General features: G+C 70.4%; 107 protein-coding genes, 1 tRNA gene and 1 riboswitch (2 of these 109 cut by a window edge). Of the genes, 46 read left to right on the top strand and 62 right to left on the bottom strand.

Annotated elements, in window-relative coordinates; genetic code table 11:
* The 12 genes from JQS43_RS06095 to JQS43_RS06040 all read right to left on the bottom strand — a co-directional run.
* Positions 1-530: the start of a gamma-glutamyltransferase gene (locus tag JQS43_RS06095; RefSeq protein ID WP_239678089.1), read on the bottom strand. 982 nt of this gene lie to the left of the window's left edge; the window shows 530 of its 1,512 coding nt (coding positions 1-530); the start codon lies at positions 528-530; its stop codon lies beyond the left edge, outside the window.
* Between the two features lie 10 nt (positions 531-540).
* On the bottom strand, positions 541-1,173 hold the full coding sequence (locus tag JQS43_RS06090) for a cyclase family protein (RefSeq protein WP_239678088.1): 633 nt from the start codon (positions 1,171-1,173) through the stop codon (positions 541-543).
* Positions 1,174-1,206: 33 nt separating this feature from the next.
* On the bottom strand, positions 1,207-2,019 hold the full coding sequence (locus tag JQS43_RS06085; RefSeq protein ID WP_239678087.1) for a creatininase family protein: 813 nt from the start codon (positions 2,017-2,019) through the stop codon (positions 1,207-1,209).
* A gap of 53 nt (positions 2,020-2,072) precedes the next feature.
* Complete coding sequence (locus JQS43_RS06080) at positions 2,073-2,558, bottom strand: cytidine/deoxycytidylate deaminase family protein (protein ID WP_239678086.1); 486 nt, start codon at positions 2,556-2,558, stop codon at positions 2,073-2,075.
* A complete protein-coding gene (locus JQS43_RS06075; RefSeq protein ID WP_239678085.1) occupies positions 2,555-3,319 on the bottom strand; it encodes an amidohydrolase family protein in 765 nt (254 codons plus the stop codon). The genes JQS43_RS06080 and JQS43_RS06075 overlap by 4 nt, the downstream gene beginning before the upstream one ends.
* Positions 3,316-4,320: an ABC transporter ATP-binding protein gene (locus JQS43_RS06070; RefSeq protein WP_239678084.1), complete on the bottom strand. Its 1,005-nt coding sequence runs from the start codon at positions 4,318-4,320 to the stop codon at positions 3,316-3,318. Before JQS43_RS06070 ends, JQS43_RS06075 begins: the two co-directional genes overlap by 4 nt.
* A complete protein-coding gene (locus JQS43_RS06065; protein ID WP_239678083.1) occupies positions 4,317-5,342 on the bottom strand; it encodes an ABC transporter ATP-binding protein in 1,026 nt (341 codons plus the stop codon). The genes JQS43_RS06070 and JQS43_RS06065 overlap by 4 nt, the downstream gene beginning before the upstream one ends.
* Positions 5,339-6,031: an alpha/beta fold hydrolase gene (locus tag JQS43_RS06060; protein ID WP_239678082.1), complete on the bottom strand. Its 693-nt coding sequence runs from the start codon at positions 6,029-6,031 to the stop codon at positions 5,339-5,341. Before JQS43_RS06060 ends, JQS43_RS06065 begins: the two co-directional genes overlap by 4 nt.
* A 7-nt stretch (positions 6,032-6,038) precedes the next feature.
* A complete protein-coding gene (locus JQS43_RS06055; RefSeq protein ID WP_239678081.1) occupies positions 6,039-7,091 on the bottom strand; it encodes an ABC transporter permease in 1,053 nt (350 codons plus the stop codon).
* Positions 7,088-7,957, bottom strand: a complete 870-nt coding sequence (locus JQS43_RS06050; protein WP_239678080.1) for an ABC transporter permease — start codon at positions 7,955-7,957, stop codon at positions 7,088-7,090. The genes JQS43_RS06055 and JQS43_RS06050 overlap by 4 nt, the downstream gene beginning before the upstream one ends.
* 36 nt (positions 7,958-7,993) lie before the next feature.
* Positions 7,994-9,640, bottom strand: coding sequence for an ABC transporter substrate-binding protein (locus JQS43_RS06045; protein WP_239678079.1), 1,647 nt, complete (start codon positions 9,638-9,640; stop codon positions 7,994-7,996).
* Positions 9,641-9,757: 117 nt separating this feature from the next.
* Entirely contained in the window at positions 9,758-11,719 is a 1,962-nt protein-coding gene (locus tag JQS43_RS06040; RefSeq protein ID WP_239678078.1) for a primary-amine oxidase, read from the bottom strand.
* 211 nt (positions 11,720-11,930) lie between these two features.
* Between JQS43_RS06040 and JQS43_RS06035 the strand changes: the two genes are divergently transcribed.
* On the top strand, positions 11,931-12,692 hold the full coding sequence (locus JQS43_RS06035) for a GntR family transcriptional regulator (protein ID WP_239678077.1): 762 nt from the start codon (positions 11,931-11,933) through the stop codon (positions 12,690-12,692).
* Here the strand turns inward: JQS43_RS06035 and JQS43_RS06030 are convergent.
* From JQS43_RS06030 to JQS43_RS06000, 7 genes are all read right to left on the bottom strand, one after another.
* Positions 12,628-15,132 carry an FAD-dependent oxidoreductase gene (locus tag JQS43_RS06030; protein ID WP_239678076.1) on the bottom strand — a complete coding sequence of 835 codons (2,505 nt, stop codon included), beginning with the start codon at positions 15,130-15,132 and terminating at the stop codon, positions 12,628-12,630. The genes JQS43_RS06035 and JQS43_RS06030 overlap by 65 nt on opposite strands.
* Before the next feature lie 39 nt (positions 15,133-15,171).
* Positions 15,172-16,626, bottom strand: coding sequence for an aldehyde dehydrogenase family protein (locus JQS43_RS06025; RefSeq protein WP_239678075.1), 1,455 nt, complete (start codon positions 16,624-16,626; stop codon positions 15,172-15,174).
* Positions 16,627-16,682: 56 nt separating this feature from the next.
* Complete coding sequence (locus JQS43_RS06020; protein WP_239678074.1) at positions 16,683-18,206, bottom strand: glutamine synthetase family protein; 1,524 nt, start codon at positions 18,204-18,206, stop codon at positions 16,683-16,685.
* Positions 18,199-19,560 carry an aromatic ring-hydroxylating dioxygenase subunit alpha gene (locus tag JQS43_RS06015; RefSeq protein WP_239678073.1) on the bottom strand — a complete coding sequence of 454 codons (1,362 nt, stop codon included), beginning with the start codon at positions 19,558-19,560 and terminating at the stop codon, positions 18,199-18,201. Before JQS43_RS06015 ends, JQS43_RS06020 begins: the two co-directional genes overlap by 8 nt.
* Before the next feature lie 110 nt (positions 19,561-19,670).
* Positions 19,671-21,248 (bottom strand): glycoside hydrolase family 26 protein, encoded by a 1,578-nt coding sequence (locus tag JQS43_RS06010; RefSeq protein ID WP_239678072.1) that lies wholly within the window; start codon positions 21,246-21,248, stop codon positions 19,671-19,673.
* Between the two features lie 16 nt (positions 21,249-21,264).
* On the bottom strand, positions 21,265-22,680 hold the full coding sequence (locus JQS43_RS06005) for a sugar transferase (RefSeq protein ID WP_239679327.1): 1,416 nt from the start codon (positions 22,678-22,680) through the stop codon (positions 21,265-21,267).
* Between the two features lie 433 nt (positions 22,681-23,113).
* Positions 23,114-23,440: a hypothetical protein gene (locus tag JQS43_RS06000; RefSeq protein WP_239678071.1), complete on the bottom strand. Its 327-nt coding sequence runs from the start codon at positions 23,438-23,440 to the stop codon at positions 23,114-23,116.
* A gap of 24 nt (positions 23,441-23,464) precedes the next feature.
* Between JQS43_RS06000 and JQS43_RS05995 the strand changes: the two genes are divergently transcribed.
* From JQS43_RS05995 to JQS43_RS05965, 7 genes are all read left to right on the top strand, one after another.
* Positions 23,465-25,447 (top strand): S9 family peptidase, encoded by a 1,983-nt coding sequence (locus JQS43_RS05995; protein ID WP_239678070.1) that lies wholly within the window; start codon positions 23,465-23,467, stop codon positions 25,445-25,447.
* Between the two features lie 621 nt (positions 25,448-26,068).
* Positions 26,069-26,755, top strand: coding sequence for an SDR family NAD(P)-dependent oxidoreductase (locus JQS43_RS05990; protein ID WP_239678069.1), 687 nt, complete (start codon positions 26,069-26,071; stop codon positions 26,753-26,755).
* Positions 26,756-26,795: 40 nt separating this feature from the next.
* On the top strand, positions 26,796-28,265 hold the full coding sequence (locus tag JQS43_RS05985; protein ID WP_239678068.1) for an aldehyde dehydrogenase family protein: 1,470 nt from the start codon (positions 26,796-26,798) through the stop codon (positions 28,263-28,265).
* Positions 28,266-28,339: 74 nt separating this feature from the next.
* The gene (locus JQS43_RS05980) at positions 28,340-29,317 is read left to right on the top strand and encodes an ABC transporter substrate-binding protein (protein ID WP_239678067.1); all 978 of its coding nucleotides are present in this window, start codon (positions 28,340-28,342) and stop codon (positions 29,315-29,317) included.
* Positions 29,314-30,360 (top strand): FecCD family ABC transporter permease, encoded by a 1,047-nt coding sequence (locus JQS43_RS05975; protein WP_239678066.1) that lies wholly within the window; start codon positions 29,314-29,316, stop codon positions 30,358-30,360. The genes JQS43_RS05980 and JQS43_RS05975 overlap by 4 nt, the downstream gene beginning before the upstream one ends.
* Entirely contained in the window at positions 30,357-31,469 is a 1,113-nt protein-coding gene (locus tag JQS43_RS05970; RefSeq protein WP_239678065.1) for a FecCD family ABC transporter permease, read from the top strand. Before JQS43_RS05975 ends, JQS43_RS05970 begins: the two co-directional genes overlap by 4 nt.
* Before the next feature lie 20 nt (positions 31,470-31,489).
* Positions 31,490-32,290, top strand: coding sequence for an ABC transporter ATP-binding protein (locus tag JQS43_RS05965; protein ID WP_239678064.1), 801 nt, complete (start codon positions 31,490-31,492; stop codon positions 32,288-32,290).
* A gap of 2 nt (positions 32,291-32,292) precedes the next feature.
* On the opposite strand, the gene nucS is transcribed toward JQS43_RS05965, so the two are convergent.
* Positions 32,293-32,952: an endonuclease NucS gene (gene nucS / locus JQS43_RS05960; RefSeq protein WP_239678063.1), complete on the bottom strand. Its 660-nt coding sequence runs from the start codon at positions 32,950-32,952 to the stop codon at positions 32,293-32,295.
* 52 nt (positions 32,953-33,004) lie between these two features.
* Between nucS and JQS43_RS05955 the strand changes: the two genes are divergently transcribed.
* Both JQS43_RS05955 and JQS43_RS05950 read left to right on the top strand, forming a co-directional pair.
* Positions 33,005-33,622 carry a DUF4126 domain-containing protein gene (locus tag JQS43_RS05955; protein ID WP_239678062.1) on the top strand — a complete coding sequence of 206 codons (618 nt, stop codon included), beginning with the start codon at positions 33,005-33,007 and terminating at the stop codon, positions 33,620-33,622.
* Between the two features lie 33 nt (positions 33,623-33,655).
* On the top strand, positions 33,656-35,290 hold the full coding sequence (locus tag JQS43_RS05950) for an ABC-F family ATP-binding cassette domain-containing protein (protein ID WP_239678061.1): 1,635 nt from the start codon (positions 33,656-33,658) through the stop codon (positions 35,288-35,290).
* A 7-nt stretch (positions 35,291-35,297) separates the two neighbouring features.
* Here the strand turns inward: JQS43_RS05950 and JQS43_RS05945 are convergent, their stop codons facing one another.
* Both JQS43_RS05945 and JQS43_RS05940 read right to left on the bottom strand, forming a co-directional pair.
* The gene (locus JQS43_RS05945) at positions 35,298-35,732 is read right to left on the bottom strand and encodes a cupin domain-containing protein (protein ID WP_239678060.1); all 435 of its coding nucleotides are present in this window, start codon (positions 35,730-35,732) and stop codon (positions 35,298-35,300) included.
* Positions 35,733-35,747: 15 nt separating this feature from the next.
* Entirely contained in the window at positions 35,748-36,197 is a 450-nt protein-coding gene (locus JQS43_RS05940) for a MaoC family dehydratase (RefSeq protein WP_239678059.1), read from the bottom strand.
* Positions 36,198-36,389: 192 nt separating this feature from the next.
* On the opposite strand from JQS43_RS05940, the gene JQS43_RS05935 reads away from it, so the two are divergent.
* A complete protein-coding gene (locus JQS43_RS05935) occupies positions 36,390-36,530 on the top strand; it encodes a hypothetical protein (RefSeq protein ID WP_239678058.1) in 141 nt (46 codons plus the stop codon).
* Between the two features lie 26 nt (positions 36,531-36,556).
* Here JQS43_RS05935 and JQS43_RS05930 read toward each other — a convergent pair whose 3' ends face one another.
* Together JQS43_RS05930 and JQS43_RS05925 are read right to left on the bottom strand one after the other, a co-directional pair.
* Positions 36,557-37,408, bottom strand: coding sequence for a 3-hydroxyacyl-CoA dehydrogenase family protein (locus JQS43_RS05930; RefSeq protein WP_239678057.1), 852 nt, complete (start codon positions 37,406-37,408; stop codon positions 36,557-36,559).
* An 82-nt stretch (positions 37,409-37,490) separates the two neighbouring features.
* Positions 37,491-38,432 (bottom strand): TIGR03560 family F420-dependent LLM class oxidoreductase, encoded by a 942-nt coding sequence (locus JQS43_RS05925; protein WP_239678056.1) that lies wholly within the window; start codon positions 38,430-38,432, stop codon positions 37,491-37,493.
* A gap of 114 nt (positions 38,433-38,546) precedes the next feature.
* Between JQS43_RS05925 and JQS43_RS05920 the strand changes: the two genes are divergently transcribed.
* Positions 38,547-39,578 carry an ABC transporter substrate-binding protein gene (locus tag JQS43_RS05920; RefSeq protein ID WP_239678055.1) on the top strand — a complete coding sequence of 344 codons (1,032 nt, stop codon included), beginning with the start codon at positions 38,547-38,549 and terminating at the stop codon, positions 39,576-39,578.
* A gap of 7 nt (positions 39,579-39,585) precedes the next feature.
* Positions 39,586-40,380, top strand: a complete 795-nt coding sequence (locus JQS43_RS05915; protein ID WP_239678054.1) for an ABC transporter permease — start codon at positions 39,586-39,588, stop codon at positions 40,378-40,380.
* Between the two features lie 36 nt (positions 40,381-40,416).
* Here JQS43_RS05915 and murA read toward each other — a convergent pair whose 3' ends face one another.
* On the bottom strand, positions 40,417-41,706 hold the full coding sequence (murA, locus tag JQS43_RS05910) for a UDP-N-acetylglucosamine 1-carboxyvinyltransferase (RefSeq protein ID WP_239678053.1): 1,290 nt from the start codon (positions 41,704-41,706) through the stop codon (positions 40,417-40,419).
* Positions 41,707-41,805: 99 nt separating this feature from the next.
* On the opposite strand from murA, the gene JQS43_RS05905 reads away from it, so the two are divergent.
* Entirely contained in the window at positions 41,806-42,399 is a 594-nt protein-coding gene (locus JQS43_RS05905; protein ID WP_239678052.1) for a cob(I)yrinic acid a,c-diamide adenosyltransferase, read from the top strand.
* On the opposite strand, the gene JQS43_RS05900 is transcribed toward JQS43_RS05905, so the two are convergent.
* Both JQS43_RS05900 and JQS43_RS05895 read right to left on the bottom strand, forming a co-directional pair.
* Positions 42,376-42,825: a DUF2550 domain-containing protein gene (locus JQS43_RS05900; protein ID WP_239678051.1), complete on the bottom strand. Its 450-nt coding sequence runs from the start codon at positions 42,823-42,825 to the stop codon at positions 42,376-42,378. The two genes, JQS43_RS05905 and JQS43_RS05900, sit on opposite strands and share 24 nt — an antisense overlap.
* Positions 42,826-42,837: 12 nt before the next feature.
* Positions 42,838-43,122, bottom strand: a complete 285-nt coding sequence (locus tag JQS43_RS05895; RefSeq protein WP_239678050.1) for a F0F1 ATP synthase subunit epsilon — start codon at positions 43,120-43,122, stop codon at positions 42,838-42,840.
* Between the two features lie 222 nt (positions 43,123-43,344).
* Between JQS43_RS05895 and JQS43_RS05890 the strand changes: the two genes are divergently transcribed.
* Positions 43,345-43,851, top strand: coding sequence for a hypothetical protein (locus JQS43_RS05890; RefSeq protein WP_239678049.1), 507 nt, complete (start codon positions 43,345-43,347; stop codon positions 43,849-43,851).
* A 12-nt stretch (positions 43,852-43,863) separates the two neighbouring features.
* Here the strand turns inward: JQS43_RS05890 and JQS43_RS05885 are convergent, their stop codons facing one another.
* From JQS43_RS05885 to prmC, 13 genes are all read right to left on the bottom strand, one after another.
* Entirely contained in the window at positions 43,864-44,970 is a 1,107-nt protein-coding gene (locus JQS43_RS05885) for an LCP family protein (protein WP_239678048.1), read from the bottom strand.
* Between the two features lie 118 nt (positions 44,971-45,088).
* Positions 45,089-46,528 (bottom strand): F0F1 ATP synthase subunit beta, encoded by a 1,440-nt coding sequence (gene atpD / locus JQS43_RS05880; protein ID WP_239678047.1) that lies wholly within the window; start codon positions 46,526-46,528, stop codon positions 45,089-45,091.
* Positions 46,528-47,460, bottom strand: a complete 933-nt coding sequence (locus JQS43_RS05875; RefSeq protein ID WP_239678046.1) for a F0F1 ATP synthase subunit gamma — start codon at positions 47,458-47,460, stop codon at positions 46,528-46,530. Before JQS43_RS05875 ends, atpD begins: the two co-directional genes overlap by 1 nt.
* Before the next feature lie 37 nt (positions 47,461-47,497).
* Positions 47,498-49,135 carry a F0F1 ATP synthase subunit alpha gene (atpA, locus tag JQS43_RS05870; RefSeq protein WP_239678045.1) on the bottom strand — a complete coding sequence of 546 codons (1,638 nt, stop codon included), beginning with the start codon at positions 49,133-49,135 and terminating at the stop codon, positions 47,498-47,500.
* A gap of 23 nt (positions 49,136-49,158) precedes the next feature.
* Positions 49,159-49,983, bottom strand: a complete 825-nt coding sequence (locus JQS43_RS05865; RefSeq protein WP_239678044.1) for a F0F1 ATP synthase subunit delta — start codon at positions 49,981-49,983, stop codon at positions 49,159-49,161.
* Positions 49,983-50,546 (bottom strand): F0F1 ATP synthase subunit B, encoded by a 564-nt coding sequence (locus JQS43_RS05860; protein ID WP_239679326.1) that lies wholly within the window; start codon positions 50,544-50,546, stop codon positions 49,983-49,985. The genes JQS43_RS05865 and JQS43_RS05860 overlap by 1 nt, the downstream gene beginning before the upstream one ends.
* Before the next feature lie 37 nt (positions 50,547-50,583).
* Complete coding sequence (locus JQS43_RS05855) at positions 50,584-50,823, bottom strand: ATP synthase subunit c family protein (RefSeq protein WP_420847653.1); 240 nt, start codon at positions 50,821-50,823, stop codon at positions 50,584-50,586.
* A 91-nt stretch (positions 50,824-50,914) separates the two neighbouring features.
* Entirely contained in the window at positions 50,915-51,697 is a 783-nt protein-coding gene (atpB, locus tag JQS43_RS05850) for a F0F1 ATP synthase subunit A (protein ID WP_239678043.1), read from the bottom strand.
* Between the two features lie 183 nt (positions 51,698-51,880).
* Positions 51,881-52,330, bottom strand: a complete 450-nt coding sequence (locus tag JQS43_RS05845; RefSeq protein WP_239678042.1) for a Cg1360 family ATP-synthase-associated protein — start codon at positions 52,328-52,330, stop codon at positions 51,881-51,883.
* Between the two features lie 88 nt (positions 52,331-52,418).
* On the bottom strand, positions 52,419-53,012 hold the full coding sequence (locus JQS43_RS05840; RefSeq protein ID WP_239678041.1) for a Uma2 family endonuclease: 594 nt from the start codon (positions 53,010-53,012) through the stop codon (positions 52,419-52,421).
* Positions 53,013-53,066: 54 nt separating this feature from the next.
* Positions 53,067-53,681 carry an arsenate reductase/protein-tyrosine-phosphatase family protein gene (locus JQS43_RS05835; protein ID WP_239679324.1) on the bottom strand — a complete coding sequence of 205 codons (615 nt, stop codon included), beginning with the start codon at positions 53,679-53,681 and terminating at the stop codon, positions 53,067-53,069.
* Between the two features lie 2 nt (positions 53,682-53,683).
* The gene (locus JQS43_RS05830; protein ID WP_239678040.1) at positions 53,684-54,349 is read right to left on the bottom strand and encodes an L-threonylcarbamoyladenylate synthase; all 666 of its coding nucleotides are present in this window, start codon (positions 54,347-54,349) and stop codon (positions 53,684-53,686) included.
* Positions 54,350-54,355: 6 nt separating this feature from the next.
* Entirely contained in the window at positions 54,356-55,219 is an 864-nt protein-coding gene (gene prmC / locus JQS43_RS05825) for a peptide chain release factor N(5)-glutamine methyltransferase (protein ID WP_239678039.1), read from the bottom strand.
* A 132-nt stretch (positions 55,220-55,351) separates the two neighbouring features.
* On the opposite strand from prmC, the gene JQS43_RS05820 reads away from it, so the two are divergent.
* Positions 55,352-56,782 carry a GGDEF domain-containing protein gene (locus tag JQS43_RS05820; protein ID WP_239678038.1) on the top strand — a complete coding sequence of 477 codons (1,431 nt, stop codon included), beginning with the start codon at positions 55,352-55,354 and terminating at the stop codon, positions 56,780-56,782.
* 12 nt (positions 56,783-56,794) lie between these two features.
* On the opposite strand, the gene prfA is transcribed toward JQS43_RS05820, so the two are convergent.
* The 12 genes from prfA to argS all read right to left on the bottom strand — a co-directional run bounded on the left by prfA (position 56,795) and on the right by argS (position 71,202).
* On the bottom strand, positions 56,795-57,886 hold the full coding sequence (gene prfA / locus JQS43_RS05815; protein WP_239678037.1) for a peptide chain release factor 1: 1,092 nt from the start codon (positions 57,884-57,886) through the stop codon (positions 56,795-56,797).
* A 96-nt stretch (positions 57,887-57,982) separates the two neighbouring features.
* A complete protein-coding gene (gene rpmE, locus JQS43_RS05810) occupies positions 57,983-58,225 on the bottom strand; it encodes a 50S ribosomal protein L31 (protein ID WP_239678036.1) in 243 nt (80 codons plus the stop codon).
* A gap of 162 nt (positions 58,226-58,387) precedes the next feature.
* Complete coding sequence (locus tag JQS43_RS05805) at positions 58,388-59,131, bottom strand: DivIVA domain-containing protein (protein WP_239678035.1); 744 nt, start codon at positions 59,129-59,131, stop codon at positions 58,388-58,390.
* Entirely contained in the window at positions 59,128-60,381 is a 1,254-nt protein-coding gene (locus JQS43_RS05800; protein ID WP_239678034.1) for a globin domain-containing protein, read from the bottom strand. The genes JQS43_RS05805 and JQS43_RS05800 overlap by 4 nt, the downstream gene beginning before the upstream one ends.
* An 11-nt stretch (positions 60,382-60,392) precedes the next feature.
* A complete protein-coding gene (locus JQS43_RS05795; RefSeq protein WP_239678033.1) occupies positions 60,393-60,842 on the bottom strand; it encodes a group I truncated hemoglobin in 450 nt (149 codons plus the stop codon).
* 176 nt (positions 60,843-61,018) lie between these two features.
* Positions 61,019-62,923: a transcription termination factor Rho gene (gene rho / locus JQS43_RS05790; protein ID WP_239678032.1), complete on the bottom strand. Its 1,905-nt coding sequence runs from the start codon at positions 62,921-62,923 to the stop codon at positions 61,019-61,021.
* A 299-nt stretch (positions 62,924-63,222) separates the two neighbouring features.
* Positions 63,223-64,158, bottom strand: a complete 936-nt coding sequence (gene thrB / locus JQS43_RS05785; protein ID WP_239678031.1) for a homoserine kinase — start codon at positions 64,156-64,158, stop codon at positions 63,223-63,225.
* 140 nt (positions 64,159-64,298) lie between these two features.
* Positions 64,299-65,549 carry an MFS transporter gene (locus JQS43_RS05780; protein WP_239678030.1) on the bottom strand — a complete coding sequence of 417 codons (1,251 nt, stop codon included), beginning with the start codon at positions 65,547-65,549 and terminating at the stop codon, positions 64,299-64,301.
* A 78-nt stretch (positions 65,550-65,627) separates the two neighbouring features.
* Positions 65,628-66,677, bottom strand: a complete 1,050-nt coding sequence (gene thrC, locus JQS43_RS05775; RefSeq protein WP_239678029.1) for a threonine synthase — start codon at positions 66,675-66,677, stop codon at positions 65,628-65,630.
* A gap of 32 nt (positions 66,678-66,709) precedes the next feature.
* Complete coding sequence (locus tag JQS43_RS05770) at positions 66,710-68,017, bottom strand: homoserine dehydrogenase (protein ID WP_239678028.1); 1,308 nt, start codon at positions 68,015-68,017, stop codon at positions 66,710-66,712.
* A gap of 2 nt (positions 68,018-68,019) precedes the next feature.
* Entirely contained in the window at positions 68,020-69,405 is a 1,386-nt protein-coding gene (lysA, locus tag JQS43_RS05765; protein ID WP_239678027.1) for a diaminopimelate decarboxylase, read from the bottom strand.
* A 135-nt stretch (positions 69,406-69,540) separates the two neighbouring features.
* Entirely contained in the window at positions 69,541-71,202 is a 1,662-nt protein-coding gene (gene argS, locus JQS43_RS05760; RefSeq protein WP_239678026.1) for an arginine--tRNA ligase, read from the bottom strand.
* Between the two features lie 111 nt (positions 71,203-71,313).
* On the opposite strand from argS, the gene JQS43_RS05755 reads away from it, so the two are divergent.
* The gene (locus tag JQS43_RS05755; RefSeq protein WP_239678025.1) at positions 71,314-72,048 is read left to right on the top strand and encodes a DUF3105 domain-containing protein; all 735 of its coding nucleotides are present in this window, start codon (positions 71,314-71,316) and stop codon (positions 72,046-72,048) included.
* Positions 72,048-72,716, top strand: a complete 669-nt coding sequence (locus JQS43_RS05750; protein WP_239678024.1) for a DUF305 domain-containing protein — start codon at positions 72,048-72,050, stop codon at positions 72,714-72,716. Before JQS43_RS05755 ends, JQS43_RS05750 begins: the two co-directional genes overlap by 1 nt.
* On the opposite strand, the gene JQS43_RS05745 is transcribed toward JQS43_RS05750, so the two are convergent.
* Together JQS43_RS05745 and JQS43_RS05740 are read right to left on the bottom strand one after the other, a co-directional pair.
* A complete protein-coding gene (locus tag JQS43_RS05745) occupies positions 72,717-73,130 on the bottom strand; it encodes an LPXTG cell wall anchor domain-containing protein (protein ID WP_239678023.1) in 414 nt (137 codons plus the stop codon).
* A 205-nt stretch (positions 73,131-73,335) separates the two neighbouring features.
* Positions 73,336-74,181 (bottom strand): hypothetical protein, encoded by an 846-nt coding sequence (locus JQS43_RS05740; RefSeq protein ID WP_239678022.1) that lies wholly within the window; start codon positions 74,179-74,181, stop codon positions 73,336-73,338.
* 230 nt (positions 74,182-74,411) lie between these two features.
* Here JQS43_RS05740 and JQS43_RS05735 point away from each other — a divergent pair.
* Together JQS43_RS05735 and JQS43_RS05730 are read left to right on the top strand one after the other, a co-directional pair.
* Positions 74,412-74,486, top strand: a tRNA-Arg gene (locus JQS43_RS05735).
* A gap of 749 nt (positions 74,487-75,235) precedes the next feature.
* Positions 75,236-76,639 (top strand): S8 family serine peptidase, encoded by a 1,404-nt coding sequence (locus JQS43_RS05730; protein ID WP_239678021.1) that lies wholly within the window; start codon positions 75,236-75,238, stop codon positions 76,637-76,639.
* A 120-nt stretch (positions 76,640-76,759) separates the two neighbouring features.
* On the opposite strand, the gene JQS43_RS05725 is transcribed toward JQS43_RS05730, so the two are convergent.
* Positions 76,760-77,353 carry a TetR/AcrR family transcriptional regulator gene (locus JQS43_RS05725; protein ID WP_239678020.1) on the bottom strand — a complete coding sequence of 198 codons (594 nt, stop codon included), beginning with the start codon at positions 77,351-77,353 and terminating at the stop codon, positions 76,760-76,762.
* Between the two features lie 105 nt (positions 77,354-77,458).
* On the opposite strand from JQS43_RS05725, the gene JQS43_RS05720 reads away from it, so the two are divergent.
* The 5 genes from JQS43_RS05720 (at position 77,459) to JQS43_RS05700 (ending at position 80,650) form a co-directional block, all read left to right on the top strand.
* Entirely contained in the window at positions 77,459-78,118 is a 660-nt protein-coding gene (locus JQS43_RS05720; protein WP_239678019.1) for an SRPBCC family protein, read from the top strand.
* A complete protein-coding gene (locus JQS43_RS05715) occupies positions 78,115-78,555 on the top strand; it encodes a type 1 periplasmic-binding domain-containing protein (protein WP_239678018.1) in 441 nt (146 codons plus the stop codon). Before JQS43_RS05720 ends, JQS43_RS05715 begins: the two co-directional genes overlap by 4 nt.
* The gene (locus JQS43_RS05710) at positions 78,516-78,869 is read left to right on the top strand and encodes a substrate-binding domain-containing protein (RefSeq protein WP_239678017.1); all 354 of its coding nucleotides are present in this window, start codon (positions 78,516-78,518) and stop codon (positions 78,867-78,869) included. The genes JQS43_RS05715 and JQS43_RS05710 overlap by 40 nt, the downstream gene beginning before the upstream one ends.
* 99 nt (positions 78,870-78,968) lie before the next feature.
* Positions 78,969-79,910 carry an ATP-binding cassette domain-containing protein gene (locus JQS43_RS05705; RefSeq protein ID WP_239678016.1) on the top strand — a complete coding sequence of 314 codons (942 nt, stop codon included), beginning with the start codon at positions 78,969-78,971 and terminating at the stop codon, positions 79,908-79,910.
* A 17-nt stretch (positions 79,911-79,927) separates the two neighbouring features.
* Positions 79,928-80,650 carry an ABC transporter permease gene (locus JQS43_RS05700; protein ID WP_239679323.1) on the top strand — a complete coding sequence of 241 codons (723 nt, stop codon included), beginning with the start codon at positions 79,928-79,930 and terminating at the stop codon, positions 80,648-80,650.
* Here the strand turns inward: JQS43_RS05700 and JQS43_RS05695 are convergent.
* A complete protein-coding gene (locus JQS43_RS05695; protein ID WP_239678015.1) occupies positions 80,634-83,774 on the bottom strand; it encodes an ATP-binding protein in 3,141 nt (1,046 codons plus the stop codon). The genes JQS43_RS05700 and JQS43_RS05695 overlap by 17 nt on opposite strands.
* A 116-nt stretch (positions 83,775-83,890) precedes the next feature.
* Here JQS43_RS05695 and JQS43_RS05690 point away from each other — a divergent pair, with 116 nt between their 5' ends.
* Both JQS43_RS05690 and JQS43_RS05685 read left to right on the top strand, forming a co-directional pair.
* A complete protein-coding gene (locus JQS43_RS05690; protein WP_239678014.1) occupies positions 83,891-84,790 on the top strand; it encodes an NAD(P)H-binding protein in 900 nt (299 codons plus the stop codon).
* 12 nt (positions 84,791-84,802) lie between these two features.
* Positions 84,803-85,510: a CPBP family glutamic-type intramembrane protease gene (locus JQS43_RS05685; protein WP_239678013.1), complete on the top strand. Its 708-nt coding sequence runs from the start codon at positions 84,803-84,805 to the stop codon at positions 85,508-85,510.
* Between the two features lie 42 nt (positions 85,511-85,552).
* Here the strand turns inward: JQS43_RS05685 and JQS43_RS05680 are convergent, their stop codons facing one another.
* A complete protein-coding gene (locus JQS43_RS05680) occupies positions 85,553-85,750 on the bottom strand; it encodes a hypothetical protein (protein WP_239678012.1) in 198 nt (65 codons plus the stop codon).
* 202 nt (positions 85,751-85,952) lie between these two features.
* On the opposite strand from JQS43_RS05680, the gene JQS43_RS05675 reads away from it, so the two are divergent.
* The 9 genes from JQS43_RS05675 (at position 85,953) to JQS43_RS05635 (ending at position 96,817) form a co-directional block, all read left to right on the top strand.
* Positions 85,953-86,516, top strand: coding sequence for a dihydrofolate reductase family protein (locus tag JQS43_RS05675; protein ID WP_239678011.1), 564 nt, complete (start codon positions 85,953-85,955; stop codon positions 86,514-86,516).
* Positions 86,517-86,586: 70 nt separating this feature from the next.
* Complete coding sequence (locus JQS43_RS05670; RefSeq protein ID WP_239678010.1) at positions 86,587-87,258, top strand: DUF1961 family protein; 672 nt, start codon at positions 86,587-86,589, stop codon at positions 87,256-87,258.
* Positions 87,259-87,437: 179 nt separating this feature from the next.
* The gene (locus JQS43_RS05665; protein WP_239678009.1) at positions 87,438-88,127 is read left to right on the top strand and encodes a YesL family protein; all 690 of its coding nucleotides are present in this window, start codon (positions 87,438-87,440) and stop codon (positions 88,125-88,127) included.
* Positions 88,128-88,179: 52 nt separating this feature from the next.
* Positions 88,180-89,712: an extracellular solute-binding protein gene (locus tag JQS43_RS05660; RefSeq protein ID WP_239678008.1), complete on the top strand. Its 1,533-nt coding sequence runs from the start codon at positions 88,180-88,182 to the stop codon at positions 89,710-89,712.
* A 76-nt stretch (positions 89,713-89,788) separates the two neighbouring features.
* On the top strand, positions 89,789-90,781 hold the full coding sequence (locus JQS43_RS05655) for an ABC transporter permease (protein ID WP_239678007.1): 993 nt from the start codon (positions 89,789-89,791) through the stop codon (positions 90,779-90,781).
* Positions 90,781-91,671 (top strand): carbohydrate ABC transporter permease, encoded by an 891-nt coding sequence (locus JQS43_RS05650; RefSeq protein WP_239678006.1) that lies wholly within the window; start codon positions 90,781-90,783, stop codon positions 91,669-91,671. Before JQS43_RS05655 ends, JQS43_RS05650 begins: the two co-directional genes overlap by 1 nt.
* A 4-nt stretch (positions 91,672-91,675) precedes the next feature.
* Positions 91,676-94,378, top strand: coding sequence for an exo-rhamnogalacturonan lyase family protein (locus JQS43_RS05645; RefSeq protein ID WP_239678005.1), 2,703 nt, complete (start codon positions 91,676-91,678; stop codon positions 94,376-94,378).
* A 385-nt stretch (positions 94,379-94,763) separates the two neighbouring features.
* A complete protein-coding gene (locus JQS43_RS05640; RefSeq protein WP_239678004.1) occupies positions 94,764-95,777 on the top strand; it encodes a glycoside hydrolase family 11 protein in 1,014 nt (337 codons plus the stop codon).
* A 149-nt stretch (positions 95,778-95,926) separates the two neighbouring features.
* Complete coding sequence (locus tag JQS43_RS05635) at positions 95,927-96,817, top strand: M15 family metallopeptidase (RefSeq protein WP_239678003.1); 891 nt, start codon at positions 95,927-95,929, stop codon at positions 96,815-96,817.
* Positions 96,818-96,824: 7 nt separating this feature from the next.
* On the opposite strand, the gene JQS43_RS05630 is transcribed toward JQS43_RS05635, so the two are convergent.
* A complete protein-coding gene (locus JQS43_RS05630; protein WP_239678002.1) occupies positions 96,825-97,577 on the bottom strand; it encodes an RluA family pseudouridine synthase in 753 nt (250 codons plus the stop codon).
* Positions 97,578-97,718: 141 nt separating this feature from the next.
* Here JQS43_RS05630 and JQS43_RS05625 point away from each other — a divergent pair, with 141 nt between their 5' ends.
* The 3 genes from JQS43_RS05625 (at position 97,719) to JQS43_RS05615 (ending at position 102,473) form a co-directional block, all read left to right on the top strand.
* Complete coding sequence (locus JQS43_RS05625) at positions 97,719-99,182, top strand: S8 family peptidase (RefSeq protein ID WP_239678001.1); 1,464 nt, start codon at positions 97,719-97,721, stop codon at positions 99,180-99,182.
* A gap of 137 nt (positions 99,183-99,319) precedes the next feature.
* Positions 99,320-101,254 (top strand): molecular chaperone HtpG, encoded by a 1,935-nt coding sequence (gene htpG, locus JQS43_RS05620; RefSeq protein ID WP_275581029.1) that lies wholly within the window; start codon positions 99,320-99,322, stop codon positions 101,252-101,254.
* 226 nt (positions 101,255-101,480) lie between these two features.
* Positions 101,481-102,473, top strand: a complete 993-nt coding sequence (locus tag JQS43_RS05615) for a 2-hydroxyacid dehydrogenase (RefSeq protein WP_239678000.1) — start codon at positions 101,481-101,483, stop codon at positions 102,471-102,473.
* A 133-nt stretch (positions 102,474-102,606) separates the two neighbouring features.
* On the opposite strand, the gene JQS43_RS05610 is transcribed toward JQS43_RS05615, so the two are convergent.
* The 4 genes from JQS43_RS05610 to JQS43_RS05595 form a co-directional block, all read right to left on the bottom strand.
* Positions 102,607-104,088, bottom strand: a complete 1,482-nt coding sequence (locus JQS43_RS05610; protein WP_239677999.1) for a xylulokinase — start codon at positions 104,086-104,088, stop codon at positions 102,607-102,609.
* Positions 104,052-105,197, bottom strand: coding sequence for a galactonate dehydratase (gene dgoD / locus JQS43_RS05605; protein ID WP_239677998.1), 1,146 nt, complete (start codon positions 105,195-105,197; stop codon positions 104,052-104,054). Before dgoD ends, JQS43_RS05610 begins: the two co-directional genes overlap by 37 nt.
* Positions 105,194-105,928 (bottom strand): FadR/GntR family transcriptional regulator, encoded by a 735-nt coding sequence (locus JQS43_RS05600; RefSeq protein WP_239677997.1) that lies wholly within the window; start codon positions 105,926-105,928, stop codon positions 105,194-105,196. Before JQS43_RS05600 ends, dgoD begins: the two co-directional genes overlap by 4 nt.
* Positions 105,929-105,995: 67 nt before the next feature.
* Complete coding sequence (locus JQS43_RS05595) at positions 105,996-106,745, bottom strand: SDR family NAD(P)-dependent oxidoreductase (protein ID WP_239677996.1); 750 nt, start codon at positions 106,743-106,745, stop codon at positions 105,996-105,998.
* Between the two features lie 178 nt (positions 106,746-106,923).
* Between JQS43_RS05595 and JQS43_RS05590 the strand changes: the two genes are divergently transcribed.
* From JQS43_RS05590 to JQS43_RS05560, 7 genes are all read left to right on the top strand, one after another.
* On the top strand, positions 106,924-108,201 hold the full coding sequence (locus JQS43_RS05590) for an ABC transporter substrate-binding protein (RefSeq protein WP_239677995.1): 1,278 nt from the start codon (positions 106,924-106,926) through the stop codon (positions 108,199-108,201).
* Entirely contained in the window at positions 108,198-109,127 is a 930-nt protein-coding gene (locus JQS43_RS05585) for a carbohydrate ABC transporter permease (protein ID WP_239677994.1), read from the top strand. Before JQS43_RS05590 ends, JQS43_RS05585 begins: the two co-directional genes overlap by 4 nt.
* Positions 109,124-109,948 carry a carbohydrate ABC transporter permease gene (locus JQS43_RS05580; RefSeq protein ID WP_239677993.1) on the top strand — a complete coding sequence of 275 codons (825 nt, stop codon included), beginning with the start codon at positions 109,124-109,126 and terminating at the stop codon, positions 109,946-109,948. The genes JQS43_RS05585 and JQS43_RS05580 overlap by 4 nt, the downstream gene beginning before the upstream one ends.
* Positions 109,945-111,222 (top strand): cellulase-like family protein, encoded by a 1,278-nt coding sequence (locus JQS43_RS05575; protein WP_239677992.1) that lies wholly within the window; start codon positions 109,945-109,947, stop codon positions 111,220-111,222. The genes JQS43_RS05580 and JQS43_RS05575 overlap by 4 nt, the downstream gene beginning before the upstream one ends.
* Positions 111,223-111,394: 172 nt before the next feature.
* Entirely contained in the window at positions 111,395-112,276 is an 882-nt protein-coding gene (locus tag JQS43_RS05570) for a S1 family peptidase (RefSeq protein WP_239677991.1), read from the top strand.
* A gap of 108 nt (positions 112,277-112,384) precedes the next feature.
* Positions 112,385-112,596: riboswitch (cobalamin riboswitch) on the top strand.
* A 28-nt stretch (positions 112,597-112,624) separates the two neighbouring features.
* Positions 112,625-113,380, top strand: coding sequence for a (2Fe-2S) ferredoxin domain-containing protein (locus JQS43_RS05565; RefSeq protein ID WP_239677990.1), 756 nt, complete (start codon positions 112,625-112,627; stop codon positions 113,378-113,380).
* A 90-nt stretch (positions 113,381-113,470) separates the two neighbouring features.
* Positions 113,471-114,452 carry the 5' portion of a HEAT repeat domain-containing protein gene (locus JQS43_RS05560; protein ID WP_239677989.1) on the top strand. It continues 155 nt past the right edge of the window, so 982 of the gene's 1,137 nt are visible here — the first part of the coding sequence; its start codon is at positions 113,471-113,473; the stop codon falls past the right edge of the window.

The raw sequence follows: 114,452 nt of genomic DNA, 5'->3' as shown, positions 1-114,452 counted from the left end.
GTGCCGGGCGGGACCGGCACGCCGGAGTCGGCCAGCAGCAGCGCCGCCAGGCCCGGGTCTGCCTGCAGCACTGCCCGCCGGGCGATGGCCGCCCGGGCCAGTCCGGCGCTGACCGGCACCCCGGTCCGGGCCAGCTCGCTGGCCGGGCCCAGCAGCCGTGCCAGGCTCAGCTTCGCCCCGAGGCCCGCCAGGGCTGCCCAGCCCGCGACCACCCCGGGCACCGTGACCGTCTGCGGGCCGCCGGCCGGCATCCGGTCCCCGGCGGCCCGTAGGGCGGCCACGTCGGTGGCCGCGGCGGCGGCCCCGATCGAGAGCACCGCCTGGACCCGGCCGGCCGGGGTGCGGATCAGCGCCACCAGATCGCCGCCGAGCGAGCACTGGTGCGGGTAGGCGACGGTGAGCGCTGCCGCGGCGGCCACGGCGGCGTCGATCACCCCGCCGCCGTCGGTGACCACTTCGGTGGCGGCGGCGAGCGCGGACGGGTGTGGGGCGGCGAACGCGATGCCGGCAGGCGTCGATGGCGCGGTCATGGCGGCCTGGTCAGGCTCGCTCGATCAGGATGGTTCGGGCGAACGCGGCGTCGGCACCGACCAGCTTCGTGGGTAGGCAGACCAGCTCGTAGTTTCCGGCCGGCACCGCCGCCAGGTCGGCGTTCTCCAGGATCAGCACCCCGGCCCCGAGCAACGAGTGATGCGCATCCCAGCTCTCGGTCCGCCGATGGCTCTCGATGGTGAGGTAGTCGATGCCGATGAGCGAGACCCGCTGCTCGATCAGCCATTGGGCGGCGCCGGGTGAGAGGCCCACCCACTGCGGGGCGCGTTCGGTTTCCCGCAGTGGCCCGGCCGAGTTGCTGGTCTTGCACAGGATCCGGTCTGCGCCCGCCACCCCGGCGGCGATCAGGTCGGCCGCCTCGATATCACCGGTGACCCCGGTGAGGTCGGCCACCACCGCCGGCCCCACCAGAGTGGTCAACGGCACCTCGTCGATCGGGGTAGCGCCGTCGACGAAGTGCGCCGGGGCGTCCACATGGGTGCCGGTGTGCGCGCCGAGCCGCCAGCGGGTGACGTTGGAGGCGTCGCCGTTGGCGAGCGACTCCACGATCTCTACCTCCGGCCGGCGCCCCCAGTGCAGCATCTTCGGGTGGATCGGCAACGTGATGTCGTAGATCTTCATACGGGTCCTTCCGGCTGGGCGGGCGGCGAGTGGTCAGGGCCGGTGGGTCGGGTCCGGCCACGGTTCCCGTACCGCCGCGGCGACGGCCCGGGCGGTGGTGAGCACGCACCGGTCGAACTCGCCGCGGCCGTGTTCGGCGGTGGCGTCGGCGACGTCGCGTCCCCAGACTCCGGTGTCGCTGACCTGGTCCATCCGGTAGTCCCAGAACGAGTCGACGTCCCGATGCGAGGTAGCCAGCTCCATCCGCACCAGCTGCGGGTGCAAGTGCAGCATCACCGAGGTCTCGAAGTAGTTGGCGTGCATCAAACCGCGGCCATAGTGGACGTGACCGTCGACCTCCGGGCCCGGGTACATGGTGACGTAGCCCAGTGCCCGCACCCGCGCGTCGCGGTGGCGTACCCGGAGCTTCTCGGCGGACACGTCCAGCGCGCCGTTGTTCCAGATGTGTCCGTTGAGCAGGATGAACTGCCGGACCCCGCGGGCGTGCAGGGAGTCGATCACGTCTTCGACCACGGCGATCAGGGTCTCCGGCCGCAGTGCGATAGTGCCCCCGAAGTCACCGTGCGAGGCCGATACCCCGTAGCTCAACGGTGGCACCACCGGCACGCCGGTCAGCGCCGAAACCTGGCCGGCGATCGCGTCGCAGATGAGCGTGTCGACCGCCAGCGGCAGATGCGGCCCGTGTTGCTCGATCGCGCCGACCGGAATGATCACCGCGTCCAGGGCGGTGGCGGTCTGGCTCGCCTCGGGCCAGGTCAGTTCGGCCCAGGCGACCGGCGCGCCGGACCCCCCGAGTTCGGTGGCGAGCGCCGCCCAGTCCGGGTCGGCGGCGGTGGTGTCACGCACGACGTTCTCCTCTCACTCGAGTGCTCAGCTCCTTGCGTGCTCAGCGGTCACCGTCACCAGGCGCGGCGGGTCTTGTCCGGCAGTAGGTCGATGGCGGCCACTGCGGTGATCTGGTCGGCGGCCGGCACCTGCCCGGGACCGGTGGTCACGACCGCGGTGAGCCACACCCGCGCCTGCGGGCTGTAGTCGCTGAGCAGTTCCCGGCACACCCCGCAGGGTGCGATGATCCGGAACGCTCCGGCCGGCTTCACCTGCACCGACACGACGCTCTCGACGGTGAGCGGGGCGTCCGGGGGCAACCCGACGCGGGCGGCGCCGAGCGCCACTGCCTCGGCGCAGATGGAGCTGCGCCGGCAGGACCCTTCCAGGTGTACGCCGGTGTGGACCGCACCGTCCGGGGTTCGCAGCGCGGTGGCGACCTCGTGCCGGCCAGCCACCCAGACCTGACGCAGCAGCTGCTGGGCGATGTCGAGCAGCTCGACATCACCCGGGCTCATCTCTGGTGGTGCGGTCACCGGCGTGACCGGTTCGTCGATCATGACGTTATCCCGAGCAGTCTCGCCATGTTCCCGCCCTCGATGAGCGCGCGATCCGCCTCGTCCGGGACCGCCTTGGCGATCTTCATCCGCTCCAGGTCGAAGTCCGACCCCGGCCACTCACTACCCAACAAGATCTTCTCCGGGCCCAGCCGGGCGTACGCTCGCCGCACGTCGCTGAGCAGCGTCGCCGAGGTCTCCAGATAGATGTGCGGCTGCCGCTCCGCGACGATGATCGCCTCCGGCACGTTCCACACCGCGCCCATGTGCGCGATGATCGTGGGCACGCCGGGGTGGTTGCGGGCGATCTCCTCGATCGCCAGCGGAGCGCAGAACGCATCGTCGAGGGCGTTGATCAGCACCGGCAGGCCGTGCTCCGCGCACGCCTCGAAGATCGGATCGAGCAGACCGTGGTCGGCCACGTGGTAGCCGTGCAGGCTCGGGTGCAGCTTGAGTCCTTTGAGACCAGCCTCGGCGATCCGGGCGATCTCGGCTAGGGCGTCGTCGTCGGCGGGGCGTACCTGCCCGAAGCCGAAGAGCCGATCCGGGTGGGCCCGTACCAGGTCGATCAGGAAGTCGTTCTCGATCCGCTGCGCCAACGAGCAGACCATGGCCAGGTCGACCCCAGCGGCGTCCATCCGGTCCAGGATCCGGCGCGGGTCGAACGGAGTGTAGGGCGGCGGCGCCTCACCGGGCCGGGCACCGGTCAGGTAGTCCGACCGGGTCCGGACATCCTGGGTGGTGTTGTACGCGTCGATGATCATTCGGATGTACCTCCGGTGGTGATCGTGGCGGCCGGGGCGTGCTCCGGCACCAGGGGCAGGTGGCAGCGAACCATTCGGCCCCGCTGGATCTGCCGCAGCAGCGGCGGTTCGCTGCGGCAACGGGGGATCGCATACTGGCAGCGGGTGTGGAACAGGCAGCCCGGCGGCGGATAGGCCGGATCAGGCAGCTCGCCGGCGAGGACGATGCGCTCCCGGTCCGGCCGCCGTTCCGGGGTAGGCACCGCCGAGAGCAGCGCCTCGCTGTAAGGATGGGCCGGACCGGCGAAGAAGGTGTCCCGGCTGGCCAGCTCGATGATCTCGCCCAGGTACATCACCGCTACCCGGTCGGCCAGGTGCCGCACGACCCCCAGGTCGTGCGAGATGAACACCATGGTCAAGCCCCGCTCCTGGGCCAGATCGGCGAGCAGGTTCACCACCTGCGCCTGGATCGAGACATCGAGCGCGGACACGGGTTCGTCGGCCACGATGAACCGGGGCGAGGGGGCCAGCGCCCGGGCGATCCCGATCCGCTGCCGCTGCCCGCCAGAGAACTCATGCGGCCGCCGCCGGCCCGCGTCGCGGTCGAGCCCCACCAGCTCCAGCAGCCCGGCGACGGTCTCCGCCGCCTCCGCGCGACTCGCCCCGCGGCCGCGCAGCAGCGGCTCGGCGATGATGTCGGCGATCCGCCGGCGCGGGTTCAGCGAGCTGAACGGGTCTTGGAAGACCATCTGCAGGTCCGCTCGGGCGCGCCGGAGCAGCCGTCCCCGCAGTGAGGTCAGTTCCAAACCGAGCAGTTTGATACTGCCGGCGGTCGGCTCGGTGATGCGCAGGATCGCCCGACCCAGCGTGGACTTACCGCAGCCGGATTCGCCGACCAGCCCCACGGTCTCGCCCTCGACGATCTCCAGGTCGACGTCGCGCACCGCCTGTACCGGGGGCCCACCCCGACCTGAGTACGCCACGGACAACCCACTGACCTGCAGCAACGGTACGGCGCTCATCCGCTACCCACCTGCCCGGGGGCGAGGGTGCGGGCGGCGGCCCGACCGGCCTGATCCAGGACGCAGGCGTCGAGGTGATCGGCCCCGCCGTACCGTTGGATCAGCTCTGGTGGCTCGTCGCAGGCGTCGTGGCGGTACCCGCAGCGCGGCGCGAAGCCGCATCCGCTGGGGCGCTCCACCCCGGCCAGCGGGGTGCCCGGGATCGCCGCGAGTCGCTCACTGACCGGGCCCTCCACTCGCGGCACCGAGTGCAGCAGGCCGATGGTGTACGGATGCTGCGGGTCTCGCAGCATCTGCTCGCGAGTGCCCTGCTCGACGATCCGGCCGCCGTACATGACCGCCACCCGGTCGGCGACTTCGGCCACCACCCCCAGGTCGTGGGTGATCAACACGATCGAGGTGCCGTGCTCGGCCTGCAGGCGTTTGAGGGTGGCTAGCACCTGCGCCTGGATGGTGACGTCGAGCGCGGTGGTCGGCTCGTCGGCGATCAGGATACTCGGATCGTTGGCGAGCCCGATCGCGATCATGACGCGCTGCCGCATGCCGCCGGAGAGCTGGTGCGGGTAGGCGCGAGCGTTTCGCTCCGGGCTGGCCAGGCCGACCTCGGCGAGCAGCTCCTCCGCTCGATCCCAGGCCTGACCTCTGCTCACCGGCTGGTGGTTACGGATCATCTCCGCCACCTGGGCACCGGCCCGGTGCAGCGGGTTCAGGGCGGCGAGCGCATCTTGGAAGACCACCGCGATGTCGCGGCCGCGGACTCTCCGGAGCCGGGCCTCGTCGGCGGTGACCAGGTTCTGCCCATGGAAGTCGACCTCACCGCTGATGTGGGTCCCGGGCGCCCGGTTGAGGCCGACCAGGCTCATCGCCAGCGCGGACTTGCCGGAGCCGGATTCGCCGACCAGCGCCAGCAGCTCACCCGCGTGCAGCGTCAGATCGACCCCGGCGACCGCCGGCAGGCGCCCCGCCGGGACCTCGAACTCGACCCGGAGCCCGCGGATCCGTAGCACTGGCGCCGGAGTCACGGCAGCCCTCCGGTCACAGCCCCCGCCGCCCGGGTGACCAGGTCGGCGACCCGCTGTGGCCACACCAGCGGCGTGAAGTGGCTGCCCGGAACCTCGGTCACGGTGGCGCCGGCGCGCGCCGCCATGTCCCGCTGGATTTCCGGGCGCAGGGTCCGGTCCTGCGCGGCGACCAGGTACCAGCTGGGGGTGTCACGCCAGGCCGGCTCACCGGTGGCCTCAGTGAAGATCGCGTTCGCGCTGGGGCGGGAGCCCTCGTCGAAGGTCCGACGCTGCGCCTCGGTGAGGTCCCAGCCGATCTCCGCCCAATACTCCTCGGTGTGCTCGGAGGCCCATTCCCCGTCGGGGCCCCGCCGCATGTGCTTGTGTACCTCCGCGGCGGGGTAACGTTCCACGATGGCCTGTACGGATTCGCCCTGGTCAGGGGCGAAGGCGGCGATGTAGACGAGACCGACCACTCGGGGGTCGGTCCCCACGTTGGTGATCACCGCTCCGCCGTACGAATGGCCCACGAGTAACACCGGGCCGGCGCAGCCGGCGAGCGCCCGGGCGGTGTTGGCGACGTCGCCAGCGAGCGAGTGCATCGGGTTGCTGACCAGCTGCACCCGGTGCCCGGCATCCCGCAGCCGTGGCGCCACGCTGTCCCACGTCGTCGGGGTACCGCCGGCGCCATGCACCAAGATCATCTCCATAATGGATTCATCCCTTCCGCAGCCGTGGGTCCAGGACCAGGTAGAAGATGTCGACCGCCGCGTTGACCAGGACGAACAGCAGCGCGATCGCCAGCGCCGCGCCCTGCACCACCGGATAGTCGCGTTGCAACACCGAACTGACCAGCAGGTTGCCCACCCCGGGGTAGGAGAAGACCTGCTCGGTAATGACCGATCCGCCCAACAGCGAGCCAAACTGCAGACCGAGCACGGTAACGATGGGCAGCCCGGAGTTGCGCAGGACGTGCTTGCGCAGGATCCGGCCTTCCCGCAGCCCTTTCATCCGGGCCGTCCGCACGAAGTCGTCGCTGAGCACCTCCAGCACCGACGCCCGGACGATCCGGGTGATGAAGCCGGCCATCGCCAGCGCCAGCGTGGTCGCCGGCAAGATCAGATACTGCAGCCACGGCCAGATCAGCTCTGGCCGATCCTGCAAGACCGCGTCAAGCAGCACAAAATTCGTGGTGGGGCGGTAGTCCAGCTGGCTGGGCAGCCGGCCGAGCACCGGCAGCCAGCGCAGCCACACCCCAAAAATCACGATGCTCAGTACGCCGAGGGCGAACCACGGCAGCGAAAAGCTGACGGTCGCTACCGACCGGGTCGCGGTGTCGATCCAGGTGTCCTTGCGCAGCGCCGCGATCACGCCGCTGACCACCCCCAGCACCACCGCGATCGCCATCGCGGCGATGGTCAGCTCGATGGTCGCCGGCAGCGCGCCGGCCAGCAGCGACAGCACGCTGTTGCCACCGTAGAAGGAGGAGCCGAGGTCGAGCCGGGCCAGGTCCCCCAGGTAGGTCAGGTACTGCTCCCAGATCGGGCGGTCCAGCCCGAGGGCTTCGTTGATCCGGGCCTCGTTAGCCGAGATCTCCTCCGCGGTGAGGCCCTGGGTGCCGCCGACCGCGAGCGAGGAGGAGGGCGATCCCGGCAGCTGCCGCATCGCCACGAAGACCAGGCTCGCCAGGGCCAACAGGACCAACGGGACCGTCGCCAGCCGCCGCAACGCCAGCATCGGCAGGGTCCGACTGCGCAGCAAGGTGATCATCGGCGGCTCCTCGGGTCCAGCGCGTCGCGCAGGTCGTCACCGACGAAGTTGCAGGCCACCACGAACGCCAGGGTCAGCGTCGCCGGCAGCACCACCAGCCGGGGCGCGTTGTAGATGAACTCCTGCCCGGCCTGCACCATGTAGCCCCAGTCCGGCGTGGGTGGCTGGATCCCCAACCCCAGATAGGACAGCCCGGCCGCGAATCCGGCCGCGATCGACAGCGTCATCACCACCTGGGCCAGCAGCGGTCCGGCGATATTCGGCAGGATCTCCTGGACCATGATCCGTGGCGCCCGGGTGCCGCCGAGCCGCGCGGCGAGGACGTAGTCGCGGGACGATTCGCGCGCCGTCAGCGCCCGGGACAGCCGCGCCAGGCCGGGCGCCAGCGCCACCCCGATGCCGATCACCAGACTGCGGACGCCGGGGCCGCCGGCCGCCACCACCAGGATGATCAGCAAGATCGACGGGAAGGCGATCCCCACGTCGATGATTCGCATCAGCAGCTGCTCCCAGCGACCGCCCAGATATCCGGCGAGCAGGCCGAAGCCGGTGCCCAACGCCGCCGCCAGGCTGGTCGCCAGGAAGGCGACCAGCAGCAACGGACGCGCCCCGTAGACGAGCCGGGCGAGGAAGTCCCGCCCGAGGTCGTCGGTGCCGAGCAGATGCCCCGGGGCGCCGAACCCGGCCAGGGTCACATTGGTCTGCCGGGACGGGTCGGCGCCGACGACCAGCGGCCCGACCGTGGCGAGCAGGACGAAGCCGATCACCACCAGCCACGAGGCGCCGGCCAGCCAGGACCGGGCGATGGCCCGCCGGTGGTATCCGGCCCGCCATCGCCCGCTCCGCTGCGTCCCGGCGACTGTCACTATGCCCGTGCCCCCGGGCCGGGGCTCGCCGAGCGCTCAGACACTGGCGTTCTCCATGAAGCAACGGTGGTTTGCCAGCGCGTCCACGTTCATGCCTTCGACGTTGGCGCCGCTGCTCACCGGGTTGGCAGAGTAGGCCAGCATGGACAGCACCATGTACTCCTCGGCGAACCGGCGCTGGATGTCGCTGTAGAGCTCGGTGCGTTCGTCACCATCGGGCAGGTTCTTCGCCTGGTCGAGCAGGTCGGCGAACTCCTCCGCCCCGTCCAGGGTGTTGAAGCCGGAGGTGAAGTCGCCGTAGACCCCGCTGGGCAGCGCCAGCGCCCCGATCATGTTGTCCGGGTCGGGGATGTAGGAGTTGCGTTCCCAGATCATCAGTTCGTGGTAACGATCGTCCGGGTCGAGGAGCCGGCTGAAGTACGTGGCCGGATCGACCGAGTCGCTGATGACGGTGAGCCCGACGTCGGTCAGGTTCTGGGCAACGATCTGCGCCGCCCGCGGGTGCCAAGAGTCGCTCGCTGCCATCAGCGCCACTTCCCGGCCGACGGCGCCCGCCGCTTCCAACAGCTGGCGCGCTTCGTCTGGGTCGAACCGGCTCAGGTCCGCCAGGCTCGGGTCATACCCGTTCTGCGACGGCGGGATGGTGTACCCGTCGGGCGCGGCGGCGACGCCGAAGAACGCCTGCTCGATGATGGCTTCCCGGTCGATCGCCAGGTTGATCGCCTGGCGCACCTCCAGTTCCGGGATTCGCCGCGCGTCGATCATCATCATCGCGTCGAAGCTGAACGGGGTCTCGTGGAAGGTGACCGAATCGTCGGCCCGCAGCTGCTCGATCGACGAGTACGGGGTGAACTGGGTGGCCGACAGGTCGCCGCTGAGCAGCGAGCTGACGATCGTCGACGGGTCCTGCACCTGTTGCAGCACCAGCCGATCGATCAGCGGACGGCCGAGCCGGAAGTCTTCGAAGGCGGTGAGTACCACCTGTTGCCCGGCGGTGGCCGAGGAGAACTGGAACGGCCCGGTGCCGACCAGATTCCGGCCGATGTCGACGCCGTACTCGTCGAGCGCGGCCTTGGAGATAATCCGGCCGCCGATGTCCGAGAGCCGGTTGAGCACGGTGGCGTCGGGGCGTTCCAGCACCAGCTCCACCGTGTGGTCATCGACCGCGGACAGCGAGACCACGTTGGCGCCGAGGCTGGCCAGCGGTCGCGACGCCCCTTCGGGCAGTGTGGGGTCGTCGGGGTCGAACTGGCGCCCCAAACTGGCGAGCACATCGTCGGCAGTGAACTCGGTGCCGTCGTGGAAGGTGATGTCTCGCCGGAGCGTGAAGGTGTAAGTCAGGCCGTCGTCGGAGATCTCCCAGCTCTCCGCCAGGTCGGGCTGCGGTTCGTTGGTCTCGAAGGAGATGAAGGTGAGACCGCGGCAGATGCAGTCGACCGCCATCCAGTCTCCGAGGGAGGTGTAGAAGGCCGGGTCGTTGACCGCGCTGGTGGCGTCGATACCGAGCGTCAGCGTGCCGCCGGTGCTCGGCTCGTCGTCGCCTTCGTCGCCGTCCGCGGCGATGCCACAGGCGGCGAGCAGGCTGCTCGCGCTCACGCCAAGGCCTAGTAGCCCAGCCCCGCGGAGCATCGCGCGGCGGGAGATCAGGTGTGGGGGTAAGGGGTGACGGGGATCGTCCGACATAGTGCGCTCCTCGGCAAGGCATGGGACGAACTGGATTTAATTTCTATGGAATTGGATCCAATACCAGCTTGGTTGGTACCCAATTCCTGGCGGTATCGCGAATGTGAACGTCTGGTGTCAGCCAGGCGGGGTAGCGCAGCAGGTACTCCCGCCACCGCGGACGGCGGCGGGGTCAGGGACGTCCATCGCCGGGTTGCGATCGAAGAAGCCGTCCGGTTCCAGGATCAGGTGGATAGCGTCGACCGGCATCACCGGCCACTGCTCCGGCCGCGGGAAGTGATGGGTGCCCAGCACCGGCCAGAGCACCAGCTCGACGCCGTCGAGCGAGCGGTCCCGACGCTGCCAGTGGTGGACGCCGTCCTCCCCTGGCTCCGCATGGTTCGGGTACTGCCCACCCACGAACCGCTCCTGTGGGTGATATGGGGTCGCCCACAGGTGCTGATGGACGAAGGGAGCGCGCCGGGCCATCACCGAATCGGGCCGGCCGAACGGACGCGTGGTATCCGGCAGCAGCACCCGGTAGGCCGTGGGCTCCCCGTACCGGTTGGTCGCGGTGGCGCTCTCCACTCGCCACCGGCGCGCGGTCGCCGGATCCGTACGGCGGGCCGCCAGCGACTCCCGGTGCAGCGGGGTTCGCACGTTGCGGACCGCGTTACCGTACGGGTCGAGCGCTGGATCCGGTTCGGCCTCGGCGTGCTCCTCGACCAGCCGGGTGCGGGGTCCGTCCACCGCCATGTCCAGCCGGAGACCGAAGTAGTGCTGGTGGGTAGGTGTGGCGACCCGCTCCCCCACGACGCGGCCGTAGCGGACCTGCTCACCCGGCACGATGCCGGAGGCGGAGAGCATCCCAGTCAGCTTGATCTCCAGCTCGATCCGGCCGTCCTGGTACAGCGACCAGTAGAAACCGTAGTCGTAGTTGGCCACCGTCTGGAAGTTGGAGATGACCAGCCGACGCGAGCGGCGTACCTCGCTGGCACCGCGCCGCAGGTCGTTGTGCTTCCAGAGGATGCTGTGGTCCTCCTCGTGCATACAGATCGCCTGGGGGATGGTCACCGGCTCACCGTCACCTGCGAGGTACGCCGCGTCGAAGTAGTAGATGACACCGAGACAGTCACAGCCCAGCGCCAGCGAGTTGGTCAGCGGGCCGGCGCCGTACTCTCCCCAGTCGAAGAAGTTCTTGCGGTATTGCGTGGGGTTGGAGTCGAGGTAGGGGACGAACATCTCGTTGCACGCAGCCCGTTTGACCACCGACCGGCCGGCGAACTCCAGATCGTAGAGGACCAGCCCTTCCCGATGGGTGAAGCCGACCCGGAACTGCCAGCCCTGCCAGGAGACCTGCCAGCCGTCGACGGTGAAGCTGGGCCCGTCCGGCTGCACCACGTCGAGCGGCCGCAGCCCTGGCCGGGTGAGCCAATCGCCGGCGCGCAGCGATCCCGCCTCCGCAGAGAGCGGCACCACCCCGTGGTCCTCGACCTCTAGCACCTCCATGGTGGCCATGTCGATGATCGGCACCACGCCCTGCACCGGCCGGACGTAGCCGTTGTCCGCTTCGTCCACCCGATGCCAGACCGTCCCCCAGGTGAGGCGCCGGCCCCGATACCGCTCCGGCTCGAACCCGCCCATCGACTCGGCATCCACCATGACCAGCGACACGTCGTGAATGCCGCGGGCTGCCAGCGCCTTACGGAACTCAGGGCTGGCGCGGCACGCCTGCGCCGCGGCCCGGGCTTCCTCGGAGGAGATCCCGGGCCGGCGGGGGTCGAGCGGGCGCCAGTCCAGGCAGCGATCGACCCCCGGAGCGGATCCACCACCGAGTTCGACATCGATCTCCCAGGCGGTCGCTGCGGCGTGGTCCATCGCCACCAGGCCGAGCCGGAGCCGGCCGGCCGGCTCCGCGCCGGCCATAACCTGCCGCGCGTGGGCTTCATCGACAGTTGCTCCCCAGAACCGGGTACGCGGTCCCAGCCGCCCGTCAGCCCGCGCCGCCGCCACCGCTCGGGTGATCTCCTCGGCGGTGGGCGGATCGAGTGGGTGCGCTCGATCCGCTCGCGACTGGTCGGTGACGTGACATCCGCTCACGGTTCCTCCTGTCGCCGCCGGGGGCGGGGTAGCCGGGCTGGGGCTGGTGAGATCCCCGACCGCGGTAGTATCGGATACTACAACAGTTCTTTTGTATCCAAAAGCGGGATCCAAAAATTATCGACCTGGACCCGCAGCGCTCTTGACGAGTTGTTAGAGTGATAGCCAAACTAACCACTGTGGATCAGCTAACCAGCGGAGGCGCCGGGCGATGCCAGCTAGTTTGACCGAGGACACCAGCGGCAGCGCCCTGGTCGACGCCACTGCGTCGGCGATCCGCACCCGGATCATGTCCGGCGAGATCCCGATCGGCGCCCAGCTGCGCCAAGCCGAGCTGGCCAAGCTACTCGGAGTCAGTCGCACCCCGGTCCGAGAGGCGCTACGCCAGCTGCAGGCAGGCGGGCTGATCGAGGTCGTTCCCCACCGCGGCGCCGTGGTCCGGGTGCCCGCCCCCTGGGAAGTCCGGGAGGCCTACGAGGTCCGCGCCGAGTTGGAGGGGCTCGCCTGCGAGCGAGCGGTCAACCGGATCACCGCCGAGGTCCTCGATGAGCTGCGGGAGGCGAACATCCTGCTGCGCCGCACCGAACACGCCGCGATCGCCACGGCGACCCGGGGCGCGAACCCCGGATCCGACGTCGGTGGCCAGGCCCACGGCGACGGCCTGACCAGCTCCACCAACGCCGCCAACGACCGCTTCCACACGCTGATCCACCAGGCGGCCGGCAGCGACTGGCTGGCCCGCGTCATCCGAGAAATCAACGAGGCGTTCCCCCGGAACGTCTCGGCCCTGGTGCTGGACGACAATCCGCGCCATCGCGACGACAACTTCCACGAACACGAGCGGATCATCGAGGCGCTCGCCGCGGACGACGGCGAGCGGGCGCGACGCGAAATGCAGGCTCACGTGGTCAGCGCCGGCGAGCAGCTGGCCCGCTGGTATGAGCGTCGTTCCCAGACCGTCTTCCGGGGCTGACCCGCCCCTCGGGCTCGCCGGTCACCCCCATCGCGGCCGGCGCCAGGAAGTCGAGGTCCGGCCGCGCCTCGCCGAAGACCAGATCGGCCAACGCCGCACCAATCGCCGGCCCGAACTTGAACCCGTGCCCGGAACAGGCCGCCGCCACCAGCACCCGCGGGGCCGCCGGCAACGGGCCCACCGCGAACCGGTTCTTCGGGGCCATCGTGTAACGGCACGCCACCTCGCCGACGACTGGGCCGTCGGCGCCGGGCAGGAACCGTCGCACCACCTCGTGCAACGCCGCCCGCTCCGCTTCCGTCACCGGCCCCGGCGGCCCGGTCAGGTCATCGACCGGCCCGTGGTCCAACCCGACCTTTACCGCGTCCGGACCGTGCGCCGGAATCCCGTAGACCAGACCGGCGCCGGGCACGTCGACCGAGAACGGCCCCAATGCGGGCGGAGCCACCCGGACCGGATCCGACGCACCGACGTGGATATTGACGATCCGCACCACCGAGCAGCGCGCCGCGAACTCCGGGATCAGCGTCCCAGTCCAGGGGCCGGCGCAGATCACCAACCGGTCGGCGAGCAACTCCTCCTGCGAGGTCACGACCCGGACCCGCTGCCCCTCCGGCGTCCAGCTCAGCACCTGGCAGCCATCGCGCCGCTCCACCCCGGCCGCCGCCGAGAGCTCCGCCAACGCCGTCATCGACGCGGCCGCGTCGATGACCCCGGCCGCCGGGTCATACACCGCCACCATGTCCTCGGGCAGCGCCAGTCCGGGAAAGAGCTGGGCGGCCCGCCCGGCGTCGACCAACTCGCAGCCTGGCCCTCGCAGTCCACCCGCGGCGGTGGCCGGCCGGGCGTAGAGCCCGCCGAAGGTGGTCGTCAACCGGTGGCCGGCCGCCGCCGACAGCTCGTCCCAGGCGCGGTATGCCCGGTCGAGCAACGGATCCCAGACCGGATTCGGGTACGCCCGGCGGATCATCCGGGTCCGGCCGTGGGAGGAGCCCTCGACATGGTCGGCGGAGAACTGCTCCAGCTGGATCACCCGGGCGCCACGCCGGGCCAGCTGCCAGGCGGCGCTACGGCCGTGCACCCCGGCCCCGACCACCACCACCGCCGGGGCCGCGCGGCCACGAACGGACCGCGCGGCCGAACGCGCCGCCGGAGCCGGCGTCGCCCCGGCTGGGGCCGGCCGCGCCGCGGGCGCCGGGCGCGGGCTCGCCAGCTCCGCCACCAACGCGTCCACCTCCTCGGGCTGGTTATAGACATGAACTGAAGCGCGCACCACCGCGGGCAGGCCGCGCCGGCCCAGATCCCACTGACCGTGGCTGGCCGGCACCGCAACCAGGTGGAATCCGGCGTCTCGCAGCCGGCGGACGGTCTGCGCCGGCTCCTCGTCGGGGCAGATGAAGGTGACGATCCCGCCGCCGGCCGCCGGTGGGTCCACGACCCGTACCCCGGGCACCTCCCGCAGGCCGGCGCGCAACCGCCGCGCCAGCCCGCAGAGGTAGGCGCTGATCGGCTCGACACCGAGCGCCAACGCCTCACCGAGCGCGGCGCCGAGGCCGAGCCGCAGCGCGTGCGAGGTCTCCCAGGTCTCGTACTGTCGGGCGCCAGGTAGCAGGTCGAAGTGCTCAGAACCGACCCACCGGGCGCCGCGCACATCCGGCGTCAGCGGTCGCGCGACCTCGCGGATCCCGGCGGACAGATAGAGCAGGCCGGTACCGCGCGGACCGCGCAGAAACTTGCGGCCGGTGGTGACCAGGATGCTGGCGCCCAACTCCCGCACATCGACTGGCAGCTGCCCGACCGATTGGGTGGCGTCCACCAGCAGCGGCACCTCGGCCGCCGCCGCCAGCTCTCCCACCTGCGCCACCGGCTCGATCAGGCCGGAGGAGGTAGGCACCTGCGCCACCGTGACCAACGCCGCCGGCTGGCGCAGCGCCGCGGCGAACCGATCGAGATCCACTGCGCCGGTCGGGTCGGTAGGTAGGACCTCGACGGTGATCCCACGAGTACGCCGGAGCTCCAGCAGGTGCAGCGCGGAGCTGACGTAGCTGGAGGCGGTGGCGAGGATCCGGTCCCCGGCGCGGAACCGCAGCGCCCCGATCGCACGGTGCCACGCCACGGTCGCGCTCTCGACCAGCGCGATATCGTCGGCGTCCGCGCCGAGCAGCACAGCTGCTCGCTGGTAGACCTCACCGCTGGCCAACGCGGCCGCCTCCGCCGCCTCGTAGCCGCCCACTCGTGCTTCCAGCCGGAGGTGGCCGATCACCGTCTCCAGGGTGGCGTTGCTGGGCAGCGCGGCGCCGGCCGCGTTGAAGTGACGCGCCACCCCCGCGCCTGGGGTCGCTGCCCGAACCGCGGCGGGGTCCAGGCCGGCTGGCACGACCAGATCAGCGAGAAGGTCCGGGCCAGCCGGGGGTGCGGTCTGCTCCACAACAGATCCCATCGGTCATCGGGGCGGGCACGCCGCCTGGCGCGCCACCGGTCACAGCGCGACGACGACGCCCTTGCGCTCGCAGTACGAGTACAGGGCGTCATCGCCCAGATCCCGGCCAAGGCCGGAGTCGCCGACGCCGCCGAAGGGCAACGCCGGGTCAAAGATGTTGTAGGTGTTAACCCAGACCGTGCCGACCCGCAGGGCGGCGGCGAGCCGGTGCGCGCGCGAGAGATCCCGGGTCCAGACTCCGGCGGCCAGGCCGTACGAGGTGTCGTTGGCGATCGCCACCGCCTCGGCCTCATCCTCGAACGGGATCACCCCGGTGACCGGGCCGAAGATCTCCTCCCGGGCGATTCGCATGTCGTTGCGTACCCCGGTGAACAAGGTCGGCTCGACGAAGTAACCGGGCCGCTCCGGCACCCCGCCACCGACCGACACCGTCGCCCCCTCGGCCACCCCAGCCTCGATATAGGCCAGCACCTGCCGGCGCTGCTCCTCGGAGACCAGCGGCCCCACGGTCACGCCGCCGTCCAGCCCGTTGCCCACCGGCACCCGGCGGGTCGCCTCGACGAGCCGCTGCTGCATCTCATCCAGGATCGACCGCTGCACCAGCAGCCGGCTCCCGGCGGTGCACATCTGCCCGGAGTGGCCGAACGATGCCCGCATCGCGGTCACCACCGCCGCATCGAGATCGGCGTCGGCGAACACGATGTTCGGGCTCTTGCCCCCGAGCTCCAGCGTGAGTCGTTTAGTGCCCGGGGCGGCACCGGCCATCACCAGCCGGCCCACCTCGGTCGACCCGGTGAACGACACCTTGGCCACGCCGGGATGCCCGACCAGCTCCGCGCCGACCTCACCATCGCCGGTGAGCACGTTCACCACCCCCGGTGGTACCCCCGCCTCAATGGCCAGCGCCGCTACCCGGAGCATCGTCAACGGCGTCTGCTCCGCCGGCTTGACCACTACCGGTACGCCGGCGGCCAGCGCCGGTGCCAGCTTGAAACAGCCAGTCATGATCGGGAAGTTCCACGGCAGGATCAGCGCGGCCACCCCCACCGGCTCCAGTGAGGTGTAGACGTGGTGGCCGCCGCCATCGATCGGCACCACAGTGCCGGTCAACCGGGCTGGGGCCCCCGCGAAGTGCCGGAACGTCCGGGCCGCCGACGCCGTGTCGGCGCGCGACCGCTCGATCGGTTTGCCGTTGTCCCGGGTCTCCAGGATCGCCAGCTCTTCCAGCTGCGCCTCGATCAAGTCGGCGAGGCGATACAGCACTCGGCCGCGATCCTGCGGGGCCAACCCACTCCAGCGGCGGTCGGCGTAGGCCCGGCCGGCGGCGGCGACCGCGGCGGCCACGTCGTCGGCGCTCGCCTGGGCAACCTGACTGATCACCTCACCGCTGGCCGGGTCCCGCACCTCGATCAGCCGGCGCTGCCCCGGCGAGATCCACTCCCCGTCGACGAAGAACGGCTCCACTGCGGCCAATGGCGCGAGCGCTGTCGTCATCGCTCCCTCTCCCTCTTTGTTGTCGTTGCGCCTGCGCGGGTCATGGTCAGCACCGCTCAGAACAGCTCGAAGTACTCACGCTGCTCCCAGTCGGAGACGTGGGCGAGGTAGCGGGCGAACTCCCGGCCCTTCAACGCCAGGTACCAGGCGACCACCGGCTGGCCTAACGCCTCGGTGAAGGTCGAGTCGGCGCCGAGCGCGGCCAGCGCCGCCGCCAGCGACTCCGGCAACTGCGGCGCCTGCGCGGCGTACGGGTCCTCCACTGGCGGCGGTGGCTCCAACTGGCGGGCCAGCCCATCCAGGCCGCTGACGATCTGCGACGCCAGGTACAGGTATGGATTGGCCGCCGGCTCTCCGCACCGGTTCTCCAGACGGATCCCGGTGTCGGACCCCGCCCCGGCCAGGCGCACCATGGCACCCTTGTTGTCCACTCCCCACACGACCCGGTCTGGAGCGAGCGAGAGCGGGAGATAACGCTTGTATCCGTTGACTGTCGGAGTGGTAAAGGCGGCCGCCGCGTCGGCGTGCGCCAACAGCCCGGCCAGGTAGTGGCCGGCCACTGGCGACATCACCGCCCCCGGCTCGACCGGATCGAACGCCGCCGCCCCGGTGTCCCGTGCCTGCAGCGACTGGTGCAGGTGCCAGCCGGTGGACGCGCTCTGGGCCCCGGCCGGGCGGGACATGAAGGTGGCGTGCAACCCGTGCCGGCGGCACAGTTGCCGGATCACCGACCGGGCCAGCACCACCTGGTCGGCCGCGACCGCCGCGCCCTCGGCCGGCATCGTGATCTCGAACTGGCTCGGACCGAACTCCAGCTCCAGCGACCGCACCGGCAGGTCGGCCCGGCTGAGCCCGCGATGCAGCAGCTGGATCAGCTGGTCGGCCTGGTCCAGCCCGTCCTCGTGCAGCAGCTGGCCTCCCCGGCTCAGCGGACGGACCGCCCGAGGGCGGCCCGGGTCGCCGGGGCGGCCGGTCTGGTCCGGCGCCAATCCGCCCGGCTCGGCTTGGAAGACGTGAAACTCAAGCTCGATCCCGACGGTCAGGTCATAGCCGGCGGCGGCGAGCCTCCCGAGCTGCTCCCGGAGCAGGCTACGGGTGCAGAACGGCACCGCCGAACCGTCCGGAAACCGGAGATCGCAGAGTACCCAGCCGGTACGCTCGGCGCCCGGCAGCACCCGGAAGGTAGTCGGATCGGGCACCAGCACCACGTCTCCGGCGCCGGTGAAACCGGCCACCCCGAGCCCGGGATCGGGGCTGAACACCGGGAACACCGACGCGCCAGAGGTGTCCTTGAGTAGCAGCGACGACGGCGCCGTCAACCCCGACCGGAGCGCGGCCACGGCCGCCTGCCGGGTCAAGGTCTTGCCCCGCAACACGCCGTGCTGATCGGCGAACGAGAACCTGATCAGCTCAAGACCCAGCTCATCGACGACCCGGCGCAGCTGGCCGGCGGCGGCGTACTGCGCGGGCCCCCAGAGCCCATGCCGGTCGATGAAGCCGCCCCGGTCGGCGGCGAGCATCGGCCGGGCCGACCAGCCGCCACCGCCATCGGCGACGGGCCGCTCGTCGATGCTACGCATCAACGCCCACCTCAGCAGCGGGGGTCGGGTTCGACGGTGGCGCCGTCGCCGGCCCCCACGGCGAGCCGGCGCGGCGATCCGCCTCCCGGTGCCGCCACGCCTGCTCCCACCCGTCGGTGGGGGTCACGGTATCGATCGCCAGCGGACCGGTCAGCTCGGTCGCCGCGGGTTCGTCGGCGGGCCGACCCGGCACTGGCTTCCCGGCGACGAAGTCATCGATGGCGCGCAGCAGCAGCCGCCGGTTGGCGGTGACCGCGCGGTCGGAGACGCCCAGCCGCTCGACGGTCCGGTCCTGGATCCTGCCCATGCTCTCCACCGCCCACTGGTCGTGGACGTTGATGTCCAGGCCCATCCCGGTGTATGTCAGGTTCCGCTGCTCGCTCGGGTCGAAGCCCCAGTTGTTGTCCCGATTGCGCAGCGGCCGATAATCGGGAAGCGAGACCTCCTTGCGCCGCTGCGCGAGGAGTTTCTCCTTGTCCGTCGGCTCGGCGAAGTCGTAGAAGATCATGTACCAGTAGTGATTCTGGTCGTCGATCGGGACGTGCCACTGGCAGAAGACCTTGCTGTTGCCGAAGGGCACGACGAAGGCGTTCGGGAAGACCAGATTGGTGATCCGGACGTGGCGCAGCTCGTCGGTGAGCTGGCGCAGCGCGTAGACCCGCAGCCCGTGCTCGGCCGGCTCTACCTCGATGTCCGGACGGTAGGCGTCGCCGACCAGCTTGGAGAGCTTCTGGCCGGTGCCGGCCACCTCCTCGCTGAACTGCTGCCCGTAGGTGTCACGTGGATCTTCATCAATAAACCGGTGCAGGAACGAGACGTGGCTCGGGTCGATCCCGCCCTCCACACCCTGCAGCCAGTTGCACTCCCACAGCCCTTTGAAGGCGAAGGTGTACTCGTCGGGTGCCTGGAAACAGTCGTAGTGCGGAAACGGCGGCGGCTCACCCTCCCCGAGGTACGCGAAGATGATGCCGTTGCGCTCCTGGCACGGGTAGGCGGGGATGCGCACCTTGCTCGCGAAGGTGCTGTGCGCCGGCTCCGCGGGCTGCTCCCGGCAGCGACCATCTGCACCGTAGAGCCAGCCGTGGTAGAGGCAGCGCAGGCCGCCGTCCTCGTGCCGACCGTACGCGAGGTCCACTCCCCGGTGGGCGCAGAACCGGCCGACCAGCGCCCAACCGCCGTCGTCGCGACGAAACAGCACCAGGTCCTCGCCGAGCAGCCGGACCGGGATCACCGGGCGCTCCGGGTCGAGCTCCGAGACTAGCGCCGCAGGCTGCCAGTAAGCCCGCATCAGCTGGCCCAGCGCAGTGCCCGGGCCGGTGCGGGTGACGCGCTCGTTCTCCTCCCGCCGCAGCATTGGCTACCTCCTGCGCATCCGATCCAGCAAGCTTTGGATCCAATCCTGCCACAGGTGGAGACGAGGCGATAGACCAGGCATCCACATAATCGCGCGGAGGCTCCCGCGGCTCAGCCCTGACCGCGCGCGAACTCTGCCCAGGCGGCCCGGCTGGGCTCGTCGATCAGCCGGTAGTCTTCCCCGTCGCCGATCAGCGCGTCATACCACGCCACCCACACCGGCGGGTACGGATGCGTGGCGAGGTAGTCGGTGGTCTCCCGGATCCACTCGGCCCGCCGGTGGCCAGCCTCGTCGCCGTCGACCCGCCGGCCGCCGTACTCGGAGATGCCCCACGGCTTGCCCTCGGTCCGGGAGACCGCGATCGCCCGGTCGAACAGGACCGGCGGTGCGCTGTACCCGCCCTGCTGATAGTCGAAATTGTAGATATCCCAGCCCAGCACCGAGATCACGTCGGCGCCTGGGTAGTAATCCCGCCAGTTCCGCCCCGAGGCCGGCTCCAGCGACCACCCCATCAGCACCAGCGTCGCGTACCGACTGGGATGCTCCACCTGGTCGGCCAGCCAAGCCACCCGCCGCCAGGCGGCTCGGTACTGGTCGGCGGTGAAGTCGCCGGCCTCGATGTTGTTTTCCGGCTCGTGATGGTAGGTCCAGTAGATGTCCCGGTCGGTGGGCAGGCTGGCGAACCATCGGGCGAGCGCCGCATCGTGCTCGCCCGCCAGCACCTCCTCCGGGTCGGCTTTGAACGACACGTTCACGGTCCGGCCGGCGTGGTCGGCGGCGCTGCCCGGCCAATCCGGCGGCAACCCAGGGTGGAAGACCCGGAACATCTCCACCGGCCCGTACGCCTCGTCGGCCCGCTGGTACGCGCCCGGCCAGCCGCCGCCGTTGACCTGCACAGTGGACCCAACCTCGATCCGACCGGACGGTGGGACCGACGGTGCACCCGGGGAGCCGGCCGGCGCCTCCGGTGTGGGGGCGCCGGCCGGCAGGGCGGGCGGAGCGGTCCCGAGCGCCCGGTGGATCAGCGGCGCCGGGCGCATCGCTTGCCGCTGCGCCGCCGCCGCCTCCGGTGAAGAGTCACCGTCGCCGCCCCAGTCCAGGGTAAGCCGCGGACTGGCCTGGCTGTCCCGGATCGCCACTATCCGTCCGTCACCATCCATCGGCGGACTGCGCAGGGCGAACGCGTACCGGCCCGATTCGCGTACCACGCCGGTCAGATCGAACGCCACATCGTCGTAGATCGTGCCCGGCACCGGTCGCGCCACCGCCAACAGTGGACCCATCGCCGGTGGCCCGGTGCGGGCCAGCTCGGCGGCGGACAACGGCGGTTGCGGCACCGCGAACAGCGCCAGCGAGGTGGCCCGGTGCGAGAGCCGGACCCGCAGGGTCACCGCCCGCAACGGCTCCGACGCGACCGGCGGCGGCACCTCGAAGGCCAGATATCCGGTGGCGGTCCCCTCCGGCGCGCTGCCGGTGAGGAGATACGGCTCGCTGCTGCGGTCCGGGCCTTCCGAACCGTCGACCAGATAGGTGGTCCAACTGGCCGAAACCGCCAGCTGCTCCGGCGGGGCCAGCCGGTCCCACCAGTGGACCAACGGCACTCCGGCGAGGAGCAACGCAAACACCGCGGCGACGGCGAGCACCCGAACCGGCGCGGGCCGGCGTCGGCGACGAGCATGGGTCGGCATCCGGTCCCCGGCCGCGCTAGTAGGCGCCGGAACGGCGCAGCACCGCGGTGACCGTACGCAAGAGGATCACCAGGTCGAGAGTGAGCGACCAGTTCTCCACATAGCGCAGATCCAGGCGCATGCTCTCCGCCCAGGTGAGGTCGGCCCGCCCCGAGACCTGCCACAGGCCGGTCACCCCAGGCTTGACCACCAGCCGGCGGCGCATGTCACTCGGGTACTCGGCGACCTCGGCCGGCAGGCCGGGGCGGGGGCCCACCAGCGACATCTCGCCGCGGACCACGTTGACCAGCTGCGGCAGCTCGTCCAGCGAGAACCGGCGCAACACCCGGCCGATCGGGGTGACCCGCGGGTCGTCACGCAGCTTGAACAGCACGCCGTCGTGCTGGTTCAAGTGGCGCACGCTGGCCAGCCGCGCCTCCGCGTCGACGTGCATGGTCCGGAACTTCCAGATCCGGAACTCGGCGCCGTCGCGCCCCACCCGGACCTGCCGGAAAATGGCCGGGCCGGGCGCCCGCCGGTCCAGCCGGACCGCGAGGGCGATCACCGCTAGCAGCGGCGCCAGCAACAGCAGCAACAGCGCCGCCCCGACCCGGTCGGCGACGGTCTTGACCATCCGGCGGGCACCGGTCAACCGGGGATGCTCGACGTGCAACATGGGCAGACCGTCCACCGGCCGGAGCGTGGCCCGCTCGCCGGTGACATCCAGCAATGCGCTCGCGACGATCAACTCGATCCGGTCCCGCTCCAGCTGCCAGGCGAGGCGGCGGAGCGCCACCCCGTCGAGCTCCGGGCTGGCCAGCACCACCACGACGTCGGCCTGGCAACACCGCACCGCCGCCGGAACCTCCTCGAAGCTGCCGAAGACCCGCAGGTCGGTGCCGGTGACCCGGGCCGGGGGCGGGTCACCGGCCGGGTCGGTCGGCGGCAGGCAGGCACCGACCACCCCGAGCCCGTGGTACCGCTCGTGGCGTAGTTGCCGGGCCATCGCGGCGACCGATCGGTCGTGCCCCACCACCAGCACCCGTCGCAGGTGGCGGCCGGCGGCCCAGGCTCGGCGGAGCCGCTGCCGCAACAGATACCGGCCGACGACGTCGAGCACGACCGTGGCCAGCACCGCGGCGAGCAGTGCTCCGCGGGCGACATCGGCCTGCACCGTATATGCGGCGACGGCGATCCCGGCCGTCACGGTCACGCCGGCCCGCAGCACGCGTTGATACTCCTCGCCGCCGACGAAGAGCAGCCGCGGGTCGTAGCCGCGGTGCAGCGACAACGCCGCGATCCAGGCCAGCGGCAGCAGCACCACCAGCGACGCGTACTGGGGGTCGGCCAACGGCGGCGAGTCGCCACCGAAGCGCAGCTGTCCTGCCGCGACCGCGGCCACCACCGCGACCGCCGCGTCCAGCAGCACCAGCCCCACGACATACCGGCGCATCCACCCCGTCGCCGCGGCCGGAGCCGCCGCCGGTGGGCTCGCCACCGGCTTCGGCACCGGTCCCGACACGACCAGCTGCCGCGGAGTCCGCGCGGCAGCTGGCACCGATGGCTCGGATGTGATCGTCACCGTCCCCCCTCCCGGTCCACTGGCCACCCCCCGTTTGCGCGTCGTTAACGTCAGTGGCAGTGGGTTACATTACCGGCGCACCGGGTGCCTGCCATCGATCGGACGTACCATGCCACTGTCAGCAAGCCGACAAGTGATCCCAGTCACTGACTTCGATGAATGCCCGCGGCTTGTGATACCTGCCAGCTCGCCAACGCTGCCCACCGAAACCGTCCCGGCCACTGGGAGGAGCCCGCAACCATCCAATCTGCTCCCTGACCGGACACACTGCGCATTCGCGGACCATACTGCACAGTGGCGGTGGTCAGCCAGTGGGGCGGCGGCGGTCCCGGGCCCGCCAGCAGCCGGTGTGCCAGTGCCGTCGATCCGCCTCCCCGCCAAACCCGGCCAGGCCGCTCTCCGGCCACGCCACCACGTGCGGCACACCCGGTGAGATCTCCTGGGCGCACCCCGGGCAGCGGTAGGTCTTCCCCGCCGCCCCGCCGGGGATGTGGCGCACCCGGTACGACTCGCGCCCCCAGGTCTCGACCGTGTCGACGCCGCGGCGGGCCCGCTCCGGATCCCAGCCGGGGTCGGGCGGCCGGCCGCGGCCCCGATCGGGCCGCGACGAACGGTTCCGACGCGGGCTCATATCTTCAGCGTACGATCGGCCGATATGGCTACCACGACGGTTACCCCCTTTGGTGAATGGCCCTCGCCGATCGCAGCCCGGTCGCTCACCCACGCGGCCCGGCGACTGAGCTTCCCGGCGCTGGTCGACGACGAGCTCTGGTGGTGCGAAGACCGACCCGACGAGGGCGGACGGACCACGGTGATGGCGCGGCGCGGCGACGGCGACCTGGTCGAGCTACTCTCCGCACCCTGGAGCGCGCGGACCCGCGTCCACGAGTACGGCGGCCGTTCCTTCCTGCCGCTACCCGGCCCCGCCGGCGCCTCGTTGATCTTTACCAACGGCGCCGACCAGCGGATCTACCGGCTCGACCCCGGCGCTGCCGAACCCCACCCGTTGACCCCGCCGGCCAACCGGGAAGGGGCGCCAGAGCTGCGCTACGCCGACCTGACCCTGGTCGACGACGAGATCTGGTGCGTCCGCGAGCACCACCTGCCCGACGGCGATCTGGAACGCGCCATCGTCTCGATCCCGCTGGACGGAGCCGCCGGCCAGGACCCGAACGCGGTGGTCGTGGTGGTGGAGGGGGCCAGGTTCCTCGCCCACCCCCGCCGCTCCCCCGACGGCACCCGGCTGGCCTGGCTGGCCTGGGACCACCCCCGGATGCCCTGGGACGGCACCGAGCTACGGGTCGGGCTGCTCCGGGACGGCCAGGTCACCTCCTGGAGCACCGTGCTCGGCGGCCCCAGCGAGGCGGTCTACCAACCCGAGTGGGACGGCGACGACCACCTGATCACCGTCTCCGACCGCAGCGGCTGGTGGAATCTCTACCGGGTCCCCGCCCCGGGCGTGACCGGGGAGCTCACCCCGTTGCACCCGGCCGAAGCCGAGTTCGCCGCCCCGCTGTGGCAGCTCGGCGCGGCCAGCTGGGGCCGGCTCACCGACGGCCGGCTGCTCTGCGTCCACGGTGCCGGCAATCAGCAGCTGGGGGTGCTCGACCCGGCGACCGGCGCGCTCACCGAGCTGCCGCTGCCCTATCAGAGCCTCACCATGTCGTTGACGGTCGCCGACGACCGGGCCGCGCTGGTCGCCGCCTCGCCTGACCGACCCACTGCGGTGGTCCAGGTCGATGTGGCCGGGGCCAGCCACGAGGTGGTACGCACCGCGGTCGACCCGGAGCAGCTGCCCGATCCCCGCTGGCTGCCGGTGGCCGAGACCACCACCCTGACCGGCCCGGACGGCCGGGAGGTGCACACCCACATCTACCCACCGCGCAACCCGGAGCACACCGGGCCACCCGGCGCCCGCCCCCCGTACGTGGTCTTCGTCCACGGCGGGCCCACCAGCAACTCCCCCGCCGCGCTCGACCTCGCCAAGGCGTACCTCACCAGCCGAGGGATCGGGGTCCTGGACGTCAACTATGGCGGGTCGAGCGGCTACGGCCGGGCCTACCGGGAGCGGCTGGCCGGGCAGTGGGGCATCGTCGACGTCCAGGATGCGGCGACCGCCGCCGCGGCCCTGGTGCTGCGCGGCGACGCCGACCCGCGACGGTTGGCGATCCGCGGCGGCAGCGCCGGCGGTTGGACCACCCTGTGCGCGGTGACCGGCACCGAGGTCTTCGCCGCCGGCACTTCGCTCTTCGGGGTGACCGATGTCCGCCGGTTGGCCGAGATCACCCATGACTTCGAGTCCCGGTACGTTACGAAGCTCGTGGGCGAAGCCGAACTCGCGCACGACACCCGGTCGCCGCTGCACCGCGCCGACCGCACCCGCTGCCCGGTGCTGCTACTGCAAGGCTCCGACGACCCGGTGGTCCCCGCCGAGCAGGCGGAGCAGTTCCGGGACGCGCTCGCCGCCAACGACATCCCGCACGCGCTGCTCGTCTTCCCGGGTGAGCAGCACGGCTTCCGCAAGGCCGAGTCGATCATCGCCGCGGCCGAGGCGGAGCTGTCCTTCTACGGCCAGGTCATGGGGTTCGACCCGGTCGGTGTCCCGAGGCTACCGCTGAGCTCGGCGCAGTCCGGCTGACCGCCGAACCCGGGTCGGCCAAGCAGCCGCCCGAGCTCCGCTGCCACCGGGCCGTCCCGGGGGGGTCGATTCTGAGCCGAATCGGACACTTGATCATCACGCATCGCCCGTAACTCAGGTGATGCCGCAGGAGCGCTTGCCCTGCACACGTATACGACTCTGCTGGATGATCAAGACAAGTCTGTGCCCTGGCGAGACGTTCTGCTGCGACTAGGTGGAGCCCGGTGTGGACGATGCATGGGCCGCCACTCGACCTACCGGGGCCGAGTTGAGCGGCGCCCTGCCCAACCTCAACATGGTTGGGCAGGGAGGGATCTTGCATACCGGAATATCCGACTTTTCCGTACGCAAGATCCCTCCCTGCCCAACCATGTCGGAAATGCCGTGGTCTCGCGGCCGCGCGGCGTCCGGGTTGGGGTTTCGAGCTGAAGATCCAATGAGTGGCCGCAGCCAGGACACCACAACCCACCAAGTCGGGTAAGCACCACCTGAGCTGTGGCGATGTCTGATGATCAAGCTACCGGTTCACCAACTGCGTCGCCTACGCCAGCGGTCGGCCCCGGGGCGGTCCACAGCAAACCGCCGATCGCCGGAGGCCACCGGCCATGCGACGATGCGGGGATGCGCGTGTCCTTCGTTACCGGTGTCTCCCGCGGGCTGGGGGCGGCCCTGCTCGATGAGCTGTTCGCCGCTGGCGACCGGGTGGTCGGGATCGGCCGCAGCTTCACCGACGAGCAGCGGGCGCTGCCGGCCGACCGGGTGCTACTACGGGAGGCCGATCTGGCCCGGCCGGAGACGCTGCCGGAGCAGGCGGAGTTGTCGGAGCTGCTCGCCGGGGCGGAGTCGGCGAGGCTGATCCACAATGCCGCGGTGGTGACCCCGATCGGGGCGGTTGGGGACCTCTCCGCCACCGAGCTGGCGACCGCGGTGACCGTCAACCTGACCGCTCCGATGGTGCTCACCAACGCCTTCCTCGGCGCCCTCCCGGCAACGACTCCGGCGACCATCCTGTTCATCTCCTCCGGGGCCGCGCATCGGATCGTCGATGGTTGGGCGACCTACGGCGCCACCAAGCGCGGCGGGGAGGAGTTCTTCCAGGCGGTGGCGGCGCAGGTGGCCGGCCGGCCGGTCCGGGTGGCGAACGCCAACCCGGGGGTGATGGACACCGACATGCAGGCGGCGATCCGGGCCGCGGCCAGCGGTGACCACTGGTTCCCCGACCAGGCGCGCTTCCTGGATCTGCACGCCCGCGGGGAGCTGCCCGATCCGGCCCAGGTGGCGCGCCGGCTGCTCGACGAGCACGGCTGAGGGTCGGCAGCTGGGCCTACCGCCGCAGTAGGCTCCCACTGTGACCGAGCTAACCTCCAGCAATCCCGGGACCGGGGCGGAGGTGGGCCGGTTCCCGGTCGCCGACCCGCCCATCCTGCCTCCCGTCATCGAGGCCGGCCGGGCCGCCCAGCAGTGGTGGGCCGAGCTGGGGTTTGCGCAGCGACGACGGCGGCTGCTGCGGTTCCGGGCGCTGCTCGCTGAGCGGATGACCGAGGCGGCCGACCTGGTCAGCGCCGAGACCGGCAAGCCCACCGCGGAGGCGGTGGTCGAGGTCGCCGCCGCGATCGGTGACCTCGACTGGAGCGCCCGGCACGCCCGCCGGGTGCTGGCCCCGCGCCGGGTCCGGCGGGTGCTGCCGGTGGCGGAGGGCGCCGCCCACCTGGCGTACCTGCCGTACGGAGTGGTCGGGGTCATCGGCCCATGGAACTATCCGGTGCTCACCCCGGTCGCCTCCCTCGCCAGCGCGCTGGCCGCCGGCAACGCGGTGGTCTTCAAGCCGAGCGAGCTGACCCCGGCGGTGGGGCAGTGGCTGGCCGACAGGTTTGCCGAGGTCGTCCCGGAGGCGCCGGTGCTCCAGGTGATACATGGCGACGGTGAGGTCGGGGCGGCGCTGTGCCGTTCCGGGGTGGACAAACTGTCGTTCACCGGGTCCACCGCGACCGGCCGCCGGGTGCTTGAAGCCTGCGCCGAGACCCTGACCCCGGTGGTGCTGGAGGCGGGCGGCAAGGACGCGATGATCGTCGACTCCGACGCCGACCTCGCCGCCGCCGCGGACGCCTGCGTCTGGGGTGGCCTGACCAACGCCGGCCAGACCTGTGCCGGCATCGAGCGGGTCTACGTCGCCGCCGAGATCTACGACGACTTTCTGGACCGGGTGGTTGCCCAGGCCAGCGGCCTGACCGTCGGCACCGGACCCGGCGCCGACCTCGGTCCGATCACCCTGCCCCGGCAGCTCCCGGTGATCCGGGAGCAGATCGCCGACGCGCTGGCCCGCGGCGCCCAGGCTGTGCTGGGCGGGCTGGACGCGGTGGCGCCGCCGTACGTCCACCCCACGATCCTGGTGGACGTGCCGGCCGAGGCCGACGTCGCCCAGGAGGAGACCTTCGGCCCGGTGCTGGTGGTCACTCCCGTGCCGACGATGGCCGAGGCGGTGCGGCTGGCCAACCAGAGCCGGTACGGCCTGGGCGCGGCGGTCTTCGGCCGGCGGCGGGCGTTGGCGATCGCCGGGCAGCTGCGGACCGGCATGGTGTCGGTCAACGATGTGCTTTCGTTCGCCGGCATGAGCTCGCTGCCCTGGGGTGGGGTGGGGGCCTCCGGGTTCGGCCGGGTCCGGGGCGACGACGGGCTGCGGGAGTTCGCCCGGCCCAAGTCGGTGGTGGTCCGGCAGGCGCCGTCGCTGGTACCGAGCCGCACCTTCCGGCGTACCGATCGGGATGTGGCGCGGCTGGTCGCGCTCTATCGCCGCTGGTTCGGTCGACCGATGCGATAATGACAATGTTTTTCAGATAGCGCTACCATGACGCGGTCCTTGATCGTTTCCCTACCGCGCCATCTGGAGAGCTTGTGCCTGCTCGTTCCCGCTCCCTCGCCCCGGTCTTAGCCATCGCCGCCCTGACCCTCGGGGCGGCCTGTAGCGCCACCGCCGACCCGGACCCGGCGGTGACCGCCGACTCCGAGCTCACCGTCGAAGACTGGACCGGGGCCACCATCACGCTGCCGGCCCCGGCCGAACGGGTGGTCTGCCTGGACGGCACCTGCATCGACGCGCTCACCGAGCTGGGGCTGCCCCCGGTGGTCTCGCTCCAGCTCGACCAGGTCCAGCACCCAGACTTCTTCGGCCCCGACGTGGCAACGGAGCCGCTGGACGGCACCTTCTTCGAGCCCAGCCTGGAGGGGATCGTCGCGGCCGAGCCGGACCTGGTGATCGGCGCCGCAACCGTCCACGGCCAGCTGCGCGAGGCCCTGGCGCCGATCCCGTTCTTTGCCGTGTCGCTGCCTGACGGCGAGGCCGCGGTGGAGAACCTGAACCGGATCGCCACCCTCACCGGCCGGGCCGGCGAGGCCGAGACGGCGATCGACCGCTACCGGGACACCCTCGCGGCGTACCAGCCGGGCGTACGGGAGACCGAGGTGCTCGCCATGTACGGCGGGGCCACCGACGACATCGGCATCGACGCACTCGACTCGGCGATCGGCCGGCTGCTCGCCGAGTACACCAGCTATCCCTGGCCGGAGGCGGGGGAGGCCGACGGCGGGTTCCTGGAGTTGGGCCTGGAAGACATCCTCGCAGTCGACCCAGCGCACATCTTCGTGCTCGACTTCGGCTTCGATCCCTCGGCCCCGCCGCTGGTGGAGCAGCTCGCCGACCGGCCAGTGTGGGGATCGCTGGCCGCGGTCGAGGCCGGCAATGTCCACGTGGTCGACGACCGGTGGTGGGGCACGACCGGCGGCACCCGGGGGCAACAGCTCTACTTGGATGTCGTCCTTCCCACCGTCTACCCCGAGGAGTTCCCGGAGCCGCTCGGCATCGCCGCGTCGTGAGTTTTCCCACCCAAACCGGGGAGCGCCAGTCCAGTTCTACCGCCGCCCCGGCCACCGGCCTGCGAGTGGTGGTGCTGGTGGCGGCCACCCTCGCGGTCGCCACCATCGCCGCCGGGCTGGGACTGCTCACCGGCAACCCGCCGCTCGACCCGGCCGCGGTAATCGCCGCGATCCGGGAGCCCACCGCCGACCCGCACGGGGTGGTCGTCACCGAGCTCCGGCTGCCCCGGATCGTGCTGGCGCTGCTGGCCGGCGGCTGCCTCGGCCTGGCCGGGGCGCTGCTGCAGGACTGCCTGCGCAATCCGCTCGCCTCCCCGGAGCTGCTGGGAGTCAGCGGCGGCGCGGCCTTCATCGTGGCGTGTGTCGCGGTCCTCGGCGCACCGATCCCCCGGGGAGCGCTGCCGCTGGCCGCCACCGCCGGCGGCCTGGCGGTCGGGCTGGCGGTGATCGCGATCGGGGCCCGGCACCGGGACCCGGCCGCGCTGGTGCTGACCGGGCTGGCCTGCGCGACCTTCCTCACCGGCGGGGTGATCGCGGTGCTGACGCTGGGCGCCCCCAGCGACGTGGGCCTGTTCTACCAGTACCTGCTGGGCAGCCTCAGCAACCGGTCCTGGGACGCGGTGCGCACGGTGCTCCCCTGGGCGCTTGGGTGCCTGCCGGCCGGGGTGCTGCTCAGCCACCGGCTCAACGTGCTCCGGCTCGGCGATGACGTCGCCGCCTCACTCGGCGTTCCGGTCACGGCCACCCGGCGATTGGTGCTGGTGGTCGCCTGCGGCCTCACCGCCGCGGTGGTCGCGGTGGTCGGCCCGATCGCGTTCGTCGCCCTGATCGCCCCGCACATCGTGCGCCGGGCCACCGGCGTCACCGACGCCTGGGTGGTCACCAGCGCCGCCATCCTCGTCGGAGCGGTGCTGCTGCTCGCCGCCGACCAGGCTGGCCGGGCGATCACCGCTCCCCGGGAGGTGGCGGCCGGAGTGTGGACGGTGCTGTTCGGAGCCCCGGTCCTGCTGGCGCTGCTGCGCGCGAAGCGGGCCACGGCATGAGCCGCCGCAGCATCCCGCCTGCCCGAGCGACCATCCGGCCGGCCAGCGGTCCGGGCACGGCCAGCAGCGATCTGCCCGCCGCCGCTGGCCGCTTCTGGCTGGTGCTCCTGCTCGCCCTGATCCTGCTCGCGGTTCTGATGGTCTGGTCGCTGGGGGTGGGAACGGTCCGGCTCAACCCGACCGAGGTGGTCGCCGCCCTCACCGGCGACCCGGTGGCCGGGTTCCACCACCACATCGTGGTCGGGCTGCGGCTGCCCCGGGTCCTGATCGCGGCGGTCGCCGGCGGCATGCTCGGCCTCGCCGGTGGCCTACTGCAGGCAGCGACCCGCAACACGCTGGCCGAGCCGTCCCTGTTGGGGGTCTCGGGCGGGGCGGTGCTGGCGCTGGTCGCCACACTGGTCGTCACCGGCCTGGACAGCCTGCCGGGGCCGGTCGCGGCGGTCGCGGCGCTGGTCGGCGCGTTCGCCGCTGGCGGCCTGGTCTACTCGCTCAGCTGGGCCCGGCAGACCAGCCCGGTGCGGCTGGTGCTCGACGGCGTACTGATCTCCGCCATGCTCTCCAGCGTCGTGTCGGTCCTGCTGCTATGGGACGGTTCGCTCTTCGCCGCGGTACTCCGCTGGGTGGTGGGCTCGCTGAACGGCCGGGTGTGGCAGGACTGGGCACTGTTGTGGCCCTGGGCGCTGCTGGCGGTGCCGGCCGGCCTATTGCTGCACCGCTCCGCCAGCACCCTGTGGCTCGGTGACGATATCGCCGCCGCCACCGGTCTACCGGTGGGTCGGGCCCGGTTGCTGGTCTTCGCCGCCGCCACCGTCCTGACCGCGGGCGCGGTCGCGGCGGTTGGAGCGGTGGGCTTCATCGGCCTGCTGGCCCCCCACATCGCCCGACTGGTGGTGGGCTCCCACCCCCGGCGGGTGCTGCCGCTGGCCTGCCTCACCGGTGGGGCGCTGCTGGTCGGGGCGGATCTGCTGGCGGAAGGGCTGACCGCGTTGTGGCCGGAGACCGGGGTCCAGAACCGGGCCACGCTGCCCGCCGGGGCGGTCACCGCGCTCCTCGGCGGCCCGGTGCTGGTCGCGCTGCTGGCCCGGCATCGATTCGAGGGACGCCGGTGACCGGCGCGAGAAGGAGTCCGATGGCGACCGAACCGACCGTGCTCTGCGCGCAAGAGCTGCACGTCCGGTACGGGGAGACCCCGGTGTTGGCCGGGCTGGCCGCCGAGGTGCGCACCGGCGAGATGCTGGCGCTGGTCGGCCGCAACGGATCGGGCAAGTCGACGCTGCTGCGTACCCTGGCGCGGCTGTTGCCGGCCGACGCCGGCACGGTGCTGCTGGATGGGGCGGACATCGCCCGGCTGCCCACCGCCCAGGTCGCCCAGCGGCTGGCGGTGCTCCCGCAGGGCCCCGTCCCCCCGGCCGGCATCACCGTCCGGGAGCTGGTGGAGCACGGTCGGTTCCCGCACCGGGGCATGTTCGCCCGTGCCACCGCCGACGACCGGCGGGTGGTCCAGGAAGCCCTGGATCTGACCGGGCTGGCCGGCTACGCCGACCGGTACGTCGATCGGCTCTCCGGTGGCGAGCGGCAACGGGCGTGGATCGCGCTGACCCTCGCCCAGCAGACCCCGGTGCTGCTGCTGGACGAGCCGACCACTTTCCTGGACATCGGCCACCAACTGGAGGTGCTCGACCTGGTGGACCGGCTGCGCCGGGACCGAGCGCTGACGGTGGTGCTGGTGCTGCACGACCTCAACCAGGCGGCGCGCTACTGCGACCGGATCGTCGCCCTGGATCAGGGCCGGGTGGTCGCCGACGGGTCACCGTCGTCGGTGGTGACTCCGGAGTTTCTCGCCAGCCACTTCGGGGTCCACGCCACGGTCACCACCGACCCGGTGACCGGCAGCGTCGTGTGCCTCCCCTACGCCGCCGCCACCGACTAGGTTCAGAACAGCCGGGCCTCGTCCGGCTCGATGTTGCGCAGCGCGTCGTAGTCGAGCCAGACGCAGCGGATGCCGCGGTCCTCGGCGAGCACCCGGGCCTGCGGTTTGATCTCCTGCGCGGCGAAGACGCCCGCGACCGGCGCCAGCAACGGATCCCGGTTGAGCAGCTCCAGGTAGCGGGTCAGCTGCTCCACTCCGTCGATGTCGCCGCGGCGCTTCACCTCGATCGCCACGCTCGCCCCACCCCCGTCGCGACAGAGCAGGTCGACCGGACCGATCGCGGTCGGGTACTCCCGCCGGACCAGCGTGAAGCCGGTGCCGAGCGTGGTGGGGTCGGCGGCGAGCAGCTCCTGCAGGTGGGCCTCCACCCCATCCTTCTGCAGGCCGGGGTCGATCCCGAACTCGAAGGAGGTGTCGGAGAGCACCTCCTCCAGCGTGATCCGCAGCTGCTCCCCCGCTTTGTTGACCACCCGCCAGACGCCCGGTGACTCTTCGATCCGGCACGGTGGACTCATCCAGTTGAGGGGTTTGTAGGCCCGGTCGTCGGCGTGGATCGAGACCGACCCGTCCGCCTTCACCATCAGCAGCCGCACCGCCGGCGGCAGGTGCGCCGACAACCGGCCGGCATAGTCCACCGAGCATCGCGCAATAACCAGCCGCACGGTCAGGACTCTACGCGATCACCGGCTGGCGCAGTAATGCCACCATGGTCGAGTGCTGGAGCTACTGACCGGGTTGGGGCTGGCCACCTCCGCCGGGCTGAACGCCTGGATCCCGCTGCTGGTGGTGGGGTTGCTGAGCCGCTACACCGGCCTGCTCACGCTGCCGGAGGCGTGGCAGTGGCTGGACAACGGTTGGCTGCTGAGCGTGCTCGCCGGCTTGTTCGTCATCGAGTTGGTCGCCGACAAGATCCCGATCGTGGACAGCGTCAACGATGTGGTGCAGACGGTGATCCGACCTGGCTCCGGCGGGGTGGTTTTCGGCGCCGGCAGCTCCGCCGAGACCGCCGCGGTGACCGACCCGGCGCAGCTGTTCAGCGGCGGCGACTGGCAGCCGATCGCGGTCGGGGTGGCGATCGCGCTCGCCGTGCACGTGGCCAAGGCGTTGCTGCGGGCCATCCTCAACACCGCCACCGCCGGCCTGGCGGCCCCGGTGTTGAGCACCGTCGAGGACGCCGGCAGCGTCAGTCTGGCGGTCGCCGCGATCCTGGTTCCGGTGCTCGTGATCGGCCTACTGCTCGGGTTGCCGCTGCTGACCTGGTGGTTGGTGCGCCGGGTCCGCCGCCGACGCCGCGCCGCTAACGCCACGGGTACCGACCATAGAATTCGGTAGCACCCCCGGCCCGGCTGGACGATGATCGCTGGCATGGGCCATCTGGACGTGGTCGGGGTCGGCCACACTCTCCCCGACGGCCGCCAGCTGTTGCGCGACGTCTCCTTCCGGGTGGGCGAGGGGGCCAAAGTGGCCCTGGTCGGCCCGAACGGCGCGGGCAAGACCACGTTGCTCCGGATGATCGCCGGCGACGCCCCGGTGCCGGTCGGCGCCATCAGCGGCAGCGGCGAACTGGGAGTCATGCGCCAGTTCATCGGCGCGGTCGCCGACGATCGGACCCTCGCTGACCTCGCATTGTCGCTCGCCCCGCCGGCGGTGCGGGCAGCCGGCCAGCGGCTGGCCAAGGCGGAGGTCGAACTGGCAACCGGCACCGAGCCGGCCCAACTCGCGTACGCGGAGGCGTTGGCCGGCTGGGGAGAAGCCGGCGGTTACGACGCCGAGGTCACCTTCGACACGGTCAGTGTCGCCCTGCTCGGGCAGGAATGGGAACAGGCCCAGCACCGCCCGGTGCGCACCCTCTCCGGCGGTGAACAGAAGCGGTTCGCCCTGGAGCTGCTGTTGCACGGCCCGGCCGAGGTGCTGCTGCTCGACGAGCCCGACAACTACCTCGATGTACCGGGCAAGCGGTGGCTGGAGCAGCGGCTGACCAGTTCCCGCAAGAGCGTTCTCTATGTCTCCCACGATCGGGAGCTGTTGGCCCGTACCGCCGACCGGGTGGTGACCGTGGAGGGCGGGTCGGCCTGGACCCACGCTGGCGGGTTCGCCAGCTGGCACCAGGCCCGGGCGGACCGGCACGACCGGCTCGACGAGGCCCGCCGCCGGTGGGATGAGGAGCACGCCAAACTCCGGGCACAGCTGCTCATGTATAAGCAGAAAGCCGCCTACAACTCCGACATGGCCTCCCGCTACCAGGCCGCGCAGACCCGGCTGCGGAAGTTCGAAGCGGCCGGCCCGCCGCCGCCCCGCCCCCGCGACCAGGAGATCGAGGTCAAGCTCACCGGTGGCCGGACCGGCAAGCGGGCGGTGATCTGCGAGCGGTTAGCCCTGACCGGCCTGACCCGACCGTTCGACCTGGAGCTCTGGTACGGCGACCGGGTGGCGGTGCTAGGCGGCAACGGCACCGGCAAGTCCCACCTGCTCCAGCTGCTGGGGCGCGGCGGGAGCGACCCGGCCGGGGATGCCCTGATCGACTTGCCGCCGGTGGCCCATGAAGGGAGCGCCCGGCTCGGAGCGCGGGTGCGACCGGGCCACTTCTCCCAACTGCACCACCGTCCCGACCTGCAGGATCGCGCGCTGACCGAGATCCTGTCCCGCGGCGACGATCACCGACCCGGCATGCCCCGGCACGACGCGATCCGGGCGCTCGGCCGCTACGAACTGGCCGCCGCCGCTGACCAGCGATTCGGTCTGCTCTCCGGCGGCCAGCAGGCCCGGTTCCTGATCCTGCTGCTGGAGCTCTCCGGGGCGACGCTGCTGCTGCTGGACGAGCCGACCGACAACCTGGACCTCGCCTCGGCGGAGGCGCTGGAGGCCGGGCTTTCAGGTTTCGCCGGCACGGTGGTTGCGGTCACCCACGACCGCTGGTTCACCCGCTCCTTCGGCCGGTTTCTGCTGCTCCGGGCCGACGGGACGGTGATCGAGGTGCCCGAGCCGGTCTGGGGAACCTGAGCCCAGCTCAGATCAACCGGAAGTCGGCCGGATCAAAGCCCGGCGCGACCACACAGCTGACCAGGACCGGCTCGTCGCCGGCCGGTGCCGCCGCCTGCCACACCCCGCTCGGCACGAGCAGCTGCGGCTGCTGACCGGCGGCGACATCGGCGCCGAGTAGGTAGGGCTCCCCGGCGCCCGGCTCCGGCCCGTCGCCACCCAGCCACAGCGTGAGCGGGGCGCCGGAGTGCCACAGCCACAGCTCCGGCGAGCGGACCACGTGCCACGCAGACTCCTCCCCCGGATGCAGTACGTAGTAGATGGCGGTGGCGACCGAACGCACCCCCTCGTAGCCCGGGGGTTCGAGGGTGAGCGGCGACCGCCAAGTCTCGCGGAACCAACCGCCCTCGGGGTGCGGACTGAGCGCAAGCTGGGTGACCAGCTTCGACGGGGGTTCGATCATGGAGGCCACTCGCTCTCAAAGATAGATTCGGCTGACCGTCTCGGCGACGCAGACCGGCTTGTCGCCGCCCTCCCGCTCGACGGTCACGGTCGCCACCACCTGCACGCCGCTGGTGACGTCGGTGACCGACTGGATCTCGACCTGCGCCCGGACCCGGGAGTCGACCGGCACCGGGGCTGGGAACCGGACCTTGTTGACCCCGTAGTTGACCCCCATGCTGGCGCCGTCGACCCGCAACCGGTCGCCGAGCAGGGCGGGCAGCAGCGACAGGGTGAGGTAGCCGTGGCCGATGGTGGTGCCGAACGGGCCGGCCGCGGCCCGTTCCGGGTCGACGTGGATCCACTGGTGGTCGCCGGTGGCCTCGGCGAACCGGTCGATCCGCGCCTGGTCGACCAGCAGCCAGTCGGTGTAGCCGAGGCTCCCGCCTGCCGCCGCCCGCAGCTCCGCGACCGATCCGAACCCCATCGCCCACCCCTTCCTCCCGGCCGATCATGGACCTTAGGTCCATGATCGGCGCTCTCCTGCGTACCAAACCTCATGATCGTGGATGAGGGGGTGGGGTGCAAGCTAGCCAGATTGCGCCACACTGACGCCGACCGACACCCCAGTGAAGTCATCACCTTGACAGTGTGACGTCGATGATGTCAGACTGACGCCATGATGACGACGGAGTACCTCACCAGCATCCTCGCCAAGACCGACGCACGCGAGCGCCGCCAAGCCGCCGACGGCTACCGGAAGGGCCGGCTGGCCCGCCGTCGCGCCAGCAGTCGGCGCGCCCACGACGAGCTTACCTGAGACTGTGACATCACAGTGCCGCCACTTCAGTCGTACTGATAGAACCCCTGCCCGCGCTTGCGGCCGAGGTCACCGGCGGCGACCATGCGCTGCAGCAGTTCGGGCGGGAAGAACTTCGCCTCACCGGTGTCCGCGTAGATGTTGCGGGAGGCGTTGAGTAGCACATCCACCCCGGTCAGATCAGTGGTCGCCAGCGGCCCCATGGCGTGACCGAACCCGAGCTGGCAGGCGAGGTCCAGATCCTCCGCAGAGACCACCCCGGACTCGACCAGCTTCACCGCCTCCATCACCAGCGCCGAGATCAACCGGGTGGTCACGAAGCCGGCTACATCCCGGTTCACCACGATGCAGGTCTTCCCCACCTCCTCGGCGAAGCTGCGGGCGGTGGCGAGAGTCTCGTCGCTGGTCTTGAACCCGCGCACCAGCTCACAGAGCTTCATCATCGGTACGGGTGAGAAGAAGTGCGTGCCGACGAACGACTCCGGCCGCTCGGTCACCGCCGCCAACTGGGTGATCGGGATGGCGCTGGTGTTGCTGGCGAGCACGGTCGAGGGCTGGCAGATCCGGTCCAACTCCCGGAAAACCTCGTGCTTGAGTTCGATCTGCTCAAAGACCGCCTCGACCACGATGTCCGCGTCGGCGGCCGCCGCCAGATCGGTGGTCGGAGTGATCCGACCCACGGCTGCTTCGGCGTCGGCGGCGGTGAGCTTCTCCTTGGTGACGAACCGGTCCAGGGAGCGGCGGATCCCGTCCAGCCCCCGCTCGACACTGGCCCGGTCCAGGTCCCGGAGCACCACTGTCCACCCAGCCTGCGCCGCCACCTGGGCGATGCCCGAACCCATCAACCCGGCTCCGATGACCGCCAGTCTGCCTGCCATGGTCGCCTCCTCGCGTCCGCCGCAACGGCCGGCGCCACTGCGCGCCGCCACCGTGCACCCTACCAACCTACTGAACGGACGTTCAGCACGTTGTGACCGCCGGCAGTACCTCACTGGCGAGCAGATCGAGGTGCGCCCGGTCGGTCAGGGCCCCCGGCCGCAGATAGACCCGGTCGGCGCCCACCTCGCGCAGCTCATGGATCCGGTCCACCAGCTGCTGCGGCGAGCCGACCACCAGCGACTCTCCGGCGGGAAGTACGCTGCCCGGCTCGTAGAGGGCCGCCGCCCGCTGCCGGGCCTGCGCATCGGTCCGGCCGCACGCCACCGGTATCCCCACCGAACGCCGGATCGGCCGCCGCCGGCCGACCTGCGCGGCGGCCCCGGCCACCGCGCGGAACGCGCTCGCTGCCGCCGCGGGCGCCTGGAAGGTCGCGTTGAACTCGTCGGCGTACCGCGCCGCCAGCATCGGCGTACGCCGGAGCCCTCGGCCCCCGATGATGATCGGCGGACCGGGCACCTGCACCGGTTTCGGCAGCGCCGGGGCGTCGACCAGCTGATAGTAGCGACCCTGGTGACCGAAGCGCTCCCCCACCGGGGTCCGCCACAGGCCGGTCACTACTTCGAGCTGTTCCGCCAGCCGGGACAGTCGCTCGGCCAGCGGCGGAAACGGGATCCCGTAGGACCGGTGTTCGGGCGCGAACCAGCCGGCTCCGATACCGAGTTCCACCCGGCCCTGGCTCATCTGGTCGACCTGGGCCACCGCGATCGCCAGCGGCCCCGGCAGCCGGAAGGTGATCGAGGTGACCAGCGTCCCGAGCCGGATCCGGATGGTCTCGACGGCGAGTGCCGCCAACGTCAACCACGCGTCGGTGGGCCCGGGAAGGCCAGCTGAGCTGCCGAAGGGTTGATAGTGGTCGGCCCGGAACAGCCCGGCGAACCCGCACTCCTCGGCGTGGCGGGCGAAGTCACGCTGTTCGCGGTAGCTGGCGCCGCGATGTGGTTCGATAAACAGGCATACTTCCATACGACACCTTAGCCCTCCGGGGCCGCCTGCGAAGGTGCGGAACCGCCGCCGGGGTCGTAGGCTATATCGGCGGAGATAGATCTGATCTGCCCAAGATCGCCACCGGGAGGTCGAATGGACAGTTCCCGCCAGGGTCGCACCCGCCGACTGACAACCGTCGTAACCACCGCCGCGACGCTGCTCGCCAGCGCTGGCTGCGCGACCACCACGGAGTCCGCCCCGGACGAGCGCCTGGACTCCGTCACCTACCTCACCGGCTTCGGCACCTTCGGCCGGGACGCGTACGCCTACGTGGCCGCCGAACGCGGCTACTTCGCCGACGAGGGCCTGGAGGTGGACATCCAGCCCGGAGCCGGGACCATCCCCAACGTGACCCAGACCGTCGCCGGCCAGGCGGACTTCGCCCTGTCCGAGTTCAGCGGTGCGCTGATCGCCCGCACGCAGGGCGACGTGCCACCGGAGTTCACTGTGGTCGCGGCGATCCAGCAACAGACCCTCTTCGCGATCATCGCCCTCGCCGACAGCGGCATCACCACCCCGGCCGACCTCGCCGGCCGTACCATCGGCGACGCGCCCGGGTCGGTGGGGCCGATGTTGTTCCCCTCCTACGCCCGGCTCGCCGGGGTGGACCCGGACACGGTCACCGTCGACAACAGCTTCGAACCGGCCCAGCTACCGAGCCTGCTCGCGACCGGGACCGTCGACGCGATCGGGCAGTTCCTGGTCGGCCAACCGACGATCGAGGCGGCGGCCGACCAGCCGACCGTGGTGCTCCCGTTCAGCGACCACCTCCCGGATCTGTACGGGATCGCGCTGGTGGTCAGCGAGGAGGTCGCCAACACAGACCCGGACCTGGTGCAACGCTTCACCAGGGCGCTGTTGCGCGGGCTGGAGACGACCATCGCAGACCCCGACGCCGCCGGCCAGATCCTCCAGGAGTGGGTGCCCGAGATGGACGGTACGGTCGCGGCCGCCGAGATCCGGCTGATGGCTCCCTATGTGACGACCACCGACGGCCCGTTCGGCACGATGGACGAGCAGCGGGTAGCCGAGCACATCGCCGCCCTCACCGACGCCGGGGCCATCCCACCCGGCATGACCCCGAGCGAGGTGGTGACCTTCCCGCTCGTCCCCGGCCACGAGTAGCCGGGCCATGGCAGCCGGCACCGGCGGTCGGGGGCGCCGGTGGGTCACAGCCGCCTCCCCGGTGCTCCTGCCGGTAGCGAGCGCGGGACTCGTACTCACCCTCTGGTGGGGAGCGGTGGTCGCCTTCGACATCCCCCGCATCCTGCTGCCCGGCCCGGCCGAGGTGGTCTCCGAACTGATCCGCCTCCGGCACCGGCTGTGGGAGCAGGGCCTGGTCACCCTCACCGAGACGGTGGTCGGATTCGGCATCACCACCGTCGCCGGCCTGCTGCTCGGCTCCGCGATCGCGGCTTCCCGAATCGTCGACCAGGCAACCACCCCGTGGCTGGTGGCGTTCAACGCGGTTCCCAAGGTAGCCCTGGCGCCGATGCTGGTGGTGTGGCTGAACCTCGGGATGCAGCCGCGGATCGCGATGGTGGTGCTGGTCTCCTTCTTTCCGGTAGTGCTGGCGACCTCGGCCGGACTGCGCTCCACCCCGGTCGAACTGGTGGAGCTGGCCCGTTCCTGGGACGCCTCCCGGTGGCGAACCTTCGCGAAGGTCCGATTCCCGTACGCCCTGCCGCAGATCTTCATGGGGTTGAAGATCGCCATGCCGCTGGCATTGATCGGTGCGGTCGTCGGAGAGTTCGCTGGCGGCAACACCGGGCTCGCCTTTGTCATCCGCACCGCCAGCGCCGGCGGCAACACCGCCCTCGCGTTCGCCGCGATCGTGGTCCTCAGCCTCATGGGCATCGGGCTCTTCTACGCCGTGGTGGCGCTGGAGCGGCTGCTGCTGCCGTGGGTGCGGGCGGTTACCGCCTGACCCATGGCCGGCCGGCGACGGCCGTCACCAGTGCCGTCACAGCGTGAACTCCGGCAGGTCCGGCACCGTGCCCCGGGCCACGGTGGCCCCCAACCGACGCAGGTCTTCGGCGAGGCCCGGGTAGCCGCGGTCCACGTGGTGGACGTGGCTGACCTCGGTGACGCCGTCGGTGCACAGGCCCGCCATCACCAGGCCCGCGCCGGCCCGGATGTCGGTGGCCCGCACCGGCGCGCTGGAGAGCCGCTCCCGGCCCCGGACAACCGCATGGTGGCCATCGGTCTGCACCTGCGCCCCGAGTCGCATCATCTCATTGATGAACATGAACCTACCGTCGAAGATGTTCTCCGTGATCAACGAGGCGCCGTCGCTGACCGAGGCCAACGCGATCGCCATCGGCAATAGGTCGGTCGCGAACCCCGGGTACGGCAGGGTCACCACATCTACCGAGCGGGGGCGCTCGTCCATCCGGACCCGCAGCCGCTGCGGCCCGGTCTCCACCAGCGCACCGGCGAGGATCAGCTTGTCAAGCGCGATCTCCAGGAACCGATGATCGACCCCGGTGATGGCGAGGTCACCCCGGGTCATCGCGGCGGCGAACGCCCAGGTGCCGGCGACGATCCGATCCCCGACACAGCGATGGCGAACCGGCCGCAGGCCCTCCACCCCCTCGACCTCCAGCCGGGAGCTGCCCGCCCCATCGATCCGCGCGCCCATCGCGGTCAACTGCGCGCACAGGTCGATGATCTCCGGCTCCCGGGCCGCGTTGTCGATCTCGGTGACCCCCTTGGCGAGCACCGCCGCCATCAGCAGGTTCTCGGTAGCGCCCACGCTGGGAAAGTCGAGCCAGATCGTGGCGCCGTGCAACCCCCGCGGCGCGTTGGCGATCACGAAACCGTGCTCATTGACCATCTCCGCGCCCATCCGGGCGAGGCCCTCGATGTGCATGTCGAGGCCTCGGGAGCCGATAGCGTCCCCGCCGGGGTGCGCCACCCGGGCATAGCCGCGGCGCGCCAGCAACGGGCCCAGCACGCAGATCGAAGCACGGAGCTGCCGCACCAGGTCATAGTCGGCCTCGGCGCCGGGCCGCTCCGGGACCGAGATGCTCAGCTCGTCGCCGTCGGCCCGCACGTCAGCGCCCAACCGCCGGAGCACCTCTGCCATCACCGCGATGTCGGTGATTCGGGGAACGTTGCTGACCACGGTCTCCCCTGGCGCCAGTAACGCCGCCGCCATCAGCTTCAGCGCCGAATTTTTGGCGCCCACCACCGACACGTCACCCACCAACCGCGCCCCGCCGGCCACCCGGATCACGTCCACGGGGGCCATCCTAGGGGTGACCGGCAACCACCTGATCGCACCGGTCACGGTGCGGCGCTGCGAGTTCGAGAGACTGCACATGGGTGAACGGACGGTTAGGCTGGCGCCATGTCCGTGCATCTGACTCGCATCTACACTCGCACCGGCGACAGCGGGAGCACCGCGCTGGGTAACGGCGAGCGGGTGGCCAAGACCGATCTGCGCATCGCCGCCTACGCCGACGTCGACGAATGCAACGCTGCGCTGGGGGTGTCGCTGGCGCTCGGTGCGCTGCCGGAACGAATCACCGAGGTGCTGACGGTGGTGCAGAACGACCTCTTCGATGTCGGGGCCGACCTGTGCAATCCGATCACGCCCGACCCCGCCTGGCCACCGCTGCGGGTCACCGACGACTATGTGACCCGGCTGGAGCAGTGGTGTGACGAGTTCAACGCCGATCTTCCCAACTTGGATTCTTTTATCCTGCCGGGTGGCACCCCCGGCGCCGCGCTGCTCCACACTGCGCGTACGGTCGCCCGCCGAGCCGAACGCTGCGCGTGGGCGCTCTGGGAGCAGGACCCCGAGCGCACTGGCCAGCTCCCGGCCACCTACCTGAACCGGCTCTCGGATCTGCTCTTCATCCTCGCCCGGGCAGCCAACCCCGAGGGCGACGTCAAGTGGGTCCCCGGCGGCGACCGGTTAGTCGGCGGTGGGCGGGAATGAATACAACGAGACCGCGCCCGGGGGCGCGGCCTCGATCCAGGACAGGAACCCGGTGAGCGTGGCGGGAGCCATCGCCAACTCCACCGGTGCGTGGTGGCTGGTACAGCGCAGGATCACCCAGTCCTCGCGGAGTGAGAACCGCTCCGAACCATCGGGAAGCCGCCGGCTCTCCACCGCCAGACTCCGCCGTTGCAACACGCGACGGGGCCGGAATGAGAAGCTGAACATTCGATACCAGCGGAGCTGGTCGCCGACGAGCCGGCCGAAGCCGGGCGCCCACCCTCGGCCCGCCACCAGCGTGGAGAGCCGAAGGTAGAGTTCGATCGCGTCACCGTGCCGGGTGAGCAGCCACCGCCGCAGCCAGAGCACCAGCAGGCCGACAGCCAGAATCAGCGCGCCGATGGCGATCCACTCCAAGATCCTCATCGGCCGACCGCCTCAGTGTGCCGCGGGTGATTCGGACGGCACCGCACTCTCGGCGAGAATGGTGACCCCCTCGGTGGTGACCGAGAGGAAGCCGCCGGCGACATGCCAGGCGTGCTGCTCCCCGTCGCCGAGTTTCAGCCTTACCTCGCCGGGCTCCGCGAGCTGGCCCAGCAGGGGCGCGTGGCCCGGCAGCACACCCAGCTCACCCTCGGTGGTCTTGGCGACGACCATCTCCACCTCGCCGCTCCAGACCTTCTCCTCGACGGCCACGAGCTCCACGTGCAGCTGCTTCGCCACAGCGCTCCTCTCCTTGACGGGACAACGGCGCGCCGGAGGGCACCGGACACCGACTGTGCCGCGTGTGCGGGGTTGCGCCGAGTTTAATAGGGCGACGCGAGCCTCCCCAAGCGGACCACGGCAACGTCACACATTCGGCTCCAAGGCACCGCCCGGACGACGCGAATCGCTGCCGTGGGGCGAGGCCCGACGTACGGCGGGACCGACCACTAGGGTGGCGGCATGACCTCAGCCACTCCCAACGCCAGCGGGGCCTCGGTCCCGCTGCGCCCGCTGACCGCCTGGGCGCTGCTGTTGTTCGCCGCGCTATCGGTCTTCTTCGGCTTCCTCGCCTGGATCTTCCCACCATCCCGGACCGACTTCTTCGGGCGGTTCGACACCGAGAGCTTCACCGGCCTGGCGGTGCTGGTGGCTCCGTTGCTGGCGGTGCTGCTGGTGACGAAGGTCGGGCCGGTGCTCTCGCAGGCGAAACTGGTCTCGCTAGCGGCCCTCGGGATCTACGGCGCGGCGGCGATCTTCGGCGCCCTAGCTTTCCTAATCACCTTCGCCAGCCGATTCGACGGACTAGAGGGCGGCATCTACGCCTTCGGCGGCGTGATCGCGCAGTTCGGGGACATCCTGCTCACGTTGCTACGGCTGGCGTTGCTGGTGCTCGCGATGCTCTGGACCTACCAGATCTTCAACGGGTTGGGCGGTCGGCTACCGCACCTGAACGTCGACGCCGACTAGCTCCAGGCGCGGTCAATCCACGACGAAGTCTGGATTCTCCAGGATGAACTGGTCCAGCTGCCCGTGCCGGAGCGCGCTGAACAGCTCCAACGCCTCCGGCAGCAGCGCCTCGCCCTGGTACGCCGACCCCTCACCGACGTTCTCCGCCGGCAGCGTCACCTGGGTCAGCTGGCCCGGTCGCAGGTCGCGTAGGGCGAACGCAAAGTCGATCGGGTCGTTGCCCCGACCATCGAAGACCAGCGCATCACCGGCGGCCTGAACAGTCCGGTCCAACGCGACCGGGTTGGTCAGCATGTCCCGACTCACCGCTTTCTCCAGCATCGCCTTCAGCACCATCTGCTGCAACTGCTGCCGACCAAAGTCGCTGCCATCGACCCCGTAACGCTGCCGGGAGATGTCCAGGGCCTGCCAGCCCTCCAGCTCGTTGACGCCCGCAGGGTAATACGCCTGCTCGCCGAGGTATCCCTCCCCGTGCGGGTTGAGCGGTCGGTGGCTGCCATCGGGGTGCCGGTGCCGGGAGTAGATCTCCTCGTCCAACTCGACGGTGATCCCGCCCAGCGCGTCCACCACCTCGACGAAGCCCTCGAACTGGATCACCGCGCCAGCGTCGAACCGTTCGACCCCGGTCAGCTGGCCGACGGTCTGCGCCAACAACCGGAACCCGCGCTCCAAGTTCGGAAGCTCCTCACCCGCCTGCTGCCGGGCACCGAGGAACATCGCCGAGTTGAGCCGGTCCTGCCCCCCGAGGTAGCCGGTCTCCGGGAACGCCGGGATCTCGACCAGCGCGTCGCGGGGCAGTGAGATCAAGTAGCCGCGGTCCATCTCCGCCGGCACGTGCAGGAGCATCACCGAATCGGCGCGAGGCGGCTCCTCGGGCCGACTCGGCCGGGTGTCCAGCCCGGCGAGCAGAAAAGTGAGCGGGCCTTCGATGTCCTCGCCGTAGTGTTCGTCGTCTTCTTCCCCGAACAGGTCGCCCTGGGTGATGGCGCCAGAGATCCGAGCGGACATCACCTCCGCGGCGATCAGCACGCTGCCGGAGGTAACCATCAGCAACGCGCCGAATGCAGCACAGAGCACCGCCCAACGAGGCGTACGTCTTTTCCGCTCCGGTGCCACCATCGCCTCCCATACTGCCCGAACCTGGGGGGTGTTATGCCACTGACACCCCCGCCATCTAGCCGGAACGGCCGCCGCGGGCGCGGCGGCCGTTAAATCCGGCGATGGTTTGGCCGAGCAGTCAGAAGTCCTCGCTCATCAGCCGCTGCGCGTTCCGCTCCAGGTCCTCGAGCCCACCACACATGAAGAATGCCTGCTCGGGGAAGTGGTCGTACTCGCCTTCGGTGAGCTTCTTGAACGCCTCGACGGTCTCCTTCACCGGGACAAACGACCCCTCCACGCCGGTGAACTGCTTCGCGGCGTAGGTGTTCTGGGAGAGGAACCGCTCGATCCGGCGGGCCCGGTTCACGGTGATCTTGTCTTCTTCGCTGAGCTCGTCCATACCGAGGATCGCGATGATGTCCTGCAGGTCCTGGTAGCGCTGCAGGATCCGCTTGGTCTCGGCCGCGACCGCGTAGTGCTCGGCCCCGACGAACTCCGGCGCCAGGATCCGCGACGACGAGGCGAGCGGGTCCACCGCCGGGTAGATCCCCTTGTCGGAGATCTTCCGCTCCAGGTTGGTGGTGGCGTCCAGGTGGGTGAAGGCGGTGTGCGGAGCCGGGTCGGTGTAGTCGTCGGCGGGCACGTAGATCGCCTGCATCGAGGTGATCGCCTTGCCCTTGACCGAGGTGATCCGCTCCTGCAGCTCGCCCATCTCGTCGGCGAGCGTGGGCTGGTACCCCACCGCCGAGGGCATCCGGCCCAGCAGCGTGGAGACCTCGGCGCCGGCCTGGGTGAACCGGAAGATGTTGTCGACGAAGAGCAACACCTCCTGGTTCTGGACGTCGCGGAAATACTCGGCCATGGTCAGCGCCGCCAACGCCACCCGCAGCCGGGTCCCCGGCGGCTCGTCCATCTGGCCGAAGACCAGCGCGGTGTCGCCGATGACGCCGCTGTCGGTCATCTCCAGGATCAGGTCGTTGCCTTCCCGGGTCCGCTCACCGACGCCGGCGAAGACCGAGGTGCCACCGAAGTTCCGGGCGACCCGGATGATCATCTCTTGGATCAGCACGGTCTTGCCCACGCCGGCGCCGCCGAACAGGCCGATCTTCCCACCGCGGACGTACGGGGCGAGCAGGTCGAGCACCTTGATGCCGGTCTCCAGCATCTCGGTCTTCGGCTCCAGATCGGCGAAGGCCGGGGCCTTGCGGTGGATCCCCCACCGCTCATTGACCTCAAGCTTCTCGCCGGGCTCCAGGTTCAGGCAGTCGCCGATGGCGTTGAACACCCGGCCCTTGGTGACGTCCCCGACCGGCACCGAGATCGGGCCGCCGGTGTCCCGGATCGGTGCGCCCCGCACCAGACCGTCGGTCGGCTGCATCGAGATCGCCCGAACCATGTTGTCCCCCAGGTGCTGGGCGACCTCCATGGTCAGGGTCTTCTCCTCATCGCCAAAGGTCACGTCCGCGTGCAGCGCGTGATAGATCTCTGGCATCGCGTCCCGGGGGAATTCCGCGTCGACGACCGGACCGATCACCCGAACCACGCGGCCAACGCCGGTAGCAGTCTCCACTGAAGCCATCACTCTTCACTTCCTGCCGCGGCGAGCGCGTTCGCCCCGCCGACGATTTCACTGATCTCCTGGGTGATCTCCGCCTGGCGGGCGGAGTTCATCTCACGCGTCAAACTCTGCATGACCTCTTCGGCGTTGTCGGTGGCGCTCTTCATGGCCCGCCGCCGCGCCGCCCACTCGCTCGCCGCCGCGTCGATCAATGCGGCGTAGATGCGGGTGTTGATGTACTTCGGAAGCAGGGCGTCGAAGAGCGTGTCCGGGTCCGGTTCGTACTCGTACGCCGGAAGGATGATCTCCTCGGTCTCCTCGGCCTCCTCCACCTGCAACGGAGCCAGGAAGTTCGCCACCGGGGTCTGGGTCATCAAGCTCTTGAACTGGGTGTGCACCACGTGCAGCTCATCCACGCCCGACACCCCGTCGGCGCCGGGGCCACCGTCGACATCGTCGGCACCGGCCTCGAACGCCTCGATCAGGGTCTGGCCGATCTCCCGCGCATCGTCGAACGTGGGCTGGTCGGAGAAGCCGGTCCAGCTCTGCGCGATCTCCCGGCCGCGGAAGGAGTAGAAAGCCACCCCTTTGCGCCCGACCACGTACAGCTGGACCTGCTTGCCCTCGTCCTTGAGCTTGGTGATGAGCTCCTCGCAGGTGCGGATGGCGTTGGCGTTGTAGGCGCCGCAGAGGCCCCGGTCGCTGGTGATCACCAGGACACCGGCCCGGCGGACCTGCGACCGCGGGACCAGCAACGGGTGGTTGATGTCCGCGGTGCTCGCCAACGCGGTCAGCACGTCGGTGATCGCGTACGAGTACGGCAGCGAGGCCGTCACCCGCTCCTGTGCCTTGGCGATCCGGCTGGTCGCGACCAGCTCCATCGCCTTGGTGATCTTCTTGAGCGACTTCACCGACGTGATCCGCCGGCGAAGCACCCGCAACTGCGCAGCCATTAGCTAACCTTCTTCGCCAACCTCGCCCGTACCTCGGTCATCGCTTCTTCGGAACGACTCGCTTGACGGTCTCCCGGCGGGTGGCGTCCTCGTCGATCGCCTCGGCCTCGGGTTCGTTCACCCGGACCCCGTCCTCACCGGCGAGGAACGCCTGCTTGAAGCTGGTGATCGCCTCTTCCAGCGACTTGATGATCTCGTCGTCCCAGACCCCGTCCCCGATCGAGGCCAGCACGCCGGGGTTCGCGTGCCGCAGATGCTGCAGGAACTCGCCTTCGAACCGGCGCACGTCCCCGACCGGCAGGTCGTCGAGCTTGCCGTCGGTGCCGGCCCAGACCAGCACCACCTGCTCCGCCACCGGCACCGGCGCCTCGTTCGGCTGCTTCAGCAGCTCCACCAGCCGGGCACCGCGCTCCAGCTGCATCCGGCTGGTGCGGTCCAGGTCCGAGGCGAAGAGCGCGAACGCCTCCAGATCCCGGAACTGCGCCAACCCCAGCCGCAGCGTGCCCGCGACCTTTCGCATCGGTTTGATCTGGGCGTTGCCGCCGACCCGGGAGACCGAGGTGCCGACGTTGATCGCCGGTCGGACCCCCTGGTTGAACAGGTCGGTCTGCAGGAAGATCTGCCCGTCGGTGATCGAGATGACGTTGGTCGGGATGAACGCCGAGATGTCGTTGGCCTTCGTCTCGATGATCGGCAGGCCGGTCAGCGAACCGCCACCCAGCTCGTCGGAGAGCTTGGCGCACCGCTCCAACAACCGAGAGTGCAGGTAGAAGACGTCACCCGGGTACGCCTCGCGGCCCGGCGGGCGCCGCAGCAGCAGCGACATCGACCGGTACGCCTCGGCCTGCTTGCTCAGGTCGTCGAAGATGATCAGGACGTGCTTGCCCTGGTACATCCAGTGCTGACCGAGCGCCGAGCCGGCGTAGGGGGCGATGTATTTGAAGCCGGCCGGGTCACTGGCGGGTGCGGCGACGATGGTGGTGTACTCCATCGCCCCGTGCTGCTCCAGCGTGTGCTTGACCGATGCGATGGTGGTGGCCTTCTGGCCGACCGCCACGTAGATGCAGCGCACCTGCTTGGTCGGGTCGCCGGATTGCCAGTTGGCCCGCTGGTTGATGATCGTGTCGGTCGCGATAGTGGTCTTGCCGGTCTTCCGGTCACCGATGATCAGCTGTCGCTGGCCCCGGCCGATCGGAGTCATCGCGTCGATCGCCTTGATCCCGGTCTGCAGCGCCTCGGTCACCGGCTGCCGGGCGACCACGTTCGGGGCCTGCAGCTCCAGCTCCCGGAGCGTCTCGTGCTCGACCTCGCCGAGGCCGTCGATCGGCTTGCCGAGCGCGTCGACCACCCGACCCAGGAAGGCGTCACCCACCGGCAGCGAGAGCACCCGGCCGGTGCGCTTGACCTGCTGCCCCTCCTCGATGCTGGTGTACTCGCCGAGGACCACCACACCGATCTCACGGACATCGAGGTTCTGCGCCATGCCCAGGGTGCCGTCCTCGAACTCCAGCAGCTCCTGCGCCATTGTGGAGGGCAGGCCTTCGACCCGGGCAATGCCGTCGCCGGCCTCGGTGACGACCCCGACCTCCTCGCGAACAGTAGACGGGGTGTACTCGTCGAGGTACCGCTGCAGTGCGCCGCGGATCTCCTCCGTCGAGATGGTCAGCTCGCCCATCGGTTTCCTTCCCTGGGTCCTTCCTAGCCTGATGCCAAAGCATTGCGGGCCTGGGCGAGCCGGTGCGCAACGGTGCCGTCATAGAGATCGGCCCCCAACTGCACCCGTGCCCCGCCGAGCACCCGCGGATCGACTGTCGTCTTCACAGAGACGTCTCGACCGTAGCGCGCCGACAGGGCCGTACCCAGCCTGCGCTCTTCACTGTCGGTCAGCGGCGTGGCCACGGTCACGTACGCCACGCTGCGATCACGCCGTTCGGCGGCGGCCTCGACCAGCTTGATCAACGCCCCCTCCACGCTACGCCCACCGAGCCCACCCAACGCGATCTTTACCGCGGCGACGGTAGTGTCGATGGCCTTGCCCGCCAGCAGCGAGTCCACCAGCGTGGCCCGCTGCTCGACCGGCGCTCGCCGGTCGCCCAGCGCGGCGGAGAGCTGCTGGTCGCCGGCGACCAGCTGGCTGAACCGGAACAGCTCGTCCTCGACCTCGGCGATCTCGCCGGCTCGCTCGCTGCTGGCGAAGAGCGCCTGCACCGCCAGCTGTTCGCAGCCCTCAAGCAGCTCAAGCGCCGATGACCAGCGGCCGCCGACCAGGGTGTCGAGTAGCTCCCGGGTGTGGTCGCTGACCTGCCGGCCGAGCAGACCTCGCAACAGCGCCGCCCGATCCTCGCCCGGGCGGGCGGGATCGGAGAGCGCGCGCCGCAGCTGCACCTGCCCGGCGAGCAGCCGGGCCACCGCCAACAGCTGGTCGGAGACCGTGCGCAGCTCCGCCGGGCTGGCGCCGCCATTGGCGAGCGTGTCGAGCTGCTCCAACGCGGCGGCGTACGACTGGCGGCTGGCGGCCTGCATCAGCGCGCCCCCGCCGTGGCGGCGCCACCGTTGGGCGACTCCTGCTCCGCCGACTCCAGGTCGGACAGGAAGCGCTCGACCGTGCCGGCGCGCCGGGCCTCATCGGCGAGCGACTCGCCAATGATCCGGCTGGCCAGCTCGACCGAGAGCGTGCCGATCTCGGCCCGCAGCTCGCGGACCAGGGTGGCCCGCTCCGCCGCGAGCGCGTCCCGACCCGCCGCGATGATCCGCTCGGACTCTTCCCGCGCCTGGGCGAGCACGTCGTTGCGGATGCCCTCGGCATCCGCCCGGGCGTCGTCGCGGATCCTCGCCGCCTCGGTCTTGGCCTCGGCCAACTGAGTCTGGTACTGCTCCAGCAGTCGGTTCGCCTCGGCCTGCGCCGCCTCGGCCCGCTGCAGACCGCCCTCGATCTTCTCGGTCCGCTCCTCGTAGATCTTCTCGAACCGAGGAGTCACGAACTTCCGAATGACGAACAGCAGCAGCAGAAAGGCGACGAGCCCGACGATGATCTCAGAGGTGTGCGGGAGAACCGGATTAGGGTCTCCCGCGGCCGCCCATAGCATCGGCGTGTCCACGACGTCTCCTCTCGAAACGGCTAGGTCAGGAGGCGAGGAAGAACAGCACGAAGCCGATCAGCGCAAGCACCTCGACCAGGGCGAAGGTGGTGAAGGCGATACCCACCAGCTTGCCCTGCGCCTCCGGCTGCCGGGCGGTGCCGATGATGACCGACGCGAAGATGAGGCCAACGCCGATGCCGGCGCCGATCGCACCGAGACCGTAACCGATGACCGCGAGGCCCGGGTTGATGCTCTCGGCCTGCGCAAGCACGATGTCCGTCACTTGTTATCCCTTTCCGTCTGTCCTCCGCACGGTGCGGAAACCAGGCTGGTTATTACCTTGTCGGCGTGGCCGGTGCCACGGGGGCCGCCCACTAGTGATCCGCCGCCAGCGCCATCCCGATGTAGCTGGCCGAGAGCAGCGCGAAGATGTATGCCTGAATCGACATGATCAGGGCTTCCAGGAAGGTGATCGCGATGACCGCGAGGAACGACAGCCCGGCGACCGCCTTCAGTAGACCATCCCCGTAGACCAGCAAGAACTCGCCGGAGAGCGCGAACACCAGGATCAGCATGTGGCCGGCGAACATCGCGGCGAAGACCCGGACCGCCAGGGTCAGCGGGTTCACCACGAACTTGGAGAAGAACTCGATCGGCGCCAGCAGCAGATAGACCAGCTTGGGCGCGCCGGGCGGGAAGAGTTGGTTCTTCAGGTAGCCACCGAGGCCGAACTTCCGGATCCCCACGAAGTGGTAGACCGGGTAGACCACCAATAGCGCCAGCGCCAGCGGGAAACCGATCTGCGACATCGTCGGAAACTGGATCACCGGGACGATGCCGTAGATGTTGTTCACCAGCACGAAGGTGAAGAGGCTGACGATCAGCGGCACAAACGGACGAAACTCCTTGGCACCGATCTGCTCCCGGGCGATGGTGTTCCGGCCGATGTTGTAGACCGACTCGCCGAGGAACTGGAACTTGCCAGGGACCAACTGCGACTTGCGGGTGCTCAGCAAGAAGAAGAGCGCGATGATGACGACCGAAGCGACCACGAGCAGCATGGGCTTGGTGACACCGGCGAAGATCGCGGGCAGGTCGAAATCGCGTGCGCCTGGGGGTTCGAATTCTTCGCCAACAGCCAGCACCTGCGTGCTCAACTGGACTCCTTCCGGTTCTCCTGGCAGCCGCATGCTGCCGGGGGAATCGTCATGATCTGCCGTCAACGTACCTGACGAGCCGCGCCAAACCTCCGGGGGGCACCGTAAGGCGCCTCCATCGGTAGCGGACCCTACCAGGCGATCAGGCACATGCCGTGGGGGGGTGTCGGCGCCCGGACCCGGTTATCCGCCCTGCGCAGGGATGATGGTGGGCAGCCGGGTCCGCCAGAAGGCGACCAGCTCGGCGACCGCCCACGCCACCACCACCGCCAGCACCGAGAGCGCCAGCGCGGTCGGGTGCAGCGAACTCACCCCCCGCAGCGGCGCGACCACCGCCATCAGCAACCCGATCTTGATCGCGTAACTGCCCATCGCCGCGCCGAAGAGCGCCTCCACCGGCAGCGGCGCGGTCAGGTGCATCAGCCCGATCGTCGCCAGCGACGAGACGAAGCCGAGGGCCACCCCGACCGCGGCGCCCAAGAGTCCGGGCCAGCCAGCGAACGCGCTGGAAAGCGCCAGCGCGACCAGCGCCGCCGCCGCGCCGAACCCGAGACCGGTCCGCAGCATCGCCGCAGCCAACGCCCGAACCGACTCGGCGTGGGTCTCGACCTTGGGCGCGGGTCGCTGCCTCACCTGAACCTCGCACTGTGACGGGGGAAAGAATTCGCGGTGAACCCTGCGGTCCGGCCGCGGCCCCCAGCGTACCGACCCGGCTCGGGGGTCACGGCAACAGTTGCCGCGGGTCGAAGCGCATCGGGAACGGCTCGACCGCCTCGAAGACCTGCCCGGCCGTGGCCTCGACCACCGGCTCGTAACGGCCGTCGGTCAACCGGAAGAGCTGGGCCGACGCGTGGCTGAGCCGACGGACCAGCTCGACCCGCAGGAAATACGGCACCCCACCCTTGGCGCACAAATCGGGGGTCGCGACGAAGTCCTTGCGCCGATTGCTGCGGGAGACGAACTCGACCACCATCGTGCAGTACGCCGACGGGACCCACCGGTCCTCCTCATCGGTCTTCGGCAACGTGTGCAGAACCGTGAGGTCGGGTTGGATCCAGGTGCCCTCGTCGAATTTGAGGTTGACCGGGCCGGAGAGCGAGAAGCCCGCCGACTCCGCAGCGTCTGCGACCAATCGCGCCAGTTTCAGCTCCCCCCAGCTGTTGGTGTGCACCTCGGTCGGGGACACGAAGAGCCTCCCGTTGACAGACTCGTAGCTCGCGGAGGGCAGCTGGGGATCCGGCAGGAACCGGTCGGCCAGCGCGGTGGTCCACAGACCATCGAGGTCGACGAGCGGATCAAAGGCCGGCGCTGCCATGATCACACCCCTCCCGCCGGTCGGTGTCGATACCCGACCCAGTGTAGTCGCGGATCACTCCTTCAACGTGGCCACCAGACCGGTGGCGAGCGGCCGCAGCGTGTCCTCGATCTCCTCGGCGACCCGGGTGAAGGTCTTCTCCCCCCGCCCCCACGGATCGTCGAGGTCGTCACCGGGTAGCGACGCCGCGTCTCCCCGCAGCCGCTCCACCGCCGCCACCAACCCGACCCCCCTGGCGAACACCCCGTCCGGGGTGAGTTCTGGAGCCGGCAGGCCAGCCTCGGTCACCAGCCGCAGCAGCCGGCCGAACTCGCCGAGCACGAAGGTACGCCCGGCCGCGTCCGGGCGCAGCGCGGTCACGTAGAGCTGCTGGTCGGCGGTGGCTACCAGCACCAGGTCGGCGGCGTCGAGGTGTTCCGAGCGCAGCCGCCGGGCGGTGAACCCGGTCGGCTCCCCGCCCCGGCCCCGGACCTGCCGGGCCGCCGAAGGGTGCATCTCCTCCCCGGCGTGCCAGCCGCCGGTGCCGGCGCTGTGGCTGTGCACCAGGGCGTCCGCCTCGGCCAGCGTCACCCCGGCGGCCTCCGAGATCGCCACCGGCAGCAGTCGTTCGGCCATCGGCGACCGGCAGATGTTGCCCATGCAGACGTGAAGCACCGTAAACGGCGGCATGGTCATGCTCCCGTCACCGACTCGGACTCCGGCACCACCAGGTCGGGCACGACCTCGCGAAGCCGGTCGACGCCGATCGAGCCGGCGCGGAGCAGCTCCGGCTGGGAAGTGGTCAGATCCACAATTGTAGATGGTAAAGCGGCCGGGCTGGGGCCGCCGTCCAGATATACCCGCGCCGAGTAGCCGAGCTGCTCCTGGGCCTGCTCGGCGGTCACCGCCGGCGGCTGGCTGCTCTTGTTTGCCGAGGTCACCGCCATCGGACCCACCTCCCGCAGCACCTCCAACGCCACCGGGTGCAGCGGCATCCGCACCGCCACCGTGCCACCGGTCTCGCCGAGATCCCAGTCGAGGCTCTTCGCATGCTCGACGATGATCGTCAACGCGCCGGGCCAGAACGCGTCGGCCAACGCCCGGGCCGGTTTCGGTAACCGGTAGGCCAGCCCATCGAGGGTCTTCCGGGAGCCCACCATCACGATCAACGGCATGTCCCGGTTGCGGTCCTTGGCCCGGAACAGCGCCTTGACCGCATGCTTCTTGAAGGCATCGCACCCGAGGCCGTAGAGGGTGTCGGTGGGCATCACCACGAGGTCGCCCCGGCGGGCAGCGGCCACCGCCGCGGCGGTCCCGGAGTCTCGCTCGGCCGGGTTCCGGCAGTCGTACAGTTTCACAAATCGCTAGTCTGCCACCCGCCGGGCGGTAACGTAGCGCGGGCGACCGGTCAAATCGCGATGAATCGCGATCTCGGCGAACCAGGGCGACAACAGCGCCGGCAGCGCCGGTGGCTGGGTCTCGTCGTGCTCCAGCCCGAACCACCCGCCGGGGCGCAGCAGCGCCGCGGCCCGGGCCGCCAACGGCCGGATCACGGCCAACCCGTCTGGGCCGGCGAAGACCGCCTCGGGCGGGTCATGATCGGCCACCTCCGGTGGCGGTCCGTCGCCCGGCGACGGCTCCGGCACGTACGGCGGGTTACTCACGACCAGGTCGACCGTGCCGTCGAATTCCGCCAGCACCCGCGGGTCGGTGGCGTCCCCGACGACCACCTCGATCGGCCGATCCCCGGCGGCGGCCCGGGCGGCGGCGTTCCGCCGCAGCCAGGCCACCGCTGCCGGAGAACGCTCCACCGCGACCACCCGGGTGGCCGGCGAACCGTGCGCCAGCGCCAACGCCAGCGCGCCGCTGCCGCTGGCCAGGTCTACTGCGAGCGCCCCGCCGACGGTCAGCGCCCACTGGGCCAGCAGTTCGGTCTCCGGCCGGGGCACGAAGACCCCGGGACCGACCGCGAGCTCCAACCGACCGAACCCGGCCACCCCGGTCAGGTGTTGCAGCGGCACCCGCCGCGCCCGGTCGGCGACCAGCCGCCGGAACTCAGCCAGCGCCGCCGGGGTGAACCCCGCCACCAGCACCAGCCGGCTCCGGGGCACGCCCAGCACGTGGGCGGCGAGCACCAGCGCGTCGCTGCGGGCCGAGTCCACCTGCGCCCGGGTCAGCGCCGCGGTCGCCTCCCGCACCGCCTCGGATACCGGTACCACCGTGGTCACCCTGGCTGTATACCGCTAACCACGCACGGGACTTCCCCTAGGGGGTGGTGCGTTTCTCACTCGCCCGTCAGATAATGCTCGTGGGCGGGGGGCTCAGCCGGTTCGCGCGGGTTCTAGGGACGGAGGCGGTGCGTGGGGTGGCGTGACCGGGTCGGCGACGCTACTGATGCGCTCTCCGCGATTCGGAATCTGATGATCGGCGGCCGGATGGCCGCTGCGCTGCGCGCGGCCGAGACGGCCGTGGCCGGCAGCACCAACCCGTACCTCCGAGCCCACTCTCACGTGCTGCGGATAACCGCGTTGGTCAACCTCGGCCGGACCGCGCAATACACTGCGGCGGTCGACGAGGCGTTCGCCGCGCTACGGGAGCTGCCCGAGCCACAGCTGCACGGGCACCTGCACGCGGTGGCTGCGCTCGCCTCCCGCCAGCTCGGCGCCCCGGAACGCAGCCTCACCCACCTGGTGCACGCCGCCCGGGCGTTGGGGGTCGCCACCGGCGACGACCCGGACCTGGCCTGGGGCTGGCACGACCTGGCGATGGCCTACTCGTACCTGGGCTTCCACCCGCACTCGCTGAGCGCGATCGAACGAGCCCGCCAGCTCGGGGTGCCCAAGGGCATCCCGGCGGAGCACTTCGCGCAGCCCGGCATCCGGCTGCGGATGGCGTTGTCGATCGATCACAACGGGGACACCGACGGTTGCCTACGGGTGTTGCGGGACCTCAGCACGGAGTTGGAAGGCTACGCCCGGCAGCGGCTGCGCCCCAGCGACCGGGTGTCGTACGGCTACGCGATCGCCCGCCAGGCGGCGTTGGACGCGCCGACCGGGGCCGACCCCCGACCATTGCTCTCCGCCGGTGCCGAGGGGCAACGGGCCCGCGACATGCGCATGCTGGGCGAGGTCTGCCTGCTGGTCTCGGCAGGTAAGGCCACCGACGCGCTGAGCCGGCTGGACGCGGTGACCGTGTCGCAGGAGACGCTCGGCCCGGCCGAACCGGCCCGACTGCGCAGCCTCGCCTTCTCCGCCGCCGGTGACCATCCGGCGGCGCACCAGGCAGACCGGTACGCGTTCCGGATCGCGGCCCAGCGCACCGACCGGCTCCGGGATGTCTTCCTGGAGGGGATCGCGGCCCGGCTGGATCATGAGGATGTCCGCCGGTCGGTGGCGAACCGCGACCAGGGTTCCTTGACCGACCCGCTCACCGGCCTGGCTAACCGCCTTTACCTGGACCGTTACCTGGCCGCCATGGTGGGTCGCGGCGAGCGCGCCATGGTGGGCACGGTCGATCTGGACGGACTCGCCAGCGTCAACGACCGGCACGGGCGGCTCTCCGGTGACCTGGTGTTGCAACGGGTCGCCGGCGTGATCGCCCGGGTGCTGCGCAGCGGCGACTTCGTGGCCCGGTTCGGCAGCGACGAGTTCGCGGTGGTGCTCCCGAACGCCTCGGCCGACCAGGCGCAGCAGGTCGCACGGCGAATCGGCGACGCGGTCGGCGCCGAGGACTGGGCGAATCTGGTCCCCGGGAGCACGATCGGGGTGACGGTCAGGTGGGCAAGCACCTGACCCGGCGGATGCTCAGCGGGCCAGCGCCGGGTCCCCGGCGAGCCGGGCCTGCCGGTCGGCTTCGCTGATCGCATCCAGCAACCCATCGAGGTCACCGTCGAGCACCAGGTCCAGGTTGTACGCGGTGTAGTTGATCCGGTGGTCGGTGACCCGGTTCTGCGGGAAGTTGTAGGTGCGGATGCGCTCCGACCGGTCGACCGTGCGCACCTGGGCCCGCCGGGCGTCGGCGGCGGCGGCGTCGGCCTCCTGTTGCGCGAGGGCGAGCAGGCGGCCCCGCAGGATTCGCATCGCCTGCTCCCGGTTCTGCAGCTGGCTCTTCTCGTTCTGGCAGGAGACGACGATGCCGGTGGGCAGGTGGGTGATCCGGACCGCGGAGTCGGTGGTGTTCACCGACTGGCCGCCGGGGCCGGATGACCGGTAGACGTCGATCCGCAGATCATTCGGGTCGATGGTCACCTCGACCTCCTCGGCCTCGGGCACCACCAGCACCCCGGCGGCCGAGGTGTGGATCCGCCCCGCCGACTCGGTCACCGGCACCCGCTGCACCCGGTGCACCCCGCCCTCCCACTTCAGCCGAGACCAGACGCCGTTTCCGCCGTCGGGCGCCCCGCGGGTCTTGACCGCCAGCGCGACGTTCTTCACTCCCCCGAGGTCGGACTCCTGACTGTCGATGATCTCGGTAAGCCAGCCGTGCCGCTCCGCGTAGCGCAGGAACATCCGGAGCAGGTCTCCGGCGAACAGCGCCGACTCGGCCCCGCCCTCGCCGGCCTTGATCTCCAGGATGACGTCCTTGGCGTCGTGCGGGTCCCGGGGTGCGAGCAGTTCGGCGAGCCGCTCCTCCAACGGCGCGATCTTCGCTGCCAGGCTCTCCGCTTCGCTGGCGAAGGTCGGATCCTCCGCCGCCAGCTCGCGCGCGGCGGTCAGGTCGTTGCGGAGCGCGTCGAGTTCGGTCGCGGTCTTGTAGATCGGGGTGAGTTCGGCGTACCGCCGGCCCACGATCCGCGCCCGGCCCGGGTCGGCGTGCAGCGCCGGATCTGCCAGCTGTTGTTCCAGCTCGGCGAACTCCGCCAACAGATCAACGATCCGGGGCTGCACGGTGGTCATGGTGGTTCCTTCTCGAGCAGTGACGGATGGACGAATCGTCGGGCGCGCACAACGCCCGCCCGTACCTCGACGGGCGGGCGCGCACGACCGTCGCCGCTACCGCTTGGCAGCCGTCTTGCCGCCAGCCTGCTTGCCGGCCTTGGCGTACTTCTGCTGGAACTTGGCCACTCGACCGGCGGTGTCGAGCACTCGCTGCTTGCCCGTGTAGAACGGGTGGCAGACATTGCAGGTCTCCGCATGGATCACGCCGTTGGCGGCGGTGCTGCGGGTGGTGAAGGAGTTGCCGCAGGAGCAGTTGACCTCGGTCGTTACATACTGCGGGTGAATATCCGGCCTCATCGGCTCTGGTGTTCCTTTCGTCATGGTCGCCGGGTCGCCGTCGTCACCGAGGCGAGAACTCGCCCGCCCCGGCTCAGGCGTGAACCGGTACCTGGCATCGACCTTCTAGTGTGCCACGCACCTTCGGCCGAACCCCGCTCAGCCCGGCCGGTGCCTAGCACCTCACCACCGCTCGGCCTGGGTGGCGGCCTGGGGCCCGCTCCCTGGCGGAGCCGCCGGGGCGCCGTAACCGGTCGGCCCGTTACCGCCGGCAGCGTAGCCGGTCGGCCCGCTACCGCCGGCCGGATTGGCGCCGCCGGAGTCGCTGTTGGGCTCCAGAATCGGCCGCAACCGCTCCACGATGCTCGACAGCTCCCGCCCCACCGTGGTGTTGGTAGCGGTCAACTGCTGATGCAAGCCACCGATCTGCGCCTGCGCCCACTGCGCCAACGCCAGCAGCCGGGCCAGCTCTTCCTTGTCCGGGCTGTAGTCCGCGCCGGCCCGCTGCCGGTACGCGTGCGCCGCCTGCTCGGCCGCCTTGTGCGCGTCGCCCAGGATCTGGCTGGCCTGATGCCGCCCCTGTTGCACGATCTGGGCCGCGCCGTGCTGCGCCGAGGCGATCACCTCGTCGGCGTACTGCTGGGCCTTCAACCGGACATCGATCTCGGTGAGCAGATCGGTGATCTGGGCCTCGTTGGCCCCCGCGGGCAAGGTACCGTGCCGCCGGGCGTAGGCCTCGTTTTCGGCCCGGTTGAGCCGGCTGGTCAGATCACTGATCGTGCGATCCCGGCTGGCCACCTCGTCGGAGAGGCGTTGCAGCAGCTCGTGGACGGCGGTCGGGTCGTACCCCTTGCGCAGACCGATCCGTCGGATCTGCAGATTGCGGATCTCGTGGGAGGTCAGCGGCCGGCGCCTCCGCTCGTTCATGCCCAGTCCCCCTCGTTGCGGATGGCGCCCCGCGCCTGCAGCGGGGCGTAGGTGCTGCCGTCGTAGTTTTCGGTCCGCACTTGTTCGGGTGCGTAGCCCTGACTCGCTAGCGCCTGGCGGGTGCCGGTCACCATCGCCGGCGAACCACACACGTAGATCAGCCGGTCATGCCACCGGCCGTTGCGCGCCGCCGCCTCCCCGACCGTCGACGGCGCTCCCAGCGAGGGGTCGGCCGAGAGCGCCGCCAACACGTTGAACTGCTTATGCTGCTGCGCAAAGCCCCACAGGGCGTCCAGATCGTACAGCTCGAACCGGTAGGCGGCACCGGCGATCAGCGTCACCCGCCGCTCGTCGCGGTACTCCGCCAGCTGCTGGACAATCGCTTTCAGCGGCGCCAGCCCGGTGCCACCAGCGAGTAGCAGCAGATCCGGCCCGGGCCCGTTCGGCAAGGTCAGCTGGTCGCCGATCGGCGCCGAGAGCCGCAGCACGTCCCCGACCTGCGCCTGGTAGACGAGGGCCGGGCTGAGCTGCCCGCCCGGCACCGCCCGGATATGGAACTCCACCAGGCCGTCCCGGTTCGGGGTGTTCGCCGGGGACAGGTAACGCCACACCCGCGGCCGCAGATGCGACTCCACCGCGAGCGACTGACCGGCGCGCCACCGCAGGTCACCGGCGATCCGGGCGGTGACCACAGCGATGTCGCCGGTCCGCCGCTCATGGCTGACGATCTCCGCGTCCCACCGGGCCGGCTCACGCTTCGCCGACTCCGCCGCCGCCTCGATCATCACGCCGGAGACCAGTTCGTACGCGGTGGTCCACTTCGCGGCCAGCTCCGGTGTCCACGCCGGCCCGAGCCCGTGCGCCAACGTGTGCAGCAGCGCCTGCCCGACCACCGGGTAGTGCTCCGGCGCCACGTCGAACCGCCGGTGGTCGCGGCCCAACTGCTTGACGAAAGAGGTCAGCGCGGCGCCATCATCCACGTGCGAGACGATGTGTCCCAACGCGGCCAGTAGCCGGTCCCGCTGCCCACCCATCGCCGCCGGGAACATCTCCCGCAAGCTCGGATCCAGGGTGAACAAGGTGGCGTAGAAGTACGCGGCAGCGTGGTCGCCGAGCTTCTCCACCTCCGCCCAGCTACGTCGCAGCGCGGTCGCGAGCTCGGTGACGTCGTCGCCACTGCCTGCCGCCTGCTCCGGCCGCTCGGCCAGTGACGGTCCGGCGCTGTCCCCCGTAGCGATCGAGCGTTCCATCGAGCCCTCCACTATTGCCCGTCGCCGCCACTGACCGCAGTGACGATCTGTCCCTGCACGTTGACCAGGACCTGGTTGGCGGCGACGAGAATGTCCATCGGGACCTTGAAGTCGTGCATCACGGTGAGCAGGTACAGGCACACGCGAGCGTAGACCTCCGGGGTGATACCCAGGCCGGCATGGGCGGTCTGCAGATCCCGGCCGGTGTACCGGTCCGGGCCACCCAACACTTTGACCAGCATCAGGACCTGGTGGCGCTTCAGCGTGTCGACCTCCACCGCCCGGAAATACGGTGCGGTCACCGGGTCGGCCAACAGCCGGGTGTAGAACTCTTCCACGACCGCGGTCACCGCCCGGGACCCGCCGATCGCCAACAGCGCCGCGCTCGGCGTCGACTGCCGAGCCGTCTCGTCGATCTCGTCGAGCATCGCCGGTTCGATGAACGTCGCGTCATTCGCCATCTCATGCGCCTTCCACGAGGGGGGATGTTCGGGTCGCCTCCCGAGCATTGATGATCGAGAGGCGACCCGCAGGACATAGTCACATCTTTGCCACCATGTCGCGTCGCACGGGGTGTGCGACAAACATCACAGAGACGACGAGTTAACTGACGTACGCCAATCCTGGCAGCTCCGCCTTATTCGCCGGGCGTGGTCTTCGAGATCTGCATCAAGAACTCGATGTTGGTCTTGTTTTCTTTGAGCTTGCTCAACAGCAGATCCAACGCCGCCTGCGACTCCAGCGAGTGCAGAACCTTACGCAGCTTGTACGTGATCGCCAGCTCGTCTGGCGCGAGCAGGATCTCCTCCTTGCGGGTGCCCGACTGGTCGATGTCGATCGCCGGGAAGACCCGCTTGTCAGCGATCTTCCGGTCGAGCTTGAGCTCGGCGTTGCCGGTCGCCTTGAACTCCTCGAAGATCACCGTGTCCATCACCGAGCCGGTCTCCACCAGCGCGGTCGCGAAGATGGTCAGCGATCCGCCGTTCTCGATGTTCCGGGCGGCGCCGAGGAACCGCTTCGGCGGGTACAACGCGGTCGAGTCGATCCCGCCGGACATGATCCGCCCGCTCGCCGGGGTGGCGTTGTTGTACGCCCGCCCCAGCCGGGTGATCGAGTCCAGCATCACCACCACGTCCATCCCCAGCTCGACCAGGCGCTTGGCCCGTTCGATCGCCAGCTCGGCCACGGTGGTGTGGTCCGACGGCGGCCGGTCGAAGGTCGAGGCGATAACCTCACCCTTCACCGAACGCTGCATGTCGGTGACCTCTTCAGGCCGCTCATCGACGAGCACCACCATCAGATGGCACTCCGGGTTGTTGGCGGTGATCGAATTCGCCACCGACTGCAGCACCGTGGTCTTACCCGCCTTCGGCGGCGAGACGATCAGCGCGCGCTGCCCCTTGCCGATCGGCATCACCAGGTCGATGACCCGGTTGGTCAGCAGGTGCGGCTCGGTCTCCAGCCGCAGCCGCTGCTGCGGGTAGAGCGGAGTGAGCTTGTAGAACTCCGGCCGGCGGCGGGCCTCCTCCGGGTCCATCCCGTTGATCGTGTCCAGCCGGACCAGCGGGTTGTACTTGTCCCGCCGGTTCTCGGTGTCCCGGGGCGCCCGCACCACGCCGGTGACCGCATCGCCACGGCGCAGTCCGTGCTTGCGCACCTGTGCCATGGAGACGTAGACGTCCTTGGGGCCCGGAAGGTAGCCATTGGTCCGGACGAACGCGTAGTTGTCGAGCACATCCAGGATGCCGGCCACCGGCACCAGGACATCGTCGTCGGCTACCTGGGGCTCGCTCTCGCCGCCACCGCCGGTCCGCTCGCTGCGGCCGCGCCGCCGGTCCCGATACCGGTTGCGCCGACCGCGCCGGCCACCGCCGTCCCCGTCGTCATCATCGCCGCCGCGGCGCTCGTCATTACTGCCCCGGCGCTCGTCATTGCCGCCCCGGCGCTCGTCGTTGCCGCCCCGCCGGTTGTTGTCGCGGCCTTCGTTGCGGGAACTCCGGGAGCCGGCGTCGGCGCCCTCGCGCGACTGGTCACCGCCCCCGTCATTGCCCGCACCGCTCTCGTTGCGGCTCTCGTTGCGGCTCTCGCTCCGGTTCTCATTCCGGGAAGCGCTTTCGTCGGCGCGGGAACCCCCGGCCTCGTTGCGCTCCCCGGCGGTCTCCCGGCGGGCACCGCCAGACTCGTTCCGAGAACTCCGGCGAGACCCGCGCGCCGGCGCGTCCCCACTGGTCTCAGACCGGCCAGCCGCGCCCTCGGCCGCCGGCACCTCAGCCCGCACCTGCTCCCGAGGCTCTTCCGCAGCCGCCGCACGGCTCCGGCCAGCCGCCCGGCCGCCGCTGGCGCCGCCCGCCTGTCGCTCCTGGATCGCCGCGATCAGGTCGTTCTTCCGCATCCGGCCGGTGCCGGTGATGCCCAGCGAACCCGCGAGGCTCTGCAACTCAGGAAGCAGCATCGCGGACAGCCCGGTGCCGCCGCGCCGGCGACTGGGGGCGTCGGTTGCCCTGGTCGCAACCTCCGGCGTCACGTCGGTGGTGTCGCTCAATGGTTTCCTTCCTCGATGGGCTGCCCGGATATGCGTCTTCGTGACCGGGCGGCTCTGATAGTCCCCGCAACCCTGCGCGGGAGCTTCTGGCACAGCAACGATGCTCGTGGAGACAGGTCCGACGTGCACTGGTAGGGGTGTGACGGACTGGCCGCCGACATCGACCGGGGTGCCCTGCGGGTTTGTTGACGGGAACGGGTCCGCAGACTTCGCCGCTTCACGGCTGTGCTAGGGAGAGCCTAGACAACGCGCCCGACCTGGGGCAACACCGGTTCGACGCTCGGCGTGTCTCGTCGCTGTCATCCAGTGTACGCCGGCATCATATCCGGTCGCACAGTGGCGCCGTGCTGATCCACCGACATCTCCTGGCACACCCAGCCGACCTGGCTGCTGAGCTGCTCTGGAACCGGCCCGAACGCCAGCACCGACGGGCCGGCACCGCTGACTACCGCCGGCACCCCGGCGGCGCGCAACCGCGCCACCAGCGCCGCGGTCGCTGGCGCGGCGGCCGCCCGATACTGCTGGTGCAGCCGATCCTCGGTGGCCGCCAACAGCAACGACGGCGCCGGGTCCCGGGTCACCGCGTGCACCAGCAGCGCCGCCCGACCCGCGCTGTGCGCGGCATCCCGGTGCGGCACCTGATCGGGCAGCGCGGCCCGAGCCGCCGTGGTCAAACTTCGGTGGTCGGGCACGAACAGCACCGGCCGCACCGAATCGGCCGGTGCAACGGTCACCGCCCGCGCCGAATCCGGCTCGGACGACTCCCGCCAGGCGACGGTGAAGCCGCCCAACAGGCACGGCGCCACATTATCCGGATGGCCCTCCAGCCCGGCGGCGATCCGCAGCAGCGCCGGCTGATCCAGCGCACCGCCAGCGGCCCCGGCGAGCTCCCGACCCAGCAGCACACCCGCCACGATCGCCGCCGAGGACGACCCCAGCCCACGCGCCTGCGGGATCCGGTTCTGACAGGTCAACGCCACCGGTGCCGGTGGCATTCCCAGTTGAGCGAAGGTGGCGTGGATCGCGCGGACCACCAGGTGCCGGTCGTCGCCGGGTAGCTCCCCGGCCCCCTCCCCGTGCACGGTGACCGTGGTCTCCCGGGCCAGCCGCCCGGTCACCTCGTCGTACCAGGTCAGCGCGAGCCCGAGCGCGTCGAAGCCCGGGCCCAGGTTGGCGCTGGTCGCCGGGGCCCGAACCGAGACCACCACAGCTTCACCAGTCGACCGGTCAACCACCTGCCACCCACTCCTCGACTCCAGGCCGGAATCTCCGGCGCGCCGCCCGCTGGCGACCCGCCCGCCGGCTGACACCGCCTCCGGGCGCAACTACCTCCCGGTCAGCCGTGAACCGGCCGAGCCCGAGCCTACCGAGCCGGCTACCCCTCGCGTACGGCCGATGCCGTCGCCGCGGAGTCGTCGCCGTCGCCCAGCCGGGACAGTCGCCGGGTAGCCAGCCGCCACACCCCCGCGTAGACCAGCGTGGCGCCCGCCGCCCCCGCGATCAGCCATCGCAGCTCCACCACATCCACCAGCGCTGCGAAGATCAACAAGCTCGCCGAGACCGCCATCGTCGCCAGCATCATGTCGACGGCGAAGACCCGGCCACGCAGCTCGTCAGGCACCTCCAACTGCAGCGCGAAGTTGCTCATCATCCAGTTCCCGCCACCGGCGAAGTGCGCCACCAACACCAGCACCACTGTGACCATGAACCACGGACTGAACGCCACCCCCAGGTACGCCAGCCCGTACGCCGCCATCGACAACGAGAGCCCGGGAAGCAGCCAGGAGCGGCGACTCAACAGTTTACGCAGGACAAACGGCCCAGCCAGCGCGCCGGCGCCGCGCGCGGCGAACAGCAGCCCGGTGCCGATCGGCCCGACCGCGAAGCTCGCCGCCAGCAACGGAAACGCCCCCAGCACCCCGTTGCCCACCCCCACCGCGGACTTCACGGTCACCAACGACAGCACCCGCGGCCGCTGCCGGATATAGGCCAGCGACTCCCGAATCGCCCTTAGCGCCGGCTGCGGGGCTCCGGTCCGCTCGCCCTGCAGCGGAGTACGGATCCGCCAGACTAGATAGGTGGCCACTACCATGCACCCGGCGGTGATCAGGAAGCAGGCGTAAGGCCCCAGCAGCGCGGTCATCACCCCGCCCAGCGAGGCGCCGACCACCAACATGGTCCCCCAGGCGCCTCCGGCGACCGCGTTCGCTACCCCGAGCTCCTCCCGCGACACCAGGTTCGGCAGCGCCGCCAACGCGGCCGGGGTATAGAACGCCTTGGCCGCACCGACGATCCCGATCGCTACCGGCCCCAGCCAGGCCACCCCGGGCTCCCGGATCAGCAGCAGAATCGCCACCGCGACCAGGGTCACCGCGCTGGCGCACATCATGATCTTGCGGCGATCGAACCGGTCCGCCACCGTCCCCGCGTACGGCAGCAGCAGCGCGAGCAGGCCGGTGTCGGCGGCGAGCGCCAAGGTCCCCCACGACCCGCGGCCGGTCAGGTCCAACAGCAGCGCCATCAGCGGGATGACCGCGAACCAGTCCCCGCCGAAGATCACGACCTGGGCGAAGAAGAGACGCCGGAAGTCACGGTTACGGGTAAGGACCGAGATGACAGACGGCACGTACCGAGACGTTACCTGGCGCGCCGCTCACCGCCAGGGTGTGACCGAGTTGCGCTCCTCACCCCGCAGCGGCGACGCCTAAGCAAGCTCCAACGCGTGGGCGGCGGCGAGCGGGTCGGCCGTGATGGTGACCGGTGCCGGGGCGGTGGCGATCGCCCAGTCCGGATCCTTCAAACCGTGGCCGGTCACCGTGCACACCACCGTCGCACCCGACGGCACCTGCCCGGCCTCGGCCGACTGCAACAGGCCGGCGACGCTCGCCGCGCTGGCCAGCTCCACAAACACCCCCACCTGCCGGGCCAACAGCCGGTAGGCGGCGAGGATCTGCCGGTCCGTGACCTGCCCGATCTGGCCGCCGGACTGCTCCTGGGCATCCAACGCCCGGGTCCACGAAGCCGGGTTGCCGATCCGGATCGCGGTGGCGATGGTGCTGGGCCGGCGGACCACCTCGCCCCGCACGATCGGCGCCGCCCCGGCCGCCTGGAACCCGAACATCCGGGGCAGCCGGCCTGCGTTGCCCACCTCGTACTCGGACTGGTAGCCCATCCAGTAGGCGGTGATATTGCCGGCGTTACCCACCGGCAGGCAGTGGATGTCCGGCGCGTCCCCCAGCCCGGCCACGATCTCGAACGCGGCGGTCTGCTGGCCCTGCAGCCGGTCGGGATTCACCGAGTTCACCAGCGAGACCGGATAATCCAGCGCCAGCTTCGAGGCGATCTCCAGGCAGTCGTCGAACGAGCCGGTGACCTGCAGCAGCCGGGCCCCGTGGACCAGCGCCTGCGCCAGCTTCCCCAGGGCGATTTTGCCTTCCGGCACCAGGACCGCACAGGTCAGGCCGGCGCGGGCGGCGTACGCGGCAGCGGAGGCGGAGGTGTTGCCGGTGGAGGCGCAGATCACCGCCTTGGAGCCCTGCTCGACCGCCTTGGAGACGGCCACCGTCATCCCCCGGTCCTTGAACGACCCGGTCGGGTTGGCGCCCTCGACCTTCAGGAACACCTCGGCACCGACCCGGCTGGACAGCGCCGGCGCCGGCAATAGCGGCGTATTGCCCTCGTACAGCGTTACCACCGGGGTCGTCGCCGAGACCGGCAACCGGTCCCGGAAAGCCTCGATCAGCCCACGCCACATGACCTACCCCTACTCCACCCCCGCGGGCCGAACTAGCCGGCGGGGGTCTCGCCCTCTACCCGCACCACGCTCGCGACCGAGCGGACAATCTCCATGTGACGCAGCTCCGCCACGGTGGCGGTGAGCGCCGAATCAGGCGCCCGGTGGGTCACGATCACCAGGGTGGCGTCGCTGCTGCGGCCGGTCTGGTGGACGGTCGCGATCGACACCCCGTGGCGGGCGAAGACGCTCGCCACCGTCGCCAGCACCCCCGGCCGGTCGGCCACGTCGAGCCGGACGTGATACCGGGTCACCACCTCGCCGATCGGTCGGACCGGCAGCTCCGCGTACGCCTCCAGGCCGGTCTGCCGTAGCCCGTTGCCGCCGGCCCGGCGCGCCACCACCGTCCGGGCGACCGCCACGATGTCGCCGAGCACCGCGCTCGCCGTCGGCGAACCGCCGGCGCCGGCGCCGTAGAACATCAGCTGCCCCGCGGCGTCGGCCTCCACAAAGACCGCGTTGTACGCGCCGCCGACCGCCGCCAGTGGGTGCTGCCGCGGAATCATCGCCGGGTGCACCCGGACCGCTACCGCGCCGTCGACTCGCTCGGCCAGACACAGCAGCTTGATCACACAGCCCATCTCGCGGGCGCTAGCGACATCGGCCGAGGTCACCTCGCTGATCCCCTCGCGGTAGACCTCGGCGGCGGTCACCCGGGTGTGGAACGCGAGCGAGGCGAGGATCGCGGCCTTCGCCGCCGCGTCGAACCCATCGACGTCCGCGGTCGGGTCCGCCTCCGCGTACCCCAGCTCGGTCGCCTCCTCCAGCGCCTCGGTAAAGCCGGCGCCGGTGGCGTCCATCGCGGACAGGATGAAGTTGGTGGTGCCGTTCACGATGCCGGTCACCCGGGTGATCCGGTCACCGTGCAGCGACTCCCGCAACGGCCGCAGCAGCGGGATCCCGCCGGCGACCGCAGCCTCGAAGTAAAGATCCGCGCCGCCGGCCACCGCCGCGTCGTGGAGCGCACCGCCGTCCTCGGCCAGCAACGCCTTGTTGGCGGTTACCACATCTTTGCCCTGGCGCAGCGCCTCCACCAGCCAGCCACGAGCCGGCTCGATGCCGCCCACCACCTCCACCACGGCGTCCACATCGGGGCGTTTCAGCAACCCCAGCGCGTCGGTCGTGAGCAGGTCCCGGTCGAGCGAGACCGCCCGGACCCGGTCCGGGCGGCGCACCGCCACCCCGGCCAGCTCGACCGGCGCGCCCACCCGCGCGGTCAGATCGTCGGCCTGTTCGTGCAGCAGGCGCACCACCTGCGCCCCGACCGTGCCACACCCCAGCAGGGCCAGCCGTACCGCCATGGTCAACCCACATCCAATGCCATCAGGTCGTCCTCGGACTCCCGCCGCACGATCACCCGGGACCGACCATCGGCCACCGCTACCACCGGTGGGCGGGGCACATGGTTGTAGTTGTGCGCCAGGCTGCGGCAGTAGGCGCCGGTGCCCGGCACCGCCACCAGATCCCCCGGTCGGGTATCGGCGGGCAGGAACTCATCCTGCACCACCACGTCTCCCGCCTCGCAGTGCTTACCGACGATCCGGGTCAGCATCGGGCCGGCGGAGCTGGCGCGCGAGGCCAACGTCGCCGAGTAGGCGGCGCCGTACAGCGCCGTACGCAGGTTGTCGCTCATGCCGCCGTCGACGCTCACATACGTCCGGAGCCCGTCCACCGGCTTGACCGTGCCGACCTCGTAGAGCGTGAAGACGGCCGGGCCGATGATCGCCCGCCCCGGCTCCACCGACAATCGGGGCACCGCCAGCCCGCGGGCCGCGCACTCCTGCTCGACGATGCCGGTGATCCCGGCGCCCAGCTCGACCGGGCTCGCCGGATCGTCCTGACTGGTGTAGGCGATCCCGAAGCCGCCGCCCAGATCCAGCTCGGCGAGCTCGGCCCCGGTGTGCTTGGCCAGCTCGGCGTGCAGCCCCAGCACCCGCCGCGCCGAAACCTCGAAGCCGGCGGTGTCGAAGATCTGTGAGCCGATGTGCGAGTGCAGGCCGATCAGCTGCAACACCCCGTCGTCGAGCACCCGCTCGGCGGCCGCCTGGGCGGAGCCGTCGGCGAGCGAGAACCCGAACTTCTGGTCCTCGTGGCCGGTGGCGATGTATTCGTGGGTATGCGCCTCGACCCCCACGGTCACCCGGATCATCACCGGCTGCCGCACGCCCCGCTCCCGGGCGAGCACGGTCAGCCGGTCGATCTCGGTGAACGAGTCGAGGATGATCCGCCCCACCCCGGCGTCGAGCGCCCGGCTCAGCTCCGCGACCGACTTGTTGTTGCCGTGGAACCCGATCCGCTCCGGGGGCATGCCGGCGGCCAGCGCGACCGCCAACTCGCCGCCGGTGCAGACATCGAGCCGCAGCCCTTCCTCGGCGACGACCCGCACCACCGCCTTGCACAGCAGCGCCTTGCCGGCGTAGTAGACGTCCATCCCCCGGAACCCGGCGACGAACGCCCGGCACCGGGCCCGCAGGTCGGCTTCGTCGAGCACATAGGCCGGGGTGCCGTGCTCGGCGGCGAGCTGCGCGACCGGCACTCCCGCCACGCTCAACCCGCCGTCGCGACCGCGCGCCACCCCGCTGGGCCACAGCTGTGGCAGCAGCTGGTTGACGTCGGCCGGCGGCCGAAGCCACGCCGGAGCGCGCTGCCCGAGATCGGCGTGGAGTGCCCCCGCCTCATGTGCCCGCATTTACCCCACCCGCGATCCGACTACCACCAAAACATGCTATCCACCAGGTCCGCGGCGACCTACCGAAGCCGCCCGGCACCCACTGAGTGAGACAACCGCCTCACCTCGTGGGCACCCCCGGCCCAGATTCAACGGTCACATCCGCTCGGGGGCGGTGACCCCCAACAGGGTGAGCCCGTTCGCAAGCACGATCCGGGCCGCCTCCACCAGCCACAGCCGGGCCCGCGTCAACTCGGTCGCCGGCTCGGCGCCCTGCGGCAACACCCGGCACGAGTCGTAGAACCGGTGATAGGTGCCGGCCAACTCCTCGCAGTACCGGGCGATCCGGTGCGGCTCCCGCAGCTCCGCGGCGGTCGCCACCACCTGCGGGAACTCCGCCAGCGCCTTGAGCAGGTCGTGCTCGCGCTCATGGCCCAGCAAGGCGGGATCGAACTCGTCACCCCGCACCACCCCCAGCTCCGCGGCGTTACGCAACAGCGACGCGATCCGGGCATGGGCGTACTGCACGTAGTAGACCGGGTTGTCCCGGCTGGCCCGGGTCCACAGCGCGATGTCGATGTCGATCGGCGAATCCGACGAGTAGCGGGCCAGTGCGTACCGCGCCGCGTCCACCCCGATCGCGGACATCAGATCTGCCAGCGTGACGACCGTGCCGTGCCGCTTACTCATCCGCACCGGCTCGCCGTCCCGCAGCAGATTGACCATCTGCCCGATCAGCAGCTCCAGGGTCTGGTCCGGGTCGTCACCGAAACACTTCGCCATCGCCCGCATCCGACCCACGTACCCGTGGTGGTCGGCGCCGAGCATGATCACCACCCGGTCGAAGCCGCGGACCTGCCGCTTGTCGTAGTAGTACGCGCAGTCGGCCAGGAAGTAGGTCGGCGCGCCGGTACCGCGGATCAACACCCGGTCCTTGTCATCGCCGAAGTCGGTGGTCCGCAGCCAGAGCGCGCCGTCGTGCTCGTAGACGTGGCCGTGCTCGCGCAGATGGGTCACCGCCGCCGCCAACTCGCCCCGCTCGTGCAGATCCTTCTCGTTGAAGAAGACATCGAAACGGACCCCGAAGTCGGCCAGCGACTGTTTGATCTCGGCCAGCATCAGCTCGATGCCCTCGGCGCGGAAGACCTGCTCGGCCTCCTCGTCGGGCAGCGAGGCCACCGCCGGCTGCCGCTGCGCCACCGCGGCCGCGATCTCGTCGATGTAATCCCCGGCGTAACCGTCCGCCGGGACCTCCTGCCCGCGAGCGGCGGCCAGCAGCGACTGCGCGAACCGGTCGATCTGCGCCCCGGCATCGTTGAAGTAATACTCGGTCGTCACCTCGGCACCGGCGGCGCGCAACAGCCGCCCCAGCGCGTCGCCGACCGCCGCCCACCGGACCCCGCCCAGATGGATCGGGCCGGTCGGGTTCGCCGAGACGAACTCCAGATTCACCCGCTGGCCGGCGAGGGTACGGCTGTGCCCGTACGCCGGGCCGGCCTGCACCACCAACCGGGCCAGCTCACCAGCGGCGGCGGCCTCGAGTCGAAGATTCAGGAAGCCCGGCCCCGCCACCTCCACCGACTTGATGCCCGGCACCCGCCCCAGCCGGTCGGCGAGCGCCGTGGCCAGCTCGCGGGGCGCCACCCCCACCTGCTTCGCCAGCTGCAACGCCAGCGTGCTGGCGTAATCGCCGTGCTCCGGGTTCCGGGGTCGCTCCAACGTCACCGCCGCGGGCAGGACCGAAGGGTCCAGCTCACGGGCGACGAAGACGTCGCGGGCCGCGGTCAGCACATGGTCGGAAAGTTGGTCGGGCGTCACGTAGCCATGGTACGTGGTTAGGCTACTTGATAACTTTGTGGTGACCTGGCCCCCAGGTCTGTCCACCTGTCCGGGCAACCCCCTGCACACCGACCTGACGAGGCCGCAGACATGACGACCAAGACCAACAAAGGTGACCGGCGCAACCAGTCGGCGCTAGTCTCCCAGGACAAGCGCGGTAAAGGCGGCGCCGCCCGCAAAGGCCGCAAACCGATCGCTCCGGTAAAGGTCAGCAAAGAGCGTAACTGGGGCCCGATCGCGATGTTCGCGGTGGTCGGACTCCTCGCCGCCGGGATCATCGGGTACGCCTTCTGGGCGCAGTGGGACTCGCGAGCGCTGCCTTGGCAGGAGCAGGCCGCCGAGATCGAGGGGCTGATCGACTACCGGGCTGAGGACGACTCGGTCATGGGGGAGGCGCAGCGGGCGCACCAAAGCGGCCCAGTCCAGTACGACACCTCCCCGCCCGCGTACGGCCCTCACAACGAAATCTGGCAGAACTGCCAGGGCGACGTCTACCCGGCCCCGATCGCGAACGAGCACGCGGTGCACAGCCTGGAGCACGGCGCGATCTGGATCACCTACAACCCGGACCTGCTGGACGAGAGCGGCGTGGACCGGCTGGCGAGCCTAGTCGAGGGCAACGAGAAGATGATGATGAGCCCGTACCCGAGTCTCGACGCCCCGATCTCGCTGCAGGCCTGGGGCTACCAACTGAAGCTCGACGACCCTGGCGACGGCCGGATCAACGAGTTCATCCGGGCACTGCGGGTCAACTCCTCGCTGGAGGGTCCGAACGCCCGCTGCGACGGCGGGGTCTCCACCACCGGCACGACCCCGATCGCCTGATGCAGCCCTCGGTCGCGGACATGGCGCACGACGACGCCGGGCCGGCGGAGCCCACCCTGGGCTCCCGCCGGTTCGGCCTGGCCACCCTTGCGATCGCGGTCGTCGCCGCGCTGCTGGCGGGCTTCGCGATCGGCGTGCTGGCGTTACGCCCAGCCGCGGCCCCGGCCGACGACTCCCCCGAGGCCGGCTTCGCCCGCGACATGATCACCCACCACGACCAGGCGGTCGAGATGGGCATGATCGCGTACACCGAGGCGGAGCTGCCCGGGGTGCGTCAGATCGCCTACGACATCGCCACCAACCAGCAGGGCGAGATCGGGATGATGCATCAGTGGCTACGGGAGTGGGAGCTCGGCCCCACCGCGGCGGAGCCACCGATGGCCTGGATGCCCGACGGGGATGCCATGGGCGGCGCCCCGATGCCGGGCATGGCATCCCGGGACCAGATGGCCGAGCTGCGCGAGGCTGAGGGGATCGCGGTCGACCAGCTGTTTCTCGAGCTCATGATCGACCACCACCTCGGTGGGATCCACATGATCGACGGGGTGCTGGAGCTGACCGACCACTCCGAGGTGGTGTGGCTGGCCGAGTTGATGAAGAGCGGCCAGCAGCACGAGCTGGAGGTCCTGCGCAACTTGCAACAGCAGGCCGCCGACCACTCGGGTTGATCAGTCGAGCAGACCCTCGATCGAGCGGCGCCGACGGACCGCGAGCATGGCGATCCCGCCGCTGAGCATCCCCGACCCCAGCAGCACCAGCGCCCCCACCTGGACTCCGGTCCTGGGCAGCCGCGGATCCTCCTCCTCGGGTGGAGCGACCGTAGGCGCGGGCGTCGGGGTAGCGGCCGGACCGGACGGGGTCGGTACGCCATCAGCGGTCGGGGCGACGGTGGTCGCGGCTGCGACGGTCGGCCGCGGCTGGGGGCTGGTGAGCGGAGCTTCCGGGGTGGCGGCGGCGTAGGTCGCCGGCACCGATGCCGTGGGAGTCGCGGCCGCCGCGGCGTCCGCCCCCTGCGCGGCGAAGCCGGCCGTCAGCACACCACCGGCGGCCAGGGCCGCCAGACCGGCGAGGAGTCGCTTCACCCTGTCCCCTCTGCTGCTGACCACAAGCGCCCATGATTGCCAGTGGGATCGGGACCCACCATCGGACGATCGGCCACAGTCCGACAGCTCTGCCGCGACGTCACGTCATCGGGGAGCTCCGGCCGAGGGCACAGGATCGCCGTCCGGGTGGGTGTGGCCGCAACCACATCCACCCGGACGGCGATTCGCCAGCGACGGGCGGGGGTCAGCCGTCGCTCAGGCCGAATTGGCTTCGCTTACGGCGTACCAGCAGCATCGCCGCGATTCCGGCGCCCAGCAGGCCGAGCCCCGCTAGTGCCAGCAGGCCGACCTGGCCACCGGTGACCGGGAGGCCACCGCCCTGGCCGTTGTCGCCGGGTGGCGCCGGCGGGGCGGTCGGAGTGCCCGAGGGCGCGGCCGACGGGGTCGGCGTCAGGCTCGGCTCCGGCTGCGTGGGCGAGGCGGAGGGCGACGCCGACGGCGGGGTCGTCGGAGACCCAGTCGGGGGCGTCGTCGGCGGGGTGGTCGGCGGCGTAGTGGGCGGGGTCCCGTCGCCCTGGTCGGGGCAGGTATGCGTTACCACTACCCGAAGCGGGCCGCCCGGCCCCCGCTGGACCAGGAAGTCCCCGTCCCGCAGCGTCCACCCCTGCGGCACCGAGACGGCCAGCTTATTCGGGTTCGCTGCCGGACCCACCCACCAGGCGAATCCGCTCGGGTTACCGGCGCCGCCGGGCACCGTCACCACCACCTCGCCACCGTCCGGGTCGGTGAACTGCAGCTTCGCCAGCTCACCGGCGGGCGCCGGGTCGAACGAGTGACTCTGGGCGTTGAACACCCATACGTCGAAGCCCGGCTTCACCAGCTCATCGGCGGCGTCGCTGGCGTCACCGATGACGTTCGCGCAGTCCGGCCAGCCCTCGTCGGTGACCACCCGATCATGATGCGGCCCGTGCAGCACCGCGTTGAACCCCGCCGCCGGGGTCTCGTGGGCGACCGCTGGCGCCGAAACACCCATAGTCACGACGCCGCCGGCGACGATCGCCGCCACGCGAATAACTCTGTTCTTGTTCATGCAACCTCTCCGGACACGAGCAGCAAGCGCCTCATGATCACCAGGAGTACGCGGAGGCGACAACCACCGACGCGCCCCCAGCCTCACGACGACGGCGCTGACCAGGAAAGACCTTCGTGGCAGGGGTACGGCCCGTTCGGTTGATCCTCGACCCATCCGGCACCGCGTACGTTGGCCCGGCCCACCCAGCCGCCGGCCCCGTGGCGGCTGCTATGCTTTGACCTCGGTACGCCCCCGTAGCTCAGGGGATAGAGCACCGCCCTCCGGAGGCGGGAGCGCAGGTTCGAATCCTGCCGGGGGTACCACCCCAACCTTTTCTAGCCCTTGATCGCGATTCGCGATCAAGGGCTAGTCTCTTGCCGGCCACTCTCTTACCGGCCACGGGACGCAACCCTTGCCTGATCGAGGTAAGCCCATCGTCGCTCGGGGCAGCCAGGGTCTCTCCACCACCGGGGTCTCGACCAGATGGCTGCGGCTCGCGCCGCGACCTCGTGGCGGCGGGGATGGGTGGCCAGCTTCGCTGCGCAGGATGGTGCGCTGCCGCCACGACCGTTGGTGCCGTAAGCGCGCCAGCCGCCGTCCACCAGGATGGCGGCCGGATCCGGGAAGTTGGATCCATACACCGGCCTGGTAGATCCATTGTGATCAAGCCGCGTCTGCTGTCGTCGCGACGCCAGCTAGGCGGGAAGGTTGCCGGCAGACTCCACATTGGGAAACAACGGCCGAAGCGACTCCGAAACCCGCCGGCAATGACGGAGCGAGAGCGATATTAAACACACTGTACTGTGCCCTCCCGGAACCGTACGCTGATCGATGTCAAGCAGTCCAATCTCGATCTGAGCGTAGAAGGTAGAAGACAGTCGAAGGTGGCGTATCCGCGCCGACCTGACGAACTCACCCCGGCTACCCCCACCCGAGAGGAGGCGCCGACGTGTTAAGGCGCCTAATGGCAACCCTGCTAGCGCTCATCCTGACTACCGCCGTCGGTCTTGTGGCATTTACATCTCCGACCCACGCCACACCGCGTGCACCGCGACCCGACGTACTGCTGGAGGTGAAGTTCAACGAGGCGCTCACGGTCCGCGGCACCGAGCAGGACCTGCGCAGCGAGCGCGGCTTCGGCCTCGCCCGGGTCGAGGCGGTCCTCGACCGGCACGGCGCCACCGAGCTGCGACCGTTCTTGCCAGCTGACGCCATCGCCCGGCTGGAGACAGCCACCGCACAAGCCGAGTCCCGCGCCGGCGACACCATTCCCGACCTGGCCTCCTGGTATACGGTGGCGCTGCCAGCGGGCACAGAGACCGACCAGCTCCGGGCCGAACTCACCGCTCTGCCCGAAATCGAGTACGCCGAACCGGTCCCGGAGTCACCTCCGCCGCCACCACAGGCCACGCCGGACTTCAGTGTGATGCAGCGCTACTTCGAACCGGCCGTGCAGAACGGCATCGGTGCGGCGATCACCCGCCAGGACCCGCGGCTGCGGGGCGATGGGATCAAGATCGTGGATCTGGAGTACGACTGGAACCCGTTCCACGAGGACCTGCAGCTCGACTGGTCGATCGATGTCGGCGATGGCATCTTCACCCGCTACCAGGGCTGGGGCGACGACCACGGCACCGCTGTACTCGGTCAACTGGTCGCGGTTGAGAATGGTTTCGGCGTCAGCGGTGGGGTTCCGGACGCCGACGTGTACGGCATCTCACCAACCCAAGCGGGAACGCCGAATCCGGCCTGGCTGCCCGGGGCGGCGCTGGCTTATCTCGCCGCGCGGGGCGACGGGCAGGGCGGCTCCTTCCTGCAGCCGGGCGACGTGGTGCTGCTGGAGCAGCAGGCTTCGCAGGTAATTCCCAACTCTGATTGTCCCACGTGGGATAATCAGTGTTTCGCCCCGCTGGAGTGGATCGTCTCGGTACACGATGCCATCCAGGTGTTGACCGCCATGGGGGTCAACGTCGTCGCCACCGGTGGTAACGGCTACAACAGCACGGACCACCCGGCCTATACCAGGGATGGGCAGCCGTGGTTCCGGCCCGACAACCACTCCGGTTCGATCTTGGTCGGGGCAGGTTCGAGCACTGACCGGTCGCGGCTCGCCTTCTCCAACCACGGGCCGCGGTTCGATCTGCAAGGTTGGGGCGAGTCGATCGTCACCACTGGATACTGCAGCCTCTACTGTGTCTCCGGGGACCACAACACCCGTTACGCCAATGACTTCAATGGCACCTCGGGTGCCGGGCCGATCGTCACGACCGCAGTGGTCGTGATCCAGTCGTACCTGCGCGCCACCGGCGAGCCGCCCTGGACCACGCAACAAGTCGCTGACCTACTCAAGAGCACCGGCCAGGCGCAAGGCTCCGCCTCCCCCAGCCAGCACATCGGCCCACTTCCGGACCTACAAGCAGCACTAGCCACCCTCGAAGCCGAGCTGTCCGTCGCCACCCTGCTGCCCAGCGGGTAGGAGCACTGCGGCTTCGTTCCTCCCGCCCGCTGGTAGCGGGCGGGAGGAGTCCCCCGGCCCTGACCAGGCACCCGAAGCCGCTGACGACCGTGCTCTCCGCTGGCCGGTGGCCCCAGCGCCTCAACGACTTGGATCGGCGCGGTGCGACGATCCGGCGGGCAGGTAGGGCAGCATCGCGACCAGGGCCTTGACCAGCTCGTCGGCGCTCGGCGAGTCTGCGCGCTTGCGGAGGTGACCGGCGGCTTCCAAGTCAACGGCCCCATGGGCAAGCGCCCACAACAGAGACACGATCCGGCTGGTGTCGCTGGGGAGTGAACGATCCTCGGTCTGAGCGAGGCGCACCGCGTTGTAGAGGGCGGTAGTCGCGAGCGTGGCGGCCGAACCCAGCTCACCATGGTCGCCGACCCAGGTCCCGAAGGTGAGCTTGAATCGAGCGGGCCGGGCGGCGGCCCAGGCCAGATAGGTATGCGCTACGGCCTCAAGTCGGGCGGTGCCGGCGTAACCGGCGATGGCTGCGATCTGGTCGGCCAGGCCACGCAATTCAGCGGCGGCGATCGCGGCTAGCAGGTCTCGCTTGTCGGCGAAGTGCTTGTATGGAGCATTGTGGGAGACCCCGGCCCGCCTGCCGACCTCACGCAGCGTCACCCCGGCCGGCCCGCCCTGATCGAGCAGCTCCGCTGCGGCGCTGATCAGCCGGTCCCGAGTGTCACACATCCGTAAAAACTACTTGGTTGACGGCGTCAACCCTAGCGACTACCGTGAGGTTGACAGCGTCAACCACGCCGACCTCGCCCCGACGCCGACCATCCCGGAGTAGTCATGAGCTCGAGCAAGACCTCTACCCGCCGCCACCGGTGGCGGATCACCCTCGTTGCCAGTGGCGTCGTCCTACTCACCGCGACCGCTGGCACCTGGTCGTTCTTGGCACCACCGAGTAGCCCGCCCGACTACACCGACGAACGACCCGAGGCCGGCAGCGACGGCTATGTCTCGGTTACCCGCTCGACCCTCATCGATGCGCCGGTCGCCGCAGTGCACTCCTGGAACAACGAGCCGTCGCGGGAACTCGACGACCTCATCGAAGGCGGCGACGACTTTCCAGAGGTCATCGGCACCACGATCATCTGGGGTGACTGGAACCCGGCGAGCGACCGCACCGGCGACCGGCGGCGGGTGGAGTTCGCCGACGGCCACTACCTCGCCGAGGAAGTCCTCGAAGACACTCCGGCACGGTTCCGTTACATGATCTGGGGCTTCACCAGCCATCAGCGGCTGGCCGTCCGCCACGGCGTAGCGGAGTTCGCCTTCGCGGCCGAGGGTGAGCAGACCCGGGTCACCTGGACATACTCCATGAAGCCCACCACCCCGCTGCTCCGGCCCTTCGTCACCAACTTTCTCGAACGCACGATGTCCACAATGATGGAGCAGACCCTGGCGGGAATGCGCGCCGGAGTGGAAGCGGAGTCAGGGACGCAATGACGACCCGCAGCTCAGTCCTGTACCGGGATCGCCTGCGAGCGCAGAGTGTCGATCGTGGACTCCTCAGCCCCCGCCAGCGCCTCCAGCAAGGTCTGCTGACCAGAGACCGCGGCCCGGAAGCCGTCCCCAACACCGCCAACCTGGTGGTGGACTCGGCGCGCGACACCGAACGAGTCGCCCGTTACCTGAGCGGCGGCTTCGTGGATGGAGCGGTGATCGTCTCGGCCCGGGTGCACGACCCGATCACCCGGGTGGTCACCGACCTCGGGCTGCCGGCCACCTTCGTCGGCCATCCACCCGACCTAGCCAACGACATCCCCTTCGTCGGCATCGACAAGGTCGGCTCCGCCCGGGCCATCACCGAGCGGCTGCTGGCCACCGGTTCGACCCCCGGCTGGTGGCGCAGGTCCCGCTCTACGACTACGCCTCCGGAGTAACGGGACTTCGCGAGTTGCTGAGCCGGGAACCGGCACTCGACGGCATCTTCGCCGCCTCGGACGCGGTCGCGGCCGGGGCGCTGGAGGCGCTGCGGGAGGCCGGCTGGCCGGTGCCCACGGAGGTCGGGGTGGTCGGCTTCGACGACAGCTCCTGGGCACGGCGCACCCAGCCGCCACTCTCCACTGTCCATCAGCCGGCCAACGACATCGGCTGCCGCGCCGCCGACCTGGTGCTACGCCAACTGCGAGGCGAGACGATCGAACCCGGCGGCGTGATCCTGCCGACCCCGATCGTCTGGCGCGACTCCGCCTAGCTCCGTCGGCCACCGGTCACACCGCAGGTGGCGTGCGCGTCAGTGGCCGTGTCAGGCGCGTGTCAGGACGGTGGCCGGTCGCCCGATGACCGTGGTCGCATGACGAGTTCAGCGATTGCGGTCTCCGGACTGCGAAAGAGCTTCAAGGGCAAGGTCGTGCTCGACGGCATCGATCTCGAGGTTCGCGCCGGTACGGTCTTCTCCCTGCTCGGCCCGAACGGGGCGGGCAAGACCACCACAGTGAACGTCCTGACGACGTTGTTGACCGCCGACGGCGGAACGGTACGTGTCGCCGGCCATGATGTGGCGACCGAGGCCAAAGCGGTGCGTGCGGCGATCGGAGTCACCGGACAGTTCGCGGCGGTCGACGAACTGCTGACGGGGCAGGAGAACCTCCAGCTGATGGTGGATCTGAGTCCGGCGCCCGCGAAGGAGGGCAAGCGGCTCATCGCGGATCTGACCAAGCGGTTCGACCTGGTGGAGTCGGCGGGCAAGCCGGTCTCGACCTACTCCGGAGGCATGCGCCGGAAGCTCGATCTGGCGATGACCCTGGTCGGCAACCCGCGGATCATCTTCCTGGACGAGCCGACGACTGGTCTGGACCCACGCAGCCGTCGGACGATGTGGTCGATCATCCGGGATCTGGTCGCCGATGGCGTGACCATCTTCCTCACCACCCAGTACCTTGAGGAGGCCGACCAGCTCGCCGACCGGATCGCGGTGCTCGACCAGGGCCGCCTGGTCGCGCAGGGCACTCCGGACGATCTCAAACGGCAGTTCCCCGGGACCCACGTCCGGCTCCGGTTCGCCACCGCTGCCGAACTGGACGAGGCTGCGCGGGTCCTCACCGGCTCCACGCGGGATGACGACGCCCTGACCCTGCGGGTCCCCGGCGATGGCGGCACCAAGTCGCTGCGCGCGCTGCTGGACCGGCTCGACGAGTATTCGCTCAGCGCCGACGAACTGTCTGTGCACACCCCCGACCTTGATGACGTTTTCCTCGCCCTGACGGGCCACAACGTGGAGGTGGACGCGAAGTGAAGTCCCATTCGCTGGTGATGTTGCGCCGCAACTTCAAGCACATCGCCCGGAATCCGATGACGGTACTGAACGCGGTCCTGATGCCAGTCATCATCATGTTGATGTTCGTCTACATATTCGGGGATGCGTTCAATGTCGGTGTCGAATACGTCGACTACGTGACACCGGGGCTGATGCTGCTGGCCGTCTGTTACGGACTGGGCACCGTGGCGTTGTCGGTGAACTCCGACATGACCAAGGGCATCATCAACCGGTTCAAGGTCATGGACATCTCCCGGGGTGCGATGCTCACAGGTCAGGTCGTCGCCAGTGTGCTGACCAACCTGATCGCCATCGCGGCGCTCATCGGGGTGGCCTTCCTGCTGGGGTTCCGCCCGGCGGCGGGGCTGCTCGACTGGCTGGGCGTTGCCGGCATCGTCGTGCTGCTCGGTTTCGGGGCGGGTTGGCTCACGGTTGCGCTGGGCCTGGCGGCGAAGTCCACCCAGACCGCCGGTATGGCCACCCTGCCGCTGGTCATGCTACCGTTCTTCAGCAGCGCGATCGTGCCGGCGGAGATGATGGGGCCGGGAGTCCGGCAGTTCGCCGAGTACCAGCCCGGCACGCCAATCATCGAAGCCCTGCGCGGATTACTGAACGGCGCCCCCGCCACCAGCGACCTGATCACGGCTGTCGCCTGGTGCATCGGCATCGGCCTCGTCGGTTACCTCTGGGCCTCGGCCACCTTCAGGAAGCGAGCGTAACCGCGACCAGCTCCTGCCAGCCCGTCTGTGTCCCTTCCCGAGCCGCCTCGGCGAACCCAGCGTCGCCGAGGCGGCTCCGCGCGCTCCGTTCGATCCTGGCGCGGTCAGGGTGGGAACGATCGGGCAACCCTCGCACCAGGTCGCTCGCCGACAGCAGCCGCGCGGCCTGCTCGTACTGCGCGCCTCGCAGCGCCAGATCCGCGACCCCGACCAGCGCCTCGGCGATCGCCAGTGGATGCCCCGACTCGGACGCCGCCCGGACTGCCGCGGCTCGGTGTTCGCGGGACTCGGCGAGCTCCCCGGCGAGGTAACCGAGCAGGTCGTGCCGCATCGCACGGACGCCCGCCCGGTCAGCCCCGTCGCCGAGCATCCCGGTCGCGACATCGAGCTGCCGGCGTGCCAGCTCGGTGTCGCCGCTCCACCGGGCGAGCACCGCCTTCGACAGGGCCAGCTCGGTCAGCGCCTCCGGCCAGGCGACCTGTCTTGCGGTCCGCTGCGCCTCGGCCATGGCGGCAGCAGCCGGCTCCTCGGCTCCCGCGAGCCAGTACAGCTGGGCCTGCCGCGATCGCAACCGCACGACATCCTCGACGGCACCGACCTCGGTAACGACCGCGATCGCCTGCTCGTAGTGCTCGCACGCACCGGTGAGGTTGCCGCGCACGGCGATCCGATCGGCCAACTCGGTCAGGGCGAAGGACATCCCCCACCGTTCGCCGAGCGCCCGGAACTCGGTCAGCGCCGCTTCGAGGTAGGCGTCGGCATCCCGGCCGCCGTGACCGAGCTGGATCCGGGTCTTGCCGAGTTGCAGCCGGGCCAGGGCGCGTACCCAAGGATCCTCGTCGGTGAGCACCGGCTCGAACGCGGACAACATGGCGTCCGGCCCGTGCAACATGGGTGCCAGCGCGGCGATGAGTGCCACCGCCGGGTGACGGACCTGGACCCGCTGCCGGATCTCGGACACCTGCTGGATCCACTCCGCCGCCTGGTGCTGGTCACTCTCCCGCCCGGAGCTCAGGAATCCCGAGACGAACGTGTACACCACGGCCCGGATCTCATCGGGCACCTCGCCGGGCAGCGAGACCGCGGCCATGATCAGCTCGTTGCCCTCCGCCTTGTGCCCGCCGAGCCACCAGTACCAGCCCGCGGCCGCGGCGAGCCGCATCGCCCCGGCCGCCTCGCCAGCTTCGAGCGCACCGCGCATCGCGGCAGCGATGTTGTCGTGGTCGGCCGCGAGCGTGGCGAGCCACTCCAGCTGCTCGGCGCGGCGCAGGTGCGGCTCAGCGGTTTCGGCAAGGTCGGTGAAGTACGCGAGGTGCGCGCGGCGGGCCAGGTCGGACTCCCCGACCTCCGCGAGCCGCTGCGCGGCGTACTCCTTGATCGTGCCCAGCATCCGGTAGCGCGGGACCCGGTCCCCCTCGGACACCACCAACGACTTGTCGGTCAGCGCGGTCAGCAACTCGAGCACCTGATCCGGCTCGACTACGTCGCCCGGGCAGACCCGCTCGGCGGCCTCCAGGCTCGCACCGCCCGCGAACACCGAGAGCCGGCGCAGGACGGTCCGTTCCGCGTCGGTGAGCAGCTCCCAGCTCCAGTCGACCACCGCGCGCAGCGTCCGGTGCCGCGGCAGCGCGGTCCGGCTACCGCCGGTCAGTAACCGGAACCGGTCGTCGAGCCGATTGGCGAGTTGGACGAGGGACATGGTGCGCAACCTGGCCGCCGCGAGCTCGATCGCCAGCGGCATCCCGTCCAGCGCCCGGCAGATCCGAGCCATCGTCGACAGTGTGTGGGCGTCGGTAGCGAGGTCCTTGCGCACCGCGCCGACCCGGTCCCGCAGCAGCCGGACCGCCGCAACCGAGTCGATCTCGGCGGGTTCGAGATCCTCCCCGGGGAGGGCCAACGGCGCGACCGACCACAGTGCCTCACCGGTGATGCCGAGCGGCTCCCGGCTGGTCGCGAGAATCCGCAGCCGGTGGCACTCCCCGAGAACCCGGTGGGCGAAGCTCGCCGCGGACTCGATCACGTGCTCACAGTTGTCCAGGATCAGCAACATCTCCCGCTCCCGGATCGCGGCGACCACCCGGTCCGTCGGCGCTGCCTCCGGCGCCCCGCCGAGGAACGCATCCCGCAGACTGAGCGCGGCGAGCGTCGCTTGCGCCACGTCACCGTCGGTGCCGATAGCGGCGAGCTCCACCAGCCAGGCCCCATCCGGCAACTCGCCGAGCAGCGTGCGGGAGGTCTCCGTGGCGAGTCTGGTCTTCCCGGCGCCACCCGGCCCATTCAGGGTGACCAGCCGATGCCCGGCGAGGAGTCCCCGGACCGCGGTGACATCGGCGCCCTTGCCGACAAAACTGGTCAGCTCGGCACGGATGTTGGTCTGGTTGGTTTCCCGTTTCACCTCCCGGCGGCCCAACTCACCCCGCAGCAACCCGACATGCAACGCCGACAGCTCCGGCGAAGGGTCGACCCCCAGGGTGTCGGCGAGGACTTCCCTCGTACGCTCATACAAGAGCAGCGCCTCGGTGTCGCGACCGGTGGCGACCAGCGCCCGCATCAAGGCAGCGACCAGTCGCTCCCGCAGCGGATGCTCGGCCACCAGGTCGGTCAGCTCCGCGACCAGCTCCGGACCGCGGCCGAGGCTGATCTCCGCGTCGAACCAATCCTCCAGTGCGGTCAGGCGCAGCGCCTCGAGCCGCGCAACCGCCGCGTCGAACGCCGGGCTCTGCGGCAAACCGACGTCCTGCATCGCGGCACCGCGCCACAGCGCGAGGGCCTCACGCAGCCGGCGCGGATCCGCCTCGCCCCGGGCCTGGGCGAGGAGGCGCTCGAACCGCACGGCATCGACGTCGTCCGGCGACACTCGCAACCGGTAGCCGCCCGGCTGCCCCGCCACCGCCCCTTCCGGCAGCGCCTTCCGGAGCCGAGAAACCAGACGTTGCAGGGCATTGGCCGCATCAGTGGGCGGGTTCTCACCCCAGATCCAGGACACCAGCGTCGGCCTCGGGACAGTGCGACCGTGCTCGAGCGCGAGCGCGACCAGTAGCCCACGCAGCCGGGCGCCCGGAACATCGGCACGGGTGCCGTCGTCCGCACGCACCTCGAACGGTCCCAGCATCCCGATCCGCACCTGCCGATTCTGCCACGGCTGATCAGCTGCCTCCGCTGCTGACGCGGCGCCGGCCCCACCCGGACCGGCGGCAGGAGTGCGCTACCTCCGGGCGCCGGGTGGGTAAGGATGAGGTGATGGGAAAGACTGTTCTGGTGACGGGGGCGTCGGGCTTCATCGGCTCCCGGCTGGCGGACGCGCTCGTCGGAGCTGGGTACGACGTCCGGGCCATGACCCGCCACCCGGAGCGCTACGCCGGCCCGGGATCCGCGGTACGCGGAGACGTAGCTGACCGGGCGAGCCTCGACGCCGCGCTGCGCGGGGTCGAGGTGGCTTACTATCTCGTGCACTCGTTGGGGTCGGCCGACTTCGAAGCGCGGGACGCTGCCGGGGCGAGGACCTTCGCCGCCGCCGCGGGCGATGCCGGCCTAGAGCGGGTGATCTACCTTGGCGGGCTGGGCGCAGACGACGAGCAACTCTCCGCTCATCTGCGCTCCCGCCGTGAGGTCGAGCGGATTCTGCAGGCCGGCCCGGTGCCGGTGACCGCGCTGCGGGCGGCGGTGGTGGTCGGGCACGGCAGCATCTCCTGGGAGATCACCCGGCAGCTGGTGGACCACCTGCCGGCGCTGGTGACGCCGCAGTGGGTGCGGACCCGAACCCAACCGATCGCGCTGCCGGATCTGATCAACTACCTGGTCGGGGTGCTGGAGCCGGCCGAGGCGCGCGGGCAAACGTACGAGGTCGGGGGCCCGGAGGTGCTGCGCTACCTCGACATGTTGCAGCGGGCGGCCCAGGTGCGAGGTAGACCGCTGCCCAACCTCTCGGTGCCATTACTCACTCCGCGACTGTCGTCAGCATGGTTAGCGCTGGTGACCGATGTGGACCTGGCCACTGCGCGGAATCTGGTCGACTCGATGACTACCGAGGCGATCGTGCGGGAACACTCGATTCGGGAGCTGCTGCCGGGCGAGCCGATCGGCTACGACGAGGCGGTCCGGCTCGCGCTGGCGGACCGCGACCGCGCCAGCGCCTCGTAACCGTGACCGGTGATGACCGTCGACTGGCTGCGGACCGCGTTCCACCGAGCACTCATCACCCGGGTGCCGCGGGATCACACCGAGCCGGACCGCGCCTTCCGCCGCCGTCGACTGGTGGTGGCAACGACGTTCCTGATCGGGGCCGGGCTGCTCGGGGTATCGCTGCGGGTCGAGCCGGGCGATGACCGGTTCTACTGGCTGACCGCCCTGCTCGCCCTGGTATGGGCGGTAGGTGGGCTGCTCAGTGGGCCGCTCCACCTCGGTTATGTCCAGGTGGGTCGACGGTTTCGGCGGCCGGTGCTCACCCCGGTCGTGGTGGGGGCGACGCTCGCCGTCGTCTTCGTGGTGGGCGCGTTGGTGATCCGGGCGGTCCCGCTGCTGCGGGGCTACGTAGACGACGTGCTCGCGTACGCCACCTACGGCAATTTGGCGGTCGTGGTGGTGATCGCCGTGGTGAACGGGGTCGCCGAGGAGCTCTTCTTCCGGGGCGGCCTGTTCGCCGCGATCGGCCGCCGCTCGCCGGTGCTGATCTCGACGGTGGCGTACGCACTCGCCACCGTGGCGACCGGCAACCTGATGCTGGTCTTCGCCGCCGCCGTGGTTGGGGTGGTGCTGGGCCTGCAACGCCGGGCCTCCGGCGGCATCCTCGCCCCGGTCATCACCCACGTCACCTGGTCGCTGCTGATGCTGCTGCTCTTGCCGGTGCTGCTGCTTCGCTGACCGGGGCCCGGTCGGCGAGGCGAACGGCGCCGGCTGGGGCCCTTACAGGCTGAGCGCGTCGAGCACGCCGTAGACCAGGTACGCCGGCCAGACCAGGGCCTTGAGGATCGCGAGGATAACGCCCCAGAAACCGCTGCTCTCACCGATGAAGTAGACCGCTGCGCCCACCGCGGCCACTAGGTACGCGAAGCCGAACGCGCCGGCATTGTTGTTGCCGACCGTCCGCGCGCCATCGGCCATGACCGCCTGCCCTCCGTTGGCCACACCCAACCCCACTGCCTGTCACGAAAATACTACTCTATGCCGTGCCGGGTTACCTGGGGGCTTTCGCCAGCGCTGAACCCGTCGAAAAAACCTCCGGCCGGTGTCGAGTTGCGCCCCGCCCAACCGACGGAGTAATCGTCAGCTGGTTCTCGATCCATCAGGAAGCAGGAGCTTTACCATGCGTACACTGATCGTCACCGCGTTCGTCTCCGTTGACGGCGTGATGGAGGCCCCCGGCGGGGGCACCGGCTACCGCAACGCCGGCTGGACCTTCAAGGACATCGAGTTCGACGAGGCGGCGTACGAGATCAAGGGCCGGGAGCAGTCCGAGACCACGGCTTTGCTGCTGGGTCGGCGCACCTACCAGGAGTTCGCGCCGGTCTGGCCGACCATGGATGAGTTCGCCGAGTACAACGCGATGCCAAGGTACGTGGTCTCGACCGGCCTCGAAGCCCACGACCCGGGCTGGCCGGCCACGATCCTGCGGTCGTTGGACGAGGTCGCGGCGCTCAAGCAGACCGAGGGTGGGCCGATCGCGGTGCACGGCAGCGCCGAGTTGGGGCGCTCGCTCGCCGACGCCGGCCTGGTCGACCGTTACCACCTGCTGGTGTTTCCGGTGCTGCTCGGGGCGGGGAAGCGGCTGTTCAGCGAGGCTGACCGGGACGCCACCCGGTTGCGACTGGTAGAACACGAGGCCTACGGCAACGGCATCCAGAAGCAGATCTTCGACGTCGTGCGCTGAGCCGCGCCCGGTGCCCGCACCCGCCGCCGCACCGCGCGGGGCGGGCAGGCGGGCGTGTGATGATCCGGGGATGGACCCGGAACCGACGACCCAGCTCTACGCCAATCCGCTGGCGAGCGAGGCGGACCTGACCGGCTTTCGGCTCGAGGGGGAGGGTGCGGTCAGCTTCCCGCAGCGGCGGTTGCGGTTGGAAGGCACCCGCCCGGCCGAGGACGGTCAGGCCGCCAACATCGTCCTGTGGTGCCCCGAGGAGCTGCCGGCAGATGTGTCGATCTCGTGGGATTTCTGGCCGCTCCGCGAGCCCGGGCTGTGCATCCTCTTCTTCCACGCCCGCGGCCGGGGCGGCGAGGACCTCTTCGATCCTGGGCTGGCGGCCCGGAGCGGCCCGTACGACCAGTACCACCACGGCGACATCGACGCCTACCACGTTTCGTACTTCCGGCGCCGGTGGGAGGCCGAGCGCCGGTTCCACACCTGCAATCTGCGCAAGAGCTACGGGTTCCATCTGGTGGCGCAGGGGGCCGACCCGCTGCCAGGGGTGCTGGACGCGGCGGGGCCGTACCGGATCCGGGTGGATGTGCGCGACGGCGAGGTCGGCTTCCAGGTGGATGATGTGGTGTCGTTCCGGTGGCGAGACGATGGCACGCTGGGTGGCCCTCCGCTCACCGGGGGCAAGATCGGATTCCGCCAGATGACGCCCATGATCGGCGAGTACGCGAATCTCCGCGTAGCAACCTGGTAACAAGTCCGCCGTACGGTGTTGATTTTGAAGCGTTTCATAACTATGGTCACGCCACTGGGCTGATGAGGGAACCAGGCCTCCCCCGGTGAAGGGAGTCGACCGTTGACCGCAAGTTGGATGGTGACCGCGCTGCCGCGCCAGGAAAGCGCTTACCTAGGGCTGAGGGGCGGTAGGCAGCGATGACCGAGGGGCACTGGAGCGCGCGGCTGCACTCCGCTACGTCGACGGTGGCGTGGTGCGCCGCGCTCAACGCGCTGTGGCTGGTCTTCACGCTGCTCGGCGGGGTGGTCTTCGGTATCGGCCCGGCCACGGTCGCCGCCTGCGTGCTGGCGCGGCGGCGAACCTTGGGTGAATCGATTCAAGCCCGGGATTTCGCGGTCATCTGGTGGCGGGAGGTACTCCGCGGTTCGGTGGTCATACTGCCCGTAGTCTTCGTGATCCTCGCGCTGTGGTCGAACTACTCATTCTTCTCGGCGCTCGGGCCCGACGCCAGCGCCGTCCGGCTGGTGACCCTCGTCGCCTGCGTGCTGGCGATCGCCGTGGGCTGCTACGTCGGTCCGCTCTACGCCCACTACCAGCTTCCACTGTGGTCTTACTTCTTCCACGCCAGCCGGGTGGCGCTGGCCCGCCCGGCATCGACCGTGCTGCTGCTGGCCATCTTCGCCACCGCCGCGTTCATCACCGCGGCCGCGCCGGTGCTGCTGCTGTTCATCTCCATCGGGGCCTGGCTACACACCAACACCTGGCTGTGCGTCCGGTTCTTCGAGGAGAACGAGCGACGGCTCGCCGACCCGAACATCGGACCCGCGACCACGGGTCCCCCCCGAGCGCCGTTGGCGCTGCCCACCCAACCCCTGCGAATCCGCTGATCGCCGTGGCTCAAAACGACGATCAGCACCGACCGAAAGGAACGACATCGACATGACACCCCTGACCCGGCGCTTGACCGCGGGAGCCGCGTGCGCCGCCGTCGCCGCCGTCGGCCTGACCGCCTGCGGTGACGACGAACCAGCCGACCTCGACACGATCTCGATGATGGTGCCGCTGCTGGGCAGCCAGGCGCCGGCCGCCGACAGTGAGCTGCAACAGGCCGTCGAGGAGATGATCGGCAAGGAGCTCGACCTCACCTGGGTGCCGAACTCCGACTACAACGACCGGATGACGGTCACCCTCGCCTCCGACGACCTGCCGCACGTCATGGTGGTGCAGGGCAAGGTGCCGGCGTTCGTGCAGTCCGCCCAGGCCGGCGCGTTCTGGGACCTCACCGACAAGTTGGCGGACTACCCGAACCTGACCGCCGAGGACGACCAGATCCTGCTCAATTCCTCCATCAACGGCGACAACTACGGCGTCTTCCGGCTCCGCGACCCGATGCGGACCGCAGTGATCATCCGCCAGGACTGGCTCGACAACCTTGGCCTGGAGCTGCCGGAGACCACCGACGACCTCTATGACATCGCGCGGGCGTTCACCGAGGACGACCCGAACGACAGCGGCGACGACGACACGTACGGCGTGGTGATCCCGCAGTGGCCCGGCGGCTACGCCACCGCCAGCCCGTACGACGTGATCGAGACTTGGTTCGGGGCGCCCAACGGCTGGGGCGAGCAGGGCGGCCAGCTAGTGCCCGGCTTCGACACGCCGGAGTTCCTGGCGGCCAACCAGTTCGTGAAGCAGATGATCGACGAAGGGTTGATCAACTCGGACTTCGCGACCATGGACAGCGGTACCTGGGATCAGCCGTTCTTCAACGGCCAGGGCGGGATCATCATCGACGTAAGCTCCCGGGCCGGCGTGATCATGAACTTGTTCAAGGATCAGGACCCCGACAACTACGGCGACTACGTGGCGATGACCGGCAACCTGGCCGGCCCGGACGGCGTACTGCGCTCGTACCCGACGATCGGCTACAACGGCTTCCTGGCGATCTCCCGGCAGAGCGTGCAGACCGAGGAGGAGCTGGACGAGGTGCTCTCGGTACTGGATGCGATGAGCTCACAGGAGGCGCAGATCCTGCTCAACAACGGTATCGAGGGGCGCAACTTCGAGGTGCAGGACGGCTTCGCAGTGCCGATCGAGGGCGGCGACTCGGACGTGGAGGTCCTCCGCAACGACGTGACCTCGTTCGCGCAGCTGGGCACCCAGTCCAACGGCTGGCTGGCCTACGACGTGCTGCCCGAGGGCGGCCCGGAGCGGGAGCTGTGGGACCACCGCCAGGAGGTGCACGAGAGCGACCTGGCGACCGCCGTCCACAACCCCGCGCAGCCGCTGGTCTCCGAGACCTACGTGACCCGGGGCGCCCAGCTCGATCTGATCATCGCCGACGCGCGGATCCAGTACCTCGCCGGGCAGATCGATGAGGACGGACTCGCCGCCGAGATCGAACGCTGGTACGCCGAGGGCGGCCAGCAGGTGGTGGACGAGATGAACGAGCTCTACGCACAGCTGGACTGAGTCGATCCGGGGTCGGCCGGAGCGATCCGGCCGACCCCACCCCTCGCGACCATGGCACATACTCAAAGGAGCCGGCATGGCCGACAATTCCCCGGTCACCGTCGCAGCGGGCGCTCGGGCCGCGGCCAAGGACAAGCCCGACAAGCCGCGTCCCAAGCGACAACAGGCGCCGCTACGGGTACGGATGCTCCGGCATGCGTGGCTCTACGTGTTGCTGGTGCCGGGCGTGGTCTACTTCGCGATCTTCAAGTACGCCCCGATGTACGGGGTGACCATCGCGTTCCAGGACTACCTGCCGTTCCTCGGCTTCTCCGGCAGTCCGTGGGTCGGCCTGAAGCACTTCGAGACGCTCTTCACCAGCCCGGACTTCTTCCGGATCCTCCGCAACACGCTGCTGCTGGCGCTGCTCAACGTGATCTTCGTCTTCCCGGCTCCGATCGTGGTCGCGTTGCTGCTGAACGAGATCCGCTTGAGCATCCTCAAGCGGGCGATCCAGTCTTCGATCTACATTCCACACTTCCTCTCCTGGACGATCGTGGCCGCGCTGACCTACCTGCTGTTCGCGCTGGATGTCGGTCCGATCACCCAGCTGATGAACTCGCTGTTCGGCGCGCGGTTCAACTTCCTCGCCGACCCGGACTGGTTCCGGCCACTGATCATCCTGCAGACCCTGTGGAAATCGACCGGCTGGGGCACGATCATCTACCTCGCGGCGCTGGCCGGGGTGAACCCCAACCTCTATGAGGCGGCCCGGATCGATGGTGCGAACCGGTGGCAGCAGATGCGCCACATCACGTTGCCGGCGATCCAGTCCACCATCGTGATCATGGCGATCCTGATGTCCGGCAACCTGCTCGACACCGGGTTCGAGCAGATCTACCTGATGACCAACGCCCTGAACCGGTCGGTGGCCGAGGTCTTCGACACCTACGTCTACTTCCTCGGCATCACGCAGGGTGCGTACAGCTACTCCACCGCGGTCGGGCTGTTCAAGGCGGTGGTCGGCATCATCCTGATCTTCGGTGCCAACTGGCTGGCGCGCCGGTTCAAGCAGAACGGGCTCTTCTGATGAGGTCTAGAAAGACGGCGCAGAAGCCGACGACGGCGAGCCGGGTCTTCGACGCGGCCAACATCGTGTTTCTGGTGGCCCTGGCGGTGGTGACCGTCCTGCCGTTCATCTACGTCATCGCCGGTTCGCTGGCGAGCGAGGCGGAGATCGCCTCCCGGGCGTTCTTCCTGTGGCCGAGGGATGTGGTCACCGACTCGTACGACTACATCTTCTCGACCGACACCTTCCTGCGCAGCCTGATCGTCACCATCCTGGTCACCACCGTCGGCACGGTGATCCAGGTGCTGCTGACCTTCACCATGGCGTACCCGTTGGCCAAGCGCTACCTGCCCGGCCGCAACGTGATACTGATGGCGGTCATCTTCACCATGGTCTTCAGCGGCGGGATGATCCCGACCTACCTGATCGTGCGGGAACTGGGGCTGCTCAACACCTACTGGGCGCTGATCCTGCCGCTGGCGATCAACCCGTTCTATCTGATCATCGTCAAGAACTTCTTCCAGGAGCTACCTGAGGAGCTGCAGGAGGCGGCGCGGATCGACGGCTGCACCGACCTCGGCGTGTTCTGGCGGGTGGTGCTGCCGCTCTCCAAGCCGATCATCGCCACGATGGCGCTCTTCTACGCGGTCGCGATCTGGAACGACTTCATGTCCCCGCTGCTCTATATCAGCGACACCAGCAAGTGGACATTACAGATGTTCGTCCGACAGATGACCATCTCCTCCGACATGGCTAACACCCTCGGGCAGCTCGACCCGAACTACATCCCGCCGGAGCAGGGCCTGAAGTTCGCCGTGATCGTGGTGGCCACGGTGCCGATCCTGCTCTTCTATCCGTTCCTGCAGAAGCACTTCGCCAAGGGAATCCTGCTCGGCTCAGTCAAGGGGTGACAGCATGACCGACCAGCTACCGACCACCGTTCACTGGCTGGGGCAGCCCGGCGGGGGCGTGACCTGGGGCGTCCCCTGGCCACGCGGAACGGTGAGCGCGGGCACGCCGTTCGCGGTCCGCGCCGGCGGAGTGGCCGGTCCGCTGGTCGCCAGCCAGAGCTGGACCACCGCGACCTGGCCGGACGGCTCGGTGAAGTGGTCCGCCCACGCGCTCGGGCCGCAGGCCGAGCCCGCCGACGCGTACACGGTGGTGCCGGCGGCGACCCCGCCGGCTCCCGCCCGGCCGGTGCGGGTGGTCACCACCGACGCTTCGGTGACTGTGGACACCGGTGAGGTGACCTGGCTGATCCCCCGCAGCGGCCCGATGCTGCTGCAGGCCGCGACCCGCGCCGGTCAGGAGGTCGTGCGGGCGGTGCGACTGGTCAGCCTCTGGCAGGACACCCCGGTCACCGACGGCGCCGGCAGCCAGGTCCGGGAGGAGCTGCGGGGCGAAGTCGAGACGGTCACCGTCGAGCAGACCGGCCCGGTGCGGGCGGTGGTCCGGTTGACCGGCCGGCACGCGCCGGCCGCCCCGCCCGCCGACCGGCCGGGGCGGGCGCCCCGGTGGCTGCCGTTCACCGTCCGGCTCTACTTCTACGCCGGCAGCGACCAGGTCCGGGTGGTCCACTCATTAATCTGGGACGGCGACGCTGACCGGGACTTCCTCGCCGGCTTGGGGCTGCGGGCCGACGTGCCGATGCGCGACGAACCGCACGACCGGCACATCCGACTGGCCGGGCCCGCCAGCGAGGACGGCTCCCCCGGCTTCCTGACCGAAGCGGTCCGCGGCATCACCGGACTCCGCCGGGACCCCGGTGAGCGGTTCCGGTCCGCCCAGCTCGCCGGCGAGCCGTGCGGCCCGGTCGACCAGTGGGACCCGGCCGTCTCCGGCCGGCTCACCCGGGTGCCCCGCTGGGCGGACTGGACCCTCGACCAGCTCAGCCCGGACGGTTTCACGCTGCGCAAACGCACCGGCCCCGACGCCGGCTGGGTCACCATCCCGGCCGCCGACCGCAGCGCCGGCTACGGCTACCTCGGCGGCCCCAGCGGTGGGCTCGGGTTCGGGCTGCGGGATTTCTGGCGGTCCTACCCGACCCGGCTGGACATCCGCGACGCGGCCGCCGAGACCGCGACCGCAACGATCTGGTTGTGGTCCCCGTCGGCGGACCCGATGGACCTGCGCTTCTACCACGATGGGCTGGGGCAGGAGACGTACGAGGCGCAGCTCGACGGGTTGGAGATCACCTACGAGGACTACGAGCCCGGCTTCGGCGACCCGCACGGCATCGCCCGCACCCACGAACTGGTGCTACGGGCCTACTCGGCCACCCCACCGGGGCACCGGCTCGCCGCCGACGCCGCCGCGCTCAACGACCCACCGCTGCTGGTCGCCGCGCCAGCCCGGCTGCACGCGGCGCAGGTCTTCGGCGACTGGACGCCGGTCGACCGGGGCACCCCGGCCCGGGCGGCCATTGAGGACCGGCTCGACTTCGTCTTCGACTTCTACCAACGACAGCGGGAACAACGCCGCTGGTACGGCTTCTGGGACTACGGCGACGTGATGCACGCCTACGACGCCGACCGGCACCAGTGGCGCTACGACATCGGCGGCTACGCGTGGGACAACTCGGAGCTGTCACCGGATCTGTGGCTCTGGTACCAATTTCTGCGTAGCGGCCGCCGAGATGTGTTCCGGTTCGCCGAAGCGATGACCCGGCACACCGGCGAGGTCGACGTCTACCACATCGGACTCTGGCGTGGTCTGGGCTCCCGCCACAATGTCCAGCACTGGGGGTGCAGCGCGAAGCAGCTGCGGATCTCCAACGCCGGCTACCGCCGGATCTACTACTACCTGACCGCCGACGAACGCACCGGTGACCTGCTCACCGAGCTGGCCGACGCCGAGCAGGCGCTGCTGGCGGTCGACGCCACCCGCAAGGTACGCCGGGACGTGTACACACCGGACCCGCGGGCGCTGGCGATCGGGCTCGGCACCGACTGGGGCGCGCTCGCCGCCGCCTGGCTGACCGCCTGGGAGCGCACCGGGGACACCCGCGCCCGCGACAAGCTGCTCGGCACCATGGCCGACATCGGCGCGCTCCCCCGTGGTTTCCTGACCGGTGAAGCGCTGCTGGACCTGACGACCGGCCGGTTCGACACCACCCGGCAGCAGATCTCGGTCTCCCACCTGTCGGCCGTCTTCGGCCTGGTCGAGATCTGTTCGGAGGTCATCGCGCTGACCGAGGGCACCACCCTGGCCACGCCCGGATTCACCCAGGCGTGGCGGGAGTACTGCCGGCTCTACCTGGCCACCCCGGCGGAGCAGGAGCGGGCGGTCGGTCAGCGACTCACCGGCATCTCACTGATCCAGGCGCACAGCCGGCTGACCGCGTACGCGGCCGCCAGCAGCGAGGACCCGGAGCTGGCAGAACGCGCCTGGCGCGGGTTCTGCCACGATGTTGGTGACCAGATCAACATCAATCGACTCCAGCGGGAGTCCGATTGGCAGCGGTACCGGGTGGCCGGCCCGACCGTGCTGGCGCCGGTGGAGGAGGCCCCCTACCTGGGGACCAACGACGCGGCCCAGTACGGCCTGGCCGCGATCCAGAACCTCGCCCTGATCGGCGACTCGCTCGACGAGGCCGCGGCGCACCGGTCGACCGTCTGACAGCGACAGCGACGGTCTGCCCCGCACGAGCACGGCTGCGCGCGCCAGCGGCCCCGGAACCAGCTCCGAAAAGATCGGCGCAGTTATCGGCCTGTTCGCCGGGCATCGAGATTGGATTGGTCGAGAGTTTCAGCGACCCGCGCCTGCGGGATGGCACCGTGTCCGCTATGACCAGGAACTATGCCTGGTCGAGATTTCGGGCAAGCCGATCAGGTTACCGGAAGGTTTCCGGAAAGTATTGACAGTGTTATCGGGTCGAATCTAGGCTTCCGCCATCGACAGCCCTCGAACAAACTGTCGAACCACCACCCTCACCCCCGCCGACCCGTGCCTGGGTCGCACCCGGTGCCTGGCAGCCCGCCAGGTTTCACGAGGAGGAAGCACCATGAACGACACCCCCGTCTACCAGCAGAGACGCAGCCGCAGTCGATTGCGGATGTTCATCAGCGGCGCCTGCACTGCGGCGCTGGTCGCAGCCGGAGTCTTCCTGCCCGGGACCGCCCAAGCGCAGACGGTCAACTCCAACCAGACCGGCAACCACGGCGGCTACTTCTACTCCTTCTGGACCGACGGCGGCGGCTCCGTCTCCATGAACCTCGGCTCCGGCGGCAACTACAGCACGTCCTGGAGCAACACCGGAAACTTCGTCGTCGGCAAGGGCTGGGCCACCGGCGGCCCTCGGTCGGTGAACTACTCCGGCACATTCAATCCTTCGGGGAACGCGTACCTGGCGCTCTATGGCTGGACGACCGACCCACTGGTGGAGTACTACGTCGTCGACAACTGGGGCACCTACCGGCCGACCGGCGCCTACCGGGGCACGGTGACCAGCGATGGCGGCACCTACGACATCTACGAGACCACCCGGACCAACCAGCCCTCCATCATCGGCACGGCGACCTTCCAGCAGTACTGGAGCGTCCGGCAGTCTCGACGGACCGGCGGCACCATCACCACCGGCAACCACTTCAACGCCTGGCAGAACGCCGGGATGCCGATGGGCAACCACAACTACATGATCATGGCGACCGAGGGGTACGGGAGTAGCGGTAACTCCAACATCACGGTCGGCAGCAGCGGCGGCGGTAACGGCGGTCCGGGCAACGGCGGCGGACCCGGCAACGGCGGCGGCGGCAGCTGCAACGCGACCCTCTCCGCCGGGGAGCAGTGGGGCGACCGCTACAACCTCAACGTCGCGGTCAGCGGCACCAACAACTGGGTCGTGACCATGAACGTCCCCTCCCCCGCCACCATCATCGCCACCTGGAACACTGATCCACAGTGGCCCAGCTCGCAGGTGATGCACGCCAGACCCAACGGCAACGGCAACAACTTCGGCGTCACCATCCAACACAACGGCAACTGGAACTGGCCATCAGTCTCCTGTAGTCCAGGCTGACCTTCGCACCAGGCAGGTACCCACCCTGCGGCGCGGCGGCCCTTCGGGGCCGCCGCGCCACCTCACCGCCCACCCACACCACCACAGCGCCGCCGCCACGCTGATCGGGCGCTTCGCCGCCGGCCGACCCCCGCAGCTACCCTGGCGTAATGCGCGTTTCCGCAGGTCGCCGCGGTGTTCTCGGACTCCTCGCGGGGCTGCTCCTCGCCGGAGCCGGCTGCGGCATCGGCGAGCCGCCCACCGACGACGGCCCGACGACCCCACCGGCCTCCCCCAGCCCGAGCCCGGACGACCCCCCGAACAATGCCACAGCCGAACCCTCGGACGACGCCACCGCCGCCGAGCCCGCTCGCCCCGACTGGCTCGGCACCCGGCCGTTACCGGAGCGGCCGGACGGGCTCGGCGAGGTCCAAGACACTCCGCCGGAGCTGGTCGACCGGCAGCTCCCGCCGCCCGACGCCGAGCCGGTCGCCGATGTCTTCGAGGCCACCATCACCGACGTCCCGGAGCCGGTGGCGGCCCGTTCCACCTGGACCAGCGAGTGTCCGGTGACGCTGGCCGAGCTGCGCTACCTGACCATGACCTTCTGGGGTTTCGACGGCCGCTCGTACGCTGGCGAGATGATCGTGCATCGCTCGGTGGCCGAGGATGTCGTCGCCGTCTTCGACCGGATCTACCAGGCCGGCTTCCCGATCGAGGAGATGCGGGTGGTCGCGGCCACCGAGCTGACCGCGCCACCGACCGGCGACGGCAACAACACCAGCGGATTCGCCTGCCGGCCGACCACCCTGAGCACCCAGTGGTCGCAGCACGCCTACGGCCTGGCGATCGACATCAACCCGTTCCACAACCCGTACCGGCGGGACGACGCGGTGGCGCCCGAACTCGCCTCCGCCTACCTCGACCGGGACCACCACCGGCCCGGGATGATCCAGCCCAACGACGAGGTGACCCGGGCGTTCGCGGAGATCGGCTGGGGTTGGGGCGGGGAGTGGAGTTCTCTCGACGACTGGATGCACTTCTCCCAGTCCGGGCGCTGAACGGTCGCTACCGGCCGTCTGCCGGGTCGAGGTCGACCGGACCACCGATGGGAGCCCAGAACTCCGCCCGCGGCGGCGCCACCAGTTGCAGCCGTTCCCCGCCCCGCCAGGCGGCATCGAAACCGAGCTGCCACGAGTGCAGGTAGGTCCGCGCCGCCGTGCCGGCCTTGTCGAAGAGCGGGTCGCCGAGGATCGGGTGACCGATCCACGCCAGGTGGACCCGGATCTGATGCCGCCGGCCCGTCCGCGGCCGCACCACCAGCAGCGTGCTCCGATCGTCGTACCAGCGGGTGGTGAAGTCGGTGATGGCCGGATACCGCTTGGTGTCGAGCAGTTCGGTCTCCGGCACGGTCCAGTGGCCGCCCTGCGGGTCGGCGACGATCGCCTCCCTCGGCGCGGCGATCCGGACCCGGTTCTTGCGGCCGACGCTGAGCGGTAGCTCCACCCGCCCGGCCGGCGGCAGTCCGGTGGTCTCGGTAATCACCAGGTACGCCTTGTCGACGGTGCGCTTGTTGAACTGCCGAGTGAGGGCACCGTGGTCGGAAAGCCGCCGCGCGAACAGGATCAGCCCCGAGGTCACCTTGTCGATCCGGTGCACCGGAAAGAGCTCCTCGCCCGCTTCGGCGGCGAGCCGCACCAGATCCGTGTCGTGCCGCTCCCCGGTGACCGCGATGCCCACTGGCTTGTTCAGCGCCAGGACCGCGTCGTCCTCGAAGAGCAGCGACTCCGCTCGGATCCGCGACCAGCTGTCCATGGGCATCGTCGTCTCGTTCCGGGACGGTTTCGGCGAGCAATATCGCCGCGAGCATACAAGCGCCAGACCGCCAGGTCGGCGACGGCCAGGCACCCAATCGCCGCCACCTAAGATCAATTCGATCAGCTGCAGGGAGGAGCGGACGGCGTGCGTACGCGTACACAGCGAGGGGTGGCCGGGGCCGCGACAGCGGTTCTGCTGGTCACGGCCGGGTGCACCAGCGGCGGTTCCTGGTCCGACGGCGCGGGACCCGACCCGTCGTTGCCCATGTCCGAGGTCTCCGCGATCACCGACGGCGACGTGATCAGGCTCAGCTGGGCACCGGTGGCCGACGCCGACCGGTACCGGTTCAGCGATGGCGCTTACACCACCGACGTACCCGCGACCATCTGCGGTGAGCAGTGCGCGTTGACGATCGCCGACCCGCCGCCCCGAGCGCAGGTGGCGGTCAGCGCGGTCCGGGCCGACGGCACCTTCTCCGCCGCCGCCACCACGCCGGTCACCGCACCGGGCGCACCGGGCGGCGCGGTCGCCGTCGACGAACCCGCGGTACTGCTGGTCCACAACGGGGCCGCGTACGGCGAGGCCGTCCGCCCCCGGGTCGAGGTCGTCCCGGTCGACTCGGCCGATGCCGCGCAGCAGCTGATCGACGACGCGTACCGGTCGGGCAGCGGCGTGCTCAGCGCATCGCTGAACCTCCCCGCCGGGCAGCTCGCCGGTCCCCCGCCGCGGCTGGTCAGCCAACCCGCCGCCGGGCCGCCCGCGGACGCCACCTGGCAAGTGGAGGCGATGCGGTTCGACCTGCGGCCAGGCGATCCACCGGGGGACGGGATCGTGGTCGCCACGATCGAGGGCGGCGGGGTAGCCACCGAGCACCCGTCGTTGCGTGGGGTGGTCGCCGACGGGCACCACGTCGACGCGCCGGCCGGCGAAGGCAACGGCGTCACCGATCCGACGGTGCACGCCACCGGAGTCGCCTCGCTGATCGCCGGTCAGCCCGCCGGTGACGTGCCCGGGATCGCGCCAGGAGCCCGAATCCACCCGGTCGACATCGGCGACCGCCGGGAGAGCGACCTGATCGAGGGAATCATCGCGGCGGTGGACGCCGGAGCGGACATCATCAACGTCTCGATGGCGGTGGAGTGCCGGTCGGTGCTGGGGATCACCCGGTGCCCGGACGGCATCCAAGCCGCCACCGACTACGCCGAACGCGAGGGCGTGGTGGTGGTCGCCGGGGCCGGCAACAACGGTAGCGGTGACCAGTGCGGCGGCGAACCGAACGCGGACCAGTGGCCGGCGGTGCTGGACACGGTGATCTCGGTCGGTGCGTACGAGCCGACCGGGGTGGTGTGGCCGTGCACCCCGTACCGGCCCGACCTCGACGTGCTCGCCCCGGGCGTGCGACTGCTGCTCGCCGAACCGGGCGGCGGTTACGCGATCGGCTCCGGCGCCTCGTTCGCGGCGCCGCTGGTCAGTGGCCTGATCGCGGTGCTGCTGGCGGAGCGACCGCAGCTGACCCCGGCGGAGATCCGGGAGCTGCTGCCGCAGTGGCTTCGCCCGAACCAGGAACTCGATGTGGCGGCGGCCCTGACCTCACTGCCACCCGATTAGCTCATGTCGCTTGTCCACCCCTACCCGACCACCGGGCCCAGGGACCCGGCCCCGACCCACGGCGGCCACCCGTGGCGGCGCGGGCACGGTGGTCGTATCCTTTCCGCCATCGCCTACCGATCCGCAGGAGGAGAGACGTGAGCAACCCGGTCGAGACGCTCGAGTTCCAAGCCGAGGCTCGGCAGCTGCTGCAGCTGATGGTCCACTCGATCTACTCGAACAAGGACATCTTCCTACGCGAGTTGATCTCCAATGCCTCGGACGCCCTGGATAAGCTACGGCTGGCCACGATGCGCGACAAAGACCTGGTCGCCGACGCCTCGGACCTGCACATCGCCATCGAGACCGACCCGGAGCAGCGCACCCTGACGGTCCGGGACAACGGCGTCGGCATGTCCCGCGACGAGGTGGTCGAGCTGATCGGCACGATCGCCAAGTCCGGCACCGCAGAGCTGCTGCAGAAGCTACGGGAAGCGCAGGATTCGGCGGCCCCCCAGGAGCTCATCGGACAGTTCGGGGTCGGCTTCTACGCCACCTTCATGGTCGCCGAGAAGGTCACGCTGACCACCCGGCGTGCCGGCGAAACCGACGGCACCCGGTGGGAGTCGGCCGGTGAGGGCACCTACACCATCGAGACCGTGGCCGACCTCCCCCAGGGGACCGCGGTGACCCTGCACCTGAAGCCCGCCGACGACGATGACCGGCTCTTCGACTACACCGCCGAGTGGAAGATCCGGCAGATCGTCAAGCAGTACAGCGACTTCATCGCCTGGCCGATCCGGATGGCGGTGGCGAAACCGGCGCCGGCCGACACCGAGGGTGCGGAGCCGGCCGAACCCACCACCGAGGTGCAGACGCTGAACTCACAGCGGGCGCTCTGGGCTCGACCGCGGGCGGAGGTGAGCGAGGAGGAGTACCACGAGTTCTACAAGCACGTCAGCCACGACTGGCGCAACCCGATGGAGATCATCTCTATGCGGGGTGAGGGGACCTTCGAGTACGAGGCGCTGCTGTTCATCCCCTCCCAGGCGCCCTTCGACCTGTTCAACGCCGACACCCGGCGCGGGCTCCAGCTCTACGTCAAGCGGGTCCAGATCATGGAGCACTGCGACACCCTGCTCCCCAATTACCTGCGCTTCATCCGGGGCGTGGTAGACGCGCACGACCTGTCGCTGAACATCTCCCGAGAGATCCTGCAGCAGGACCGACAGATCCAGGTGATGCGCCGCCGGCTGGTAAAGAAGGTGTTGCAGACCCTCAAGGAGCTCAAGACCAACGACGCCGAGCGGTACCTCACCTTCTGGCAGGAGTTCGGTCAGGTGCTGAAGGAAGGGCTGCTGGAGGACGCCGACAACCAGGAGCTACTGCTGGAGCTGCTGCTGCTGCCCTCCACTCACGACGCCGAACGGCCCACCTCACTCGCCGAGTACGTCGAGCGGATGAAGGACGGCCAGTCCAGCATCTTCTACCTCACCGGCGAGTCCCGGACGATGATCGAAAACTCGCCGCACATTGAGGCGTTCCGCGCCCGTGAGTACGAGGTGCTGGCGCTCACCGACCCGGTCGACGATGTCTGGGTGGAGCGGGTCGGCGAGTTCGCCGGGCAGCCGCTGCAGTCGATCGCCAAGGGGCAGATCGACCTGGAGACCGAAGAGGAGAAGCAGCAGGCCGAGTCCACCCGGGCAGAGCAGCACAAGGAGTACGCGTCGCTGCTGGAGTGGCTGACCAAGGCCCTCAGCGAGGATCTGAAGGAGGTCCGGCTCTCGTCCCGGTTGACCACCTCCCCGGCTTGCATCGTCGGCGCCGACCACGACGTCACCCCGACCATGGAGAAGCTCTACCGCGCGATGGGGCAGGAGCTGCCGCCGGTCAAGCGGATCCTGGAGCTGAACCCGTCCCACCCGCTGGTGACCGCGCTGCGCGACGCCCACGGGCAGGACTCCGGTCAGGAGACGCTGACCGAGACCGCCGAGCTGCTCTACGGCACCGCTCTGCTCGCCGAGGGCGGCGAGCTGAAGGACCCGGTGCGATTCTCTCGGCTGCTGGCCGACCGGCTGGCCCGCTCGCTCTAGTCGGAGGCCCAGCGGAGCTTACTCCTAAACGACATCGGGGCGGTGGTCGACGATTCGGCCACCGCCTCCCCGCACCCATCATTACGCCGACCTTTCCCACCACCGCCGCCAGACCGCCGCTTGACCCGGCTCGGCGCCCGCCCTGGCTAGCCGGCCCGTACACGCTGATGGTGGGTTCACCCGCGACCGTTACGGTAAAGCTAATCAACCGTGGGACGGGGGCGTCATGGCGCGGAAGCTGTTGGTGGCCGGCGATTACTTCGTCACGCCCGGGCTGGTGAGTGCGGCGCTGGCCGACCGGGTCGGCGAGGCGGTGGCGGTCACCGAGCTGACGCTGCCGTGGCCGCATGAACCACTGCGGGACGTGGCCGAGGTGTCCGAGGCCTCCGGGGACGAGGAGCGGTTGGTCGACGCGCTGGCCGGCGTCGAGATCGCGATCACCCAGGTGGCGCCGTTCACCAGCAGGGTCTTCGCCGCAGCCGAGTCACTGCGGCTGGTGGTGGTGTGCCGCGGCGGGCCGGTCAACGTCAACCTGGCCGCTGCGCAGCAGCACGGCGTGCAGGTCCGCAATACGCCTGGCCGCAACGCGGTCGCGGCGGCCGAGCACACGGTCGCGCTACTACTCGCGGCCCTGCGCCGGGTGCCGGAGCTGCACGCCGACCTGCGGGCGGGCCACTGGGACGGTTCCCGGTACGCGCTGACCGAAGTGGGCGAGGAGCTCGCCGGCAACACCGTCGGGTTGGTCGGCTACGGCGAGATCGGCCGCCGCGTCGCCCGGGTGCTGCGCGCCTTCGACGCCCAGGTGTTAGTCAGCGACCCGTACCTGGATACGGCCACATTGGAGGGAGCGGAGACGGTGAGCCTGCCCGAGCTGCTGGCGCGCTCCCGGGTGGTGAGCCTGCATGCCCGGCTCACCGAGCAGACCCGGCACCTGATCGGCGCCGCCGAGCTGGCGGCGATGCCGCGCGGCGCGGTGCTGGTCAATACGGCCCGCGGCGGACTGCTCGACTACCCAGCAGTGGTGGCAGCCCTCGCATCTGGACAGTTGGGGGCGGCGGCGCTGGACGTGTTCGATGTGGAGCCGCTACCACCGGATGCGCCGATCCTTACCGCTCCCCGGGTGGTGCTCACGCCGCACCTGGCCGGCGGGACCCGGCAGACCGCGCAGCGGGCCGCCGCCCTCTCCGCGGAGGTGGTCGCCGAGTACCTGCGGCGCTGACCGCCCGCCGCGCGCACTTGGTTGGCTGGGGAGGGATCTTGCGTACCGGAATATCCGACATACCCGGACGCAAGATCCCTCCCTGCCCAACCAAGCGCGGGGAGCGCGAGGGGAGCGGGGAAGGGCGGGGGCGTCAGTGGTCCGAGCGGAGGTGAGCGGCGGCGTCCCGCAGCGCCCGCCACTGGCTGAGCCGCTCCCGGTAGGCCGCCGCCCGCGCCGGGTCCGGCTCAGCGACCGCGGCCACCGGCGCGCTCAGCTCCCGCAGATCAGCCAGGTCGAAGCCGCCGACCCCAAGGCCAGCGAGCAGCGCGGCCCCGGCCGACGCGCCCCGGCCCAACGCCGGCCGCGCCATCCGCCTGCCGATCACATCCGCGGTCAGCTGCAACCACGCCCGGCTGTACGCGGCGGTGCCGCTGGCCCGCACCGGCGCGCCGGCCGGCAGCCCCAGCACGTCGAGGTTGTCGGCGAGCGCGAACGCCGTCCCCTCGTACCCGGCCAGCAGCAGATCCGCCGGGCCGGTGGCTAGGTCGAGCCCGCTGATCGCGCCCCGGGCGTCAGCATCCCAGGTCGGCGTGCGTTCGCCGCCGAACCCGGGCGAGAGCAGCAGCCGGGACGGCCGGGTCGCGGGCAACTCGGCCGGGTCCTCGGGGAGCTGGCTGAGGCCGGTGAGTCGCCGGACCCAGTCGAGCACCGAGCCGGCGGTGACCGTGGCGGTGATGAGCAGGTCGGTGCCGGGCACCGCGTGCCGGGTGGCGATCAGCCGGTCCCGACGCTCCCCCCGCTCGACCGCGCTCACCGTCACCGTGGACGAGCCGGTCATGACCGTGGTCGGGTCGGCGGCGGCCAGCGTGCCGGTCTCCAGCGCCGAGGTGACCGCGTCGATCGCGCCCGCCACCACCGGCACCCCCACCGGCAACCCGCAGGCGGCCGCGGCGGATCCCGTCACCGTCCCGACGATCTCGGCGCAGCCGGCGACCGCAGGAAACAGCTCGACCGGCAGCTCCCGCCGGATCGCCGGCGCGAACTGCCCGTCCCAGCCTTGCAACAGACCGGCGGTGCTCTCGTCGAGGCTGCACTCGCCGGTCAATTGGGAGACGATGAACCCGTTGGCCGCCAGCACCCGGTGCGCCCCGGTCAGGTCGGCGCGGTGCCGCTGCCACCACAACAGCTTCGCGGTGCCGAAGAAGGCGTCCGCTGGCGCGGTGACCGGGCGGCCGGCCGGCGGGTTCGCCGCCAGCCACGCCCCGACCTCCCGCGCCTCCGCCGCGGCTCGGCGGTCCGCCCAGGTCAGCGCCGGGCCACGGGGCACCAGCGCGGCGTCGACCGCGACCAGCGTCGGCGCCTGCCCGGTCACCGCCACCGCCCGGACCGGCCGGTCGGCGCAGACCCGGCGCAGGGCGGCGGTGGTCGCCCGCCACCAGCCGGCCGCGTCCTGCTCGGTTAAGCCGTCGCCCGGTTGGGGCGGATACGGTTCAGTGTGCTCGGCGACCAGGGCCCCGGCCTCGGTGACCGCCGCGACCTTGAGCGCCGAGGTACCCACGTCGACACCGACCAGGACCGCAGGCGCGGCGGCGCCGATCACCACTCCGCGAACGAGCCGTCCGGGTGCTGCCACACCGGATTCCGCCAGGCGTGGCCGCGCTGGTCGGCGCGCCGGATCGCCGCCTCGTCGACGGTGACGCCGAGCCCGGGGGCCTCGGTACGCCGGATGTGCCCGTCGACGATCTGCAGCGGCTCGGGGTCCAGCACATAGTCGAGCAGGTCGGCCCCGGTGTGGTAGTGGATCCCCATGCTGTGCTCCTGAATCAGGAAGTTGGGAGTGGCCAGCGCGACCTGCAGGCTGGCCGCGAGCGCCACCGGCCCTAGTGGGCAGTGGGGGGCGAGCAGCGCACCGTGGGTCTCGGCGAGCGCGGCGATTCGGCGTACCTCGGAGATGCCGCCTGCGTGCGACGGATCCGGCTGTACCACCGCCACGCCGGCCTGCAGCACCGGTAAAAAGTCAGGTCGGCTGTAGAGCCGTTCGCCGGTGGCGAGCGGCACCGGCGAGCTAGCGACCAGGTCTGCCAGGCGCGCTCCGTGCTCCGGCAGCAGCGGCTCCTCCAGCAGCAGCGGGCGGACCTCGGCCACCGCCGAGACGATGCTGCGGGCGGCGGGGTAGGTGGCGCGCCCGTGCAGGTCGAGCGCGAGATCCCGGTCCGGGCCGAGCGCCTCCCGGGCGGCGGCCGCGCGGTCGACGATTTGGTCCACTTCGGCCGGTGTGGGGATCGGCGCGAGCCGGCCGCAGGCGTTCATCTTGACCGCCGTCATCCCGGCCGCCACGTGGGCCGCGACCGCGTCGACGACTTCGCCGGGCTCGTCCCCGCCGACCCAGGCGTAGACCCGGGCCCGGTCCCGCACCGGCCCGCCGAGCAGCGCGTGCACCGGCGCGCCGTAAGCCTTCCCGGCGATGTCCCACAGCGCCTGGTCGATCCCGGCGACCGCGCTGGCCAGCACCGGGCCACCGCGGTAGAAGCCACCCTTGGAGAGCACCTGCCAGTGGTGCTCGATCCGGAGCGGATCCGCGCCGATGAGATATTCGGAGAGCACCTCCACCGCCGCGCGGACCACCTCGGCGCGCCCCTCCACCACCGGCTCGCCCCAGCCGACCACGCCGTCGTCGGTGGCGATCCGGCAGAACAGCCAGCGCGGCGGCACCAGGAAGGTCTCGATCCGGTCGATCTTCATTGCCGGCCGTCCCGATCCGCGTCGCGCGGCGCCGGCACGTCGCCCAGTCGGGCTACGTCCTGCACCGCCTTCTCCAACAGCCGCCGCATCGCCTGCTCGGCCTCGGCGGGCCGGCGCTGGCTGATCGCGTCCACGACCGCCCGGTGGCTGGGCACCGGATCGTCGGTACCGACCGCGCCGTGGACCATCCGGTCCCGTTCCGCCAGGCCGGTCTCGATCACCACCTCCATCCGGAGCAGCAGCTCGTTATGGGTAGCGGTGAGCAGGGCGCGGTGGAAGGCGAGGTCGGCCTCGACCGCGGCCGGGACATCCGAGCCGGCCGCCGCCATGTCCGCCAGCGCCGACTCCAGCGCCGCCAGGTCGGCCTCGGTAGCGCGGGCAGCGGCGAGATTGGCCGCGCCGGGTTCGACGATGCTCCGCAGCTCATGCAGGTCTGCCAGCAGTCCGGGCTGGGCCTGATGGGCGAATTGCCAGCGGAGCACGTCGGCGTCGAGCAGGCTCCAGTTTGCCCGGGGCCGCACGAAAGTGCCCCGCTTCGGGCGGGCATCGACCAGCCCTTTGGCGGCGAGCACCTTCAGCGCCTCTCGGAGCGCGGTCAGGCTCACGTCGAACTCCGCCTGCAGCGCCGCGATGTCGAGTGTGTCTCCCTCGGCCAGTTCGCCGGTCAGGATGCGCTGGGCGATGATTTCGACCGTCTGGCCGTGTACGCCGCGCGTCGCGTACTGCTGCATCCTGCTGTCCTGTCTCCCGGTGCGGTGGTGATAAGTGCAAAGTGGTTCGACGGTCTGCGATCGCCGGTCATGCGGAGGATTTGACCGCGCTCCACCCCCCGTCGACCACCAGGCTGGTCCCGGTGATGTAGCTGGCCTCAGGGGACGCTAGAAACGCTACCGCGCCGGCCACCTCCTCCGGGGTGCCGAGTCGGCCGGCGACCGTGGCGGCGGCGCTGCGCTGCTGGTCGGCCGCGGAGACCCGGTCCCAGGCGGCGGTGCGGATCGGTCCGGGCAGGACCGAGTTCACCCGGATCGACGGGCCATACTCGACCGCGAGCTGGCGCGCTAGCGCCACTAGCCCGCCCTTGGCGGCGGCGTAGGCGGGGTGGCCGGGTAGCCCGATCAACGCGTGCACCGAGGAGACCACGACCACGCTGCCGCCGGTCTCGCGCAGGTCGGGCAGGCACGCCCGGACCCCCAGGAAGGTGCCGGTGAGGCAGACCGCGAGCTGCTGGTCCCAGGATTCCCGGGTGGTCTGGTCGGCCGGCGCGACCGCCACCGTGTACGCGTTGCTGACCAGCGTGTGCACCGGCCCGAAACGTTCCCGGGCGGCGCGGACTGCGGCGAGCCAGGCTGCCTCGTCCGCGACGTCGGCGATCAGGGCGTACGCCTTCCCACCCTGGTCGCGGATCTCCTCGGCTACTGGTTCCGCGGAGCGGACGTCGGTCAGCAGGACACCGACGCCGGTGGCGGCGAGCCGCCGGGCGCAGGCCGCGCCGATCCCGCCCGCCGCGCCGGTGACCAGCGCGGTCCGCTCAGTTGTCCGTCCGTCCATACGCCTTCCTCGAAGTAACCATTAATTACGAAGATATCTTGACAGTCGGGTACCCATCCTGCAACCTCTAGGAAACAACTGGCCCTCGCCGCTTCAGATCCGCTCCGAACCCCTCGGAGCCCCTCGAACACGCCAGCGACCGGACCAGTGGCACACCTGCAAACGGTAGGAGGACACCATGCTCAACCGCGGACTCAGCCGCCGCGCGGTGCTCGCCGGAGCCGGCGGAATGGGAGCGGCCGCCGTACTTGGGGGCTGCGCCACCGGCGGCGGCGGTGACAGCGGCGGCGACGGCACGCTGGTGCTGCAGTCGTCGCTCTCCGACGAAGCACCCCGGCAAGCGCTCACCGAAGTCGTCGACGACTACGACGAACACGACGTCACCCTGAACACCATCGCGATCGAGACCTTCCGGGCCCAACTGCCCAGCTACCTCAGCTCCGGCAACCCGCCCGACGTCCTCACCTGGTACGCCGGTGCGGTCGCCCGGGACTACGCCCAGCGCGGATTCCTGCTCGACCTCTCCGACCTGTGGAGCGGCGACGGCGCGTGCGCCAACTTCTCCGACGCGCTGCGGGAACTCTCCACCGACGACGCCGGCCAACAGATCTTCGTACCCACCAACTACTACTGGTGGGGCGTGTTCTACCGGCGCTCCGCCTTCGACGAGTGGGGCGTGCAGCCCGCCGAGACCTGGGACGACTTCCTGGCGCTCTGCGCCGAGATCCAGGGCCAGGGCGCCGACCCACTGGCGATGGGCACCGGCGGTACGCCATGGGTGGCCTCCGGCTGGTTCGACTACCTCAACCTGCGGATCAACGGCGTCGACTTCCACCGGGAGCTGCTCGCTGGCGAGCACTCATTCGACGGCCCGGAAGTTCGCGAGGTGATGGAGCGGTACCGGGAGCTGCTGCCCTACTTCGACCCGAACGGCCGCTCACAGTCCTGGCAGGACGCGGTCACCCCGCTGGTGAACAAGAGCGCCGGCATGTACCTGATCGGCGCCTTCATCACCCAACTGGTGCCCGAGGACGAGCTCGACGACATCGACTTCTTCCGGGTCCCGGTCATCGACTCCGCCGTGCCGCTGGCCGAGGAGGCGCCCACCGACGGCTACTTCGCCAGCGCCAACTCGACCGACCCGGAGGGCGCGATGAGCCTGCTCGCCCACCTCGCCTCACCCGAGGCGCAGCAGAAGTTCATCGAGCTCTCGGCCTCGTCGAACCTCCCCACCTCCCCGGACGTCGACACCTCGAGCTTCTCGCCGCTGGTGCAGAAGGGGATTGAGCTGCTCAACGAGAGCGCGGCGATCACCCAGTTCTTCAACCGCGACTCCAGCGACGAGCTGCAGACCACCGCCGACGATGCGCTGACCAGGTTCCTCGACCGTCCCGACGATGTGGACACGATCCTGGCTGATTGGCAGTCCGCCGCCGCGCGGGTCTTCTCGTCGTGACCAGCGCCGCCACCACAACGAGCCGGCCGGCCGCGCCCCGGCGCCGGGTTCCCACCCGGCGCCAGGTGCCGTGGCCGGTCTGGGGTTTCCTGCTCCTGCCCGCCGCCATCGAGGTGGGGCTCGTGTTCTGGCCGGCGTTGAACAGCTTCTACCTGTCGTTCACCCAGTGGGGCGGCGTCGGCCCGCCGGAGCCGGTCGGCATCGCCAACTACGAGAACCTCTTCGCCGACCCGGTGTTCCACCAGGCGCTCCGGAACAACGTGATCTGGGCGGTGGGCTTCGGCGGACTGTCGGTGGTGGGCGGGCTGATACTGGCGCTGGCGCTGAACCGCCCCCGCCGCGGGGTGGGGCTCTACCGCAGCGCCATCTTCCTGCCGATGGTCTTCTCACTGGCGGTGACCGGACTCTTCTGGCGGGTGCAATACCAGCCGGACGGCACCGTCAACACCTCGCTGGGGCTGCTCGGGCTCGGTGACCTGGAGCGGCAGTGGCTGGCCGACCCGGACACCGCGCTCTACGCGGTGCTGATCGCGGCGGTGTGGCGGCAGGTCGGCTACATCATGGTGCTCTACCTGGCCGGGCTCAAGTCATGCGATCCGGCGCTGCAGGACGCGTCGGCGGTGGACGGCGCGGGCCCCTGGCAACGCTTCCGGTACGTCATCTGGCCGCAGCTACGAGGGGTGAACACGGTGGTCTTCGCGGTCACCGTGATCGAGGCGGTCCGGACCTTCGACATCGTCTGGGCGATGACCGGCGGCGGCCCGTACCGCTCGACCGAGCTGCTGAGCACCTACATGTTCCAGCAGGGATTCACCTTCCTCAACCTTGGCTACGCCTCCGCGCTCGCAGTGGTGATCTTCGCGTTGGCGATCGTCTTCATCATCACCTACCTGGTCCGCGCTACCCGGCAGGAGGTCGAGTCATGAGCCGGCGGGGCAAGGACTGGCTGTTCCACGGGATCATGGCCCCGCTCTCCCTGCTGTGGGTGGCGCCGATGATCTTCGTGGTCTTCATCGCCTTCCGTCCCTTCGACGACATCACCCGCCGCGGACTCACCGCGCTACCCGCCGGATTCACGCTGGACGGCTTCCGGACCGCCCTCGGCTCGGGCGGCATGGGTCAGGCGATGTGGGTCAGCATCCAGGTCACCGTGCCGGCGGTCATCCTCAGCCTGCTCCTCGCCTCGATGGCGGCGTTCGCTCTGAGCCGGTACGAAATCCCGTTCCGGCGTACCATCTTGTTGACCATGCTGGCGGGGAACCTGCTGCCACCACAGATCCTGCTGATCCCGGTCTCGAAGATCACCGAGTCGCTCGGCGTCTACGACACCGTCTACGGCCTGATCGCCATCCACATCGGATTCGGGATGGGTTTCTACACCTTCGTGCTCTACGGGTTCATGCGCTCGATCCCGAACGAGATCACCGAGGCCGCCCGGATCGACGGCGCCGGACCGGCCCACACCTACGCCCGGATCATCATGCCGCTGTGCCGACCAGCGCTCGCCGCGTTGGCCGCGCTCGCGACCACCTGGATCTTCAACGACCTGATCTGGTCGCTGGCGGTGCTGCAGAGCCAAAGTAAGCTGCCGGTCACCGCCGCACTGCTCAACCTGCAGGGCGGCTTCGTCAGCAACTGGAACGTGGTCGCCGCCGGCTCGATCCTGGCCGCCATCCCCACCGCCATCGTCTTCTTCGCCTTCCAACGTCACTTCGTCTCCGGACTCCTGATGGGATCGAGCAAATGAGTACGACCATCCCCGCCCACCTACCCGACCGGCTCACCATCACGCTGTGGGACTTCAGCTGGTACACGCGTACCGCCCCGGGGGACGTCTTCGCCGACCTGGACGAGGCGTTCGCGCAGGCGGTCGCGCGCGGCTACAACACGATCCGGATCTGCGCGATGCCCTACCTACTCTTCGGCAGTGGGCTCGACACCACCGCGCTGCGCTTCGGCGGCCTGGGCGGCGAGTACGGGCAGCGCACCCGGTGGTACGACGTGGCCACCCCGGCCACCGTCGACGGACGGGCGCACCTGCTGGAGCTGTTTCGGGCCGCCCAGCGGCACGACTGCTACATCATCGTCTCCAGTTGGGAGTATCAGCAGAGCCCCGCGTTCCTCGCCGACGACTCCTGGCACCAGGCGCTGTCGGCGGTACCGCCGGCCGACCGGGTGACCGCGCTCGCCGACGCCCTCGCCGACCTCCTCGATCTACTGGCGACCGAGGGCCTCGACGACCGGGTCGCGTTCGTCGAACTCCACAACGAGGTGCAGTTCAGCCGGCTCACCGAGGTGCTGCCGGCCGGCGCCGACCCGGTTCTCGGCCTCAAGCCGTACCTCACCGACGGCATCGACCGGCTCAAGGCCCGACACCCGGCGGCCCTGGTGACCACGAACTACGCCGGGGTGCCGGTGGGCCGGATGCGCGGCGTGCCGGAGAACGCCGACGTGGCGGTCTTCCACCCCTACGTCTACGGGGTGCTCGACGAGCTGGTCAGCGAATTCGCGCTACGCGACCTGAGCCGGCCGTTCCCGCAGCAACGCGCGTACGCCGAACTGCTGCGGCCGGACGCGCCGCCGCTGGAGCAGTGGCTGCCCCCGGAGCCCGACCGGTGGCGGGTGGCCGCCACCGTGGTCCCACCGCGGGAGGTCTACGCCCACGACTGGTGCGACCCGGCGAAGTGGGACCGCTGGCTCTACGAACGCTACGGTGACCACCGGCGCAGCATGGCAGCGGCGCTGGAGATCTGGCTGGCGGTAGCCGCCGACTGGGCCACCGACCATCAGGTCCCGCTGGTCTTCGCCGAGGGTTGGGTGGGCTACACCCCACTGACAGGCGAGTTCGAGGACGGCCCGGTCGGGCGCGACGTCTGCGAACGGGCGGTCCGTGCCAGCGCCGACATCGACGCCTGGGGCACTCTGATCTGCTCGAACGCGGCACCGCATCATCCGATGTGGCGGATGGCGGAGTGGCAGCGCCGGCTCAACCGAGAGTTCCTCGACGCGCCACGCGGCTGAGCGGGTCGGCCCACGGCTGGACAACGACTGGACGCGCGGGCCCGGGCGGCGCCCGCTTATCCAGCGGATAGGGCTTTCCCCACCGGTTACGCCTTGACCGATAGAGACGCGGCTATATAGGTTCGGCGCCATCGACCCCTGTGCCTGCCAGCTCTCCCGATCGGAGGCGCTCATGAGACCCGCCCGCATTGGCCGGCTCGTCGCTGCCGCGGCTACCGCCGGCATCCTCGCCGCCCTGGCGCTCTCCCCCACCGCCCACGCGGCCGCTCCCGACTCACCCGGCCTCGGCCAGTTGGCCGCGGCGAAGACCGCCCTCGACCGGGCGGCGGCACCGCCGGAGTCGGTCACCAGCTGGTACGTCGACGAGGCCACCGATCAAGTGGTCGTCGAGGTGCTACCGGAGGCCGAGCCCGTCGCGGCCGAGTTCGCCGAGGCCAACGGGGTCAGCGACGACCTGATCACCGTGGTCACCACCGCCGAGGCCCCGCGGCTGTTGCAGCCCTGGCCGCTGCAGGAGGGCGACCCCTACTATGCAAACAACAACCGCTGCACCGTCGGCTTCCTGATCCGCACCACCGCCGGCCAGAACGGCTTCATTACCGCTGGCCACTGTGGCTCCGTCGGTGTCCGGACCTACGGGTTCAACCAGGAGCCACAGGGCAACTTCTGGCTCTCCCAGTTCCCCGGCAGCGACTGGGCGGTGGTGCTGGTGACCGACGACTGGATCCCGACGCCGATCACCACCGGTTCACAAGAGGCCCCGATCGGCGGCTCGGTGTGCAAGATCGGTTCGACCACCGGGTACACCTGCGGCACGATCACCGCCAAGAACGTCACCGTCAACTACCCACAGGGCACGGTCACCGGGCTGACCCGAACCACCCTCTGCGCCGAGCCGGGCGACTCCGGCGGCCCGGTCTTCTCCGGCAACTACCAGGGGCAGGGCATCGTCTCCGGCGGCTCCGGCAACTGCGCGGCCGGGGGTGTCACCTTCTTCCAGCCGCTGCTGCCGATCCTGAGCAGCGGCAATCTCACCCTGCTCACCGCACCCTGATCACCGCACCGCCTGATCACCGGCAGACCCCGGTACCGACCGGCGCCGAACCAGCGCACGTGATCCTTGTCATGGTCACCCGCGCTGGTTCGGCGCCGCTTTGTACGGCTATCGTGACGCTGCCGTGGTGCTCGGGAAGACCGGTGCGAAACCGGAGCGGCCCTCGCCACTGTGATCGGGAAGTCGACGATCGACGCTCGCCAACCACCCGCACCAGCGGGCGGGAGCGGCCACTGGACGCCAACTCGGGTGTCCGGGAAGGCAGACCGTCGCCGCACCACCCCGTCAGCCAGGAGACCGGCCACGGCACGAGACCCGTCCACGAGGTGTGGGAGGCACGGTCCGGCTATGAATAGTCGACACATCCTGCTGGTCGCCCGGCAGGTCGCCCAGAGCGGTGGCCAGGAGACGGTACGTCAACTCGCCACGGCGGTCGCCGCCGAGCTGGGCCGTCGCGGCGATGACAGCCCGGTCGGCGCCTGCTTCCTCGACGGCGAAGCGCCCTCGCTCGTCACAGCGCTCGACCAGGCGACTGACGCCGGGGCCAGCGAGATCGTGCTGGTGCCGACCCACCTGCCGCCCGACCGGTATCTCGACGTGTGGCTGCGGCGTACCCACGGACACTGGGTGCAGACCCGGGGCGACCAGTGCGCCAGCGGGCTGCCGACCGTCGCAGTCACCGCGCCCCTGGCGCTCCAGCCGGAGCTGGTCAGCACCATTCTCGCGGCGCTGGCGGATCCGGTGACCGCCATCGGCGGGGTGCCTGGGCCGTTCCGCAGCCCGGCCTGGTCGACCATCCCGCGCCACCGGCACCACGTGCTGGTCTGTCGGGGGCCGCGCTGCGCGGCGTACGGAGCGGCAGCGGCGGCCGACGCGCTGAGCGAACGGATCGCCGCCGCCGGCCTCGCCGACGACACGCTCGTGACCAGCACCGGCTGCCTCTTCCCGTGCAACCTGGGCCCGCTGGTGGTGGTGCATCCGGAGGATGTCTGGTACACGGCCGTGGACGAGGAGTTGGCCGGGCGGATTATTGATGAGCATCTGGCCCAGGGCCGGGTGGTAGCAGACTCCCGCGCCACCACCCGGCTCACTACCGGCAGGTAGGAGGCATATAGGGGATATTTCGAGTTAGTCTCATTTTATGAGGCGGTGGTTGCCCCGGCTGGTCCCCGGCCACCAGGCCCCGGACCGCTCATGACTCAGCTGGCCACGCTCGCCTCGGTCATCCTGTTCGCCGTAGCAGGGGTGATCGCGGTGACGATCGCGGCCATCCACGCCGGCCGGGTGCTCACCGAACGGCGACGCGCCCGGCGCGTCGCCCGGCCACGGCAGCTGCTCTTCGCCTTCGTCGCCAGCGGCGATCCGGCCGAGCTAACGGAGCTGGCGCGGATGCCCGCCGCCGACTGGCGGGCGGTGGCGCCGAGCGCCTTCGAGCTACTGACCAAGGTCCGAGGCGAGGCACACGAAGCGCTCGCCACCCTGCTGGCCCGCCGCGGGCTGGTCCACCAGGCCCGGCGCGAGCTACACAGCATCAGCGCGGTGCGCCGCGCCCGGTCCGCCGCCGCGCTCGGCAGCCTGCACGACGGCGCCTCGGTACCGCAGCTGTGCCGGCTCCTCGCCGACACCCACCCCGAGGTACGGGTCGCCGCCATCCAGGCGCTGGGCCGGATCGGCGACCCCGCCGCCGCCCGCCCGCTGCTCAGCAGCCTCCAACCACCCCAGCCCGCCCCCTCCCAGCTCGTCGCCCACGCGCTCGCCCAGCTCGGGCCCAGGATCGCCCCGATGCTGTTGCCGGCCCTCACCGGACCGCCGTTGGTGCAGACAACGGTCCTCGATGCGATGCGCCTGATCGGCACCTTCGAAGGCGAGGGCGGCCTCGCCGGCCGGGTCCCGGCCCAGGTCGCCGAAGTGCTACAGGACGACCGCTCGCAGCCGGTGCGGCTCCGGGCGGCGAAGACGCTGGGCCGGCTCGGGTCTGGAGCCGCGATGGCGCCGCTGCTCGCCAGCACCCAGCCTGCAGAGCCGGCGCCGCTGCGCGCCGCCGCCGCGGCGGCGCTGGGCGAGCTCGGCGCGGTCGACGCGGTGACGCCGCTGGCCGAGTTGTTGACGTGCGGGGACGACCATGTCGCGGGGGCCGCCGCCACCGCCCTGTCCCGACTCGGCCCCACCGGGCTCG

Source organism: Natronosporangium hydrolyticum, assembly GCF_016925615.1.
Classification (GTDB): Bacteria; Actinomycetota; Actinomycetes; order Mycobacteriales; family Micromonosporaceae; genus Natronosporangium; species Natronosporangium hydrolyticum.
The sequence above is the reverse complement of the archived record's forward strand: the minus strand, read 5'-3'. Positions and strand labels throughout refer to the sequence as shown.

Excerpts from the sequence above, each read along its gene's own strand:
- JQS43_RS06035 (WP_239678077.1), top strand. The coding sequence starts at position 11,931 with ATGCCAGCTAGTTTGACCGAGGACACCAGCGGCAGCGCCCTGGTCGAC.
- JQS43_RS05635 (WP_239678003.1), top strand. The coding sequence starts at position 95,927 with ATGCGCGTTTCCGCAGGTCGCCGCGGTGTTCTCGGACTCCTCGCGGGG.
- JQS43_RS06090 (WP_239678088.1), bottom strand. The coding sequence starts at position 1,173 with ATGAAGATCTACGACATCACGTTGCCGATCCACCCGAAGATGCTGCAC.
- JQS43_RS05965 (WP_239678064.1), top strand. The coding sequence starts at position 31,490 with ATGGCGACCGAACCGACCGTGCTCTGCGCGCAAGAGCTGCACGTCCGG.
- thrC (WP_239678029.1), bottom strand. The coding sequence starts at position 66,677 with ATGTGGCGTGGGCTGATCGAGGCTTTCCGGGACCGGTTGCCGGTCTCG.
- JQS43_RS05900 (WP_239678051.1), bottom strand. The coding sequence starts at position 42,825 with ATGAGGATCTTGGAGTGGATCGCCATCGGCGCGCTGATTCTGGCTGTC.
- JQS43_RS05970 (WP_239678065.1), top strand. The coding sequence starts at position 30,357 with ATGAGCCGCCGCAGCATCCCGCCTGCCCGAGCGACCATCCGGCCGGCC.
- JQS43_RS05595 (WP_239677996.1), bottom strand. The coding sequence starts at position 106,745 with ATGGACGGACGGACAACTGAGCGGACCGCGCTGGTCACCGGCGCGGCG.
- JQS43_RS05885 (WP_239678048.1), bottom strand. The coding sequence starts at position 44,970 with ATGGTGGCACCGGAGCGGAAAAGACGTACGCCTCGTTGGGCGGTGCTC.
- JQS43_RS05665 (WP_239678009.1), top strand. The coding sequence starts at position 87,438 with ATGACCGAGGGGCACTGGAGCGCGCGGCTGCACTCCGCTACGTCGACG.
- JQS43_RS05915 (WP_239678054.1), top strand. The coding sequence starts at position 39,586 with ATGGCAGCCGGCACCGGCGGTCGGGGGCGCCGGTGGGTCACAGCCGCC.
- JQS43_RS05945 (WP_239678060.1), bottom strand. The coding sequence starts at position 35,732 with ATGATCGAACCCCCGTCGAAGCTGGTCACCCAGCTTGCGCTCAGTCCG.
- rpmE (WP_239678036.1), bottom strand. The coding sequence starts at position 58,225 with ATGAGGCCGGATATTCACCCGCAGTATGTAACGACCGAGGTCAACTGC.
- JQS43_RS06025 (WP_239678075.1), bottom strand. The coding sequence starts at position 16,626 with ATGACGACAGCGCTCGCGCCATTGGCCGCAGTGGAGCCGTTCTTCGTC.
- JQS43_RS06015 (WP_239678073.1), bottom strand. The coding sequence starts at position 19,560 with ATGCTGCGGCGGGAGGAGAACGAGCGCGTCACCCGCACCGGCCCGGGC.
- JQS43_RS05950 (WP_239678061.1), top strand. The coding sequence starts at position 33,656 with ATGGGCCATCTGGACGTGGTCGGGGTCGGCCACACTCTCCCCGACGGC.
- JQS43_RS05930 (WP_239678057.1), bottom strand. The coding sequence starts at position 37,408 with ATGGCAGGCAGACTGGCGGTCATCGGAGCCGGGTTGATGGGTTCGGGC.
- JQS43_RS06070 (WP_239678084.1), bottom strand. The coding sequence starts at position 4,320 with ATGAGCGCCGTACCGTTGCTGCAGGTCAGTGGGTTGTCCGTGGCGTAC.
- JQS43_RS05615 (WP_239678000.1), top strand. The coding sequence starts at position 101,481 with ATGGCGCGGAAGCTGTTGGTGGCCGGCGATTACTTCGTCACGCCCGGG.
- JQS43_RS06010 (WP_239678072.1), bottom strand. The coding sequence starts at position 21,248 with ATGCCGACCCATGCTCGTCGCCGACGCCGGCCCGCGCCGGTTCGGGTG.
- atpD (WP_239678047.1), bottom strand. The coding sequence starts at position 46,528 with ATGGCTTCAGTGGAGACTGCTACCGGCGTTGGCCGCGTGGTTCGGGTG.
- JQS43_RS05795 (WP_239678033.1), bottom strand. The coding sequence starts at position 60,842 with ATGGCGAATGACGCGACGTTCATCGAACCGGCGATGCTCGACGAGATC.
- JQS43_RS05835 (WP_239679324.1), bottom strand. The coding sequence starts at position 53,681 with ATGCCGCCGTTTACGGTGCTTCACGTCTGCATGGGCAACATCTGCCGG.
- JQS43_RS06080 (WP_239678086.1), bottom strand. The coding sequence starts at position 2,558 with ATGATCGACGAACCGGTCACGCCGGTGACCGCACCACCAGAGATGAGC.
- JQS43_RS06045 (WP_239678079.1), bottom strand. The coding sequence starts at position 9,640 with ATGTCGGACGATCCCCGTCACCCCTTACCCCCACACCTGATCTCCCGC.
- JQS43_RS05660 (WP_239678008.1), top strand. The coding sequence starts at position 88,180 with ATGACACCCCTGACCCGGCGCTTGACCGCGGGAGCCGCGTGCGCCGCC.
- JQS43_RS05680 (WP_239678012.1), bottom strand. The coding sequence starts at position 85,750 with ATGGCCGATGGCGCGCGGACGGTCGGCAACAACAATGCCGGCGCGTTC.
- lysA (WP_239678027.1), bottom strand. The coding sequence starts at position 69,405 with ATGCGGGCACATGAGGCGGGGGCACTCCACGCCGATCTCGGGCAGCGC.
- atpA (WP_239678045.1), bottom strand. The coding sequence starts at position 49,135 with ATGGGCGAGCTGACCATCTCGACGGAGGAGATCCGCGGCGCACTGCAG.
- JQS43_RS06020 (WP_239678074.1), bottom strand. The coding sequence starts at position 18,206 with ATGCGTAGCATCGACGAGCGGCCCGTCGCCGATGGCGGTGGCGGCTGG.
- JQS43_RS06055 (WP_239678081.1), bottom strand. The coding sequence starts at position 7,091 with ATGATCACCTTGCTGCGCAGTCGGACCCTGCCGATGCTGGCGTTGCGG.
- JQS43_RS05725 (WP_239678020.1), bottom strand. The coding sequence starts at position 77,353 with ATGTGTGACACTCGGGACCGGCTGATCAGCGCCGCAGCGGAGCTGCTC.
- JQS43_RS05905 (WP_239678052.1), top strand. The coding sequence starts at position 41,806 with ATGTCCGTGCATCTGACTCGCATCTACACTCGCACCGGCGACAGCGGG.
- JQS43_RS05705 (WP_239678016.1), top strand. The coding sequence starts at position 78,969 with ATGACGAGTTCAGCGATTGCGGTCTCCGGACTGCGAAAGAGCTTCAAG.
- JQS43_RS05570 (WP_239677991.1), top strand. The coding sequence starts at position 111,395 with ATGAGACCCGCCCGCATTGGCCGGCTCGTCGCTGCCGCGGCTACCGCC.
- JQS43_RS05565 (WP_239677990.1), top strand. The coding sequence starts at position 112,625 with ATGAATAGTCGACACATCCTGCTGGTCGCCCGGCAGGTCGCCCAGAGC.
- JQS43_RS05580 (WP_239677993.1), top strand. The coding sequence starts at position 109,124 with ATGAGCCGGCGGGGCAAGGACTGGCTGTTCCACGGGATCATGGCCCCG.
- JQS43_RS05935 (WP_239678058.1), top strand. The coding sequence starts at position 36,390 with ATGATGACGACGGAGTACCTCACCAGCATCCTCGCCAAGACCGACGCA.
- JQS43_RS05645 (WP_239678005.1), top strand. The coding sequence starts at position 91,676 with ATGACCGACCAGCTACCGACCACCGTTCACTGGCTGGGGCAGCCCGGC.
- JQS43_RS05890 (WP_239678049.1), top strand. The coding sequence starts at position 43,345 with ATGACCTCAGCCACTCCCAACGCCAGCGGGGCCTCGGTCCCGCTGCGC.
- JQS43_RS05865 (WP_239678044.1), bottom strand. The coding sequence starts at position 49,983 with ATGCAGGCCGCCAGCCGCCAGTCGTACGCCGCCGCGTTGGAGCAGCTC.
- JQS43_RS05655 (WP_239678007.1), top strand. The coding sequence starts at position 89,789 with ATGGCCGACAATTCCCCGGTCACCGTCGCAGCGGGCGCTCGGGCCGCG.
- JQS43_RS05640 (WP_239678004.1), top strand. The coding sequence starts at position 94,764 with ATGAACGACACCCCCGTCTACCAGCAGAGACGCAGCCGCAGTCGATTG.
- JQS43_RS05630 (WP_239678002.1), bottom strand. The coding sequence starts at position 97,577 with ATGCCCATGGACAGCTGGTCGCGGATCCGAGCGGAGTCGCTGCTCTTC.
- JQS43_RS05685 (WP_239678013.1), top strand. The coding sequence starts at position 84,803 with ATGACCGTCGACTGGCTGCGGACCGCGTTCCACCGAGCACTCATCACC.
- dgoD (WP_239677998.1), bottom strand. The coding sequence starts at position 105,197 with ATGAAGATCGACCGGATCGAGACCTTCCTGGTGCCGCCGCGCTGGCTG.
- JQS43_RS05800 (WP_239678034.1), bottom strand. The coding sequence starts at position 60,381 with ATGGAACGCTCGATCGCTACGGGGGACAGCGCCGGACCGTCACTGGCC.
- JQS43_RS05840 (WP_239678041.1), bottom strand. The coding sequence starts at position 53,012 with ATGGCAGCGCCGGCCTTTGATCCGCTCGTCGACCTCGATGGTCTGTGG.
- JQS43_RS06005 (WP_239679327.1), bottom strand. The coding sequence starts at position 22,680 with ATGCGCCGGTATGTCGTGGGGCTGGTGCTGCTGGACGCGGCGGTCGCG.
- JQS43_RS06060 (WP_239678082.1), bottom strand. The coding sequence starts at position 6,031 with ATGGAGATGATCTTGGTGCATGGCGCCGGCGGTACCCCGACGACGTGG.
- murA (WP_239678053.1), bottom strand. The coding sequence starts at position 41,706 with ATGGCCCCCGTGGACGTGATCCGGGTGGCCGGCGGGGCGCGGTTGGTG.
- JQS43_RS05600 (WP_239677997.1), bottom strand. The coding sequence starts at position 105,928 with ATGCAGCAGTACGCGACGCGCGGCGTACACGGCCAGACGGTCGAAATC.
- JQS43_RS05690 (WP_239678014.1), top strand. The coding sequence starts at position 83,891 with ATGGGAAAGACTGTTCTGGTGACGGGGGCGTCGGGCTTCATCGGCTCC.
- JQS43_RS05770 (WP_239678028.1), bottom strand. The coding sequence starts at position 68,017 with ATGGCGGTACGGCTGGCCCTGCTGGGGTGTGGCACGGTCGGGGCGCAG.
- JQS43_RS05750 (WP_239678024.1), top strand. The coding sequence starts at position 72,048 with ATGCAGCCCTCGGTCGCGGACATGGCGCACGACGACGCCGGGCCGGCG.
- JQS43_RS05990 (WP_239678069.1), top strand. The coding sequence starts at position 26,069 with ATGCGCGTGTCCTTCGTTACCGGTGTCTCCCGCGGGCTGGGGGCGGCC.
- JQS43_RS05940 (WP_239678059.1), bottom strand. The coding sequence starts at position 36,197 with ATGGGGTTCGGATCGGTCGCGGAGCTGCGGGCGGCGGCAGGCGGGAGC.
- JQS43_RS05995 (WP_239678070.1), top strand. The coding sequence starts at position 23,465 with ATGGCTACCACGACGGTTACCCCCTTTGGTGAATGGCCCTCGCCGATC.
- JQS43_RS05755 (WP_239678025.1), top strand. The coding sequence starts at position 71,314 with ATGACGACCAAGACCAACAAAGGTGACCGGCGCAACCAGTCGGCGCTA.
- JQS43_RS05650 (WP_239678006.1), top strand. The coding sequence starts at position 90,781 with ATGAGGTCTAGAAAGACGGCGCAGAAGCCGACGACGGCGAGCCGGGTC.
- JQS43_RS05920 (WP_239678055.1), top strand. The coding sequence starts at position 38,547 with ATGGACAGTTCCCGCCAGGGTCGCACCCGCCGACTGACAACCGTCGTA.
- JQS43_RS05675 (WP_239678011.1), top strand. The coding sequence starts at position 85,953 with ATGCGTACACTGATCGTCACCGCGTTCGTCTCCGTTGACGGCGTGATG.
- JQS43_RS05715 (WP_239678018.1), top strand. The coding sequence starts at position 78,115 with ATGACGACCCGCAGCTCAGTCCTGTACCGGGATCGCCTGCGAGCGCAG.
- JQS43_RS05740 (WP_239678022.1), bottom strand. The coding sequence starts at position 74,181 with ATGAACAAGAACAGAGTTATTCGCGTGGCGGCGATCGTCGCCGGCGGC.
- JQS43_RS06030 (WP_239678076.1), bottom strand. The coding sequence starts at position 15,132 with ATGGGATCTGTTGTGGAGCAGACCGCACCCCCGGCTGGCCCGGACCTT.
- JQS43_RS05875 (WP_239678046.1), bottom strand. The coding sequence starts at position 47,460 with ATGGCTGCGCAGTTGCGGGTGCTTCGCCGGCGGATCACGTCGGTGAAG.
- JQS43_RS05575 (WP_239677992.1), top strand. The coding sequence starts at position 109,945 with ATGAGTACGACCATCCCCGCCCACCTACCCGACCGGCTCACCATCACG.
- JQS43_RS06000 (WP_239678071.1), bottom strand. The coding sequence starts at position 23,440 with ATGAGCCCGCGTCGGAACCGTTCGTCGCGGCCCGATCGGGGCCGCGGC.
- JQS43_RS05590 (WP_239677995.1), top strand. The coding sequence starts at position 106,924 with ATGCTCAACCGCGGACTCAGCCGCCGCGCGGTGCTCGCCGGAGCCGGC.
- JQS43_RS05925 (WP_239678056.1), bottom strand. The coding sequence starts at position 38,432 with ATGGAAGTATGCCTGTTTATCGAACCACATCGCGGCGCCAGCTACCGC.
- JQS43_RS05720 (WP_239678019.1), top strand. The coding sequence starts at position 77,459 with ATGAGCTCGAGCAAGACCTCTACCCGCCGCCACCGGTGGCGGATCACC.
- JQS43_RS06075 (WP_239678085.1), bottom strand. The coding sequence starts at position 3,319 with ATGATCATCGACGCGTACAACACCACCCAGGATGTCCGGACCCGGTCG.
- JQS43_RS05700 (WP_239679323.1), top strand. The coding sequence starts at position 79,928 with ATGTTGCGCCGCAACTTCAAGCACATCGCCCGGAATCCGATGACGGTA.
- JQS43_RS05805 (WP_239678035.1), bottom strand. The coding sequence starts at position 59,131 with ATGAACGAGCGGAGGCGCCGGCCGCTGACCTCCCACGAGATCCGCAAT.
- prfA (WP_239678037.1), bottom strand. The coding sequence starts at position 57,886 with ATGACCACCGTGCAGCCCCGGATCGTTGATCTGTTGGCGGAGTTCGCC.
- JQS43_RS05860 (WP_239679326.1), bottom strand. The coding sequence starts at position 50,546 with ATGCTATGGGCGGCCGCGGGAGACCCTAATCCGGTTCTCCCGCACACC.
- JQS43_RS05670 (WP_239678010.1), top strand. The coding sequence starts at position 86,587 with ATGGACCCGGAACCGACGACCCAGCTCTACGCCAATCCGCTGGCGAGC.